The following is a 112,684-nucleotide window of genomic DNA, read 5'->3' on the forward strand; positions in this document are numbered from 1 at the left end:
GTAGGTAAACGATGGGGTGACGCAGGAAGGTAGCCCAGCCCGGGCGGTGGTTGTCCCGGGGTAAGCATGTAGGGCGAGAGATAGGCAAATCCGTCTCTCATGTGCCTGAGGTGTGATGCCGAGCCGATTGTGGCGAAGTGGGTGATCCTATGCTGCCGAGAAAAGCCTCTAGTGAGTGTCGCGGCGGCCCGTACCCGAAACCGACTCAGGTGGTCAGGTAGAGAATACCAAGGCGGTCGGGTGAACTGTGGTTAAGGAACTCGGCAAATTGCCCCCGTAACTTCGGGAGAAGGGGGACCTTTACTGGTGATCGGACTTGCTCCGTGAGCTGGTGGGGGTCGCAGTGGCCAGGGGGAAGCGACTGTTTACTAAAAACACAGGTCCGTGCGAAGTCGTAAGACGATGTATACGGACTGACGCCTGCCCGGTGCCGGAACGTTAAGGGGACCGCTTAGCACTCTTCGGGGTGCGAAGGTGAGAACTTAAGCGCCGGTAAACGGCGGTGGTAACTATAACCATCCTAAGGTAGCGAAATTCCTTGTCGGGTAAGTTCCGACCTGCACGAATGGCGTAACGACTTCCCCGCTGTCTCAACCACAGGCCCGGTGAAATTGCAGTACGAGTAAAGATGCTCGTTTCGCGCAGCAGGACGGAAAGACCCCGGGACCTTCACTACAGCTTGACATTGGCGTTTGGAGCGTCTTGTGTAGGATAGGTGGGAGACTGGGAAGCTCTGACGCTAGTCAGGGTGGAGTCATTGGTGAAATACCACTCTGGTCGTTTTGGACGTCTAACCCGCGCCCGTGAATCCGGGTGGGGGACAGTGTCTGGTGGGTAGTTTAACTGGGGCGGTTGCCTCCTAAAAGGTAACGGAGGCGCCCAAAGGTTCCCTCAGCCTGGTTGGCAATCAGGTGTCGAGTGTAAGTGCACAAGGGAGCTTGACTGTGAGACTGACGGGTCGAGCAGGAGCGAAAGCTGGGACTAGTGATCCGGCATCGGCGTGTGGAAGCGGTGTCGCTCAACGGCTAAAAGGTACCCCGGGGATAACAGGCTGATCTTCCCCAAGAGTCCATATCGACGGGATGGTTTGGCACCTCGATGTCGGCTCGTCGCATCCTGGGGCTGGAGTAGGTCCCAAGGGTTGGGCTGTTCGCCCATTAAAGCGGTACGCGAGCTGGGTTTAGAACGTCGCGAGACAGTTCGGTCCCTATCCGCTGCGCGCGCAGGAGACTTGCGAGGGGCTGTCCCTAGTACGAGAGGACCGGGACGGACGAACCTCTGGTGTGCCAGTTGTTCCGCCAGGAGCACGGCTGGTTGGCTACGTTCGGTAGGGATAACCGCTGAAAGCATCTAAGCGGGAAGCTCGCCTCAAGATGAGGTCTCCCACCACGAGAGTGGGTAAGGCCCCCTAGAGATGATGGGGTTGATAGGCCGGAAGTGGAAGCGTAGTAATGCGTGGAGCTGACCGGTACTAATAGGCCGAGGACTTGACCATAATATGCTCGCGTCCACTATGTGATCTCAGAGACAGCAACCATTGCTTGGTGGTTGTGTGTTTCATGGGGTTACGGCGGTCATAGCGGCAGGGAAACACCCGGTTACATTCCGAACCCGGAAGTTAAGCCTGTCAGCGCCGATGGTACTGCACCGGGGACGGTGTGGGAGAGTAGGACACCGCCGGACAATCTTTCATGCGGTAGGGCCATCCCGGTTTGGGGTGGCCCTTCCGCATTTTCGGGACCGTTTTCAGCCGCCACCGTTGGTGGGGTGTGGGAGATGGTGTGGTGGTGTGTGGTGGGGGTGCCCCGGCCGGTTGGCCGGGGCTTTCGCATATCCAAAGGCCTCCGCCCGCGGGGGTGCGAGTGGCAGCGCGGGAGGAGCGGAGCGGGCGGGAGGGAGGACCGCAGCGAAGGCCCAGCGGAGCGGGCTTCGCGAGGACCGGACCTTCCGGCCGGCGCAGTGACGTCCCACCCCACCCGACCAACCCCCAACCCTCAGCACAGGGACCTCCCAGCCACCCGACCAACACGCCCCACCGTGAGACCTCCCGCCGCGGGCGCAGCGACCTCCCCCTCGTGAACGCAGCGCTGGCAGACATCCCAGCCCGCGCTCATATCACCCGGTCCACGGGCCACCTCGTGAGGGGGTGGTCATGGGTTCCCGTACGCTGAGGGTCGTGGAATATCGAGCCGTCGAGCAAGCGATCATGGCACGGGGAGTGGAGTGGGATTTCAGTCCCACTCTTGACCGGATCACCGCGCTGATGGAGATCCTCGGCGACCCCCAACACTCGTACAAGGTCGTTCATATCGCGGGCACCAACGGGAAGACGAGCACCGCGCGCATGGTCGAGGCTCTGCTGCGCGAGCGTAACCTCCGGGTGGGCCGCTACACGAGCCCTCATCTGCAGTCGATGCGCGAGCGCATCTCGATCGACGGGGAGCCCCTGTCGGAGGAGCGGTTCGCCGAGGTGTACCAGGACATCGCCCCCTACCTCGAGATGATCGACGCCAAGGTGGGCAAGCTGAGCTTCTTCGAGGTGCTGACGGCGATGGCGTTCGCCGCGTTCGCGGACGCTCCCGTGGACGTCGCCGTGGTCGAGACCGGCATGGGCGGCACCTGGGACGCGACGAACGTCGCCGACGGGACGGTCGCCGTCATCACGCCCATCTCGCTCGATCACACGGACTACCTCGGTCCGGACATCGCGACGATCGCCGGTGAGAAGGCCGGCATCATCAAGCCGAAGGCGACGGCCGTGCTGGCGCAGCAGGCGCTGCCCGCCGCCGAGGTGCTGATGCGGCGGGCGGCCGAGGTCGGTGCGGTGGTCGCCCGCGAGGGGCTGGAGTTCGGCGTGCTGCATCGCGAGCTCGCCATGGGCGGCCAGGTGCTTCAGCTCAGGGGCCTGAAAGGCGTGTACGAGGACGTGTTCCTGCCGTTGTACGGCGCGCACCAGGCGGGCAACGCCGCGGGCGCCCTGGCCGCGGTGGAGACGCTGACGGCCGGCGACGACCCGCTGGGCGAGGAGGTCGTACGGCAGGCGTTCGCCCAGGTGAGCAGCCCCGGGCGGCTGGAGATCGTGCGGCGGGGCCCGACCGTCCTGGTCGACGCGGCGCACAATCCCGCGGGCATGGAGGCCACGGTCGAGGCCCTGACCGAGGCGTTCGGGTTCACCCGGCTCGTCGCCGTGGTGGCCGTGATGGCGGACAAGGACGTGGACACGATTTTGGACCTGCTGGAGCCGGTGGCCGAGGAGATCGTGGTCACCCGCAACTCCTCTTCTCGCTCGCTGAGCCCGGACGACCTCGCGGCCCGGGCGGAGGCCGTCTTCGGCCAGGACCGCGTCCACGTCGAGGACCGGCTCGACGACGCCATCGACAGGGGCATCGCGCTGGCCGACCAGGGCGACGAGCTCGGCTCCGGCGTCCTCATCACCGGTTCGGTCGTGACCGCGGGCGACGCGCGCGTCCTCCTCAAGGCCGCCAAATGAGCAGCGTCGTGTTCGAGGTGACCCCCGGCATGCGCCGGCTCTGCGCGACCGTCCTCGGGATGCAGGCGGTCGTCGTCGCGCTCATCAGCCCCGTGGCGATCACCATCAACCACGTGTCCACGCCGCTCGCGCTGACCGTCGGGCTCGGGCTGGCCGTCCTGTGCGTGGTAGTCGCCGGCATGCTGAAACGCCCGTACGCGTACATTGCAGGCACGGTGCTTGAAATCCTGACAATCGCCACAGGATTCCTGGTCCCGGTCATGTTCTTCCTCGGGGTGATCTTCACTGCCCTGTGGATAACGGCCATCTTCGTCGCTCGCCGTGTCGAAGGGACGACGAAGCGCTAAAGTCGGCAACCATGGCCGTCCCTCCCGTACCGCAGGCTCGGACCGCCGTGCCGGTCCCAGCCGTGCGCGTCCCTCTGCTGGTCGACGTCGTCATCGGGTTGCTCACCCTGGTGGCCCTTCCTCTCGCGCTCGTCGCCATCCCGAACACGATCTCCGTCGTGGCGGCGCTGCTGCCGCCGGGCGTGTCGCAGGTCGACATGATCCGCGCGCACGGCCTGGCGCTGCCCGCCATGCTGGTGACCGTGCCGCTCGCCGCCGTGGCGGTGCGCAGGTTCCGCGCGGCGCCGATCCTCGTGGCGGGGCTCACGCTGCTCGCGCTCGCCGACGTCGCCGGGGGGTACACCGACACCGTCGCACTCGTCGGCGTGCTGCGCGTGCTCCACGGGATCGGCGCGGGCATGCTCGTGCCGGCCACGCTCGTCGCGGTCGCCGAGCGTCCCCGGCACCGGGTGCTGCTGCCGATCTGGGCGGGCGCGCTCGCCGCCTCGCTGCTGTCGGCCCAGGCCCTCGCCCTGTGGGCGATCCGCGACGTGACCTCCTGGCAGGTCACCCTCCAGCCGTACCCGCTGCTCACCGGGGTGGCACTGGCCCTCGCCGCGGCGTACCTGGTGCTCTGGATGATCTCCGGCGACGGCGGGACGCGGGCCGAGGGGGAGATCCTGCCCGCGAGCCGGCCGACGTCGGCGGAGCGCGGGCGGCTCGTACTGGCGATCGCGCCCGCCGCGGCCATCGCGGTGCTGGGCGTCGGGGTCACCTTCGACTGGCCGCCGCACCTGGTCGTCGTCGCCGCGGCGGTCGTGGTGGTGGCGATGCTGGCCCTCGCGGCGCTCGGCACGTTCGAGGGGCACGGCGGCCGTACGCTCGCCTTCGTCAACGTCGCGGTTGGGCTGGTGGTGCTGCCGACCGCCGCGCAGATGACCTACATCGAGCTCGGCGGCCCGCTGGGCGGGCCCGGCCTCAAGGGCCTGTGGGTGCCGTTCCTGGTGGCCGCGCTGACCGCGCTCGTGGGCGCCGTCCTCGCTGGGCGGGCGCCCGAGACGTTCGCGGCACGGCTGACGGTCCTCGGTCTCGCGGCCGTCGTCGCGGGGCTGGCCGCGATCAGGCTGCTGGTCCCGGCGCCGTCGGGCACGCCACTGGTGGTCCCGTTCGTCCTGCTGGCCGTGGGGTCGGCGGTGGCGCTGGTCGGCGCGTTCCGCACGGCGGGCCTCGGATCGGCGATGCTGGGCTTGTCGCTGTGCTTCCCGGCCGTGCTCGCGGGCTTCCTGCTCGGCACCGGCATCCAGGTGAACCGGCTGCGCGACGCCGCCGAGACCGCCCGGGGCGACGGGAACGCCCTGGTCGACGGGTTCATCGACGCGCTGCACATGTGGGCACTGGTCGGCGGTTTCGTCGTGGTCGGAGTGATCGTGCTCTCCTCCGTCCTGACCCGGCGGGCCGCCGCCGCGTCGGCGGACGGCGAGGTGGTGATCCCGGCGCCGACCCCGTCGCCGGAGGAGGACGGCATCCCCAGGGACGCCGGCCCCGCACACTGACGCCGCTCCGAACGGTCCGCGCCGCGCCGGAGACCCGCCGGCTCCGGGCTCGTCCGATCGGAGCGGCGTTCCCGGACCGGTAAGCTGCCGTTGCGTCGGAGCTTTCCAGCCGGAGCTCCTCAGACGCTTGACGGGTGGGCCCGCGAATCCGCCGGGTCACCGTGAACGGCGAGTCAAACGACCTTAGGAGAAGAGACCGTGTCCGAGCGTACGCTTGTCCTGATCAAGCCCGACGGGGTCCGTCGCGGCCTCATCGGGGACGTCATCGGCCGCATCGAGCGCAAGGGCCTCAAGATCGTGGCGATGGACCTGCGCACGCTCGACGCCGAGACGGCCAAGGCCCACTACGCCGAGCACTCGGAGCGTCCGTTCTTCGGCGAGCTGGTGGAGTTCATCACCGGCGGCCCGCTGGTCGCGATGGTGCTCGAGGGCCCCCGGGCCGTCGAGGCGTTCCGCGCCCTGGCCGGCCTGACCGACCCGGTGAAGTCCGCGCCCGGCACCATCCGCGGCGACCACGCCCTGGAGATCGGCGAGAACGTCGTCCACGGCTCCGATTCGCCGGAGTCCGGCGCCCGGGAAATCAAGATTTTCTTTCCGGACCGTTTCTAGTCCTTGCCCCACGAGAGGCCCCGGTTTAAACCGGGGCCTCTCGTGTTTTTCCAGGTGGTGACCGAGCTTAGGCCGGGGGACGCCGGTTTTTCCGGGGGCTTGAGAGCTCGATGTGCCCAGTGATGAGCACATGCCGTTACGATTCGAATGCGATGCGTCATCCCGCACTTCCGCTGAACCCGGTAACCGCTAACCACCTGAAGGAAGGCTTCCTTCCGCATGGGCAGCAAGCTGACATTCCTGGGCCGTGACATGGCTGTCGACCTTGGCACGGCGAACACTCTCGTCTACGTCCGAGGGCGCGGCATCGTCCTCAACGAGCCGTCCGTCGTCGCCATCAACGTCACGACAGGAAAGATCGTGGCAGTTGGGATAGAAGCGAAGCGGATGATCGGGCGGACGCCCGGAAACATCGTCGCGATTCGTCCCCTGAGGGACGGTGTCATCGCGGATTTCGATGTGACCGAGCGAATGCTGCGGTACTTCATCCAGAAAATCCACAAACGGCGGCACTTCGTGCGCCCGCGCATCATCGTGGCCGTGCCGAGTGGCATCACCGCGGTGGAGCAACGCGCGGTGAAGGAAGCGGGCTATCAGGCCGGGGCCCGCCGCGTGTACATCATCGAGGAACCGATGGCGGCCGCGATCGGAGCCGGCCTGCCGGTCCACGAGCCGACCGGGAACATGGTCGTCGACATCGGCGGCGGCACCACCGAGGTGGCCATCATCTCGATGGGCGGCATCGTGACCAGCCAGTCGATCCGCGTCGGGGGCGACGAACTCGACCAGGCGGTCATCGCCTTCGCCAAGAAGGAGTACTCGCTGATGCTGGGCGAGCGCACGGCGGAGGAGGTCAAGATCGCCGTCGGGTCCGCCTGCGTCACGGGCGAGGACTTCCACGCCGAGGTGCGCGGCCGCGACCTGGTCAGCGGCCTGCCGAAGACGGTCGTCATCAGCGCCGAGGAGATCCGCCGGTCGATCGCCGAGCCGGTCAACGCGGTCGTGGACGCGGTGAAGTCGACGCTGGACAAGTGCCCGCCGGAGCTCTCCGGCGACCTCATGGACCGGGGGATCGCCGTGACCGGTGGCGGCGCCCTGTTGCGCGGCATGGTCGACCGGTTGCGCGAGGAGACCGGCATGCCGGTCCACCTGGCCGAGAACGCGCTCGACTCGGTCGCGCTCGGCTCCGGGCGGTGCGTGGAGGACTTTGAAGCCCTCCAGCAGGTGCTCGTGCCGGAGCCCCGCAACTAAGGAGCGTCATGAGAGACACCCGCCGCGCCCGTCTCATGCTCGGACTCCTCCTCGCCGTGGCGCTGATCCTCATCACGGTGGATCACCGGGCCGGGAACGACCACGTCCTCGGCCCGGTGCGCGACTTCGCGGGCGCCGTGTTCGGAAAGGTCGAGCGCGTCGGCGCCGCCGTCACCCGGCCGATCACCGGATTCGTCGGCATGCTGCGCGACGCGCCCTCCGCCCGGCGCGCCATCGCCGACCTGCGCAAGGAGAACGCGCGGCTGCGGGACGAGGTGTCGGCGCAGCGGCTCGACAAGGCGCGGGCCGAGAAGCTGGACCGCATGCTCGGGCTGGCGGGGCTCGGCCGCTACCGCATCGTGCCGGCCCAGGTCGTCGCGCGGCGTACGGTGGCCGGTTTCGAGGACACGATCGAGATCGACGCCGGCACCGGCGACGGCATCCGGCCCGACATGACGGTGCTGAGTGACTCCGGGTTGGTCGGACGCGTCGTCCAGACAGGCCCGGCAGGCTCGACGGTGGCCCTGCTGACCGACCCGGCCCTGTCGGCCGGGGCCAGGCTGGAGGGCGGCAACGAGCTCGGCGTCGTGAGCGGCCTCGGCGAGGCGGGCGGCGGCGGCAACCTCATCAGGTTCCGCCTGCTCGACTCCACCGTGCCGATCGGCGTGGGCCGCCGGATCGTCTCGTTCGGTTCTCAGCAGAGCAAGCCGTACGTGCCGGGTGTGCCGATCGGCGTGGTCGAGCGGGTGGACAACACGCCGGGTGAGGTGACCAGGACGGCCTACGCGCGGCCCTTCACGGACTTCTCCTCGCTGGACGTCGTCGGCGTGGTGGTCGCGGCGCCGAAGCGTGATCCGCGTGACGCCGTGCTGCCGCCGAAGCCGCCGCCGCCGAAGCCGCCGCGCGAGGACCAGCGGCGCGGCGACGAGAACCGCGGGCGCGCCTCGCTGGAGGCCGAGTGGGGGCTCGGCGACCGGGGCCGCGGCACGGGCGACGAGTCGCGGGCCGCGACCGAACGGCAGGCGCGCGAGGGCCGGCCCGAGGCCGCGCGGGAGCGGCGCGGCCGGCACGGCACGCAGGCCGTGGACGGGGAGCAGCACACCCAAGAGCAGTACGCCCAAGAGCAGTACGCCCAGGAGCAGTACACACAGGAGCGGCACGCCGTCCAGGAGCCGCCCACCGCCCATGAACCGCCGGACGTCGGCGAGCCGCGCGACGCGCGTCGGCAGCACGACCGCGCCGCGGCGGACGACGGCCACGGCGGGAGGAACTGACCGATGGCCCGCAACCTCCTCGCCGCGTTGCTGCTGTTCGTCGCTCTGGTGCTCCAGGTCAGCGTGGTCAACCGGCTGCTGTTCTCCTGGGCGCCTGACCTGGTGCTGCTGACGGTCGCCGCGCTCGCGACCAGGCGCGGGCCCGTGCCGGGTGCGGTGATCGGCTTCTGTGGAGGGCTCGCCTACGACCTGCTGCCTCCCTCCAACCACACCCTGGGCCAGTACGCGCTGGTCCTGTGCGCCCTCGGCTACGCGGCCGGGCGTATGGGAGAGCGCCTGCCGCTGCCCGCGGTGGCGGCGTGCGCCGTGGTCGCGCCCGGCATGCTGGCCGGTCTTGGCGCGCTGATCGGCGTCCCGGGGGTCACCTGGCCGGTGCTGGCCACGGCATGGCCCCGGGCCGCGATCTGCAATCTCGTGGCCGCTCCGCTGGTGCTCCGGGCGGTCAAGGTCACGCACGGCGGCCACCGGAGGCGCGCAGGCGGTGGCGAGCTCGTGCCGAGCTGGAGACGGGGGACGGCATGACACGTTTGCGCGGACGCCTGCTCGTCCTGCAGGTGCTGGTCATCGCCATGATCGTCGTGCTCGTCGTCCGGCTGTGGCAGGTCCAGGTCGTGCAGGGGTCGCGGTTCGTCACGGTCGCGACGGAGACGCGCACCCGAGAGGTGCGGGTCCCCGCCCTGCGGGGGGCGATCCTCGACGCCACCGGCCGCCCGCTGGTGCGCAACCGTACGACGCTGGTGGTCTCCGTGGACCGCGGCCGGCTGGAGCGGATGCCGGACGGCGGCGACGCGGTCCTGCGCCGCCTGTCCGCCGTGCTGAAGGTGCCGCTGTCGAAGCTGAAGCAGGAGATCCGGGCGTGCGGCCCCGGCATCAGCCGCCCGTGCTGGCCAGGCTCGCCGTACACGCCGATCCCGGTCGCCAACAACGTCAACCCGCGGGCGGCGCTGCAGATCCTGGAACGCCAGGAGGACTTCCCCGGCGTCACGGCCGACATCCAGGCGCTCCGCGACTATCCCAGCGGCAAGGACGCCGCCCAGCTCCTCGGCTACCTGCAGCCGGTGACGCAGAACGAGCTGGAAAAGCGCGAGGGTCTCAAGGCCAACTACTCGGGCGTCGACCTCACCGGCCGCGACGGGCTGGAGCGCACCTACGACTCCGCCCTGCGCGGCACGCCCGGCCTGCGCAACGTCCAGGTGGACCGGATGGGCAAGGTCATCTCGGTCAACCAGCAGTCCGACCCGGTCCCCGGCGACATCCTGGTGACCAGCATCGACGCCAACGTGCAGCGCATCGTCGAGAAGTCGCTCGACCAGGCCATGCGGGAGGTGCCGAACTCGGACGGCGCCGCCGGTGTGGTGCTCGACGTGAAGACCGGCCGCGTGATCGCGATGGCCAGCCGGCCGACGTACGACCCCAGGGTCTGGACGGGCGGCATCTTGGAGAAGGACTATCGGCGGCTGCTGTCGGACAAGTCGGGCAAGCCGCTGGTGTCGCGGGCGATCGCCGGCGAGTACGCCCCGGGTTCGACGTTCAAGATCAGCTCGGTGTCGGCGATGATCGCCGACGGCGAGCCCCTGCACGGCACCTACCAGTGCCCGAGTTCCTACAACGTCGAGGGCCGGTCGTACCCGAACGCGGGCGGCATGAGCCTGGGCGCGATCTCGCTGCACGAGGCGCTGGTCAAGTCGTGCGACACCGTGTTCTACAAGGCCGGGTACGAGGAGTGGCTGCGCGACGGCGGCAAGACACCCAAGGCCAAGGTCAAGGAGCCGATGCCGAACATGGCCAAGGCCTACGGCTTCGGCCACCGTACGGGCATCGACCTGCCCGGCGAGTCCGCGGGCCGCATCCCGACGCGTGCGTGGAAGCTCGACCTGTACAACTCCACCAAGGCGGACATGTGCAAGCGGGCCAAGACCGGCTACCCGGAGATGAAGGACCAGAGCCGCGCCGCGTTCGCCAAGCGGCTGGCCAACGAGAACTGCCTGGAGGGCATGATCTTCCACGCCTACGAGGCGGTCAACCTCTCGATCGGCCAGGGCGACGTCCTGGTCACCCCCCTGCAGCTCGCGCGGGCGTACGCGGCGCTGCTGGGCGACGGCAACGTGCGCAGCCCGCGTGTCGGCTGGGCGCTGATGCGTCCGGACGGCACCCTTAAGCAGGAGATCCCGGTCCCGGTCGTGGGGCACCTGCCGGTCAACGACGAGACCCGCACCTACATCCGCAAGGCGCTCAGCGAGGTGCCCTCGGACGGCACGGCCGCGGGCGCGTTCCGCGGGTTCCCGATGAACGTCGTCAAGATCGGCGGCAAGACCGGTACGGCGGAGGTCTACGGCAAGGAGGACACGTCATGGTTCGCGTCCTTCGCGCCCGCGGACAATCCGCGGCTGGTCACCGTGGTCATGGTGGCGCAGGGCGGCTTCGGCGCCTCGACCGCCGCGCCCGCGGCGCGGCGCATCTGGGAAGGGATCTTCGGCCTCGGCAAGGGGGACGACGGCAAGCCGCTCAAGCCGGCGCTTCCGGACGGCAAACCGGTGACGCGGCTGCCGGCCATCAGCCGCGACGGAACGCAGTGAGGCGGACCTGCCATGACTGAAGCCATCGGGGTACGGCGGAGGTCGTTCGCGAGCCGCGTCGTCGGCCGGGGATCGGTCGTCTGGCGGATGGACTGGCTGCTGTTCGGCGCGGTGGTCGCGCTCAGCGCGGTCGGCACGCTGCTGGTGTGGTCGGCCACCCGGACGTGGTCGTCGATCGAGCCGACGGCCATGGCCAAGAAGCACGTGCTCAACCTGCTCATCGGCCTGGCCCTCTACAGCGCGATCGCGGTGACCGACTACCGCTGGCTGCGCACGTACGCGCCGGTCCTGTACGGCATCGCCGTCATCGGGCTGATCCTGGTCATCAGCCCGATGGGATCGACGATCAACGGCCACCACTCGTGGATCCTGCTGGGCGGGGGCTTCGCCCTGCAGCCCGCCGAGTTCATGAAGCCGGCGCTGGTGGTGATGCTGGCGCGGCTGCTGGCTCCGACGTCCGAGAAGGGGAAGACCAAGGACCGGCCGAGGGCCTCCGGTGTCGCGCTGTCCCTCGCGGCGGCCGGCGCCGCGGCGGCGCTGGTCATGATGCAGCCCGACCTCGGCACCACGATGGTGCTGCTGACGACGACCGGCGCGATCATCGTCTTCGCCGGGATACGCAAGCGCTGGGTGATGGCCGGAGTGCTGCTCGCGGGCCTCGCGGCGCTGGCGGTGTGGTCGCTGGGGCTGCTCAAGCCCTACCAGGTGGCGCGGTTCACCGCGCTCATCGACCCGTCGAGCGACCCGCGCGGCGTGGGTTACAACAGCACGCAGGCGCTGGTCGCGATCGGGTCGGGCGAGGTGTTCGGCAAGGGCCTGTTCCACGGTGGCCAGACCACGGGACGCTTCGTGCCCGAGCAGCACACCGACTTCATCTTCACCGTCGCGGGAGAGGAGCTCGGCTTCCTCGGGACGGTCACCGTGGTGGCCCTGCTCGGCGTGGTGCTGCTGCGCGGCGCACGGATCGCCCGGATGTGCGGCGACCGGTTCAGCGCGCTCGTCTCCGGCGGCATCATCGCGTGGCTGGCCTTCCAGACGCTCGTCAACGTCGGCATGACCATCGGCATCATGCCGATCACCGGCGTGCCGCTGCCGTTCGTCTCCTACGGAGGAACGGCGACGTTCGCGAACATGACGGCGGTGGCCATCCTGCAGGCGATCCATCTCAGGTCGCGGCCCGGATAAGGGTGACGCTCGCATGAGAGCCGTCCGCAGGGTGGCGGACCCCCGCTCTCACTGGTGTCCGCACCACGCGGCGAACATCATGGGAACGGAACAGGTTCGGGGGTTGAACGAACCATAACGGAGGAACGGTGACTCCGGACGACGAGGTGCGGGAGCGCGAGCGCGCCCTTGACCTGCTGCGCACGGCCTTCCCCGACTACCGGATCGTGTACGGCGGCGGACGGTGGGCCGCCGCGGCCGCGGGCGACCCGCCGACGGTGTGGTTCGCCGAGACGCCGGCCAGCCTGTGCGGCCAGCTCTTCACAGCCCAGTTGCGCCGCGGCGGCACGGTCGTTCCTCTCCGGCTGGAGGAGAGCGACTCGCAGTGCGCGAGGTGACCGGTTCGTGACATGTAGGGCGTTAGCGTGCGGGTGTCACCACTGGGAGAGCCGATGACGACACCCACACGCGGCGGGGACCGGTCCGCCATCCAGATCGCCGGCGGCATCCGCGAGCGCACCCTCGCCGCTCTCGGGGAGCCGCCGACGACCGCGGTCTTCCACCAGATCGCCGACGAGATCCATCTCTGCTGCCCGCAGCTGACCCGTTTCAAGTGCCTGCGCCTGGCGTACGGGTGGACGGTCGAGGAGGCGATCGAGCGCTTCCACACGATGTGCGACCGCGAGCAGATCAAGCGCAGGGGCCTGAGCGAGCGGTCCTGGCGGGAGTGGGAGGCCGGGGCCCGGCCCGACCGCGACTACACCGACCTGCTGTGCCGCCTGTTCGAGACGGGTCCGGTGCAACTCGGGTTCGCCCGGGACTACACGCCCCCGGAGATGCGCCGTCCCGAGGCGTGGCGGCGCCCTGCCGCGCCCGACCTGATCAGCGCCGCCGCGCAGGAGGCGAGCGAGCACGCCGAGCGGGTCGAGACGAGCGAGGTCGGCGACAGCACGCTGGAACGGCTGCGCACGCAGGTGATCTGGCTGTCCCGGCGGTACGTCTGGGAGGCGCCGCTGCCGCTGTTCGTCGAGATGCGGGCGCTGCAGGAGCAGGCCCGCCGGGCGCTGGAGCGGCGCGTCCACCCGGCCCAGGCCGGTGAGCTGTACTTCCTGGCGGGGGCGCTGTGCGGTCTCATGGCCAACGCGAGCATGGACATGGGCCGCCGGGTGCCCGCCGACACCCTCGCCCGCGCTGCCTGGACGTACGGCAGGATCTCCGGCCACCGGTCGCTCATGGGCTGGGCGCGCGGCATGCAGGCGTCGGTCGCGCTGTGGGACCGGCGGTACGAGGACGCGGCGGGCTACGCCGAGGACGGCCTCACCCAGCTGCCCCGGGGCCAGGGCGGCGCGCGGCTGCACATGCTGCGCGCGCGGGCGGGGGCGATGCTCGGCTGGACCCGCGAGGCCGAGGAGGATCTGCTCAAGGCGGCGGACGCCCGGGAGCCGGGCGCCGGGGACGAACTGCACGACGGGTTCGCCGGGGAGTTCGCCTTCCGGCCCGCCAAGCACGCCTACTACACGGCGGTCACGCACCTGCACCTCGGCCAGCCCGCCCGGGCGATCGAGCAGGCCCGCACCGCGCTCGACCTGTACGAGCGGGAGGACCGGCAGAACAGGTCGTACGGCTGCGAGGCGATGGCCGGGGCGCACCTCGCGGTCGCGCACCTTATGGAGGACGACCCCGGCGGGGCCGAGCAGGCCCTGACCCCGCTGTTGGCCCTGCCGCCCGAGCGCAGGATCGACAGTCTCGCCGAGACCCTGCAATCCACCCGCCCGATGGTGCGCGGCGCGCTCGCCGAGCGGCTGGAGTCGTTCTGCGCGACCGGCCTGCCCCAGTCGGCCGCCCGGGCGCTGCCCGAGGCACTGTCCGAGGCACTAGGCAGTGAGGAGGTGGCATGAGCGTTTCCACCGTCGCCGGCACCCCGCCCGCGCTCGCGGAGGCGTGCCGCCAGGCGGGGCTCAGCGCCGACGGCGCCCGGTTGCTGCGCAGTTTCGCCAACACGGTGTACCACCTGCCGGGCGAGGGCGTCGTCGTCCGCCTCGCGGAGACCGGCACCCCCGGCAAGTACGACCGCCTGGTCACCTCGCTCAAGGTCACCCGCTGGCTGCACGAGCAGGGTTTCCCCGTCACGCTGCCGCTCGACGTGCGCCAGCCGCTGGCCGTCGAGGGCTGTCTGGCGACCTTCTGGCACTACGAGAACGGCGCGGACGACGGCGACCCGGTCCCGCTCGGCCTGCTGCTGCGGTGGCTGCACTCCCTGCCGCCGGTCCCGTTCGCGCTGCCGACCTACGATCCCTTCGGCCGCGTGCGGCGGGCCGTACGGGCCAGTCTCGTGCTGGACGGCGAGGAGCGGGAGTGGCTACTGGGCCGGTGCGCGGAGCTGGAGGAGGCGTACTACGAGCGCGTCGAGTTCGCCCTGCCGTACGGGCTGGTCCACGGGGACGCGCACCGGGGCAACCTGATCCGCACCGCGGACCGGGTCCTGCTGTGCGACTGGGACTCGGCCAGCGCCGGGCCGCGCGAGATCGACCTGGTGCCCACCCTGCAGGGCGCCAGGTTCGGCCTGTCCGACGCGCAGCGGGACGGCTTCGCCCAGGCGTACGGGTGCGACATCAGGGACTGGCCGGGCTATCCGGTGCTGCGCGACATCAGGGAGCTGCAGACGCTGACGGCCGTGCTGCGCATCGGGCACAGGGACGCCGCGGCGCACGCCGAACTGCGCCACCGCCTGGCCTCGCTGCGCGCGGGCGACGACCGGATCTGGCACCCCTTCTGAGGACGGAAGATCCGCAGGGGCCACTCCCCGGAGCCGATACCCTGGATGCATGTCTGTCGAGTCGTTGTTTCCCCGCCTGGAGCCGCTGCTGCCCAAGGTGCAGAAGCCGATCCAGTACGTCGGGGGCGAGCTGAACTCGACGGTCAAGGACTGGGACGAGGCGACCGTCCGGTGGGCCCTGATGTATCCGGACGCCTACGAGGTCGGCCTGCCCAACCAGGGGGTGCAGATCCTCTACGAGATCCTCAACGAGCTGCCCGAGACGCTGGCGGAGCGCACCTACGCGGTGTGGCCCGATCTCGAGGCGCTCATGCGGTCCGAGGGCGTCCCGCAGTTCACCGTGGACGGGCACCGGCCGGTTCGCGCGTTCGACGTCCTCGGGGTGTCGTTCGCCACCGAACTCGGCTACACGAACCTCCTCACCGCGCTCGACCTGGCGGGGATCCCGCTGGAGGCGGCTGACCGCACCGACGAGGACCCGATCGTGCTCGCGGGCGGCCACGCCGCGTTCAACCCGGAACCCATCGCCGACTTCCTCGACGCCGCCGTGCTCGGGGACGGCGAGCAGATCGCCATCGCGATCTCCGAGGTGCTGCGCGAGTGGAAGGCCGAGGGGTCGCCCGGCGGCCGCGACGAGCTGCTGATGCGCCTCGCCTCCACCGGTGGGGTGTACGTCCCGAAGTTCTATGACGTCGAGTACCACCCGGACGGCCGCATCATGCGCGTCGTCCCCAACCGCGACGGCGTGCCGACGCGCGTGTTCAAGCACACGGTCATGGACCTCGACGAGTGGCCGTACCCGAAGAAGCCGCTGGTCCCGCTCGCCGAGACCGTGCACGAGCGGTTCAGCGTCGAGATCTTCCGGGGCTGCACCCGGGGCTGCCGCTTCTGCCAGGCGGGGATGATCACCCGTCCGGTCCGGGAACGGTCGATCACCACGATCGGCGACATGGTCGAGGCGGGGATCAGGGAGTCCGGCTTCAGCGAGGTCGGGCTGCTGTCGCTGTCCAGCGCGGACCACTCCGAGATCGCCGATGTCACCAGGGGTCTCGCCGACCGCTACGAGGGCAGCCAGGTCGGCCTGTCCCTGCCGTCCACGCGGGTCGACGCGTTCAACATCGACCTGGCGAACGAGTTGTCCCGGAACGGCCGCCGTTCCGGGCTCACGTTCGCGCCGGAGGGCGGGTCCGAGCGGATGCGCAAGGTGATCAACAAGATGGTCACCGAGGAGGACCTGATCCGCACGGTCACCACCGCCTACTCCAACGGCTGGCGGCAGGTGAAGCTCTATTTCATGTGCGGGCTCCCGACGGAGGAGGACGAGGACGTCCTCGGCATCGCCGACCTGGCCAAGAAGGTCATCAAGGCGGGCCGCGAGGCGACGGGCTCGCGCGACATCCGCTGCACGGTCTCCATCGGCGGGTTCGTGCCCAAGCCGCACACCCCGTTCCAGTGGGCCGCCCAGTGCGACCACGAGACGGTGGACCGCCGGCTGCGCGCGCTGCGCGACGACCTGCGCTCCGACAAGGAGTACGGCAGGGCCATCGGCTACCGCTACCACGACGGCAAGCCGTCGATCGTGGAGGGGCTGCTGTCGCGGGGCGACCGCCGGGTGGGCCGGGTCATCCGGGCCGTCTGGGAGGACGGCGGCCGGTTCGACGGCTGGAGCGAGCACTTCTCGTTCGAACGGTGGATGGCCGCGGCCGAGCGTGCCTTCGCCGACGAGCCGGTCGACGTGGACTGGTACACGACGCGCGAGCGGGACGAGCACGAGGTGCTTCCCTGGGACCATCTCGACGCCGGTCTCGACCGCGAGTGGCTGTGGCAGGACTGGCAGGACGCGCTCAACACGGTCGAGGTCGAGGACTGCCGCTGGACGCCCTGCTACGACTGCGGTGTCTGCCCCACGATGGGGACGGAGATCCAGATCGGCCCGACGGGCAGGAAACTGCTGCCACTCACCGTGATCTGACGCTCACGGCTTATCCTGAAAGACGATCGACCGACACCGGAAGGACGACGGAACTCTGAAACCCGTTCCCGACGGGCCCGCGCCCGAACCCACGGTGCAGCGCCTGCGCGTGCGCTACGCCAAGCGGGGCCGCCTGCGCTTCACCAGCCACCGCGACATCTCCCGCGCCGTCGAAAGGGCGGTGCGGCGAGCAGGCATTCCGGTGGCCTACAGCGCCGGCTTCAGTCCCCACCCGAAGATCTCCTACGCCGGCGCCGCCCCCACCGGAGTGGCGAGCGAGGCCGAGTACCTCGAGATCGGGGTGAACCGGCCGTGTGACCCGCGGCGGGTTCACGACGACCTCGACGCCTCGCTGCCGCCGGGGCTGGACGTGCTCGACGTGGTGGAGGCGCGGGACGGGAACCTGGCCGACCGGCTGGAGGGCTCGATGTGGGAGCTGCGGCTCCCCGGGGCCGATCCGGGCGAGGCCGAGCGGGCGGTGAAGGAGTTCCTCGCGGCCGACCTGGTCGAGGTCGAACGCCTGACCAAGAAGGGAATGCGGCGGTTCGACGCCCGACAGGCGGTGCGTTCGCTGGCCGTAGTGGAGGGGCCGGGAATTACGGCAGGTCAGGAAACCGTTCAACCGTGTGTCATACTTCGTATGGTTGTTCGGCACGAAACACCTGCCGTCCGGCCCGATGACGTGCTCATGGGTTTGCGTCTCGTGGCAGGCTTCGCGCCGCCGTCACCCGCAGCGGTGACCAGGCTGGCGCAGGGGCCGCTCGACGCGATGACCGGTGAGCCCGCCGACCCGTTCGCCTTCGACCGGGCAGGCGGAGACCGATAAGACTTGCCGCCGAGGCGCCGACAGGAAGCCCGGCGGACCGCAGAGACGAGAGCCTCCGCGCGGCGCGGCGACGTGCCCGGAGGCTGACGGGAGAACGCCCGCATGCTCGACAACGAGCCCACTGACGGGGCTGTGAGCCTCGACGGTGACACGACAACGGAAGAACACGGCCAGGTCGGGGGAGACGCGGTTTCCTCCGGTCCGTCCGGCGTGTCCACGACCCGGCGCCGCCGGTCGGCGAGCCGCCCGGCCGGGCCCCCGCCCGAGCCGGACGACCTGCCGCCGCCGGTGACCACGGTGGCCGCGGCCGTCATGCCGAAGGCTGAGGAGAGCACTGCTGCGGAGAGCACCGCGCCCGAGGCGGCAGAGCCGGCCGGGACCTCCGCGCAGGAGGAGCCGGTCGCGAAGGAACGGCCCAAGCGGGTCACCCGCCGCCGCACCAAGACCGCCGAGGAGCCGGTCGCCGAGGCCCCGATCGCTGAGGAGCCGGTTGCCGAGGTGCCGCCGGCGCGGGCCGCGGAGACGGCGACGGCCGAGGACGACGAGCCGGCCGCGCCCGCCCGGCGTCGCCGGACCCGCAAGAGGACCGACGAGATCGAGCCGTCCCAGCAGCCGGAGCAGGCAGAGGAGACGGTGCAGGCCACGCAGGCCGCGAAGGCCGAGGAGCCCGCCGCCCCGAGGCGGCGGCGCCGCGCCCGCGCCGAGGAGCCGGAGCCGGAACGATCCAGGGCGATGAGCGCCGCCGAGGCGGAGGTCGCCGCCGCGCTGCGGCTCAACCTCCCCGACGAGGAGCCGCTGGACGACGAGCCTCTCGACATCGAGGACGTCGACATGGAAGACGCCGACACCGAGGACGACGGCGGGCGGCCGGACGTGGTGGCCGATCCCTTCGGCCTGTCCGCGCGGCAGCCGTCGGTGCCCTCGGTGACCTTCCAGGCGCCGTCGGCGCTGTTCCAGCCGCTCTTCCAGGCTCCCGATCCGTTCGCGGTGCCCGCGCAGCGGCCCGCGACGCCCGCCCCCGAGCCGGTGTCCGCTGAGGACGAGGAGGCGGAGGAGCCGGAGGAGACGGCAGAGTCCGGTGAGGACGAGTCCGAGGCCGAGGGCGGCGCCCGCAGGAGGCGCCGCCGTCGCGGCGGACGCGGACGCGGTGCCCGCGCCAGGGACGCCGAGGACGGCGAGGAGCAGGAGGGCGAGGGCGAGGAGCCGCAGGCCGCGTCGGAGGAAGAGGACGACCGCGAGCAGGCGGAGGACGACGCCGAGGGCCAGGCCGGCACCAGGCGCCGTCGCCGCCGCCGTCGCCGGGGCACCGAGGAGGCCGAGCTGGCCCCCGACGACCCGCCGAACACCGTCGTCCGCATCCGGGCGCCCCGTGCCACCAGGTCGACCTCGGTGGACGAGGTCCAGGGCGTACGGGGATCGACCCGGCTGGAGGCCAAGAAGCAGCGCCGCCGTGAGGGCCGCGAGCTGGGCCGCCGCCGTCCCCCGATCATCACAGAGTCGGAGTTCCTGGCCCGGCGCGAGTCGGTCGAGCGGATCATGGTCGTGCGCCGCCAGGGCGGCCGCACCCAGATCGCGGTGCTCGAGGACGGCGTCCTCGTCGAGCACTACGTCGACCGGGAGTCCAGCCAGTCGTACGTCGGCAACGTCTACCTCGGCAAGGTCCAGAACGTGCTGCCCTCGATGGAGGCGGCGTTCGTGGACATCGGCAAGGGCCGCAACGCCGTGCTGTACGCCGGCGAGGTCAACTTCGACACCGCCGGACTGGAGGGCCAGCCCAAGCGGATCGAGGCGGCGCTGAAGTCCGGGCAGTCGGTGCTCGTCCAGGTCACCAAGGACCCGATCGGCCACAAGGGCGCCAGGCTGACCTCCCAGATCAGCCTCCCCGGCCGCTACCTGGTCTACGTGCCGGACGGCTCGATGACCGGGATCAGCCGCAAGCTGCCCGACAAGGAGCGGGCCCGGCTCAAGCAGATCCTGCGCAAGGTCATGCCGGAGAACGCGGGCGTCATCGTGCGCACCGCCGCGGAGGGCGCCTCGGAGGAGGAGCTCAGCCGCGACGTCGCCCGGCTGTCGGCCCAGTGGGAGAACATCCAGCGCAAGGCCAAGTCGGCCAGCCCGCCGGAGTTGCTGTCCGGCGAGCCCGACCTGACCGTCCGGGTGGTCCGCGACGTCTTCAACGAGGACTTCAGCTCGCTGGTCGTCGAGGGCGACGAGGCGTGGACGACGGTGGACGAGTACGTCCGCTACGTCGCTCCGCACCTGATCGAGCGGCTGTCGAAGTGGGAGGAGGAGACCGATGCCTTCTCCGCCTACCGCATCGACGAGCAGATCGCCAAGGCGATGGAGCGCAAGGTGTGGCTGCCGTCCGGCGGCTCGCTGGTGATCGACCGGACCGAGGCGATGACGGTCGTCGACGTCAACACCGGTAAGTTCACCGGGCAGGGCGGCAACCTCGAGGAGACCGTCACCCGCAACAACCTGGAGGCGGCCGAGGAGATCGTCCGCCAGCTCAGGCTGCGGGACATCGGCGGCATCATCGTGATCGACTTCATCGACATGGTCTTGGAGAGCAACCGCGATCTGGTGCTCCGGCGGCTGCTGGAGTGCCTGGCGCGGGACCGGACCAAGCATCAGGTGGCCGAGGTCACCTCGCTGGGTCTGGTGCAGATGACGCGTAAGCGGGTCGGCCAGGGCCTGCTGGAGGCGTTCTCCACGCCGTGCGACTGCTGCCACGGGCGCGGGATCATCGTGTCGACCGAGCCGGTCGAGGCGAAGCCCGAGCCGCGCGGCACGCAGGGCAAGATGGCCATCGAGAAGACGGTGGCCGAGAAGGTGGCGGCGAGCGAGGGCTCTGTCGCCGCGGCGGCGGGCTCGGTGCGCGAGAGCGTCACCGACGCCATCGACGCCGATTCCACCGACTCCGACGGGGGCGACAGCTCCGCGTCGTCTTCCCGGGGACGGCGACGTTCCCGCAGGAAGACGGCGGAGTAACGACTTCGTCACCCGGCGGTCCGCTCGGTTCGACCTGGGTGCCGGATATCCGGTACCCTGGTCAACCGGTGCGCCTGGTGTCGGCGTGCCTGGCTTCGCGCGCCTGCCCGGATCGCCGGTCGTGTATCGACAGCAGCTGGATGCGGGGCGCGGCATCTCAGCATTTAGCCAGTAGAAGGGTTCCGCGGTGTACGCGATCGTTCGTTGCGGCGGCAGGCAGCAGAAGGTCTCCGTCGGGGACGTCCTCGAGGTGGACAAGGTCGCCGGCGAGGTTGGCTCCTCGGTGTCGCTGCCGGCGGTGCTCGTCGTCAACGACGGCGATGTCACCACCGACGCTGCCACGCTTTCCCGGTTCCAGGTGACCGCCGAGATCCTCGGCGAGACCAAGGGGCCGAAGATCCGGATTCTGAAGTACAAGAACAAGACCGGATACAAGAAGCGCCAGGGTCACCGCCAGCGGTACACCCAGGTCAAGGTCACCGGCATCAACCCCGGACAGTAGTTTCCCGGGGGACGACCCCCGCTTACCCCCGAAAGGGAGTGAACCATGGCACACAAGAAGGGCGCCTCGTCCACCCGGAACGGCCGTGACTCGAACGCTCAGCGCCTCGGTGTGAAGCGTTTCGGCGGTCAGCTGGTGAACGCCGGCGAGATCATCGTCCGTCAGCGCGGCACGCACTTCCACCCCGGCGACAACGTCGGCCGTGGTGGCGACGACACGCTGTTCGCCCTGGCCACGGGCCGGGTGCAGTTCGGCACCAAGCGCGGTCGCCGCGCGGTGAGCATCGTCCCGGCCGCGGAGTAGATCCGCCCCGGAGACTAACAAGCAGCGCGATGAGGCGGATCGAGCATTCGGTCCGCCTCATTCGTTTTTCCACATAGCAGTTAGGGGGAGCGGCTGATGGCCGACTTCGTGGACCACGTCGTCCTGCACATCAAGGCGGGTGACGGGGGCAACGGCTGCGCCTCCATCCACCGGGAGAAGTTCAAGCCGCTGGGCGGGCCCGACGGCGGCAACGGCGGACGCGGCGGCGACGTCATCCTGGAGGTGGATCCCAACACCTCCACCCTGCTGGAGTACCACCACCGGCCGCACCGCCGCGCGGGCAACGGCAAGCAGGGCATGGGCTCCAACCGGGACGGCGCCAACGGCGAGGACGTCGTCCTGCAGGTGCCCAACGGCACGGTCGTGAAGGACGCCAGGACCGGCGAGGTGCTGGTCGACTTGATCGGAGCCGGCACCCGCTACGTCGCCGCGCAGGGCGGCTTCGGCGGCCTCGGCAACGCCGCGCTGGCCAACGCCAAGCGCAAGGCCCCGGGTTTCGCGCTGCTCGGCGAGCCGGGTGACGAGGCCGAGATCGTGCTCGAACTCAAGACCGTCGCCGACGTGGCGCTGGTCGGGTTCCCCAACGCGGGCAAGTCGTCCCTGATCGCGGCGCTCTCCGCGGCCCGCCCCAAGATCGCCGACTATCCGTTCACGACGCTCATCCCCAACCTCGGCGTGGTGACGGCGGGCGAGACGGTCTTCACGGTCGCCGACGTGCCGGGGCTCATCCCGGGGGCCTCCGAGGGCCGGGGTCTCGGTCACGAGTTCCTGCGGCACGTCGAGCGCTGCTCGACGATCGTGCACGTGCTCGACTGCGCGACGATCGAGCCGGGGCGCGACCCGGTCACCGACTTCGAGGTGATCGAGGCCGAGCTCGCGGCGTACGGCTCGCTGCAGGACCGGCCGCGGCTGGTCGCGCTGAACAAGGTGGACGTCCCCGACGGCCGGGACCTGGCCGACATCGTCACGCCCATGCTGGAGGAGCGCGGCCTGCGCGTCTTCGAGATCTCCGCGGCCAGCCACGAGGGCCTCAGGCCCCTGGCGTACGCGATGGCGGAGATGGTGGCGGCGGCGCGGGCGCAGGCCCCGGTGGAGGAGCCCACGCGGCTGGTCATCCGGCCCAGGCAGTTCGGCGAGACCGGGTTCGCCGTACGCCGGATCGACGAGAACCGCTTCCAGGTGACCGGCGAGAAGCCCGAGCGGTGGATCCGCCAGACCGACTTCTCCAACGACGAGGCCGTCGGCTACCTGGCCGACCGGCTCGAACGGCTCGGCGTCGAGGAGCAGCTGATCAAGGCCGGCGCGACGGCCGGCGCCGAGGTGGTCATCGGTCCGATGGAGGGCGGCTACGTCTTCGACTGGCAGCCGTCGCAGGCCACGGAGGCGACCATGGGCCCGCGTGGCACCGACGCGCGGCTCGGCTGATCGGGGGCCGGAGTGGGAGATGGCGTGACAGGCAGGGAACGGATCCGCGAGGCCGCGCGGCTGGTGGTCAAGGTGGGGTCGTCGTCGCTGACGACGCCCCGGGGCACGATCGACGTCGACCGGGTGGACGCGCTGGTGGACGTGCTGGCGGCCCGGCGCACGGCCGGCACGCAGATCGTGCTCGTGTCGTCCGGCGCGATCGCCGCCGGGCTCGGGCCGTTAGGGCTGCGCGACCGGCCCAAGGATCTGGCCACCCAGCAGGCGGCCGCCTCGGTCGGGCAGGGCGTGCTGGTCGCGCGTTACACCTCGTCCTTCGCCAGGTATGGCCTGCGCGTGGGGCAGGTGCTGCTGACGGCCGACGACATGATGCGCCGCTCGCACCACCGCAACGCCCAGCGGACGCTGGCCCGGCTGCTCGAACTCGGCATCGTCCCCGTGGTCAACGAGAACGACACGGTGGCCACCGACGAGATCCGGTTCGGCGACAACGACCGGCTCGCGGCGCTGGTGGCCCACCTCACCCACGCGGACGGCATGGTGCTGCTGTCGGACGTCGACGCGTTGTACGACGGAGACCCGCGCAAGGACGGCGCCCAGCGGATCGCCGAGGTCCGGGGGCCCGAGGACCTGGAAGGCGTCGAGCTGGGCACCTCCGGCCGGGTCGGCACCGGCGGCATGATCACCAAGGTGGAGGCGGCCCGCATCGCCACCGGGGCGGGCGTCCCGGTCGTGCTGACCGCGGCGGCGCACGCGGCGCAGGCGCTCGCCGGGGCCGACATCGGCACCTGCTTCCACCCGGGGGGCCGTCACCCCGGCACCCGGCTGCTGTGGCTGGCTCACGCGACGACCGGCCGGGGCCGCCTGCACCTGGACGCGGGCGCGGTCGAGGCCGTGGTCGATCGGCGCAAGTCGCTGCTGCCCGCGGGAGTCGTGAAGGTCGAGGGCGACTTCGCCGTGGGCGACCCGGTCGACCTGTGCGCGCCGTCGGGCGCCGTCGTCGCCCGTGGTCTGGTCAACTACGACGCGGGGGAGGTCCCCGACCTGCTCGGCCGCTCCACCCGGGAGCTGGCCAGCACACTCGGCCCGGAGTACGAGCGCGAGCTGATCCACCGGGACGACATCGTGATATTGGAGCCTGTTCACCACCACAAGTGACGGAGCGCGAGGCAATGTCTGAGGCAGAGGAATTTCTGAAGGTCGCGCGGGCGGCGAGGGACGCCGCGACGGTGCTCGCGCCGATGCCGCGCGCGCCGAAGGACGGGGCGCTGCGCGCCGTGGCCGACGCCCTGGAGGCGGCCACGGACGAGATCGTCGCGGCCAACGCCGTGGACGTGGACCGGGCCAGGGAGAACGGCACCTCCGAGGCGATGATCGACCGGCTGCGGCTCGACGCCGCCCGGATCGCCAAGATCGCGGCGGCCGTCCGCCAGGTGGCCGACCTGCCCGACCCGGTCGGCGAGGTCGTGCGCGGCAGCACGCTGCCCAACGGCCTTGAGCTGCGTCAGGTGCGGGTGCCCCTCGGCGTCATCGGCATCATCTACGAGGGCCGGCCCAACGTGACCGTGGACGCGGCCGCGCTGTGCCTCAAGAGCGGCAACGGCGTGCTGCTGCGCGGGTCGTCCAGCGCGTACTCCTCCAACGCCGCGCTGGTGCGCGTCATGCAGCAGGCGCTGGCGGCGACCGAGGTGCCCGCGGACGCCGTGCAGCTCGTGCCGGGCCAGACCCGCGAGTCGGTCAAGCACCTGATGCGCGCCCGCGGGCTGGTGGACGTGCTGATCCCGCGCGGCGGCGCCTCGCTGATCAACAGCGTGGTCGAGGAGTCGACCGTGCCGGTGATCGAGACCGGGGTGGGCAACTGCCACGTGTACGTGGACGCCGACGCCGACATCGACACCGCCCTGAAGATCCTGGTGAACGCCAAGGCGCAGCGGCCCTCGGTGTGCAACGCGGCCGAGACGCTCCTCGTGCACGCCGCCATCGCCGACGAGTTCGTCCCCAGGGCGCTGACGGCGCTGAAGGACGCGGGCGTGACCGTCCACGGGGACGAGCGGGTGCGGGCCTACGGCGCCGACGTCGTGGTCGCCACCGAGGAGGACTTCACCACCGAGTACCTCTCGCTCGACATCGCCGCCGCCGTCGTCGACTCGCTGGACGACGCGGTCGCGCACATCCGCACGTACGGCTCGGGCCACACCGACGCCATCGTGACCCGCTCCCAGCAGGCCGCCCGCAGGTTCGTGGCGACCGTGGACTCGGCGGCGGTCGCGGTGAACGCCTCCACCCGGTTCACCGACGGCGGTGAGTTCGGCTTCGGGGCGGAGATCGGCATCTCCACCCAGAAGCTGCACGCCCGCGGCCCGATGGGGCTGCCGGAGCTCACCTCCACCAAGTGGATCTACACCGGCGAGGGTCACGTACGGGTGTGACCGTCAGACGCGGGTGAGCACGGGACGCGAGCCGAGGCCCGCGTCCCTGGCCCGCAGGGCCGCGTCCACACGGCTGGGCGCGGCCAGCTTCGTCAGCACGTTGCTCACGTGGTTGCGCACGGTCTTGGTGGCCAGGCACAGCTCGCGGGCGATCTCGGCGTTGGACCTGCCGTCGGCCAGCCGCTCCAGGATCTCGTGTTCTCTCTGGGTGAGACCGGGGAACGGGCTGCGGGACTGCGGCGCGGTGAGACGGTCGAGGAGCCGGGGCGCCAGCCCGCCACCGAAGACCACCTGCCCGAGCGCCACGGACCGGATCGCCGCCGCGATCTCCGCGGGCCCCGATCCCTTCAGCAGATAGCCGTTCGCGCCGGCGCGCAGCGCGCTCATGAAGCCCGCCTCGCCGTCGTCGTCGCCCAGCGCGAGCACGCGTACGGCGGGGCAGCGGCGGCGCAGGGAGCCGAGCGCGCCCAGCATGGTCAGGTCGGCCAGCAGCACCTGCGGCGACAGCCGTACGCACAGGCGGAGGGCGTCGAGGTCGTCGCAGGCGGTGCCGGCGACGGAGAGGCCGGCCGCCTGCTCCAGGGCGGACCGGATCCCCTCGACGAACAGTGGGTGATCGTCGGCGACCACGACGGTGATCGCGCCGGAGAAGTCAGTCATCGTCATCTGTCTTCGTCTCGCCGGTGTAGCGCGGGCCGGCGGTCCGGCCGGCGTCGTCGTGAACAGACTGCCAGGGCGCGCTTGTGTGTGGGTTGGCATCGGCTTGTACGCGAACCGAACGGCGCGCCTCCGCCTATTCCGGCGGCCGGGCCGCTATGGTTGGCGCTCCTATGGCTGGACGTCTCGGGCGGGTCGGCCCCTACGCGCTCATGGAGCGGCTGGGCCGGGGTGGCATGGGTGAGGTGTACCTCGCCGTCGGCCGCCGGAGCGACCACGTCGCGGTGAAGATGCTCCGCGACCCCATCGAGAACGACCCCGACGCCCGGTTACGCCTCGAACGCGAGGTGCGGGCGCTGCGCCGGGTCGAGAGCCCGTACGTCGCCCAGGTGCTCGACGCCGACCTGTCCGGCGACCGGCCGTACCTCGTCATGGAGTACATCGAGGGGGAGAACCTCCTCGACGCCGTACGGCGCAGCGGGCCGCTGCCGGAGTCCCGGCTCATCGAGCTGGCGCAGGGCCTCGCGGCGGCTCTGGCGATCATCCACGCGGGCGGGATCGTGCATCGGGACGTCAAGCCGGCCAACGTCCTGCTGGGGGAGGACGGGCCGGTGCTGATCGACTTCGGCATCGCGCAGGTGCTCGACGCGACGCGGCTCACGTTGACCGGAACGTTCCTCGGCACGCCCGGCTACTGCGCGCCCGAGGTGTTCTCCGACGAGACGGTGGGGGAGCCCGCCGACGTCCACGGCTGGGCCGCCACGGTGGCGTTCGCCGCCACCGGACGGCCGACCTTCGGCCGGGGGACCGCCCAGTCGCAGATGTACGCGGTGCTGAACGGCAAGGCCGACCTGGTGGGGGTGCCGGCCGCCCTGCTGCCGCTCGTCCGCGCCGCTCTGCATCGCGACCCCGCCCGCCGCCCGACCGCCGCGTTGCTGGCCGACCGCCTGTCCCGGCTGGCGCGGGCCGCCGGGGAGTCCTCACGTGCGCCGGGGGAGCCGTCCGTCCCCGAGACCACCACGCGTACGCCCGCAGAGGCGGCCCGGGCGCGTGCCGCGGCCGACGCGAAGCCGGTGGCGAAACCGGCGGTCAGGAAGGCCGCCAAGACGGAGGAGAAGCCGGTCAGGAAGGGCGCCGAGACCACGGCGAGGGAATCGGCGACGCCGGCCGAGCGGGCCGCCCGGCGCGGCGGCTCCGGCTCCGCCGGACGCCCCCGGCGGGAGAGGGCGGTCACGGTGCTCGCCGCCGCCCCGCCTGAGGGGGCGCCGGAAGGGGCGCTCGGCATCCCGACCGGGAACGCGGCACTGGTCCTGGTCGCGCTGCTCGCCGTTCCGTGCGTGGTGGTGTCGGTGATCTACCCGCTCGCCACCTTCGCGATCACGGCGGCCCTCGCGGTGGTGATCAGGGCCGTGTGGACCAGCCACTGGCTCGTCCGGGGTCGTAAACCCGGCCGCGCCCGCGCCTGCCTGCGCGCGCTGACGTTCCCGCTCACGCTGGCCGGCTCGCTGCTGTCGGCCGTCGCCTGGCCGGGGCTGCCCGCCGCCGCGGCGGCGTTCGCGGCGCTGTGGGCGGTCTCCGGGGCACGCCTGGAGCACGAGTGGTGGTCTCAGCCGGTGCCCGTCACGATCGCCGGCGTCGCGTTCGGCGTCGTCAGCGGCGCGATCATCGGCCGGGAGATCGAGCGCGCGGGCGCGGCCATCCCCGGCCTGCGGCGGGAGGGTCTGCGCGCGCTCGCCGTTCTGGGCGGCTTCGTCGCGCTCTGCGCCGCAGCCGTCCGCGCCGTGGCCTTCTTCTTCTAGCGCTTCAGTTCTCGCGCCGGGCGAAACGGTTGAAGATGCGCTCGCCGGCGTTGACCGCGCCCTCGGCGACGTCGCGCAGCACGCCGATGAACGGGTCCTGCGACTGCGCCCACGACTCCCGGTAGGAGTTGGCCGCCGCCTTGATCTCGTCGGTGATGCTGGCGTTGCCGTCGTCCTCGCGGCGCGGGTACTGGCCGCCGATGATCCGGTCGTACTCTCCGCCGCGACGCCAGCGGTCGAGTTCGGCGACGCGGGTCACCGCGAACGGGTGGGTCGTGCCGAGCATGTTGAGGACCTTGAGCAGACCGTCGCGCACGTCGCCCGCGGTGTCGTACTCCCTGGCCTGGTCGAGGAACGCCTCGATGTTCATCTCGTGCAGGCGGGAGCCGCCGGCGAGCTTCATGAGCGCCCGCAGCGCGGCGTCGGGGTCCTGCCCGGCGAGCAGGCCGCCGCGGTCGGCGGACATCTCCGCCTTGCGCTGCCATTCCTCCAGGGCGGCGACGATGACCCGCAGGCCGATGTAGCCGAGCGGGATCCAGGCCACCCGGGTGGCCAGGCGGGTCAGGATCTCGAGCATCGTGCCGTAGACGGCGTGGCCCGACAGGATGTGCGAGGTCTCGTGGCCGATGACGAAGCGCAGCTCCTCGTCGTCCATGAGGTCGAGCAGCCCTGTCGAGACGATGATGAACGGCTCGTCGAAACCGACCGCCATCGCGTACGCCTTCGGGTCCTGCTGCACGTAGATCTCGGGGATCCGGTGCAGGTCGAGGATGTAGGCGCTGTCGCGGCCCATGTCGTACAGGGCGCGGAACTGGGTGTCGGTCGTGCGCACCGCGGAGGCCAGGAACATCAGCCGGAGCCGGCGCTCGCTGAACAGGCCGGACGTGCGCTTGAGCACCGCGTCGAATCCGGAGAGCGAACGCATCGCGACCAGCGCGGAACGGTCGGCGGGGTGTTCGTAGGCTCGCGAGCTGATGCCGGGCAGCTGCACGCGATTGCGATCGGGAGTGGTCATGTTCCGCATGCTATGTCTCACGGGCCGGACGCGCGCGGGTGCCGCGGAGAGCCCGGGCCGTCACCGGAGGGCCGGTTTCCGGTGTGGTCCGGTAGGCGCGTTATCGTCCGTTTCATGCGTAACGGGACGGCGATCCGGCGACTGGGCGTGATGGGCGGGACCTTCGACCCGATCCACCACGGCCACCTGGTGGCGGCCAGCGAGGTGGCCCACCACTTCAACCTGGACGAGGTGGTGTTCGTCCCGACCGGCAGGCCGTGGCAGAAGGCCGAGCAGAACGTGTCCTCGTCCGAGGACCGCTACCTGATGACGGTGATCGCCACCGCGTCGAACCCCCGCTTCTCGGTCAGCCGGGTGGACATCGACCGGCCCGGCCCCACGTACACGATCGACACCCTGCGTGACATCGGCGCCGCGTACGGCCCGGACGTGGAGCTGTACTTCATCACCGGCGCCGACGCCCTCGCGCAGATCCTGAGCTGGCGCGACGCCGACGAGCTGTTCACCATCGCGCACTTCGTCGGCTGCACCCGGCCCGGACACACGCTCCAGGACCCCGGCCTGCCGGCGGGCAAGGTCAGCCTGATCGAGATCCCGGCGCTGGCGATCTCCTCCTCCGAGTGCCGCGACCGGGTGGCCGCCGGGGAACCCATCTGGTATCTGGTCCCCGACGGCATCGTGCAGTACATCAACAAGCGCGGCCTCTACCGCGATCCGGAAAGCTGACCTGACGACGTCCAGGCCTCGGCGGATACCCCCGCCACGGCGAGCACGCCGGTGATCGCCGCCGCGTACAGCACGGTGTTGGCGGTCGCGGACACCGTCGCCAGCAGGTCGCGGGGCGCGATCCGCTGTACGGCGGTGAAGGCGGCGACCAGCACCCAGGGCAGCCCCAGCCCGGACAGCAGGCTCGCCGCCGTCACGACGGGCTCCCAGGGGGCCGCGCGCAGGGCCACCGAGGCGGCGAAGAGGAGCCCTCCGGCGGCGGACAGCCGCGCCTCGCCGGCCCGGCGCAGCAACGGCCCCGCGATCAGGCCGCCGAGGACCGTGCCGCCGCCCTGGACCGCGGACAGCACGCCGGTGAAGCCCGGCTCCCGGTGGAGACCATGGTCGACCACATTCGCGCATCCGATGCGGCTGCGCATGCTCTCGCTGATGTGGGCGCGCCCATGTCGGCGGCCGAGCTGTCCCGCGAGCTGGGGATCTCGCACGCCCTCGCCAGCCACCACCTGCGCTGCCTGGACGACGCCGGGCTTGCGCTCGCGCGGTCGCTGCGCGAGCGCGCCGGGCGGCGGCGCGCGGGCGAGGAGGGGGTGACGGCCGACGCCGAGCTGTGGCACGACGTCCGCGGCAGGATCCTCGCCGCGATCGTCGACCTGCATGAGGGGGCCGCGGCACCCCGTACGCCGGGGACGATCCGGGTCGGCGCCACTGTCACCGCCTTTCCACTGACGGAATCCACGGGCCCGGAAGGACGTTGAACTCCTGATCCCGGGCATAAAACCGGAATCGACAGGGTGTGCCGGTAGGGTCTCCCCGGGAAAGCCAGTTGTACGGGGCACGCGGACTGTGCACCCTGGAAGAGCCCGTCAACGGAGGACAGAACCGAATCGTGACAGCATCCGAGAGATCGATCCAGCTCGTGCGGGTGGCGGCCGAGGCCGCCGCCGAGAAGCTGGCCGACGACATCATCGCCTACGACGTGAGCGACCAGCTCGTCATCACCGACGCCTTCCTTCTCTGCTCCGCGTCCAACGACCGGCAGGTCCGCGCGGTGGTCGACGAGATCGAGGAGCGCCTGCGCGTAGAGGCCGACGCCAAGCCCGTACGCCGTGAGGGCGAGCGGGAGGGCCGCTGGGTCCTGCTCGACTACCTCGACATCGTGGTGCACGTGCAGCACGAGGAGGACCGCAACTTCTACGCGCTGGAGCGCCTGTGGAAGGACTGCCCGTCCATCGAGCTGCCGGAGAGCGTCAAGCGGGTCGCCGCCCAGCGCGGGCACGGGGCGGCCCGGTGACGAACGCCATCATCGGGGCGGCGCGATGAGCCGTCGCCTCGTCTGCCTGCGGCACGGGCAGACGATGTGGAACGTCGAGAAGCGCTTCCAGGGGCACACCGACATCGCATTGGACGAGACCGGCATCGCGCAGGCGGCCCGGGCGGCCTCCCTGCTCGCGGCTCTGCGGCCGACCATGCTCGTCTCCTCGGATCTGCGGCGCGCGTACGACACCGCCTCGGCCCTCGGCCGGCTCACCGGCCTCGACGTGGCCGTGGACAAGGACCTGCGCGAGCGCGGCGGCGGCGAGTGGGAGGGCCTGACCCGCGACGAGATCAGGGCGGGCTGGCCGGTCGAGTACGAGGCGTGGGAGGCCCCGGGCGGCGAGGACGTGGCGCACGTCGCCGACCGCGTGGCCGAAGCCATCGGGCGCTGGGTGTCCCGCCTCGACGAGGACGGCCTGCTGGTCGTCGCCTCGCACGGAGCCGCGCTGCGGCTCGGCATCTGCCGTCTGCTCGGGCTGCCGCAGGAGCTGTGGTCGGCGCTCGGCGGCCTGGGCAACTGCTCGTGGTCGGTGCTGGAGGAGGGCCGCCGCGGCTGGCGCCTGCTGGAGCACAACGCGGGCACGCTGCCCGAGCCGATCAGCAGCGACGACAGCCCCGCCGCCACCGCCGACGGCTGAGACACTTGTGACTGGTGACGATTAGGTAAACGGAAGGGCATACCTATATGCTCTCCGAGCGCCGCGCCGGGAGCACCCGGAGCGGTGGCAAGGGGCTATAGCGCAGCTGGTAGCGCACCTCCATGGCATGGAGGGGGTCTGGGGTTCGAGTCCCCATAGCTCCACCCACCACGACTGGAACCTTCACGCTCGTCTCTCCCACGATCTGCGGCCCCGCTCGGGGCCGGGGCGCGGACGTCGACTCTCGTCCGGCTCCCCGGGCCCGAGCGGCAGCACCTACTACCGGACCCGCAACGTCTACGCCGGCCGCTCCCGCGCCTGACGCAGGCGGAGGATCACAGTCACAGGCTCTTGAGGTAGGCGAGCGACGGCATGAAGAAGTACTCGCCGCCCTTCATCGTCACGGTCTGAGGGACCTGGTGCTGGGGGGCGCCGAGCTTCGTGCTGCCCCACGCCTTCGGATAGCGCACCTTGACGGTCCGCTTGCCCTGGCCGATCACGGGGTCGTGGCCGGTGCCCTCGGCGGGGAAATCCGCGTTGTCGGCCCAGCTCTGCTGGGTGAACTCGAACTGGTTCTGCAGGCTGGAGTTGAACGCCATGAACAGCAGGCCCACCCCGCCGGTCGGCCGGGTCGTCGCGGGCGCGTCGTCCCACGGCTTGTCGGTGCGCCTGCCGTACGTCTGGCCGCGACGGGCCATCATGACGCCGAGCGTGCGCTCCAGGCCGCCGTCCCGCGAGTCGCGGGGGTTGGCCTTGCGGATGTGCGAGCTGACCGGGCACTTGGGCCCGGGGTCGTCGCGGTAGCTGAAGTCGTTCTGCACCGGGTGGTCCTCGGAGCTCGGCTTGCCGTGCAGCCGCAGCGGGGTGCCGTTGCGGAACCGGCCCACCAGCATCGCGCCCGCGAGCGGCCGGTCGTCTCCCTTCAGGCCGAGCGCGTCGGCGAGGGCCTCCTCGGCCTCGCGGAACGCGCGGACGTTCTGCTCCAGCTTGCGCAGGACGAGGTAGCTGCCGAAGTGCCGGCTCGGGTGGGGAGCGAGGGGGTCGGGGACGAGCACGTGGCTCAGCGGGAAGAACGGGTTCCAGTTGGTGCCGGACTCGGCGGCCACCTGGTCGGCGAGGAACAGCGGCTGGCTGCGGCCGTCCACGTATCCGAAGTGCTCGATGCCCCGGCCGTGGGCGTCGCGCAGGCCCTCGCCCTTCTCCTCGCCGACGATCTTCGCGGTCTTCGGAAGCAGCGCGAGGACGCGCTCGCGGGTGGCGGCCACCGGCCCGGGCGTGGCGTCGCCGATCAGCACGATCGCGTGGATGTCCTCCTGGTAGTGCTTCTCCCAGGCGCCGACCGCCGGGTCACTCAACGTGTCCTTGCGCCGCTTCATCCCTGATTTGAACGCGTTGTCGGTGAATTTGGTGGTGGAGTGGTCTAATTTCAGATAGCCGATCTTGCTGATACCGACGCCCACGTACGGCGTGCCGGTTTTCTTCGACCGGTTGAAGTCGCGGACCTCCTCCAGGTGCTTCCTGGCCGATTTCATGAGCGGCACGAGGGAGCGCAGGAAGCGCCTGCCGTCCGGGCCGTCGCCGAAGTGCACGAGCAGCAGGGACATGCTTTCCCTCACGTGCGCCTGCAGGATGTTCGGCTGCAGGTTGTCGAGCATGGCCGTGGTGTCGGCGTCGAGTTTCGCCGAATCCCACGCGAGTGGCTTGCCGTTGGACAGGTCGACCGGCATGTCGATTCCTTCCCCGTAGTGGAAATGTCGGACCCCCACCGATGAGAGTCATCATCCATGGAAAAGGTGCGAAGCGCTCCGACTTTGCCTGTACGCGACGGGCCAGGTCAGGCCTATTCGGCGCCACGGGGGTAGTGATCGGTCATGACGAAGAGACGGCCTGTCGGCGTTGAAGAGGAGTTCCTTGTCGTCGATCTCGCGACCCGGCGGCTGACGCCGCTGGCGGAGTCGATGCTGGAGCGGCTGCCGGACGAGGGATTCGCGGCCGAACTGCAGCGCTCGGTGGTGGAGACCAACAGCACCCCGATGGAGGACCTGGGCGACGTGCGGGCCGAGATCGTGCGGCTGCGTCAGGCGCTCGTGTCGGCGGGCGAGCCGCTGGGGGTGGGTGTGATCGCCTCCGGCACGACCCCGATCACCGGCATCGAGGGTTACACGTTCTCCCCGGGGGAGCGCTACCGCTACCTGTCGGAGTCCTACCGGTTCCTCGCCGAGGAACAACTCATCTGCGGGGCGCAGGTGCACGTGGAGATCGACGACAGGGACGTGGCGGTGCTCGCCGCCCAGCGCGTCGAGGCGTGGCTTCCCCCGCTGCTCGCGCTCAGCGCCAGCTCGCCGTACTGGATGGACGAGGACAGCGGATACGCCAGCAGCCGGGCGCTGTCGTGGCAGCGCTGGCCGACGGCCGGCCCGCTCGGCCCGCTCGCCGACGCCGCCGAGTATGACAGGACGGCCGAGGACCTGGTCGCCTCCGGCGTCATCGAGGACCGTGGCATGGTCTACTTCGACCTGCGCCTCAGCACTCACGTGCCGACGGTGGAGATGCGCATCTGCGACTCCTGCCCGCTCGCGGACGACGTCGTGCTGCTGGCGGGGCTCTTCCGCGCCCTCATGACGAGGGAGATGGAGGCCGTCGAGCGGGGCGAGCCGCCGGCCGGCGAGCAGCGCCTGGCGCTGCTGCGTGCGGCCAACTGGCGGGCGGCCCGTGACGGGCTGGAGGGCGATCTGCTGTCGCCGGTGACGAGCAGGCCCGCACCGGCCCCGCGGCTCATCACCTGGATGCTGGAGGAGTTGCGGCCGACCCTGGAGGAGCTGGGCGACTGGGAGATCGTCTCCGGCCTCGCCGACGCCGCGCTGCGCCGGGGCAGCTCCGCCTCACGCCAGCGGGGGGCGTACGCCGTCAACGGGAAGCCGGAGGACGCGGTGGACCTGCTGATCGCGGAGACGCGGCAGAGCTAGCAGGGCGTGCGACAGGGCGGGTGTGCGGGCCGATACCCTACTGGCCATGTCTGCGATCCCCGCCCTGAGCGCGGCATGAACGGCGCCTACTCGGGCTGGCTGATCGGCGCCGCCCTGCTGCTGGCGCTTGTCGGCGTCATCACCGCCGTACGGGACCGGCCGATGGGGCCGGTCCTGCTGGCCGGGCTGGGACTGCTTGAGCTCGCCGTGCTCGCGCAGGCGGGTTTCGCGCTCGCCGGGCTCGGCCACGTGGTGGAGAAGGCGACCTTAATCGGCTACCTGGCGGGCACCGTGGTGATCCCGCCCGCCGCCATGTGGTGGGGCCGGGCGGAGCGTACGCGCTGGGGTCCGGGGGTCATCGCCGTGGCCGCCTTCACCGTGGCCGTCATGACCGGGCGGCTGCTGCAGATCTGGAACGCGGGCTCATGAGCGCTCCTTCCGGACGGGACAGGGGCGGCGAGGCCGTACGCTCCGGGCCGGGACGCGTGCTCGTGGCCGTGTACGGGATCTTCGCGCTGGCCGCGACCTCCCGCGCCGCCGTGCAGATCGCCACGAGGTTCGCCGAGGCGCCGCTGGCGTACGTGCTGTCGGCGTTCGCCGGAGTGGTCTACATCGTGCTCACGGTGGCGCTGGCCCGGGGCGCCCGGCGCGTCGCCGTCGCCGCCTGCCTGGTCGAACTGGTCGGAGTGCTGGTCGTCGGCACGCTGAGCCTGGCCGATTCCGCCGCGTTCCCCCAGGCCACCGTGTGGTCCGGGTATGGCAGCGGGTATGGCTTCGTGCCGCTCGTGCTGCCCGTGATCGGCCTTCTGTGGCTGCTGCGCGGCGTCCGGCGTTCGTAACGACTTCACCCGAAGCTGGAACAAATGAGAACTATGGGGACTTTGGTATGGTGTCAATCGTAGGATGACCCGATGAGGGGAGATGTTGCGGCGATGAGTGCCGTCGTGACGCGGAGGGGTGTGCTCCGAGCACCGTGGAGAGCACAGGGCGGATCGATGGCGTGGCTGATCGCCGGGGGCATCGCCCTCGCCGCGTTGAACCTGCGCACCGCGGTGACCAGCGTGGGGACCGTCCTCGACCAGGTGAGCGCGGGGCTGGGCCTATCGGGGGCGATGACGGGGCTCCTCACCACGCTGCCGGTGATCAGCTTCGCCCTGTTCGGCGCCCTGACACCGGCCATGTCCCGCAGGATGGGGGAGCACCGGCTGCTGCTGACCGCGATCGTCCTGCTCGCGGCGGGGCAGGCCCTGCGCTCCCTCGTCGACTCGGCCGTGCCGTTCATGGCGGCCAGCGCGGTCGCGCTGGCGGGCGGCGCGGTCGGCAACGTCGTCATCCCCGCGCTGATCAAGAGGCACTTCCCGCGGCGGGCGGGTGCGATGACCACCGTCTACTCGACGGCCCTCGCGGCCGGGACGATGGTCGCCGCCGCCGCGACCGTTCCCGTGCAGCAGGCCGCGGGAGGCAACTGGCATGTGGCACTCGGGGTGTGGGCGGCCCTGGCCGCCGTGGCCGCGATTCCGTGGCTCGCGCTCAGGCGCGGTGAGCCGGAGCGGCGCGACACATCCGCGAGGGCCGGAGCCGACGGCCTTCTGCGCAGCAGACTCGCCTGGGCCGTGGCCGGATACTTCGGCTCGCAGTCGCTCATCGCGTATGTGATGTTCGGCTGGCTGCCGCTGCTGCTGCGGGACAACGGCTACACCGCCGGTCAGGCCGGCCTGGTCCTCGCCGTGTTCACCGGGCTCGGGATCCCCGTCTCCATGGCGGTGCCCGCGCTGGCGGCCCGGCTGTCCGGCCAGCGCCCGCTGGTGATCGCCTTCGTCGTCCTGTACGCGGCCGGCTTCGCGGGCCTGCTCACCGGGCAGGCGCTGTGGGCGTGGTCGATCCTCGTGGCCGTCGGCGGGGGCACCTTCCCGCTCGCGCTGGCGCTGCTGGCCATGCGGACCCGCACGGCGGCGGGCACCGCCGCGCTGTCCGCCTTCGGGCAGAGCGCCGGATATCTCATCGCGGGCGCAGGACCGATCACGTTCGGCCTGCTCCACCAGGTGAGCGGCGGGTGGGCGCTGCCGTTCGGGCTGCTGTTCGCCGCGCTCGCCGTACAGGTGGTCACCGGCTGGTACGCGGCGGCCGACCGCACCCTGGAGGACGAGAATCCGGCCGCGCCCGGTGGGCGGCGGGACGACCACGTCTCGCGGGGTGTGCGCGACCTGGTCGCGGGGCGGGTGCGCCGGTCGGCCGAGAAGGCGCGGCGTGCGCGATCGGGCGACGGGGGCAACGCGGCCCGGCCGCGCCTGGCCCGCCCGGCTGGACGGCAGGGCGAGCGCCGCAGGTCGGCCTCCCGCTGAGACCGCGCACCCGGGTTTACCTCCTTCTCTCAGGGCAGGCGTAGTGCAGTAGCCCACGAGAGAAGGAGGAGGCATGAGCTCGATCGAGCAGTCCGTCGATGTGAATGTCCCGATCCGCACCGCGTACAACCAGTGGACGCAGTTCGAGAGCTTCCCGGAGTTCATGGAGGGCGTGGAGTCGGTCAAGCAGATCACCGACACGCGCACCGACTGGGTCGTCGAGATCGCGGGCGTCCGCCGTGAGTTCGAGGCGGAGATCACCGAGCAGCACCCCGACGAGCGGGTGGCCTGGCGCTCGGTGGACACGCCGCGGCAGGCCGGCGTCGTCACCTTCCACCGGATCGACGACAACACGACCCGCGTCACGCTGCAGATGGAGTACGACCCCGAGGGCTTCCTGGAGAAGGCGGCCGACGCCCTGCAGATCGTCCGCATGCGGGTCAGGGGCGACCTGGAGCGTTTCAAGACCTTCATCGAGTCGCGCGGCGGCGAGAGCGGCGCCTGGCGCGGCGAGGTCCCCGGCCCGCACCAGCACGGCGGCACGGGCACCGGCGGCTCCGGCACGGGGTATGACATCGGCGAGCCGATGCCGCCCCAGACCGTGAACCCCGAGTATCCGCGCCAGACGCCGCTGCCGCCGCCCGGCACCGGCCCGATCCCGCCCGCCCCCGGCACGGGTCCCGTCCCCGGCACCGGCCCGGTGCCGCCGCGTGACACGCCCGGTCCGGTGATCTGATCAGGCATCACGTGAATAGGCCCGCCTCTCGCGAATCGAGAGGCGGGCCTATTTGTTATATGTGAGTGATCGGAAATTTATTTAGCTCTGATATGATGGAAAAACCGTGTTGTAGCCTCACGGGCGTATCTCAATGAATCAATGAAAGGGATGTCGCCCGTGTGTTACGAGCCCGATGCCGTACCGCCCGTCTACGGTTCTCCGGTCACGACCGTCACGTCCGAACGCCTCGTGCTGACCTCGGCCGACGGGGCGAGGTTCGCGGCTCATCTGTCCCGTCCCGGCCGCCCGTCCGGCCCGGCGGTGCTCGTCCTGCCGGACAACCGGGGCTTGTCGGGATTCTACGAGCGCCTCACAGAACGGCTCGCCGAGCAGGGGCACACCGCGCTCGCCATCGACTATTTCGGGCGCACGGCCGGGACCGACCCGCGGCCCGACGACTTCCCCTTCATGGAGCACCTGGGCAAGGCGCACAAGGACGGGCTGTTCGCCGACATCGCCGCCGGCGCCGCGCACCTGCGGGCCGAGGGCTGCGAGGAGCTCGTCTCGCTCGGCTTCTGCTTCGGTGGCAGGCTCGCGTTCATGGCGGCCCGGCCCGCCTTCGGGCTCGCCGGCACCATCGGCCTGTACGGATATCCGGACGTGCTGTTCGGCAACCCCGGCCCCACCCAGATGGCGGGCGAGCTGCGCGGGCCGATCCTGGGGTTGTTCGGCGGCGCGGACGAGGGCATCTCCCCCGAGGTGGTGGGCGCGTTCGGCGAGGCGCTGGAAGGCGCGGGGGTGGCGCACGAGTTCGTCACCTATCCGGGGGCGCCGCACAGCTTCTTCGAGCTGGGCCGCCCGGAGCTGGCGGAGGCCTGCGCCGACGCCTGGTCGCGCATCCTCGGCTTCCTGAAGCGGACAGCCCGAGGCGACCTGACCTCGCCTCGGGCTGCCACGATGCAAGACTAAGCCTTCCGGCTCCCGTCGCGCGCACCGGCACCCCCGAAAGTGCCGAAATGGTGATGCGGCGGGCCGTGCGGGCACGTTACCGTGCCCGCGTGACATTGATCGTCTCTCCGCCGCCCGCCCGCTAGCGGGCGGCGCCATCCGGTGAGCCGGGCCAGGGCGGCCCGGCCGGTGGCCCCTGCCCGCCTGCGGGAATCGGGCCCACCTCACTGGAGAGACGTCGATGAACCATGCTCCAGCCCTGTCCGTACGGCAGGGCCTCGTCTACGTGTCCACCGCCGCGGTCGCCTGGGGAACCGGGGGAGCGGCGGGGGCGCTGCTGCACGGCGCGGGACAGCTGAGTCCCGTCGCCGTGTCGTTCTGGCGCTTCGCCTGCGGCGCGGCGCTCCTGCTCGTCGTCGCCCGCAGCCGCCCCTCCTGGCGGGCGGTGCTGCTCGTCGGGCCGGCGATGGCGGTGTGCCAGGCGGCCTACTTCGCGGCGATCGCCGAGGCCGGTGTCGCGGTCGCCACGATGATCACGATGGGCGCCACCCCGCTCCTGGTGGCGGCCGGTGGCCGCGTCTTCCTGGGCGAGCCGCTGGGCCGTACCGGCCTCGGGTGCGCCGGGCTCGCCGTCGCCGGCCTGGCCATGCTCACGGGAGGGGCGCAGACGGTCACCCCGGCGGGCACCGGCTACTCGCTGCTGTCGGCGGCGGCCTACTCCCTCGTCACCCTCATGACCCGCCGGATGCCCGTCGACGGCGTGGCTGTGTGGGGGTTCGCCGGAGGCGCGGCCTGCCTGCTCCCGCTCGCCGCCGCCGGAGGGCTGCTGCCCGCCGGGCACGCCGTGACCAGCGTGCTGCTGCTCGGCTACCTGGCGGCCGTGCCGACGGCGCTCGCGTACGGGCTGTTCTTCGCGGGGCTGCGCGTCGTCGGCGGCACCACGGCGGCGGTCCTCTCCCTGCTCGAACCGCTGGTCGCCGCCGTCATCGGCGTCCTGCTGCTGGGGGAGCGCATGTCCGCCGTACAGGTGGGTGGGGCGATCGTGCTCCTGTGCGCCCTCGCCTGGCTCGCGAGGGGGGAACTTCGCGGCGCTCCGCGGTAACGCACGGGCCGGAGGACCTGTTAGCGATACCATGAGCTGGGGGCAGTGCGCGTATGTGGTCACCAGGCAGAACGTTCCTCACAGGGCTCGTGACGCAACGGTGATCATCTCAGTATTGACACAGCTCACTGTTATCGCAAACACTCAGGAAACCTGATCGGAATGAGCGGGGCGCGGCGGATGACGAAGGTCCGGCCTGGAGAGAGCCCGACCGAACGCCCGAAGGCGGCGGTCATGGAGGACGTCGCGGAGCTGGCAGGAGTGTCGGCAATGACGGTGTCGAGAGTGCTGAACGCTCCGGAGAAGGTGCGCCCGGAGACCCGGGCGCGCGTTCTCGCGGCGGTCCGCGAGCTCGACTACCGACCCAATTCGGCGGCGCGGGTCCTGGTGACCGGCCGCTCGGGGGTGCTGGGGGTCGTCTGCTTCGACACCACCCTGTACGGCCCGGCCTCCACGTTGTTCGGCATCGAGCAGGCGGCCAGGGACAGCGACTACCTGGTCAGCATCGCCAGCCTGCCCGCGCTCAACCGCAGCTGGATCACCAGGGGGATCGACCGCCTGCGGTCCCAGTCCGTGGACGGCGTCATCGTCGTCGCGCCGCACGAGTCGGCCGCCGAGGGGCTGCGGCACCTTCCCCCGGGCCTCCCGGTGGTCGACGTCGGCGGGGGATCGGACCTTCCGGTGCCGGTGGCGGCGGTGGACCAGTACGCCGGCGCCGCCCGCGCCACCCGCCACCTGCTCAGTCTCGGTCACCGCACCGTCTGGCACCTGTCGGGCCCGCCCAACTGGATCGACGCGAACGGCCGGGTGGCCGGCTGGCGGTCGGCGCTGGAGGCGGAGGGCAGGCAGGTGCCCGAACCGCTGGTCGGCGACTGGACCGCCCACTCCGGCTACGAGATCGGCAAGCGCCTCGCCCGCGAGCCCGACGTGACGGCGATCTTCGTGGCCAACGACCACATGGCGATGGGCGTGCTGCGTGCCCTGCGCGAGACCGGCCGGCGGGTCCCCGAGGACGTGAGCGTCGTCGGGTTCGACGACGTCCCCGAGGCGGCCTATTTCTGGCCGCCCCTGACGACCGTACGGCAGAACTTCGGCGAGGTCGGCCGGCAGGCGTTCCAGCTCCTGCTGGACCGCATCGCCGGCGTGGAAGGTGAGGCGAGGCGCATGGTGGAGCCCGAACTCGTGGTGAGGGAGAGCACCGGCGTGAGCCCCTGAGAAGGCTTCCGCCCGGCGTGAGAGCCGGGCGGAAAACCGCGTCCCGCCGGTCTAGGCCCCCGGCGGGACGCGTGGAACAACCATTCCAAAGGAGATTGTCTCATGCGCAGACTCATGGGTGCGCTGGTGGGGGCGTTGTGCCTGCTGCTGGCGGCCGGCTGCGGCAGTTCTGGTAACGGCGGCGACTCGACCGCCGGCGGGGACAAGGGAACCGTGGGCATCGCGATGCCCACGAAGTCGTCCGAACGGTGGGTCAAGGACGGCGACAACATGGTCCAGCAGTTCAAGTCGCTGGGCTACGGCACCGACCTGCAGTACGCCGAGGACGTGGTGGAGACCCAGGTCTCCCAGGTCGAGAACATGATCACCAAGGGCGTGAAGGTGCTCGTCGTCGCGGCCGTCGACGGCTCCGCCCTCACCGACGTGCTGCAGCAGGCGGCCGACCAGAAGATCCCCGTCATCGCCTACGACCGGCTGCTGATGAAGACCCCCAACGTGGACTACTACGCCACGTTCGACAACTTCCAGGTCGGCGTGCAGCAGGCGGGCTACATCGAGGACAAGCTCGGTCTGAAGGACGGCAAGGGGCCGTTCAACATCGAGCTGTTCGCCGGCTCCCCCGACGACAACAACACCGTCTTCTTCTTCAACGGCGCCATGTCCGTGCTCAAGCCCTACCTGGACTCGGGCAAGCTGGTCGTGCGCAGCGGGCAGACGAAGCTGGAGCAGGTCGCGACGCTGCGCTGGGACGGCGCCACCGCCCAGTCCCGGATGGACAACCTGCTGAGCGCCAACTACACCTCCGAGAAGATCGACGCCGTGCTCTCGCCGTACGACGGGATCAGCATCGGGATCATCTCCGCGCTCAAGAGCGTCGGGTACGGCTCGGCGGGCAAGCCGCTGCCGATCATCACCGGGCAGGACGCCGAGCTGGCCTCCGTGAAGTCGATCATCGCGGGCGAGCAGACGCAGACCGTCTACAAGGACACCCGCGAGCTGGCCAAGGTGGCGGCCTCGATGGCCGACGCCGTCGTGCAGGGCAAGAAGCCCGAGGTCAACAACACCGACAGCTACAACAACGGCGTCAAGACGGTGCCGTCCTATCTGCTGAAGCCCGTGTCGGTCGACAAGGACAACTACAAGCAGGTGCTGGTCGACGGCGGCTACTACACCGAGGCACAACTCAGTAGCTGAGCGCGCGAAAGAGGCGGCAGATGCCCGACCACATCCTCCGGATGCGGGGGATCACCAAGGAGTTCCCGGGCGTGCGCGCGCTCGACGACGTCAACTTCGACGTCGAGCGCGGCACCGTCCACGCCCTCGTGGGCGAGAACGGCGCCGGGAAGTCCACGCTGATGAAGGTGCTCAGCGGGGTCTACCCGCACGGAACCTACGAGGGGGAGATCCTCCTCGACGACCGGCCCTGCGCGTTCAGGGGACTTCGGCACAGCGAGGCCGCCGGCATCGTCATCATCCACCAGGAGCTGGCGCTGGTGCCCGGCATGTCCATCGCGGAGAACGTCTTCCTCGGCAACGAGCGGTCGCGGCGCGGCGTCATCGACTGGCACGCCACGTCGGTCGAGACCGTGCGCCTGCTGGAGAAGGTGGGCCTGCGCGAGGGCCCGGACACGCCGGTGAGCGGTCTCGGGGTGGGCAAGCAGCAGCTCGTCGAGATCGCCAAGGCGCTGGCCAAGGACGTGAAGCTGCTCATCCTCGACGAGCCGACCGCCGCGCTCAACGAGGCCGACAGCGAGAACCTGCTGCAGCTCCTGCGGGACCTGCGCGACCACGGCATCACCTCGATCCTCATCTCGCACAAGCTGAACGAGGTGATGGCCGTGGCCGACGCGATCACGATCCTGCGGGACGGCCGGACGATCGAGACGCTCGCGGTCGCCGACGGGGTGGACGAGGACCGCGTCATCAGGGGCATGGTGGGGCGGGACCTCGACCACCGCTACCCGCCCCGCACCCCGGACATCGGCGAGGTGCTGTTCGAGATCGAGGGGTGGAACGTCTTCCACCCCACCGTCCCCGACCGGCAGGTCGTCCGCGACGCGAGCCTCGCCGTACGGCGCGGTGAGATCGTCGGCGTGGCCGGGCTCATGGGCGCCGGCCGCACCGAGCTGGCGATGAGCGTCTTCGGCCGGTCGTACGGCACGCGGATCAGCGGCACCGTCCGCAAGGAGGGCCGCGAGCTGCACCTGGCGACGGTCAGTGACGCCATCGCGGCCGGCCTGGCGTACGTCACCGAGGACCGCAAGGAGCTCGGCCTGCTGCTGGAGGAGGACATCAGGCGCAACGTCACGCTGGCGAACCTGCACCGGGTGGCGCGGCGGTCGGTCATCGACCTGCACAGGGAGGTGGCCGACGCCGAGGGGTTCGTCGACCGGCTGCGGATCAAGGCGCCCGGCGTCTTCGCCAAGACCGGCAACCTCAGCGGCGGCAACCAGCAGAAGGTCGTGCTGAGCAAGTGGATGTACACCGACCCCGACGTGCTCATCCTCGACGAGCCCACGCGCGGCATCGACGTGGGCGCGAAGTACGAGATCTACTCGATCATCCAGCGGCTCGCCGCCGAGGGTAAGGGCGTGCTGCTGATCTCCTCGGAGCTGCCCGAGCTCCTCGGCATGTGCGACCGGATCTACGTGATGAGCCAGGGGCGGATCACGGGTGAGCTCGGGCGGCGGGAAGCGACACAGGAGGCCGTCATGAGGCTGATGACCAACACCCCGGCGGTGGCCCGATGACCCTCGTGGAACGCCCGGCGACCGCCCCCGCTTCCTCCGGCGGGCAGGCGGGTCTGCGCCTGCGGGGGAACCTGCGGCAGTACGGAATGATCGCCGCGCTGGTCGTCATCGTCGTGCTGTTCGAGATCCTGACCGACGGCATCCTGCTCAAGCCGCTCAACGTCACCAACCTGATCATGCAGAACGGCTACGTGCTCGTGCTGGCCATCGGCATGATGCTGGTGATCATCAACAGGGAGATCGACCTGTCGGTCGGCTCGGTGGCGGCGTTCGTCGGCGCGGTCACCGGGGTGGCGATCGTGAACTGGGGCCTGCCGTGGCCGCTGGTCGTGCTCGCCGCGCTCGTCACCGGCGGGCTGATCGGCGCCTTCCAGGGCTTCTGGATCGCCTACGCCCGCATCCCCGCGTTCATCGTCACGCTCGGCGGCATGCTGCTGTTCCGCGGGCTCAGTATGGTCGTGCTGCAGGGGCAGTCGATCGCGCCGTTCCCCACCGGCTTCCGGCAGCTCGGGTCGGGCTTCGTGCCCGAGTTCGGCGGGGACGACCTGCACCTGGTGACCATCCTGCTCGGCCTCGCCGCGGCGGCGCTGATCGTGTGGAACGACTGGCGATCCCGCGCCCGGCGGCGGGAGTACGGCCTCAGCGTGGCCGCCCTGCAGTGGTTCGCGCTCAAGGCCGTCGCCATCGTCGTCGTGATCGGGGCGTTCACCTGGGTGCTCGCGGTCTACCAAGGGCTGCCGGTCGTCGGCCTCGTGGTGATCGTGCTGACCGTCGGCTACTCGTTCGTCACGACGAGCACGGTGATGGGCCGCCACATCTACGCGGTCGGCGGCAACGAGCGCGCGGCGGCGCTGTCGGGCATCGCGACGAAGAAGACGAAGTTCCTGGTCTTCGTCAACATGGGCGTGCTGGCCGCCCTCGCCGGGCTGATGTTCGCCGCCCGGCTCAACGCGGCCACCCCCAAGGCGGGCACCAACTTCGAGCTCGACGCGATCGCGGCGGCGTTCATCGGCGGCGCGTCCGCCTCCGGCGGCGTGGGCAGCGTCGTCGGCGCCATCGTCGGCGGCCTGGTCATGGGCGTTATGAACAACGGCATGTCCCTGCTCGGCCTCGGCGTCGACTGGCAGCAGGCCATCAAGGGCGGCGTGCTCATGCTGGCCGTGGCCTTCGACGTCTACAACAAGAACAAGGCCAAGTAGGCGCGCCGACGCGTCCGCCCGTACGTGCCCGCCCGCGCCCTTCCAGCGGGCGGGCACGACATGGACGTTGCCGGGACGCTCCCGGGCACGGCTCGGACGGGCTGGCTGCGGCCGACCGACCGGCCGTCGAGCCTGAGCGCGGCCCGCGGCCGGCCGACGGGCTGTCGGCGGCTGCCGTCGACAACTCCACCCCTCCGGGGCTGCCTCGGCCTGTGCGCTTACCGCGCGTTTTCGGCGTTGGTGGCGCGGACAGCCGCCGGTGACTGAATATCAATTGTCCAAAATATTCCATAATTGATGGGAATTGCCGCCACCTGTAACTCCAACAAATCGAGCTGTGCGGTTGTTACGGCAGCAGGGCCGTGAAAGAATTCGTACAGGCTTTCGGATTGGCGGGGGGTGCGATGGACCTGTTCGATCAGCGTTCTGGTCCCTCTCGTCGTTCGAATAATGCCGGCGATGACTGGTGGGATCGATTGACTGCCGATTCCCCTTTGTGGTCGTCCGAAGGTTCGCTCGCCCGCGAACAAAGCCCTGCTGGTTATTTTCCGATCGTTGAGCCTGGAATGGAGGATTCCCAGAGTCCCCGCGATGATTCAGCCAGTGCCGACAGTGCTGTCCCGGACGACGCCGCAGATGCTCACGGTGCCGGTGCCGGTCGAGACAGGGGGCGGTCGTCGTGGGTGCTGGTGGGTTCTGTTCGTGAGTCGGCGCAGGCGTTGGCGCTGGCGCCGCTTCCTGATGATGTGGACGTCTGCCTTGCCGAGGCTGAGGACCTGATGTTCGCGCGGGATCGGATCACGTGCGCGTTGGCGGACCGCGTCGGGCGGGTGCATCGTGCGGGGCAGGCCAAGGAGCATGGGCATGCCTCCACCCGCAGCTGGTTGCGTACCGCCGGGGGGATGAGTGTCCCCGGTGCGGGCCGTCTGCTGATCTTGGCCGTGGAGTTGGGCCGCCTGCCGCGGGTGCGGGAGCGGTTTGCCGCCGGTGGGTTGGCGGCGGGGGTGGTGGAGGCGATCTGTACCGCCACCGCGCAGTTGAGCGACGAGCAGGCCGGGCTGGCTGAGCCGATTTTGCTGGAGCTGGCCGGCAAGGCGGGCCCGGCGGAGGTGGCCAAGGCCGGCCGCTACCTGCGCGCGGTGCTGAACCCTGATGGTGAGGACCGTGATGAGCAGGCCGACTACGGGCGGCGTTTCCTGAGGGTCCGGCCCACCGGGGGCGGCGGGCTGGAAGGGGAGTTCTACCTGCCCCGCGAGGCCGCCGCCCGGCTGCGGACCCTGCTGGACGCCTACGCCAAACCGAAGGCTGAGGGCGATGACCGGCCGCTGCGGGTGCGTAACGCGGATGCGTTCATCGCGTTCCTGGAGCAGAAGATCGCCGCCGAGCTCCTGGTCCTGGTCAACGCCGAATCCCTCCCCACCGACCCCGTCACCGACCATCCCGACCACCCGGAAGACACCGGCCCTAGCGACACCGGCCCCAGCGACACCGGCCCCAGCGACACCGGCCCCAGCGACACAGAGCCCCGCGACGTTGAAGACACCGGCGACTGCGCCCCCAGCGACACCGGAAGCGCCGACGCCGCCTGCGATGTGAGCACCGGCTCTGCTGAGGGTGACGACGCCGCGCCCGCAGAGGGCGAGGACTGCGACCGTGGTGCGGGCCAACCGGAAGCTACGGACGCCAGTCGCGCGTCAGCATGGCTGGCGCGCGGCGGCAGCGGGCATTCGCACACAGCGCATCCGCATGCAGTGCATCCGGGTACAGCGCAGCCGGATCCTCCTCCCGAGGACCTGCCTGGACATCACGCCCACGCCGGGCATCAGCCTGCGGGGGAGTGCCGGCATGGGCAGGGCACGAGGGAGGACCACGGAGAGGTGCGCTGTGGGCGGTGCCGCCATGAGCCGGGCTGCGATGAGCCGGGCTGCGATGAGCCGGGCTGCGATGAGCCGGGCGGTGATGAGCAGGGCCGGGCTCAGCAGGGCGCGGCGGATGGCCAGGGCGCGTGCGGGCGTGGCGGCGAAGCGCGGTGCTCGGCCGGAGCGCCGGGGACACCGGGAACGGCGCCGGGCGAGCGGGGAACGAAGCTGGGGAGGCCACCGGGAACAGCGCGAGGGACGTCACCGGGGGCGGTGCCCGGGACGGCGGCACCTGGGGTGCTGCTGGGGGCGGCGCCGGGGCTGTTGCTGGCGACCGGGCAGATGCTGCCCGTCTCCGGCGTGCACCGGCTGGCCCGCACCTCCGCGCTGGTGCGTCTGGTGATGGACGCCGAGGGGCAGGTGCTGGACATGGGCCGCAAGGTCCGCCTGGCCACCCCCGCCCAGCGGCGGGCCGTCTTCGCCCGCTACGCCACCTGCTGGATCGACGGCTGCCCCCTGCCGGCCACCATGTGTCAGATCGACCACGCGGACAACTGGAGCACCGGCGGGCTGACCGACCTGAAGCTGCTCGGACCGGCCTGCCAGTTCCACAACCGCGACCGCTACCGCCACCCCGACCGCTACACCCGCCACAAGGTGGGCACCGACCGCTGGGCCTTCACCTACCACCCGACCCACATCAGAGTCCGGAGCCCCCGACACGAACCCCGGCATGAACCCGGTGGGTGCGGAGGCCGTCCGGGTGAGCGGTCGTGACCAGGCGCGCGCGAAAGCGGCGGCCGCCCGGGGCGATGGCGCGCCCCGGGCGGCGGGTCTTACGGCTTCACCTCCAGGGTGAGGGTGGTGGTCGACGGCCGGAAGCGGGCGTCGCCGGAGTAGGAGACGGTCAGCTCGTGCGTGCCGGCGGGCAGGTCGAGGTCGAGCTCGGTCTTGCCCTGGCCACCGGGGTTGAACGTGCCCTCGCCGAGGATCGTCGCGCCCTCGGACACGGTCACCTCACCGGTCGCGCCCTTCGGGTCCACGCTGTAGTGGACCTGGACCTTCTTGCCCTGCTTCACCTGCTTGGGCGACGCGTGGGCGGTGACGGTGGTGCCGGCCCGGGCGTCCTTGCCGAGGCGGATGAACGTCACCGAGCGGGCCGGGAAGTCGTAGGTGAAGGCGGAGGAGAATCCGCTCACCTCCCGCTCGACCGGGGAGACCTTCGTGGGCTCGGCGAGCGAGTTCACGGCGGCGGGGTCACCGGTCAGCGAGGTGACGAGGGCCTTCGGCGCGATCTTGGCGTCGCCGAGGTCGACCGTGCTGCGCACGGCGGTGTCCTGGACGTTGACGGCCTTGATCACCACGTCGCCGGTGTCGCTGTCCTTGGAGACCACCTGGTAGAGCGGCTCGACGGAGGCGTTGTCGGTGAAGTCGTTGACCTTCTGGCCGTCAAGCCAGGTGGTGATGTGGCGACCGGAGACCTGGATCTTGATCTTGTAGTCGCGGCCGGTCTGGACCGTGGTGCTCGACGTCGCGATCGACGACTTGGAGCCGTTCGTCGCCTTCTCGATGGCCGACTGGGTGTTGTTCCAGCCGCCGATGTTCCACCAGTAGAAGTTGCCGGTGTCCTTCGCGCCGAACATCACCAGGAAGCCCTCGGCGCCGCCGGTCTTGCGGGCGGTGACCTCCAGCGTGTAGTTGGACCAGTCCGCCGAGCCGGCCGTGGACCGGGCGTCGGTCACGTTGGCCGTCTGGACGTACGCGCCGTCCTGCACCGCCCACGTCCCCTGGCCGGGGGTCCACTTGCCCGTGCCGTTCGAGAAGTCGTCGCTGAACAGGACCGTGCCGTCCGCCCCGGTCACCTTGACGTCGTCGTAGCGGACCTGGGTGCTCCAGGAGCCGAGACCGATCGCGCCCTTGATGTCGTCCACCGGCAGCGGGCTCGCCTTGTACGTGCTCGGCAGCACGGTGTCGCCCACGTTGCGGGAGAACATGCGCTGCACGTAGTAGCTGGGCGAGCCGTAGACCTGGTCGTTGTCGAACCAGATGAGGTCCGGCGTCCAGTTGACGTAGTCGACGTTGGACAGCAGCGGCGCGTACGACGCCAGCTCGACGACGTCGGAGTTGCGCTCGATGCCGGTCAGGTACGACGCCTCGGTCAGCGCGTTCCAGTACGTGTTGCCCTTCGAGGCGTACTCGCCGACGAACACGTGCGGCCCGCTCCGGTCGTAGCTGTCGTAGCGGTGGTTGTTGGCCAGGAACCAGCTCGGGTCGTTGTAGTAGTGCTCGTCGACCAGGTCGGCCTTCTGGTCACGCGCGAACTGCCACATGCGGTCGAACCAGGAGCCCTGGGAGGTCTGGCCGGCGTTCGAGAGGATCTTGATGTTCGGGTACTTGGCCCGGATCGCGCTCGCGAACTTGGGGTAGTTCGTGAAGAACTCGTTGTAGATCTCCTCGTTGCCGAGGCCGATGTACTTCATGCCGAACGGCTTGGGGTGGCCCATGGCGGCCCGCTTGGCGCCCCACGTGGAGTCGGCCGGGCCGTTGGCGAACTCGATGAGGTCGAGCGTGTCCTGGACCCACTGCTGGAGCTTGGCCTCGTCAGTGAGCGGCCGGTTCTCGTTGCAGCCGTTGACGCCCACCGACAGCACCGGCACCGCCTCGGCGCCCAGGTCCTCGGCGAACTGGAAGTACTCGTAGTAGCCGATGCCGTACGTCTGGTTGTAACCCCAGAAGTTGAAGTTGGTCGGCCGATCCTCGACCGGGCCGAGCGTCTCCTTCCACTGGTAGATGCGGCGCCGGTCCTGGTTGAGCGAGTACGGGTCGTAGGTGCCGACGTTGGTCACGCAGCCGCCGGGGAAGCGCAGGAACCGCGGCTTGAGCGCGGCGATCGTCTCGGCGATGTCCTTGCGCATGCCGTTCTGACGGCCCTTGAAGGTGTCCTTCGGGAACAGCGAGATCATGTCGAGGTCGACCCGGCCGGTGCCGCCGGCCAGCACGACCAGGCGCGCGGCGTCGGTGGTCTCGCTCGCCGTGATCGTGGCCGAGTACTTCTTCCAGTCGGCCGACTGGGCGTCGATCGTGGCGGTGCCGTACACCTTGGAGCCGTCCGCGCTCTCGATGGCCGCCGTGATCGGGCCGCCGCTGCCGCGCCGGGCGAACAGCGACAGGTCGTAGGTCTTGCCGGCCTGGACCGCGATGCCCTTGTTGAAGCCGGCGTTGCTCACGCCGTAACCGGTGCCAGGGCTGGTGATGTCCAGCCGCAGGAAGTTGCGGTTGTTGCTGTTCAGCGGCTGGTCGCCGGACACGGCTGCCGTGCCGGCCGCGCCGCCGCGCCCGACCTTGGTCCAGGCGGTCAGGCCGTTGTAGTTCCGGTTGTCGACCGAGTTGAACTCGAAGGACCGGTTCTGCACGAGTTCGGCGTAGAGGCCGCCGTCGGCTGCGTGGTTGATGTCCTCGTAGAAGATGCCGTACAGGTTGGGGCTGACCTTGGTGCCGGCGGCGGCGGTGTCCACCTTGAGCTCGCCGACGTCCTTGGCGTAGCCCTCGACCTGGAACTTCGTTCCCTTCGCGGTGGCTACGAGCCTGCCGTCGCTGACCGCGACCTGCTTGTCCCCGGCCGACAGGTACACCTTGCCTCCGCCGGCGTCACGGAGCTGGAACGATCCAGCCGTCGAGCCGAGGCGCAGGGTGGAGTCGTCGGCGACCCCTAGGTAGCCCTTGCCGTTCAGGTCCTTGAGCGCCACCGTGCCGTCGCCCTTGTCCTCGGCGGTGACCACGAGGCTCGTCATGCCGGGGGCGTCGGAGGCGACCACCTGTCCGTCCTTGCCGGCCGACAGGTACGGCGCGGAGCCGGCCGCGCGCAGCGTGAACGGGCCGGACGGGACGATCGTCTTGCCCTCGGCCGCCTTGACCGCGAAGTAGTCGAAGTCGGCCGCGATCGGCGTGCCGTTCTGGGCCGACAGCGCGAACAGGCCGACCTGCTTGACGTCCAGCGCGGCGGTGACCTTGGACGCCTGCACCCAGGCCGAGCCGTTCCAGTACGACGAGGTGAACTCGTTGCCCGACCTCGCCAGCTTGAGGATCTCGCCCGTGGATCCGGAGCGGCTCGCGAAGGCCGCGGTGAAGGCCGCCTTCACCTCCGTGTCGGTCTCGATGACGTTGCCCCCGGACGAGCCGACGTGAGCGAGCCCGGCGCGGACGTAGTTGTCCCAGTCCTGCCAGGCGAAGATGCCGGCGCTCTGGAAGTCCAGCGCGACCGGGGCGCTGAACTTCGTGACGACCTCGAAGTCCCCGGCGGGGACGTCCATGAGGAAGATGTTCTTGGCCGAGTTGTCGGTCTGGTAGGTGTCGCCCTTCAGTGAGTGGATCCGCAGGCTGCCGGGCCGCTCGCTCAGGGACCACTGGGTGTCGTCGGGATTGAGAACCTGCCAGTCGGGACCGAGCGCGGCGGCGTCGAACTGGTCGACGGCCGCGCCGGCGGGGATCGGGTCGGCGGCTTCGGCCTGAGCCGGCGTGGTGGAGAGCACGCCGCTCACCACGCCGCTCACCATGGCCGCCGACAAGGCCAGTGACCAGGCCTTTCTGCTCATTCGGGGGGCTCCTCCGGGTTCTGTTATCGCTAACATCGCGCGATGGTTGCGAAGTTAGCGCTAACAAGCTGGATTCGGCCACCAGTTAAGAGCCACGCGGCATGTCCGTCAATAGGGCGTTAACGCGATGTTTCGGCGTGACCGGACCGTAATCGGCCATCACCTTGACGGGGGGTCGTGTTAACGCTCACAGTCTTCCCAAGCAGTGGAGAGGAGCGCCAGTGGGACCCAACGTCGACCGCCGCCCGCCCGTCATGGCCGACGTGGCCAGGCTGGCCGGAGTGTCGCACCAGACGGTCTCGCGGGTGCTCAACGACCATCCCAACGTCCGCGCCGAGACCCGCACCCGGGTCATGCGGGCCATCGACCAGCTCGGTTACCGCCGCAACCTCGTCGCCCGGGCCCTGGTCACGAAGCACTCGCGCACGCTGGGCGTGGTCAGCTTCGACACGACGCTGTACGGCCCGGCGAGCACGGTATACGGAATCGAGCAGGCCGCGAGGGACGCGGGCTACTTCGTGAGCATCGTGAGCCTGCGGACCATCGACAGGGCCGGCGTGAACGACGCGATCGGCTACCTCGCCGAGCAGGGCGTGGACGGCATCGTCGTCGTCGCCCCGCAGCGTTCGGCGGCCCGGGCGCTCGACGACCTGCCGGCGGGCATGCCCGCCGTGGCCGTCGAGGGCTGGCATCAGGGCGAGGTCTCCGTGGTGAGCGTCGACCAGGTCGAGGGCGCCAGGCTGGCGACCTCGCACATGCTCGACCTCGGGCACGAGACCGTCTGGCATGTCAGCGGCCCGGCGGACTGGCTGGAGGCCGAGGGCCGGATCGAGGGCTGGCGCGCGGTGCTGACCGCCGCGGGGCGGCCCGTCCCCGGCATGCTGACCGGCGACTGGAGCCCCCGATCGGGTTACCAGGCCGGCAAGGAACTCGCCGCCATGGCCGGTGACGTCACCGCGGTGTTCGTCGCCAACGACCAGATGGCGCTGGGCCTCCTGCGCGCGTTCACGGAGGAGGGGGTGAAAGTCCCCGAGCAGATCAGCATCGTGGGCTTCGACGACATCCCTGAGTCGGAGTTCTTCTCCCCGCCGCTCACCACCATCAGACAGGACTTCGGGGCCGTCGGCAGGCGCAGCATCGACGTGCTGCTCCGGCAGATCGAGTCGGGCGAGCCGCTACCCCATGAGCGTCTCGTCGTGCCTCCCCAGTTCGTGCTCAGGGGAAGCACAGCCGTCGCCGCGCGCTAGCCGTTCGGAGACACACCAGATGACAAGCGCTGTGCCGTAGGTGTTAGCGCTAACAGTTAGAAAGGATCCCCCACAGTGTTGAAGAGGATCTCGGCACTGATCCTGGCCGGTGCCACCGCCCTGACGATGGCCGGTTGCAGCAGCAGCGACAGTGGCGGTTCGTCCGGCGGTGGCGCCGACGACGGAAAGCTCGTGATGGGCTTCGCCCAGGTCGGCGCGGAAAGCGGCTGGCGTACCGCCAACACCAAGGACATCCAGGAGTCCGCCAAGGCGGCGGGCGTCGACCTGAAGTTCTCCGACGCGCAGCAGAAGCAGGAGAACCAGATCAAGGCCATCCGCTCCTACATCCAGCAGAAGGTCGACGTGATCGCCTTCTCGCCGGTGGTGGAGTCGGGCTGGGACACCGTTCTCAAGGAGGCGCAGAACGCGAAGATCCCGGTCATCCTCACCGACCGGGCCGTGGACTCCAAGGACACCAGCCTCTACAAGACCTTCCTCGGCTCCGACTTCGTCGAGGAGGGCAAGAAGGCCGGTCAGTGGCTGGTCGACCAGTACAAGGACAGCCAGGACGACGTGAACATCGTCCAGCTGGAGGGCACCACCGGCTCCGCGCCCGCCAACGACCGCAAGGCCGGCTTCCAGGAGGTCATCTCCGCCGATCCGAAGTTCAAGATCATCGCCTCGCAGACCGGCGACTTCACGCGCGCCAAGGGCAAGGAGGTCATGGAGGCCTTCCTGAAGTCCAACCCCAAGATCGACGTGTTGTACGCGCACAACGACGACATGGGCCTCGGCGCCATCGAGGCGATCGAGGGCGCGGGCAAGGTCCCGGGCAAGGACATCAAGATCATCACGGTTGACGCGGTGCACGACGGCATGCAGGCCCTCGCCGACGGCAAGATCAACTACATCGTCGAGTGCTCCCCGCTGCTCGGCACCCAGCTCATGGACCTCGCCAAGAAGGTCGTCAAGGGCGAGCAGGTACCCCAGCGGGTGGTCACCGAGGAGACCACCTTCACCCAGGAGCAGGCCAAGGAGGCCCTGCCCAACCGCAAGTACTGATCGGATTCCGGGCCGCCCCCGTCTCGGGGGCGGCCCGCCCGTGAGACGAGTCACGAGGATGAGAGGGGCGCCGCATGGCCGCACCCGCGCCGATCCTGCGGATGAGCGGGATCGGCAAGCAGTTCCCCGGCGTGAAGGCACTGGACGGCGTCGACTTCCGGCTGCTTCCGGGCGAGGTCCACGCGCTGATGGGGGAGAACGGCGCCGGCAAGTCGACCTTGATCAAGGTGCTGACCGGCGTGTACGACATCGACGCCGGCGAGATCGAGCTGGAGGGCCACCGCGTCGGATTCTCCAGTCCGCTCGCCGCGCAGCAGGCGGGCATCAGCACCGTCTACCAGGAGGTCAACCTCTGCACGAACCTGTCGGTGGCGGAGAACATCTTCATCGGCCGTGAACCGCGCCGCTTCGGCCGGATCCAGTGGAAGACGATGCGCCGCCGGGCGGCGGAGATCCTCTCCCGCCTCGACCTCGACCTCGACGTGTCGGCGCCGCTGTCGTCGTACTCACTGGCGATCCAGCAGATGGTCGCGATCGCGCGGGCCGTGGACATCGACGCGAAGGTGCTGATCCTCGACGAGCCCACCTCCAGCCTCGACGCGGGGGAGGTCGCCCAGCTCTTCCGGGTGATGCGCCGGCTCAAGGAGCAGGGCATCGCGATCCTGTTCGTCTCGCACTTCCTCGACCAGATCTACGAGATCTCCGACCGGATGACGATCCTGCGCAACGGCAAGCTCGTGGGGGAGTACCTCACCAGCGAGCTGAGCCAGGTCGAGCTGGTCGGCAAGATGATCGGCCGTGAGCTGGCCGACCTCGAGAAGCTGGAGGGCCGCCCGCCCGCCCGCGAAGCCGCGCCGCTGGTCGAGGCCGAGCAACTGGGCCGCACCGGGGCCATCGAACCGTTCACGCTCACCATCCACGAGGGCGAGGTCGTCGGCCTGGCCGGGCTGCTCGGCTCGGGCCGTACGGAGGTCGCCCGGCTGCTGTTCGGGGCCGACCACGCGGGCACCGGCTCCCTGAAGATCGGCGGCGAGCAGGTCAACCTGCGTACGCCCCGATCCGCCGTCTCCCGGAAGCTGGCCTTCTGCTCGGAGAACCGGCGGGCCGAGGGGCTCGTCCCCGACCTCACCGTCCGCGAGAACCTCATCCTCGCCCTGCAGGCCGCGCGCGGCTGGACCCGGCCGATCCCGCGGCGCAAGCAGGACGAGCTGGTCGACAAGTACATCGCCGCGCTGAACATCCGCCCGGCCAACCCCGACCAGCTCATCAGGAACCTCAGCGGCGGCAACCAGCAGAAGGTGCTGCTGGCCCGCTGGCTCATCCTGGAGCCCCGCCTGCTCATCCTCGACGAGCCCACCCGGGGCATCGACGTCGGCGCCAAGGCCGAGATCCAGCGCCTGGTCGCCGAGCTGTCGGACGGCGGGATGGCCGTGCTGTTCATCTCCGCCGAGCTGGAGGAGGTGCTGCGGCTCAGCCACAAGGTCGGTGTGCTGCGCGACCGCAAGTTGGTCGCCGAACTAGAGAACGACGAGCGCCTGACCACCGACACCCTGACGGAGACGATCGCGAGCGGAGCTCAGTCATGAGAGGGTTCCTCAGACATCGCCTGTTCTGGCCCCTGGTCATCCTGGTCGCGCTGCTGGCGCTGAACCTGTTCTTCACCGACAACTTCTTCAAGATTCAGGTGAAGGACGGCCACCTCTACGGCAGCCTGATCGACATCGTCCGGTTCGGCGCTCCGCTGATCCTGGTGGCGCTCGGCATGACGCTCGTCATCGCCACCAGCGGCATCGACCTGTCGGTCGGCTCCGTCGTGGCGATCGCCGGCGCTCTGGCCTGCCTGCGCATCAGCGGCCTGTCCGACCAGAACTCGGTGGGCGGCGTGCTCGGGGCCGTGGGCATCGCGCTCGTCCTGTCGGTGGTCCTCGGCGTGTGGAACGGCTTCCTGGTCGCCGGCATCGGGATCCAGCCGATCATCGCGACGCTGATCCTGATGGTCGCCGGGCGCGGTCTGGCCCAGCTCATCACCGACGGCCAGATCACCACGGTCAACAGCTCGCCGTACAAGCTGATCGGCGGGGGCTACTGGCTCACACTGCCGTTCTCCATCATCGTCGTGGCGGTCGTGCTCGCGCTCACCGCGTTCCTCACCCGGCGCCTGGCGCTCGGCCTGCTCATCGAGTCGGTCGGCGGCAACGCCGAGGCGAGCCGCCTGGCCGGCATCAGCGCCCGCGGCGTGCTCATCATGGTGTACGCGTTCTGCGGGCTGTGTGCCGGCATCGCGGGCCTGATGATCAGCTCGAACGTCTCCAGCGCCGACGGCAACAACGCCGGCCTGTGGATCGAGCTGGACGCGATCCTCGCCGTCGTCATCGGAGGCACCCCGCTGTCCGGCGGCCGGTTCTCCCTGAGCGGCACCGTGCTCGGCGCCCTCATCATCCAGACGCTGACCACCACGATCTACTCGATCGGCGTTCCGCCGGAGACCACGCTGCTGTTCAAGGCACTCGTGGTGACCGTCGTCTGCCTGATCCAGTCCCCGGCCTTCCGCGCGAAGGTCTTCCACCGCCGCAGGCGCCCGGTCGAGGCGCATCCGGCGACCGAAGAGAAGGTGAGGGTCTCGGCATGACGAGCATCACCGGTCTGCCGGGCCTGCGCCGTACGGTCCCGCAGAAGTACATCCCGGTCCTGGTGACCGCGGGCCTGTTCGTGGCGATGTTCGTGGCGGGAGGCATCCGCTACCAGGGCTTCGCCACCGGGCAGATCATCCTCAACGTCTTCATCGACAACGCCTTCCTGCTGGTGGTCGCGGTCGGCATGACGTTCGTCATCCTCACCGGCGGCATCGACCTGTCTGTGGGGTCGGTGGTCGCCCTCGCCACGATGATCAGCGCCAGTCTGCTGAAGGACGGCTGGCCGGCGTACGGGGTCATCGCCCTGGTGCTGGTGATCGGCGCGGTGCTGGGCCTAGGCATGGGCGCGATCATTCAGTACTTCGAGATCCAGCCGTTCATCGTCACGCTGGCGGGCATGTTCCTCGCCCGCGGCCTGTGCTACACCATCAGCACCGCCTCGATCCCGATCGAGGACTCGACGTTCACCGCCATCGCGCAGACCCGGATCGACCTCGGCGGCGACATGTGGGTCTCGCCGAGCGCGGTGATCGCGATCGTGGTCGTGCTGATCGCGATGTACGTGCTGCACTACACCCGGCTCGGCCGCAACGTCTACGCGGCCGGCGGCAGCGAGCAGTCGGCGCTGCTGATGGGCCTGCCGGTGGCCCGCACGAAGATCGCCGTCTACACGATCAGCGGGTTCTGCTCCGCCCTCGGCGGCCTGCTGTTCGCCTTCTACTCCCTGTCGGGGTACGGGCTCAGCGCCGTCGGAATGGAGCTGGACGCGATCGCGGCGGTCGTCATCGGCGGCACTCTGCTCACCGGCGGCAGCGGTTATCTGCTGGGCACCGTGCTCGGCGTGCTCGTCCTCGGCCTGATCCAGACGATCATCAGCTTCGAGGGCACGCTGAGCTCGTGGTGGACCAGGATCTTCATCGGTGTGCTGCTGTTCGCCTTCATCCTGCTGCAGCGCTTGATCACCGCCCGTCGCAGGTAGACGCTGCCAGCAGAGCGGCAGTACCTCTCCCTTCTCCGATTTGGAGCATGTGTGAACGCTAACAGCGAGCGTTACGTCATCGGCGTCGACTACGGCACGCTGTCCGGGCGCGCGGTGGTCGTGCGGGTGAGCGACGGCGAGGAGGTGGGCGGCGCCGTCCACGAGTACGCCCACCGCGTGATCGAGGACACGCTGCCGGGCTCTGGCGTCCGCCTCGGCCCCGACTGGGCCTTGCAGTCGCCGGCGGACTGGATCGACGTGCTGCGGCACGCGGTGCCGAAGGCGCTGGCCGCCGCGCAGGTCCCGGCCGATCAGGTGATCGGCATCGGCACCGACTTCACGGCCTGCACGATCCTGCCCGCCACCGCCGACGGCCACCCGCTGTGCGAGGAGTTCCCCGAACGGCCGCACGCCTGGCCGAAGCTCTGGAAGCACCACGCGGCCCAGCCGCACGCCGACCGCATCAACGCGCTGGCCGCCGAGCGCGGCGAACCGTGGCTGCCGCGGTACGGCGGCAAGATCTCCTCCGAGTGGCAGTTCGCCAAGGGCCTGCAGCTCCTGGAGGAAGACCCGGAGACGTACGAGCGGGCCGACCGCTGGATCGAGGCCGCCGACTGGATCATCTGGCAGCTCACCGGCGTGGAGACCCGCAACGTCTGCACCGCCGGATACAAGGGGATCTACCAGGACGGCGCCTACCCGTCCGAGGACTTCCTGGCCGCGCTCAACCCCGCCTTCGCCGGCTTCGCACGCAAGCTCGAGGCCGGCGGGCGCGGCCAGGATCTCGCTCCGCTCGGCGGCCTCGCCGGTCGTCTGACCGCGCGGGCCGCCGAGTGGACGGGCCTGCCCGAGGGGATCGCGGTCGCGGTCGGCAACGTCGACGCCCACGTCACCGCCGCGGCGGCCGACGCCGTGCGGCCGGGTCAGATGGTCGCCATCATGGGCACCTCCACCTGCCACGTCATGTGCTCCGACCAGCTCGCCGAGGTTCCCGGCATGTGCGGCGTGGTGCGTGACGGCATCGTCCCCGGCCTGTGGGGCTACGAGGCGGGCCAGTCCGCCGTCGGCGACATCTTCGCCTGGTATGTGGACAACTGCGTGCCCGCGTCGTACGCCGAGCGGGCGGCGGAGGCGGGAGTCGGCCTGCACGAGTACCTGACCTCGCTCGCGGCCGAGCAGAAGGTCGGGCAGCACGGGCTGGTCGCGCTCGACTGGCACGGCGGCAACCGCTCGGTCCTGGTCGACCACACCCTGTCCGGCGTCATCGCCGGGCAGACGCTCGCCACCCGCCCGGAGGACGTCTACCGCGCGCTCATCGAGGCCACCGCGTTCGGCGCCCGGATCATCGTGGAGACGTTCGAGGCGTCGGGGGTGCCGGTCGAGGAGTTCGTGGTCGCCGGCGGCCTGCTCAAGAACCGCTTCCTCATGCAGACGTACGCCGACGTGCTGCGCCGCCCGCTGTCGGTGATCGGCTCCGACCAGGGGCCGGCCCTCGGCTCGGCGATCCACGCCGCCGTCGCGGCGGGCGCCTACCCCGACATCACGGCCGCCGCGGCTGCGATGGGCAAGCGCGAGGCCGCCGCCTACCTGCCCGACGCCGCGCGGGCCGACGCCTACGACCGGCTGTACGCCGAATATCGCAGGCTGCACGATCACTTCGCGGACGGCGGGATGCTCCACCGGCTCCGCGCGATCAGGAACGAGGCCAGTGCATGATCGATGAACTTCGCAGGGATGTCTGCCGGCTGCACGCCGAGCTGGTGCGTTACGGCCTGGTGGCGTGGACGGCGGGCAACGTGTCGGGCCGGGTGCCCGGCGAGGACCTGTTCGTCATCAAGCCGAGCGGCGTGTCGTACGACGACCTGACCCCCGAGTCGATCGTGGTCTGCGACCTCGACGGAAACCTCGTCGAGGGCGACCTGGCCCCCTCAAGCGACACCGCCGCGCACGCCTACGTCTACCGGCACATGCCGGAGGTGAACGGCGTGGTGCACACCCACTCCACGTACGCCTCGGCGTGGGCGGCCCGCGGTGAGGCGATCCCGTGCGTGCTCACCGCGATGGCCGACGAGTTCGGCGGGGAGATCCCCGTCGGGCCGTTCGCCCTCATCGGCAACGACGACATCGGCAAGGGCATCGTCGAGACTCTGACCGGCCACCGCTCCCGCGCGGTGCTGATGCAGAACCACGGGGTGTTCACGATCGGCGAGTCGCCGAAGGCGGCGGTGAAGGCCGCCGTGATGTGCGAGGACGTCGCCCGCACCGTGCACGTCTCCCGCCAGCTCGGCGAGCCGCTGCCGATCGCCCAGAGCGACATCGACAGCTTGTACGACCGCTACCAGAACGTCTATGGACAGAGGAGTCACCTGTGAGGCTATGGTTCCTGACCGGCAGCCAGGGTTTGTACGGCGAGGACACGCTGCGGCAGGTGGCCGAGCAGTCCCAGCGCATCGCCGAGCAGCTGGGCGAGGCGCTGCCGTTCGAGCTCGAGTGGCGGCCCGTGCTCACCGACGCGGCGGCCATCCGCCGGGTGTGCCTTGAGGCCAACGCCGACGACGAGTGCATCGGCCTGATCGCGTGGATGCACACGTTCTCCCCGGCCAAGATGTGGATCGCCGGGCTTGACGCGCTGCGCAAGCCGCTGTTGCACCTGCACACGCAGGCCAACGTGGAGCTGCCGTGGAGCTCCATCGACATGGACTTCATGAACCTCAACCAGGCCGCCCACGGCGACCGCGAGTTCGGCTATATCCAGACGCGTCTCGGCGTGCCGCGCAAGACCGTCGCGGGCCACGTGAGCGACCCGTCGGTGGCGGCGCGCATCGCCACCTGGGCCCGCGCCGCGGCCGGCCGGGCCGAGGTCGGCTCGCTGCGCCTGGCCCGCTTCGGCGACAACATGCGCGACGTCGCCGTGACCGAGGGCGACAAGGTCGAGGCGCAGCTGCGCTTCGGGGTGTCGGTGAACACCTACGGCGTCAACGAGCTGGTCGAGGCCGTGGACGCCGCCGCGGACGCGGACGTGACCGCCCTCGTCAAGGAGTACGAGGACCTCTACCGGATGGCCCCCGAGCTGCGCGCGGGCGGGGAGCGGCACGAGTCGCTGCGTTACGCGGCCCGCATCGAGCTGGGCCTGCGGCACTTCCTGGAGGGCGGCGGCTTCAAGGCGTTCACCACGAACTTCGAGGACCTGGGCGGGCTGCGCCAGCTTCCCGGCCTGGCCGTGCAGCGGCTGATGGCCGAGGGCTACGGCTTCGGCGGCGAGGGCGACTGGAAGACCTCGGTGCTGCTGCGCACGCTCAAGGTCATGTCGGCGGGCCTGCCCGGCGGCACCTCGTTCATGGAGGACTACACCTACCACCTCACCCCGGGCGAGGAGCTCATCCTCGGCGCGCACATGCTGGAGGTCTGCCCGACGGTCGCGGCCGACACCCCCTCGTGCGAGATCCACCCGCTGAGCATCGGCGGGCGTGAGGACCCGGTGCGGCTGGTGTTCGACGCCGCGCCCGGCTCCGCCGTGGTGGTCGGCCTGTCGGACATGGGCGAGCGGTTCCGCCTGATCGCCAATGAGATCGACGTGGTCGCCCCGCCCGAGCCGCTGCCCGCCCTGCCGGTCGCCCGTGCCGTATGGCGGCCCCGGCCCGACCTGCGCACCTCCGCCGAGTCGTGGATCACGGCGGGCGCCCCGCACCACACGGTGCTCTCCTCGGCCGTCGGGTCCGAGGAACTGACCGACTTCGCCGACATGCTCGGCGTCGAGTTGCTCGTCATCGACGAGGCGACCACCTCCCGCCAGTTCACCAAGGAACTGCGGTGGAACCAGGCCTACTATCGGCTCGCGCAAGGATTTTGATGGGAAAGAAGTGGGTGATGGGCGGCCTGGCCGCCCTCACGCTGGGAGCCGGGGCACTCGTCCCGTCCGCCGCGTCGGCGGCCGACGAGGGCCTCGCTCTCTGGTACAAGCTCGACGAGACCTCCGGCACGGTGGCGGCCGACTCCTCCGGCAACGGCAGGAACGGCACGCTCAACGGTGACGCGAGCTGGGGCGAAGGCCTCAAGCTCGGCGGCACCAACGGGTACGTGAAGGTGCCCGACAACCTCATGCGCGGCATGACCTCGATCACGGTCGCGCTCGACGTCTGGATCGACCCCACGCAGGCCACGCCGTACTTCGTCTACGGCTTCGGCAACTCGAGCGGGTCGAACGGCAACGGCTATCTGTTCACCACCGGTGACGCCTTCCGCACGTCGATCGCCTCGGGCAACTGGTCGACCGAGCAGACGGCCGGCGCGGGCGCCAACCTGCCGCGCGGCGGCTGGCAGCACATCGCGTACACGCTCGGCGGCGGTGTCGGGGTGCTGTACCAGAACGGCGACGAGGTGGCCCGCAACAGCGCCGTCACGCTCACCCCGGGCTCGATCGGCGGCGGCACGACCACGGCCAACTACGTCGGCCGCTCGCTCTACTCGGGCGACAAGTACCTCAAGGGCAGGGTCAAGGACTTCCGCGTCTACAGCCGGGCCCTCGGCGCGTCCGAGGTCGCCCAGCTCGCGGGGCCGGTCAACGCCGAGATCGTCAAGCAGGACGCCGCGGCGCTCGACCTCGGCGACACCGACGCGGTCCGGTCCGACCTGACGCTCCCGGCCAAGGGCACGTCCGGGTCCGCGATCACCTGGGCCTCCAGCGCCCCGTCCGTCGTCAGCGCGACCGGCGCCGTCACCCGGCCGCCGGCGGGCGCGGCTGACGCCCGCGTCACCCTCACCGCCACGCTCACCAAGGGCACGGCTACGGAGACGAAGACGTTCGACGTCACCGTCGAGGCGATCTACACCGACAAGCGGGCCGCCACGACCGACGCCGACAACCTCGTCGTGCACAACATCGACGACGTCCGCGGCAACCTGACGCTGCCGACCAAGGGCGAGAACGGCACCACCATCACCTGGCGGTCCAGCAAGCCGGACACGCTCAGCGAGACCGGCGTGGTCAACCGGCCGCGGCCGGGCGAGAAGGCCGTGAAGGTGAACCTCAAGGCGACGATCTCGAGCGGCAGCCACCAGGCCGTGCGGATCTTCAAGCCCGAGGTGCCGGCGCTGCCCGCCAAGGAGCCGTACAAGGGCTATCTGTTCGCCTACTTCACCGGTGAGGGTTACTCGAACGGTGAGCAGATCTACAACGCGCTGAGCAAGGGCAACGACCCCCTGCACTGGCAGGAGCTCAACGGCGGCCAGCCGGTCGTCACCTCCGACGTCGGCGAGAAGGGCCTGCGCGACCCGTTCGTCATCCGCTCGCCCGAGGGCGACCGGTTCTACATGATCGCCACGGACCTCAAGATCTACGGCAACGGCGACTGGGACCGCGCGCAGCGCGGCGGCAGCCGCTCGATCATGGTGGCCGAGTCGACCGACCTGGTGCACTGGACGAACCAGCGGCTCGTCCAGGTCTCCCCGCCGGAGGCCGGCAACACGTGGGCGCCGGAGGCGTACTACGACAAGACCCTCGGCGCGTACGTGGTGTTCTGGGCGTCGAAGCTGTACAGCAACCCGCAGCACACGGGGGACACATACAACAAGATGGTGTACGCGACGACCCGCGACTTCTACACCTTCTCCGAGCCGAAGATCTGGAAGGACCCGGGCTACTCGGTCATCGACTCGACCGTGATCGAGCACAACGGGATCTACTACCGCTTCACGAAGGACGAGCGGAACAACACCTCCTCCAGCCCGTGCAGCAAGTACATCATCGAGGAGAAGTCCACCTCGCTGACCAGCACGAACTGGGACTTCGTCAAGGAGTGCATCGGTTCCGGCGCGCTGTCCCGCGGTGAGGGGCCGACGATCTTCAAGTCCAACGTCGAGGACAAGTGGTACCTGTTCATCGACGAGTACGGCGGCCGCGGCTACGTGCCGTTCGAGTCGACCGACCTGGAGAAGGGCAACTGGACCGTCCCGGCCGACTACCAGCTCCCGAGCCGTCCGCGTCACGGCACGGTGCTGGGCGTCACGCAGGCCGAGTACGACCGGCTGCTCGCCGCCCTCGGCTGATCCGGTCTCGCTGACCGTTCGCGGGCCCTTCCCCTCCCGGGGGAAGGGCCCGTTCGTGTTTCAGGCGCTCGTCCCGGTTACCACCCCCGCGCGGACTCCTATACACTGACTGCGTCGCAAGGGGCTATAGCGCAGCTGGTAGCGCACTTCCATGGCATGGAAGGGGTCTGGGGTTCGAGTCCCCATAGCTCCACCACACCTCAAGGGCGGTCAATCGACCGCCCTTGTCTCGTCTCAGGGCACGCCGAGGAGGCGGAGGGCCGCCGTGGTGGCGGCGGCGAGGACGACGATCAGGGGGAACGGCGCCTTCCGCAGCGTGAGGATCCCGGCCACGAGCACTCCGGCGGGCCTGGCCCATCCGGCGAAGCCGTGCCCCTCGGTGAGGGCCGACGTGGCCACCAGGGCGATGAGCAGCACGGTCGCGGCGACGGACAGCAGGTGGCGAAGGCGGTCGGGCAGCCGGAGCCGGTGGCGCAGCACCGGCCCGGCCAGCCGGAACGCGTAGGTGCCGGCGGCCAGCGCGACGACGGCGAGCAGGGGCATCAGGGGACCTCCCGGTCGGACGGCGGCGCCGGTGTGCGCATGGCGAGCACCAGGCCGGTCAGGGCGAGCAGCACCGGCAGGCCGGCGGGCAGGAACGGCGTGGCCGCCACCGCTACGGCCGCCCCGACGATGGAAGCCCGGAGTAGGGCGGCATTCCGGACGTTCCTTCCGGTGAGCGAGGGCATCACGAGGGCGAGCAGCACCGCGGGGAAGGCCGCGTCCAGTCCCAGGGCGTCGGTGTCGCCGATGCCGCGCCCGGCCAGCGCGCCGAGCACGACGGCCGCGTTCCAGCTGACGAACAGGCCGAGCCCGCAGGCCCAGAACGCGGCGTGCCGCCGGCGGGGGTCGCCGTCGCGCAGCACGAAGGCCACCGCCTCGTCCGTCATGAGGTGTGCGCCGGTGAGGCGTGTCCACCACCGGCCGCCGAGGACGTCGCCGATCGCGAATCCGAACGGCAGCAGGCGCGTGTTCAGCACCAGACCGGCCGCGACGGCGGCGATCGGGGCGCCGCCGGACAGCACCACGCCGACCGCGGCGAACTGCGCGCCTCCGGCGAACACCAGCAGGGACATGACGACCGGCACCCACGGAGGCAGGCCGCCGGACACGGCGATCGCGCCGAACGCGGCGCCCACCATGGCGTCGGCGACGCATACCAGGGCGATGTCGCGGAGCGTGCCGCGATCGAGTGTTCGCCAGAGCGAATGCATGTCCAGTACAGTGAACAACGACGATGGTGTTCGTCAAGCCGAACAAACGGAAGTGTGGAGCGAACCCGTGGCTGAGCGGCCGTCCTTCGACCTGATCGCGCTCATCGCGGCGTCGATCCGCAGGGAGCGCGAGCGTGCCGGCCTGTCGCTGACCGAGCTGGCCAAGCGCGCGGGCATCGCCAAGTCCACGCTCTCCCAGCTGGAGTCGGGCGTCGGCAACCCGAGCGTGGAGACGCTGTGGGCGCTCGGGGTCGCGCTCGGCGTGCCGTTCAGCCGCCTGGTGGACCCGCCCCGGCCGGCCGTACGGGTGATCCGGGCGGGGGAGGGGCCCGCGACCTACTCCGAGCAGGCCAGCTACTCGGCCACCCTGCTGGCCTCGTGCCCGCCGCACGCGCGGCGCGACCTCTACCGCATCTCGGCGCAGCCGGGCCGGCCGCGCACCTCCGACCCGCACATGGCCGGCACCGTCGAGCACCTCCTGATCGGCACCGGACGGGCGCTCGCCGGGCCCGCGGAGGAGCCGGTCGAGCTCGGGCCGGGCGACTACATCGCCTATCCCGGCGACGCCCCCCACGTCTTCGAGGCCCTCGAGCCCGACACGACCGCGGTCATCGTCATGGAGCACATCTGAGGCCTAGCCCGCCTGCGGCTGCGGTGTGCCCGTGTGGATCGTCACGGCGGCCAACGCTAGAGATCTCCCCGCGGGAAGGAAAGAAGATATCTTGATATACCAGGATTCGCTGACGTACGTTCGAGCGGGTGAGAGCGGAAGAGCTGCGCAGCCATCGCTGGTACGGCACCGGCAGCCTTAGGTCGTTCAGCCACCGGGCGCGGACCCGGCAGCTCGGCATCGTGGCGGAGGAGCACCTCGGCAAGCCCGTCGTCGGCATCCTCAACACGTGGAGCCAGCTCAACCCCTGCCACATGCACCTGCGTGAGCGGGCCGAGGACGTCCGGCGCGGCGTCTGGCAGGCCGGGGGCTACCCCGTGGAACGGCGTCCACGATGACCTCGGTGGCCGAGGTGCTCGGGCTCACGCTGCCGGGCGCCGCCTCGATCCCGGCCGTGCTGTCGGCGCACACCCGGATGGCCGCCGCGAGCGGCCGCCTCGCGGTGGACCTGGCCTGGCACGGTCCCCGGCCGTCGCAGGTGCTGGACGAGAGGGCCTACCGCGATGCGGTGACCGCCGTGCTGGCCCTGGGCGGCTCGACCAACGCGGTGATCCACCTGATCGCGATGGCCCGCCGCAGCGGGGTGCGCCTCACGCTCGACGACTTCGACGCCGCGTCCCGCCGGGTGCCCGTCCTCGCGGACGTACGGCCCGGCGGGGCACACCTCATGGAGGACTTCCACCGGGCGGGCGGCGTCCCCGCGCTGCTGCACAGGATCGCCGCCCTGCTCCACCTCGACCGGCCCACGGTCGGCGGCCCCGGCCCCGTGACGCGGGACCCGTACGACGACACGGTCATCAGGCACAGGGACGACCCGGTGTCGCCGGAGGGCGGGCTGGCCGTGCTGCGCGGGAACCTCGCGCCGGGCGGCGCGGTGATCAAGCATGTGGCCGCGGAGCCGAGGCTGCTGCGCCCGAGCCGGACGTCGACTGATCGGGATTGGTATACCGGTACGCATGACCGCTGAGCACGTGCTGAGTCCGGTGGCCAAGTCGACCACCCGCACCGACCTGGTCGCCGGCGCGATCCGCACCGCGATCCTGTCCGGGCGCATCGCGCAGGGGGAGACGCTGGTGGAGCGCCGCCTGGCCGAGCGGCTCGGGGTCTCCAAGACGCCCGTCAGGGAGGCGCTCATCGGACTGGCCGCCACCGGGCTGGTCGTGATCGGCCCGAACCGGGGGGTGACGGTGCGCGTGGTGGACCGCGCCGACCTCCGGAAGGCATACGAGGTCAGGCTGCTGCTCGAACCGTGGGCGATCGGCCGGACGGCGGCCTCCGGGCACGCGACGGACGGCGCGCGGGCGGCCCTCGCCGAGGCGCGGGCGCTGCTCGCCGGCACCGACACGGCGGCCCTCAGCCTGGCGAACCGGCGCTTCCACCGCGAGCTGTACGCCCGGTGCGGCAACGAACTGGTGGTCGCCCAGCTCGACACTCTGCAGGACCTCGCCGCGCTCGGCACGGTCACCGTGCTGTGGCGGGACCGGCCCACCTGGCCCGAGGAGCACGAGGAGCACGAGGCGGTCCTCGCCGCCGTCGAGGTGGGCGACGCCGCGCTCGCCGAACGGCTGGCCCGCGGCCACATCGAACGCTCGGTCGCCCGCCTCACCTGAAACGGACTTCAGGTGAGCGTGCGCAGGATGTCCGAAACCCTCTGCCGGTCGGGGCCGGTCAGTTCGGTCATCGGCGGGCGTACGGCCCTGCCGCACACGCCGAGTTGCGCGAGCGCCTCCTTGACCACCGAGACGTTGTGCTCGCCGCCGTTCCTGGCGCGCAGATCCTCGATGGGCTTGAGCAGCCGCCACACCTTCGCGGCGCCTGCCCGATCGCCCGCCCGGAGCAGGGCGTGCAGCTCGAGCGACATCTCGGGGGCGATGACCGCGAGGCCGGAGGTGAAGCCCTCCGCGCCGCCCGGCCAGAAGAACGGCGCCCAGGTCTCGGCGAGCCCGCACAGCCAGACCGGCCCTTCGACCGCGGCGGCGAGGACGGCCATGGTCACCGGGTCGGGCACCGCGTACTTGACTCCCACGACGTTGGGGCATTCGCGCAGCAGGTCGCGCAGGGCGCGCGCGGTCACGGCGGGGGAGCGCACGTAGCAGACCACTCCGAGGCCGGGCACTGCCTGGGCGATCTCCCGGTGGTAGGCCGTCCAGCCGGCCTCCGACTGGTAGGGGTGCACCGGCTGATGGACCATGACGGCCTGGCAGCCCTGGCGGGCGGCGTCCCTGGCCAGCCGTACGGCCCGGCGCACCTCGTGGCCCACGCCCGCGATCACGACGGCGTCCGGCGCGGCCCTCCGGGTGACGGCGACGACCCGGGACAGCTCGTCGTCGCTCAGTGAGTAGAACTCCCCGGTGTTGCCGTTGGGGGTGAGCGCGCGTACTCCGTCTCCCCTCGTCAGCCGTTCGACGACGGCCGCGAGCGCCGGCTCGTCGAGCCGGTCGCCGTCGTCGAACGGAGTGACCGTGACGGCGACCACGCCGCGCAGCGCCTCGCGGACATCGTCGATCATGTGAACCTCCCGGGGCTGATATCTGGTATATCAGTATGCCGAAACGGGTTGAATTGACAACGATCTTTGACTCAAATGATGGCCGAAATGCCTATTTGGCCGCGCAATGTCTTGACTTGTTCGGGTGTAGTCCCCTATCTAGAAGAAGGCAAAAGACGGCTGATCATCAACGGCGGCGACCATGACAATCGAATCAGGACCGGACAATCCGCGTCAGGAGTACCGCGCCATCCAGGCTGAGGCGTTCAACCGCATCGGCGGCCGGTACGACGAGGCGTTCCCGCACAAGGAAGGCCAGGTGGCCGCCGGAGAGTGGATGATCAAGCAACTCCAGCCGGGGGCGCGGGTCCTCGACGTCGGCTGCGGCACCGGCTCGCCCACGGCCCAGCAGTTCGCCGAGGCGGGCTGCGAGGTGGTCGGCATCGACATCTCCCCGGTCATGCTGGACCTGGCGAGGAAGAACGTGCCGGTCGGGACGTTCCTCGAACGCGACGTGCTCGACCTCGACGAATCGCTCGGCGTGTTCGACGCCGTGACCGCCTTCTTCAGCCTGCTCATGCTGCCGCGCGCCGAGATCGGGCAGGCGCTCGGCAAGATCCACGCCGTGCTCGCCCCCGGCGGCCTGTTCTCGCTGAGCATGGTGGAAATCGACCTCGACGACGTTCCTTTCCAGTTTCTCGGCGCTCCGGTGCGGGTGACCGGATATCTGCGCGACGAGTTGCGCGAGGTGATCGAGGCCGCCGGGTTCAGCGTGCTGTCGGAGAACCACCTTTCGTACGCTCCGGCGACCACTCAGGCGCCGCCGGAAATCCAGCTCTTCGTCAACTGCCGGCGTGACCAATTCTGAGCGGCCACACCCGTGTCAGGAGACGGGGAACCGTCCTCTGTGCTGAGTCACGTCAGCGAGGTCGTCCGGGCCATCGGCGAGAGCCGGGGCCCGGAGGAGGCGACGAGGGCTCTCTGCGAGGCGGTGGTGCCGAGGCTGGCCGACGCCGCCGCGGTCTACGTGGACGGCGCCGTCTGGCACCGGGTCGATCCCGACGGACGGCTGCCGCCGCGCTGGGCCGGCGACGGGATCGGTGAGGCGGCCCTGCTCGACGGGCACCTGCTCGCCGTGCCCCTCCGGGCGTACGGCAAGCCCGTCGGCTGCGCGCTGCTGGCGCGCGACGCCCGGCGGGCGCCCTTCGGGGAGGCCCACGTGCTCGCCGCGGGCCAGTTCGCCGTGCCCACCGCGCTCACGATCTTCCACGGGCGGCGGGACCGCCAGCAGGACGAGACCCTGGAGACCCTCCAGCGCGGGATGCGGCCGGGCGACCCGCCCGACCTGCCCGGGCTGGAGATCGCCTACCGCTACAAGCCCGCCGCCGAGCGGGTGGGCGGCGACTGGTACGACGTCATCCCGCTGCCGGGCAGCAGGGTGGCGCTGGTCGTCGGCGACGTGATGGGACACGGGCTGGCCGCCGCGGCCGTGATGGGCCAGCTCCGCACGGCCGTGCAGACCCTGGCCTCGCTCGACCTGCCGGCCGAGCAGGTGCTCCACTCGCTCGACGAGATGGCCCAGCGGCTGGCCGCGCAGACGCTCACCACCTGCGTCTACTGCGTGTACGACCCGGTGCTGCGCAGGTGCACGATCGCGAGCGCCGGGCACCTGCCGCCGATCCTGCTGGGGCCGGACGGCAAGGCGGAGGTGCTGTCGCCGCCCAGGTGCCCGCCGATCGGGCTGGGCCGCACGCCGTTCGAGACGATGGAGATCGCGGCGGAGGACGGCAGCATGCTCGTCCTCTACACCGACGGGCTCGTGGAGGAGCGCGGGCAGGACATCGGGCTGAGCGTGGAGTCGCTGCGCCGCAAGCTCGCGAACGGCACCTCGATCGAGGCGCTGAGCGACGACGTGCTGTCCGCCGCGAGGACCGACGACGTCACCGTGCTGGCCATCCGGTTCCGCGGCATCCCCAGTGAGCACGTCGCCCAGTGGCTGCTGGAGCCCCAGCCGACGGCGCCGTGGCGCGTACGCGGCCTGGTCCGCCGGACGCTCGGCTCGTGGGGTCTCACGTCCATGATCCCGGTGGCCGAGCTGCTCGCCGGGGAGCTCGTCACCAACGCCGTACGGCACACCTCGCGGCCCATCACCATCAGACTGCTGCGCACCGACCACCTGCTGTGCGAGGTGAGCGACGACGACCACCGGCTGCCGGTGGTACGCGAGCCCGGCCCGCTCGACGAGGACGGCAGGGGGCTCTACCTGGTCAGCCAGCTCGCCGATCACTGGGGGACCAGCCGGGTCGCGGGAGGCAAGACCGTCTGGTTCTCGCTGGCGATCCCCTAACCCCGGAACGCCTTCCGGTAGGCCGACGGCGACGTGCGCATCGAACGGCCGAAGTGGTGGCGGAACGTCACCGGGCTCTCGAAGCCGACGGCGGCTGCGATCTCCTCGATCGGAGCCGCCGTCGTCTCCAGGAGGGACAGGCTGGCCGCGATCCGCTGCGCGATCACCCACCGCAGCGGGCTCGTCCCGGCGCGGCGGCCGAAGTGCCGGATGAAGCCGCGTTCCGACATCCCCGCGACCCGGGCCAGCGCGGCCACCGTGACCGGCCGGGTGAGATCGGCCAGCACCCAGTCCATCGCCCTGCCCACCGGGTCGTCGTCCTCCACCGATGCGACCGGCGCCTCGACGAACTGCGCCTGCCCGCCCTCGCGGTGCGGCGGCACCACCAGCCTGCGGGCCACCGCGTTGGCCACGCTCGGCCCGTGGTCGCGCCGCACCAGGTGCACGAGCAGGTCGAGGCCCGCCGCGCTGCCCGCGCTGGTCAGCACGTCGCCCTCGTCCACGTACAACACCCCGGGATCCACCCTGACCTCGGGAAAGCTCCGCTGGAGCAGCGCGGCGTACCTCCAGTGGGTCGTCGCGGCCCGCCCGTCGAGCAGCCCGGCGGCGGCGAGGGCGAAGGCGCCCGAGCAGATGGACACCACTCGGGCCCCGCCGTCGTGCGCCCGGCGCAGGGCGGCCGTGAGGGCGGGGGAGATCTCCGCTTTCACGTCGGGGACTCCGGGCACGATCACGGTCCGCGCGCCGGCGAAGGCGTCCAGCCCGTGCGCCGCCTCGATCGTGAACCCGCCGACCGCCCGCAGCGGGCCGGGCCTCTCGGCGCACACGGCCAGCTCGTACCACGGGACGTCCAGCTCCGGGCGGGGCAGCCCGAAGACCTCGACGACGCAGCCCAGTTCGAAGGGGCTCATGCCGTCGAAGGCCAGCACCGACACGGTGCGGCTCCGATCGGGGAGCGGGAGCATGGCGGGATATTAGCGATATCGGGCGTTCATGCCTCTTCTGGCATGGCAGGTCGGCCGGGCACCCTGGTCGGCATGTCCGCCGTAACGCACACCCCGGCCGCCGATCCGGCCGCCGCCGTCGCCCACTTCGCCGCCCGCCTGGCCTTCGAGACCGACGTGTCCGACGTACGCACCGATCTGCTCTCCGGGGAGCCGGGGATCGTCGTGGTCGACTCGCGGAGCGCGGAGAGCTGGCGGCAGGGCCACGTCGAGGGGGCCGTCCATCTGCCCACGGCGGAGATCGCCGCCCGGGCGCCCGCGCTGATTCCCCGTGACGTGACGGTGGTCACGTACTGCTGGGGGCCGGGCTGCAACGGCGCGACCCGCGCGGCGCTGGAGTTCGCCCGGCTGGGCTACCGGGTCAAGGAGATGATCGGCGGGTTCGAATACTGGGTGCGTGAGGGCTTCCCGGTCGTGGAGCCCTCCGGGGTGCGCACCCGGCCGGCCGATCCGCTCACCGCCCCCGCGGGGGCCGCCTGCGCCTGCTGACGTCTTCTCGGTTACACCCACGCCACGGAAGTCCTATACACTGGCGAAGCGCCGCCGACGCGGCGTGGGCAAGGGGCTATAGCGCAGCTGGTAGCGCACTTCCATGGCATGGAAGGGGTCTGGGGTTCGAATCCCCATAGCTCCACCACAGCCGCCCTCCATCTGGAGGGCGGCTCTTGCTTTTGTGGCGTGTTCACCCTCGTGCCGGGTAGGGGCGGGTGTCATGAAGAGGATCCTGCAGCTCGTCGTCACCCGCTGGCTGGCGCGTACGCCGCTCGGGCTGGTCGTGCTCGGCCTCGCCTGGCTGTTCATGCGCAAGCGGCGGGCCCGCAGGCAGCAGCCCGAGGGCACCCCGGCGCTCCGCGAGCCCGGACGCCGGGACAACCCGTACGCCTGGCGCGGTCCCGCCGCGGGCAACCGCCGCTGACGCCGGCCAGCCGTTGACACCGATCAGCCGAGGACGGCGGGAGTGCGGAACGTCTGCCGGTAGACCAGGGGGGACACCCCCACGGCGGCGTGGAGGTGCTGGCGGAGCGAGACCGCGCTGCCGAATCCGGCCTTCCTGGCGATCGCGTCGACCGGCAGGTCCGTGGTCTCCAGCAGGTGCCGGGCGTGCGCGATCCGCTGCCCGGCGAGCCATCTGGCCGGGCTGAGGCCGGTCTCCTCCCGGAACCTGCGGGTGAACGTCCGCACGCTCATGCGGGCGTGCACGGCCAGGGCGGCCAGGTTGACCGGCTCCTCCAGGTGTTCGAGCATCCACGCCCGGGTGGGTGCGGTGGTGGTCCCGGCGGGATCGGGCAGCGGCCGTTCGATGTACTGGGCCTGCCCGCCTTCCCGGAACGGCGGGGTGACGCACCGGCGGGCGGTGCGGTTGGCCACCTCGCTGCCGTGGTCGCGCCGGATGACGTGCAGGCACAGGTCGATGCCCGCCGCCACGCCGGCCGAGGTCAGCACGTCGCCGTCGTCGATGAACAGCACGTCGGGATCGAGCCGTACGCGGGGGAACAGCGCACGGAAGTCCGCGGCGTTGCGCCAGTGGGTCGTCGCCGGACGCCCGTCCAGCAGGCCCGCGGCGGCCAGCACGAAGGCCCCGGTGCAGATCGAGATGAGCCGGGCTCGCCCCGCGACGCTCCACAGCGCCGCGCGCACCTCCTCGTCGAGCGTGCCCTGCTCCAGCGGCCGGCCGCTGTGGATGCCCGGCACCACCACCGTGTCCGCCGTCGCGAGCACGCTCAGGTCGTGGTCGGGGACGACGCTGTAACCCGCCGGGCTGCGCACCGGGCGGCCTCCGGGGGTGCAGGTGACGATCTCGTACAGCGGGCCGGGGTCGCGGGCGGCCCAGAACACCTGCCCGGGGACGCCCAGATCGAGTGTGGCGAAGTCGTCCATGGCCAGTACGGCGACGCGGTGCATGGCCCGATTCTTTCACATGTTGACCTCCCGGCCACTGTCTCGAAGGCGGACACAACGGGAGGATGCTCGCCATGAAGTCGCTGCATCGTGCGTGGATCGTCGCCGCCGTCGCCTTCGTCGCGATCATCGGGGCGGCCGGGTTCCGCGCCACGCCGGGCGTGATGATCACGCCGTTGGAGGACGAGTTCGGCTGGACGAGGGGCACGATCTCGCTCGCGGTCTCGGTCAACCTCATGCTCTACGGGCTCTGCGCGCCGTTCGCGGCGGCGCTCATGGACCGCTTCGGCATGCGCCGCATCGTCTCCTGCGCCCTGCTGCTGGTGGCGATCGGCAGCGGCCTGACCGTGTTCATGACCGCGAGCTGGCAGCTCGTCGCGCTCTGGGGCGTCATGGTCGGGCTCGGCACCGGTTCGATGGCGCTCGTCTTCGCCGCCACGCTGACCGACCGCTGGTTCGTACGGCACCGCGGCCTGGTCACCGGCGTGCTGACGGCCGGCGGCGCGACCGGGCAGCTGATCTTCCTGCCGGTGCTCGCGCACCTGGCCGAGATGCAGGGCTGGCGGTGGGCCTCGGTCACGGTGGCGGCAGCCGCGCTCGCCGTCGTACCCCTCGTGTGGTTCCTGCTCAGGGACACCCCCGAGGAGATCGGCCTGACCGCGCTGGGCGCGGCCGAGCCGGTCGTGCGCACGCCGGCCAAGGGTGCCGCCGCGCGGGCCGTCCGCGTGCTGCGGGACGCCGCCCGCACCCGGCACTTCTGGTATCTCGCCGTCGGCTTCGCCATCTGCGGCGCGAGCACGAACGGCCTGGTCGGCACCCACTTCATCCCGGCCGCCCACGACCACGGCATGGCGGAGACCACCGCCGCCTCGCTGCTCGCGGTCATCGGGGTCTTCGACATCGCCGGCACCGTCTTCTCGGGCTGGCTGAGCGACCGGGTGGACCCGCGGCTCCTGCTCGTCGTCTACTACGGGCTGCGCGGGCTGTCGCTGCTGGTCCTGCCGCAGTTGTTCGCCGCCACGGCCCAGCCGAGCATGCTGGTCTTCATCGTCTTCTACGGTCTCGACTGGGTGGCCACCGTGCCGCCGACCGTCGCGCTGTGCCGCAGGATCTTCGGCACGGACGGCGCCGTGGTGTTCGGCTGGGTCTTCGCCTCCCACCAGGTCGGCGCGGCCGTCGTCGCCACCGTGGCCGGGGTCACCCGCGACCACCTGGGGAACTACGACCTGGCGTGGTATGGCGCGGGCGTGCTGTGCCTGCTCGCCGCGCTCATGTCGTCCCGTATCGTCACGCGTGTCCGGGATCGCCGCGAAGCTGCGATCCTTGTCGGGTGACCGAACGCGTTCTTCCCCTGGTCGTACGCATCGAGCGGGCCGCGCCGCCGCAACGCACCGACGCGCTGGAGGCCGCGGCGACGGCCGTGGTACGCCTGCTCGACCGTGCCCAGGACGGCGGAGAGTGGCCCGACGAGGTCGCCGAGTGGCAGGACGGCCGGATCAGGAAGGTGGTCAGGCGGGCACGCGGCGCCGAGTGGCGGCGGGCGCTCGCCCTGCCCGGCATCACCGTCACCGTGCGCACGGCCGAGGTGCGGGTGCATCCTCCCGTGCCGCTCGACGACTGGCCGCGCGACCTCGCCCGGCTCCAGGTGTCGGGCACGGAGCTCTTCGACGACGACGCCCCGCCGGAGACCGGTCCCGACGACGCGGTGCTCTGGATCAACCCCCGCCTGGATATGACGGCGGGCAAGGCGATGGCCCAGGCGGGCCACGGCGCTCAGTTCGCGTGGTGGGGCGCGGGCGAGGCGGACAGGGCGGCCTGGCGCGAGCGCGGCTTCGCCGTACGCGTCAGGACGGCCGGCCTCGCCCGGTGGGACGCGCTGGCCGCGAGCGGGCTGCCGGTGGTCAGGGACGCCGGGTTCACCGAGATCGCACCGGGCTCCGCGACGGTCGTGGCCGACGCGCCATGGCTGCGGGTGGGCGTTCCCGAAGTGTGATGGGGAAGGCACCCGAAATGGCGGGATATGCCGTACGCTCCCGATCGTGTCACCTGGGGATCATGGGACGAAGGCCGTCCCCTCTTATCTAGCGGCCGAGGCCGAGACCACTCCGCTACCGAAGATCACGGTCCCTGTGGCGGCGCCACCGGCGAGCTCGTCCAAGGGCCTCGGGGACCTGCCGATGCGGGTGGTGTACCGGGTGATCGCGGTCGCCGCGGGAGTCGTCGTCGTCCTGGGGGCGGGCGCGACCGTCGTGCTGCTGAACCGGGGCGCCCCCGCCACCACGACCGCCGCGCCGCGTCACTCCGCGGCCGCACCGGCCTCGTCCGCACCGGCCTCGTCCGCGCCGGGCGCCGCCGCACCGGTCGCGGGCGCGGTGGCCACGCCCGGTCTCAGCCCGCTGTCCAGCACCGGGGCGAGCGCGACCCCCAGCGCGGCCGTGAGCGCCCTCGCGAGCCCTGTGGCCAGTGCGGACGCGGTCGATCCCGCGCTGGCGGCGGCCCTCAAGGACCCCCGTCTGCCCGCGCTGCCGAAGGACGGCCGCCGGCTCCGCAGGCTGCCCGGCCGGGCGGCCGCCGCCCACGGTCTGATCAAGGACCGGCGCTCCGGCGTCGCCCTGCCCCGCTTCACCAAGACATGGGCGCTGGCCAAGCCCGCGCCGTTCGCCTCCCGCCAGCTGCTGCCCAAGGCCAAGGGCGCGTCGTACCGCGGGATGCTGGTCTCCTGTCCGGTGCCGATCCCCGAGCAGAAGACGCTGCGCGACACCGCCTTCCTGGCCGCCCGGTGGACGCTGAACCACCACCCCTCGGGCGCGACGATCACCTGGACCGCCTCCCAGCCCATCAAGGCGGGCGAGCGGCAGGGCTGGCTGCTCGGCTACACCGTGCACTACACGCTCAAGGGCAAGAAGCGGGTCTCCGCGGCGGCGCTGGCCCTCGTGGACGTGCCGGAGATGAAGCCCGCCGTCGTGTTCGTCACGATCCCCGACAGCCAGAAGAAGCGCTGGCACGACATCAACAAGGTGATGTCCTCCGTCAAGGCGCTCTAGCAGGAGCGCGGGCGCCGCCACAGGCGGTTGGTCAGGAGCACGGCCACCGCCAGCCCCGCCGTGGTGAGGGCGCCGCCCTCGCCGACCATCCAGGCCGACCTGTCGTGTGTCGACGTCATCGCCTCGGCCACGAAGTACAGCGACGCGTTCATCGTGGCGTGGAACACCAGGACCGGCCAGATGCTCCGCGTGCGCAGGCGCAGCCACACGAGCGGGAAGGCCAGCGTGACCGTCTGGAGCGTGAACATCAGCAGCGCGTACGGCACCGGCACGCCCTCCTCCACCGCCCCCGGCACGAACAGCATCAGGGGGTAGTGGAACGAGGCCCAGGCCAGGCCGAGGATCACCGCCGTCGCGGCGGGGCCCCTGCGCGCGGCGAGCCTCGTGACGAGCAGGGAGCTCCAGCCGAGCTGCTCGCCGAGCGCCAGGACGACGAACGGCGCCACGCCGGGAACGAGGCCGAGCACCACGCCGAGCGCCGGATGCAGCCCGGTGGACGCGGTGAGGTTGCCCGGGTCGAAGCGGGCGGCGCCGGTCAGCCAGGCCGTGCCGTACGCGAGGCCGGTGCCGAGGACGGGCACGGCCCACGCGGCGGCGAGCGTGCGCCAGGGCACCCGGTGGAAACCCCAGTCCACGGCGCGCACACCGCCACCGGCCAGGCACGCGACGAGCGCGGCGAGCGCGGGCATGAACGCCTGGCTGTAGACGGCGATCTGGGTGCCGATCGGGGCGTCGCCGATCCGGTCGAGGTCGGCGCCCTGTGAGACGGCGAGGGCCACGACGGGCAGCACGAGGGCGGCCAGGGTGACGCCGTACACGGCGAGCCGCGGCTCGCGGGCGGCGGGAGCGTTGGCCTCGATGGGGATGGCGGTTGACGTGTTCGTTCGCATGGGCCGATTCCAGCGCCCCGGCGGTCCCGTCCGCCTGAGGGCGGGGTCCCGTTCCCGTCCCGTCGTCCGGGCCCGAGGGGGTCCCGGGTGGGACGGGACCCGGGTCCCATTCCCTTCGACGGGAGGAATGTCCAATCATGTCCTGATGCGAAGCGGTGCGTGGGCCCGATGGCTCTGGGCGATCCCCGTCCTGTGTGGGGCGGCCGTCGTCGCCGGCGTCGCGCTGACCGCCGCCGCGCCCGCGCCCGACACCACCTATCTGGTGCTCGACGCGGTCGTCGGCCTGACCTGCCCGGCGGTCGGCGCGCTGATCCTGTCGCGGTGGCCGCGGCACCCCATCGGCCTGCTGTTCTGCCTGAGCGGCGCCGGGCTGGCCCTCCAGGCGCTGTCCGGGGGATACGCCGCGTACGCCCAGTCGCACGGGCTGCCCGGCGCCCTGTTCGCCGCGTGGGTGACGAACTGGGTGTTCTTCACCGGCTTCGGGCCGCTTCTGCTGCTGCCCCTGCTGCTGCCCGACGGACGGCTGCCGTCGCCGCGCTGGCGGCCGGTCCTGGTCGTGGCCGTCGCCGGGATGGCGGTGCTCCAGGTCATGCTCATGCTCCGCGACCGCGTCTGGGTCTGGGGACACGAGGTGCCCAGCTCCTTCGGGTTCGTCCCCACGCATCCCGTCGCGGAGGTCGCCTTCGGCGTGGTGGTGACCGGGCTGGCCCTGTCGGGGACCACGGCGCTGGCCATCCGGGTCACGCGCTCGGACAACAGGCGCCGCCTCCTGCCGGTGTTCGCGGCCGTCGTCGCGGTGGGGCTCTCGGTCGTCGCCGACAACCTGCTGCCGCCCGATCCGCCCGTGGGCGTGTGGCTGCAGGCGGCGGCACTGCCGCTGTTCCCGGCGGCCACGGCGGTCTCGATCTTCCGCTACCGGTTGTTCGAGATCGAGGTGCTGATCCGGCGCACCGTCGTGTACGCGCTGGTCACGGTCGTGCTGCTGGGGGCCTACCTGGTCACCGTGGCCACGATCGGCACGCTCCTGCGGACCGGGAACGGAGTGCTCGAGCCGCTCGCCGCCACCGCGGTCGTCGCGGTGGCGTTCGCTCCCGTACGCGACGCCGCGCAGCGGGCCGTCGGCCGTCTGCTGTTCGGCAACCGGGGCGACCCGGCCGCCGCGCTGTCCCTGCTCGGCCAGCGCCTGGAGTCGTCGGCCGACCCGACGCGGCTGCTCGACCGCGCGGCGGAGACCGTGGCGCACACGCTGCGACTGCCCGCGGTCGCCGTGCTGGCCGCCGACGGCACCCCGGTCTGCGCCGAGGGCGGTGTCCCCGGCGACGGCGTACGGCTGCCGCTCGTGGTGGGCGGACGCATGGAGGGGGAGCTGCGCGCGGCTCCCCGTTCGCCGGGCGAGGCCCTGTCGGCGGCCGACCTGGCCGTGCTCGACGACCTCGCCCGCCAGCTCGCGGTCGCCCTCGCCGCCGTGCGGCTCGCCGGGGAGGTGCAGACGTCGCGGGAGCGGCTGGTCATCGCCAGGGAGGAGGAACGGCGCAGGCTCCGCCGTGACCTCCACGACGGTCTCGGGCCCGGCCTGGCCGCCATCGGCGTACGACTCGACGTGATAGAGGCCACCGCCGCGGGCATGTCGCCGGCCACGCGGTCGTCGCTGTCGGAGGTCAGGCAGCTCGTCCATGGCCTCGTCGGCGACGTGCGGAGGATCGTCCACGACCTGCGCCCGCCGGCGCTGGACGAGCTCGGGCTGGCCGGGGCCCTGGAGGACCTGGCCCTGGACACGGATGAGGTGGCGGAGGGAGGCCCGGCCGTCACAGTCCGGGTGCCGGAGCCACTGCCCGAGTTGCCCGCCGCCGTCGAGGTGGCGGCCTACCGCATCGCCCAGGAGGGGCTGGCGAACGCCCTGCGTCACGCGGGGGCCCGGACCATCGAGATCCTCGCCCGGATCGAGACGGACGGACTGGTCCTGCGCGTCCGCGACGACGGCCGGGGACTGCCCGAGCCGCTCGTCGAGGGCGTGGGATCGGGCAGCATGACAGAGCGCGCCGCGGAACTCGGCGGCGCGCTGCGCAGAACGTCCGCCTCCGGGGCGGGCACGACCGTGGAGGCGGTGCTGCCGCTGTGATGGACTCCCACGCCGAGCCGGTGCGCGTGTTGCTGGTGGACGACCACCCGCTGCTGCGGCACGGGCTGCGGGCCCTGCTTGAGCAGGTGGGCGGAGCCGAGGTGGTGGGAGAGGCGGGAGACGGCGAGGAGGCCGTCGCGCTCGCCCTGTCGCTGCGGCCCGACGTGGTCGTCATGGACCTGGTGATGCCGGGGACCTCGGGGATCGAGGCCACCCGCCGCCTGATCGACCGCGATCCCGACCTGGGCGTGCTCGTGCTGACGATGAGCGAGGACGACGCGTCGGTGTTCGCCGCGCTGCGGGCGGGCGCGCGAGGCTACGTCCTCAAGGGGACGGGCGGGGCGGACTTCATCGCCGCCGTGCGGTCCGTGGCCCGGGGCGAGGCGGTGTACGGCCCCGCGGTGGCCCGGCGCATCCGCAGGTTCCTGGCGTCGGGCCCTGACGTCACGCCGTTCCCCGAGCTGACCGCCAGGGAGCGGGAGATCCTCGACCTGCTCGCGTCGGGCAGGTCGAACGCGGAGATCGCCCGCGCTCTGTTCCTCAGCCAGAAGACCGTGAAGAACCACCTGACGTCCGTCTTCGCCAAGCTCCAGGTGGCCGACCGGGCGCAGGCCGTGGTGCGCGCCCGCCGCGCCGGCCTCGGCGAGTGAGCCGTACGGACGGCCGGGCTCAGTGCTCGGCGAGGACGATCACGGAGTCACCGAGCGTGAACGTCATCGCCCGGGACCGGTCCGGGTTGAGCACGACGCCGTATTGGGGCGGCTCTCCGATCCTCGCCGCGACGCGGTATCCGATCGCGGTCTCGCCCCGGCGCAGGGCCGACTCCACGACCGTCTGGAAGGCGACGGGCACGCCGGTCGTCACGTAGTTCTCCACCGGCCGCGGGTAGGCCTCCGCGCCGGCGGAGTCGAACAGCTGCCCGAAGACCTCGGCGAGGTGCGGGTTCTCGGCGAGCTGGGCGAGCAGCAGGCCGATGACGGTGTCACTGATCACGATGTCGTCGGCCTCGGTGACCTCGGCGAGCGAGCGGTTGTTCTCGTCGTGCATCTCGCTTGCGATCGAGTACTTCTCGCCGAGGATCGCCTGCATGTCGCGGAGCTGCAACAGCGTCATCAGCGTCCGGCTGTCGGCCTGACGGGGGCCGTACCGGTCGTCGGAGAGCACGATGACGTGCTGGTAGACGCCGACGCCGAGGGACTCCAGGGCGTACCTGTCGGTGCCGTCGCACTCCTTGATGTTCACCGTCAGGTTCGCCAGGTCCGTCAGCCCGGTGCCGGCATCGGGGTGGTCGGTGGCGACGTCGAGCACGGATCCGGAGGTGACATAGCCGTCGAGATGGCCGATGATCCGTGCGGCCCGGTCGTTCCACCCCACCATCAGCGTCCGCTCGACGGCCGGCTCCTCGGCTCGCGCGGAGACGATGCGCCGTTCGTCGACGGGCACGGTGCCGTTCGCCAGGCGGATCAGCGAGTCGTCCTGGGCGAGCACGACGAGTTCGTCGGACGCGCCGACGACCCTGTCCGGTGGTGGGTTGAGCACCACGCCGCCGGAGGTGCGCAGGCCGAGGACGGACGCGGTCGCGTACGCGCCGAGTGCCTCGCCGTACGACCTGCCCGTCAGGGAGGGTTCGCGGCGCAGGTAGATCTCACAGCCGTCGAAGTTCAGCAGGTCCATACAGACCACGGACATGCCGGACTGCCGGGACGACTGCACGATCAGCCGCGCGGCGATGTCGTCGCCGTCGATCAGATGCACCCTCGGTCCGCCGGCCAGCCGGGCGGCCGCCATGTTGCGCGACGCGGCGATGGAGGCGACCGCCGGAGGATGTTCCCCGGCCCGTTTGGCCAGCGCGAGCAGGGTCTTGATGACCTGCGCGTCAGGGTCGTCCTGCTCGGGGGACAGCACGACGATGGCGCGCGCCGTGTTCAGGCTCATCAGGTCGAGGGCGGCCGGTTGTGTGGGGCTGCCGGTGCGGCAGACCAGCCGTGTCCTGCCGGTGTCTCCGACCCGGGCCCGGACGGCGTCCTCCATGGCGGGCTTGTCCCTGTCGGCCAGGATCGCGATGACCGAGCCGCGCTGGCTGGCGTTCGCCTTCAGCAGCTCGGCGACGATCGTGAACAGCTGCTCGGACCAGCCGAGGATGACGGTGTGGCCGCTCTCGATGACGCGCGAGCGGCCCTTGCGCAGCTCCTCGATCTTGCCGCGCAGCCCGGCCGCGAGGACGCCCACGAGGATGCTGACGATGAAGATGCCGCCGAGGGACGCGCCCAGCATGATCGCGAGGAAGGGCGCCGTCCCGGCGTCCCCGGAGATCTTGCCAGGACTGAGCGCGTGCATGAGCGACAGCCACAGCACCCCGGGCCAGCCGTCGTGCCGGAGCGCCTCGTCGGGGGCGAGCCACATGGTCAGGACGCTCACCGCCACGATCAGGACCAGGGACACCAGGGCCAGCCAGCCGATCAGAGCGGTCGTGCCCTTCGCCATGGTGTTGTCGAACCAGTAGCTCAGGCGTTCCTTGACCGTGTGTTTTGACACCGGTGTCCCCCGTCTGTGATCGGTAAACGCGAGACATGGTAGGAGCGACTAGGCTGCTCTGTGTGACGGATCTGATACTCGCCTCCGCCTCGCCCGCCCGCCTCGGAGTGCTGCGGGCGGCCGGGCTCGATCCCAAGGTGATCGTCAGCGGCGTCGACGAGGACGCGATCACGGCCGGCACCCCCGGGGAGCTGTGCCTGAAACTGGCCGTGGCCAAGGCGGACGCCGTCTCCCGGACGCTCGGCGACGGCATCGTGATCGGCTGCGACTCTGTGCTCGAACTCGACGGCGTCGCGTACGGCAAGCCGGGGACGCCGGAGACGGCGGTGCGCCGCTGGCACATGATGCGGGGCAGGACCGGCCGGCTGCTGACCGGGCACTGCGTGGTCGACGTGGCCGGGGGCCGGAGGGTGTCGGAGGTGGCGGCGACCGTGGTGCGGTTCGGCACGCCGTCGGACGAGGAGATCGAGTCGTACGTCGCCAGCGGGGAGCCGCTGCGCGTGGCGGGGGCGTTCACACTCGACGGCCTGGGCGGCTGGTTCGTGGAGGGCATCGAGGGCGACCACGGCAACGTGCTCGGCATCTCGCTTCCCCTGCTTCGCCGCCTTTTCGCCGATCTGGGCGTGCCGGTGACGACCTTGTGGCGCTAGCCTGCCCGCCATGAGTGGCATCGGGCGGCCCGCCGGACGGCGCGGCGTCGGCGGTCTCGCCGAGGGAATCGGTTTCTGCTTCCGGGGTCTTGGGTGGGTCGCCCGGCATCCCCGCTGGTGGCTGTTCGGGCTGATCCCGGCCCTGATCGCCCTGGTGCTCTACGCCCTGGCGCTGGTCTGGCTGGGCACGCACGCGACCGGCGTGGCGGCCTGGGCTACGCCGTTCGCGGACGACTGGGGCTGGCGCGACGGGTTCCGCACGCTGGTCGGTGTGATGATCTTCGTGGCGGGTCTCGCGCTCGCCGTGCTGACCTTCACCGCCGTCACGCTCGTGATCGGCGATCCGTTCTACGAGAAGCTGTCGGAGCGGGTCGAGGAGGACCTCGGCGGGCTTCCCGGCGGCGGTGACCTGCCCTTGTGGGCGTCCCTGTTCCGGTCGATCCGCGACAGCCTCGTCACGCTCTGGTGGGTCCTGCTGTTCTCGGTGCCGCTGTTCGTGCTCGGCTTCGTGCCGGTCGTCGGGCAGACCGTGGTGCCCGTGGTGGGGGCGTTCGTCTCCGGGTTCTTCCTCACGGTCGAACTGACCGCTCTGGCGATGGAACGCCGGGGTCTGCGGCGCAAGGAGCGCTTCGCCCTGCTCCGGTCGAACATGTCCGTCTCGCTCGGGTTCGGCGTGCCGCTCTTCCTCGCGTTCATGGTGCCGCTCGTCAGCGTCGTCGCGATGCCCGGCGCGGTCGCCGGCGCCGCCATGCTCGTCCGCATACGGCTGGCGCCGGTGGCCGCACCGGGACATCAGGCCAGGGACACGAGGCCGGCGTAACCGGAGTTCCACATGTCCTCGACCCCGTCGGGCAGCAGCAGGACCCGGTCGGGACGCAGGGCCTCCACGGCCTTCTCGTCGTGGGTGACCATCACGACGGCGCCCTGGTAGGAGGCGACCGCCGCCAGCACCTCATCCCGTGACGCCGGGTCGAGGTTGTTGGTGGGCTCGTCGAGCAGCAGCACGTTGGCCTGCGAGCTGACCAGGGTGGCCAGCGCCAGACGGGTCTTCTCGCCGCCGGACAGCACGCCCGCGGGCTTGCTCGCGTCGTCGCCGCCGAACAGGAACGAGCCGAGGATCCGGCGCACCTCGCCGTCGCCCAGGTGCGGCGCGGCGGCGGCGAGGTTCTGGGCGACGGTGCGCGCCGGGTCGAGCGTGTCGTGCTCCTGCGCGAAATAGCCCAGCCGCAGACCGGGGCCGTGCACCACGCGACCCGAGTCGGGGCGTTCCCGCCCGGCCAGGATCCTCAGCAGCGTGGTCTTGCCCGCGCCGTTGAGACCGAGCACGACGAGCCGGCTGCCCCGGTCCACGGCCAGGTCCACCCCGGTGAGCACCCGCAGGTCGCCGTATGCCTTGGTCAGGCTGATCGCGCCGAGCGGGGTGCGCCCGCAGGAAGCGGGCTCGGGCAGCCGGATGCGGGCGACCTTCTCGGTGCGACGGACCGGCTCCGCCGCGGCCAGCATGCGGTCGGCCCGGCGCGCCATCTCCTTGGCCCGTACGGCCGTCGCCTTGCCGGCGCGCATCCTGTCGGCCTGGGCGTGCAGTGCGGCGGCCTTGCGTTCCGCGACCGCCCGCTGCCGGGCGCGCCCGCGCTCGGCGGCGTCGCGGTCGGCCAGATAGGTGCGCCAGCCGGTGTTGTGCACCTCCAGCGCGGCCCGGCCGGCGTCGAGGTGCCAGATCCTGTTCACGGTCTCGTCCAGCAGCGAGGTGTCGTGGCTGATCAGGACCAGCCCGCCGGTGCGGCTCGCGAGGAACGACCGGAGCCAGGCCACCGAGTCGGCGTCCAGGTGGTTGGTGGGCTCGTCGAGCAGCAGCGTGCCCTGCCCTCCGAACAGGATGCGGGCGAGTTCGACGCGGCGGCGCTGCCCGCCGGACAGGGTGCCGACCGGCTGGGCCATGACCCGGTCGGGCAGGCCGAGCCCGGCGGCGATGCGGGCGGCCTCGGCCTGCGCGGCGTATCCGCCGCGGGCCTCGAACTCCGCCTCGGCCCGGACGTACCGCCGCATCGCCCGCTCCTGCTGGGCGGGGTCGGCCATGGCCGCCTGGGCGGCGCGCAGCGCGTGCTCGGCCTCGTCGAGGCCGCGGGCCGACAGGATGCGACCGGCGACGGTGAGGGACGGATCGGCCGCCGCGGGATCCTGCGGGAGATAGCCGACCTGGCCGGTCCGGGTGACGGTGCCCGCGGCCGGCTGCAGTTCGCCGGCCAGGGTCTTCAGCAGGGTGGTCTTGCCCGCGCCGTTGCGGCCGACCAGGCCGACGCGGTCGCCGGGGGCGACGTGGGCGGTGACGTCCGACAGCAGGAGAAGGGCGCCGACGCGCACGTCGACACCGCGAAGGGTGATCATTTGTTGACGCTCCGGAGAAGCTCAAGGACACACGGGTGGCGTGAAAGCGGTGTCCGAGCTAAGAGATCCGGGGCGTAGACATGGCGCCGAGTGTAGGCCGAGCGCCCTGCGCGCTGCCAACGGTTTTCCGGTTGTCCACAGGAGGACGGCTGTCCCCAGAACGCGCTTCGGCCGTCTTGGGGACGCGGCCGTCCGGCGAGGCTTGCGGCCATGACGATCCCGAAGCTCGTGCTCTCCTCCCCGGCGGACCTCCTCGCCGCCGTGCCCTACCTTGTCGGATTCCGCCCCGCCGACAGCCTCGTCGTGATCGCCGTCGCCGGGCCGGAGGTGCGGCTGACGACGCGCTGGGACCTGCCGGTCGCCTCCGCAGACCTCGACCGGCTGGTCGCGCTGCTGCGCCGCGAGTCGGTGACCGCCGTCTTCGCCGTCGGATACGGCCCCGGCGCCCTGGTGACCCCCGCCGTCGACACCGTGACCCGGCTGCTGCGCGCCGGGGGCATCCGGGTGGCCGAGAGCCTCCGGGCCGAAGGCGGGCGCTACTGGTCCTACTCCTGCGGCAGCGCGACCTGCTGTCCCCCTGAGGGCACGCCGTACGACACCGAGGCCAGCCACGTCGCCGCCGAGGCTGTGGTGCACGGGCTGGTCGCCCTGCCCGACCGGGGCAGCCTGCGGCGCTCGGTCCAGCCATACGGTGGGGCGGCGATGCGGCAGGTCACTCTCCGCGTCCTGGCCGATCTGCGGGCGATGCCCGAGCCCGGGGGACCGGTCGCGGACGAACTGGCCGCGCGGTTCGTGGCCGAGGGGCTGACGCGAGTGCGCACGGCCATCGGCCTGTACGACTCGGGAGGCCGGCTGGACGACGAGGGCGCCGCCCGGCTCGGGCTCGACCTCGCCGTGGTCAGGGTGCGGGACGAGGCGTGGGCGTTGATCGACGACCGGGACGCGCACATCGCGCTGTGGCGCGACCTCACCCGCCGGCTAGAGCCGGGCCACGTCGCGCCCGCGGCCTCACTGCTGGCGGCCGCCGCCTGGCACCGGGGGGAGTGCGCGCTCGCGGGGATGGCGCTGGAGCGGGCGCTCGCCGCCGACCCCGGCTATTCGATGGCGCTTCTCCTCCGGCAGGCCCTGGCGCACATGATGTCCCCCGCCATGCTCCGCGACCGCATGCCGACGCCGGAGGAACTCGACGACGAGATGGGCCCTCCCCGGGCGATCTGGCTCGCGCCGCTGCGCGCACTGCTGGCCCGGGACCTGCCCGGTCCGGTTACCGTATCGGCCCCGGGCGGCCGTCAGACCGGGTCGCCGTCCTGAGCCTGACGACGGCGCTCGTTGTAGGCCCGCATCCGGGCGGGGTAGCCGGTGAGCTGCACGTCGTACACCGGAAGGGCGAGATCCCTGGCGACCTTGGCGATCACCGCGGGAGCTCCGACGCGGCGGCGGGTCCACTCCCCGTCGTGGGCCACGGCCACCGCGGTGGTGTCGGTCGCGAAGGTCTCGGGTTCGACGTAGAACTCGACTCCACGCCGGGTCTTGGCGAACTCGATCAGGGCCTCGATGTCGGCGTCGGTCGCCTCGCGGTCGAACTTGGCCACGCGGGCGGTCCGCCGCCGCCGGAGCCCGTAGCGATCTCGCCATCTCATAGTGCTTGTATACATCGCCGTGGATCACGATGGAGTTAAGGTGACGGTCTCGGGGCGATGTCGGGGATGTCCCTGATGCCGCCGGGTGCGTAGGCGGCACAAGATGGAGGCAGACTCGAAGAGAGCCGAGCAGTCGATCGACGGAAGGCGATGCTGTGATGCCCGCGGCAGCGACACCACCGTGGCCGGGCCGTGCCCCGATGCCACATCCTCAGTTGCGCGTTACCAACCAGGACCGCGAACAGGTGGTCGAGCACGTCAAAGCGGCCTACGCCGAGGGCAGGCTCGACAAGCACGAGATGGACGAGCGGCTGCACCTGGCGATGACCGCGCGCACGCACGCCGATCTCGTGCCCATCATGAACGATTTGTACGGCACCCGCCCGGCGTACGTCCCCCGGCCGCCCTCCTATCGGGCCGCATATCGGGGCGCGGTCCCGGACGGGGCAGACCGGGTCGGGGCGGCGGCCTCGCACCTGTTCGCGCTGCTGGGGTTGTTCATCATCGGCCCGCTGCTGATGATGGTGACCGCGGGGCGGACGTCCCCCTACATCAGGAGGCACGCAGTGGAGTCGCTCAACTTCCACCTCACCGTGCTGGGGGCGACCGTGCTGCTGCCGTTCACCGTCGTCGGCGTCGTCCTGCTGCCGGTCATCTGGGTCGTCGGGCTGGTCCTGTGCATTGTCGGCGGGGTGTCGGCGCTCGCCGGCACCGAGTTCCGCTACCCGCTGACCATCCGCCTGATCAAGTAACTCGTGAAGTGACCCCGGTCAGGGCATGAGCGCGCGGACCGCGGCCACGGTGTCGGCCTCCTCGGGCCGCTTGTCGGGCCGGTAGCGCAGCACGCGGGCGAACCGCAGCGCCATGCCGCCGGGGTAACGGCTCGACCGCTGCACGCCGTCGAACGCGATCTCCACGACCAGCACGGGCTTGAGCGTGACGACGTAGCCGTCCGCCGGGCCCTCCGCCAGCCGCAGGAACTGCTCGGTCTGCCAGGTCAGCAGTTCGTCGGTGAGGCCCTTGAATGTCTTGCCGAGCATCACGAAGCCGCCGGTCTCCGGGTCGTAGGCGCCGAGGTGCAGGTTGGACAGCCAGCCCCGGCGCCGTCCGCTGCCCCACTCGGCGGCCAGCACGACCAGGTCGAACGTGTGCCGCGGCTTCACCTTGATCCAGCCCGCCCCCCGCCGGCCCGCGGCGTAGGGCGTGCGCAGCGACTTCACCACGACGCCCTCGTGGCCCCGCCGTACGGCGTCGCCGAAGAACGCCTCGGCCTCCTCGGCGTCCGCCGTGACGAGCCGGGGTGTGATCAGCTCGGCCGGAACCGCGGCCTCCAGCGCGGCGTGCCGCTCCTCGTCCGGCAGGTCGAGCAGGTCGGCGTCGCCCACGCGCAGGGCGTCGAAGAAGAAGACGGTCAGCGGCACGGTCGCGCGCAGCGACGCGACGTCGGTCCTGCTGGCCACCCGGCCCGAGGTGACCTGGAACGGCTCGGGGCGGCCGTCCGGGCGCAGCACGATGACCTCGCCGTCGAGCACGAGATCGGTCTGGGGCAGGCCGAGCACGGCCTCGACCAGCTCGGGAACCTGTGCGGTGATGTCGTCGAGCGTGCGGGTGAAGACGGCGACCCGGTCGCCCGACCGGTGGGCCTGGACCCGCACGCCGTCGAGCTTCCACTCCACCGCGGCAGGGGCGCCGGCCTTCTCCAGTGCGGCGGTCACGCTGGGCGCGCTCTGCGCGAGCATCGGCGCCACCGCCCGCCCGACCTCCAGGTGGAACGCCTTCAGCTCCGCGACGCCGCCGCGCAGCGCGGCCGCGCCTACGGCGGGCAGCGAGCCGCGCAGGGTCAGGGCCCGGCGCACCTCGGCCGCGGGCACGTCCGCGGCCATGGCGACCGCTTCGATCATCACCCCGTTGAGCGCCCCCTGGCGCAGCTCGCCCGTCAGCAGCCGGTGCAGGAACGACTGCTCCTGCCGGGTGAGGGCGCCGAACAGCTCGCCGAGCAGCTCACGGCGCGCGGCCTGCGAACCGGCGCCGGACTGCGACTTGACGCGTTCGAGCAGCGCGTCGACCTGCGTCAGGGTCGCAGTGGCGATCTGGCGCGGCTCGGGTAGGTCGGACAGGCTCCGCCAGCCCACCCCGATCTGGCGCTGCGGCAGCTCACCCGACAGATAGGCGATGGCGATCTCGGCCTCGTCCGGTCCCACCCTGCCGAGCAGCTCGGCGAGGTGCCTGATCTTGGCGAGCCGCGCCGAGTCCGCGGCGACGGCCGCGGACGTCCTGGCAAGGTCGATCAGCAACACACCGTAATCCTGCCTCACCACAGCGGCAGCTGCCCAGGCCGGGGGTTAGCTGTAGTGGCGCATGCTCGGCCACAGCTCCCGCCAGGGCCGTACGGGGTCGTGGCAGACCGTGATCGGCACGCCCTGCTCCTCGCCCGGCATTCCGCTCAGCCTGCCCGCGGGGGCGCAGCGGGCGAAGGCGGTGGCGAGATAGGCGGGCGGGTAGCCGACGGCGACGACCACTCGCGTCCCCTCCGGCGGCGGCCCCCACCACCACAGCTCGTTGTGGCCGCTGAACACCGCGGGCAGCCCGAACTCGCCCACCCATCGACGCAGCGCGCCGGCCTCGCCGTAGTTCCCCGCGAGCAGCACCGCCCCGGCGCGCTCGCCGGCGGGCAGGCCGTTCACCACCCGGGCCGTCTGCGCCGCCAGGTCGCGCATGCCCACCGACTCGCGTGCCACCTCGTTGACGGCGGCGACGGGCGTACCCGCGAGCGACGCCGCCGGGACGACCGGCAGCGCTATGACCACCGCCACCACGGCGTTGACCGCCAGCGCCGCGACCAGCGCTCTCCGCCACCGCCACCCGGCCGCCGTGACGCAACCGGCCGCGAACAGGTAGAGCAGGAACGCGCCGGTGTAGTCGGGGCGGCCCCCCGAATACAGGACCAGCGCGCAGGCCACGGGGTAGGCGATGGCAAGGGAGCGGACCCGCCGGTTCCGCCACAGGCGCAGCCAGCCGGCCACGCACACCACCGCCTGCACAGGCCCGAGCAGCACGAGCTGAAGGGGGACGAAGGCGGCGCGGTTGTCCGCACCCTCGTCGATCTTCAGCGCCTGGGCCATCTGGAACTGCGGCCAGTCGTGCGTTGCCTGGTAGAGCAGGTTGGGTGAGGCGATCGCCAAGGCCAGGAGGGCGCCGGCCCACAGCCGCCTGTCCCGCAGCACCTCGCGCGGACCCGCGACGAGGATGCCGAGGCCGACGCCGGCCAGCAGCACCACGATCAGATCGCGGTTGTACGCGGCGATCCCGCACAGCGCTCCCACCCAGAGCCAGTAGCGCCCGTTCCCCCTGAGCAGCACCCGGAGCAGGCACAGCGTGACCGCGCTCCACAGCACGAGGTCGGGGGTAAGGGTCAGCAGGGCGTGACCGGCCAGGAGAGGCAGCACGGAGGTCGCCGTCCCGGCCGCGGCGAGGATCTGGGCCGTACGGCCGCCACCCAGCTCCCGGGCGGCCAGCGCGACGAGCACGACCAGAGCCCCGGCGCACAGAGCGGGGACGATCCGCAGCGCGACGACCGTGTCCCCGAAGATCGTCGTGGACAGCCGGGCGATCATCGGCGTCATCGGCGGAGTGTCGAAGTATCCGAGCCGCGGCCGCTCGCCCAGCATGCGGAAGTACAGCTCGTCGCGGTGGTACCCATACCACGGGCTCACCGCGAGCAGTACGGCCACGGTGGCGGCGGCGATCGCGACCACGGCCCGGGGCGGCCCGGTGAGCGGAGCGCCCGCCCGGACGTCCTCGCCGGGGGCCGCCCTGTCGGCGTCGTCGCGCGCCGCCGGTATGGCGCCGGTCATCTCGTCGCCCGCGGTCACGCCGGCCTCCCGGAAGCCGGCGTTCGCAGGGGGCCGTCCTGCGGGCGGCCGTGGTAGGAGGGGCCCCGATCGAGGGGGCCCATGAGGCGGCGGTTCGGGAGGGCATCGTCCACGCGGCCATCATCCTCGATGGGCTCCGGCCCTCCTACCCCTGAATCCGGAGCGCCGCCCGTCGCCTCACCGGTGTCCCGGTCAGCCGACGCCGAGCAGGTCGACGACGAAGATGAGCGTCTCACCGGGCTTGATGCGGGCGCCCGCGCCGCGGTTGCCGTATCCGAGGTGCGGGGGGATCGTCAGGCGGCGCCGTCCGCCGACCTTCATGCCGGCCACACCGCGGTCCCAGCCGGCGATGACCCGGCCGCCGCCGAGCGGGAACTGGAACGGCTGGCCGCGGTTCCAGGAGGCGTCGAACTCCTCACCCGTGGAGAACGCCACCCCGACGTAGTGGACGGTCACGTTCTGCCCGGGCTTGGCCTCCGGCCCGTCCCCCTCGACGAGATCGACGATCTCCAGGTCCGCGGGCGGCGCGCCCTCGGGAAAATCGATTTCGGGCTTCTCCAGTGCCACGTGGGCCTCCTGTTCTCTGTGTGCCCCAAGCGCTTCGAGTGCCGGAAGTTCCGGCCGGCTGACGACTCTACCGGGGACGGCCGACACGACGACGCCTTCCCCACGCGGGGTGGGGAAGGCGTCGGAACTTCAGAGGATGCCGAGGGTGACGACGAGGGTTACGGGCGGCGGCCCTTCGACAGGCCCGCCCGGTCGTCGTCGCGCGCCTCCTCGGCATGGGCCCCATCCGCATGGGCCCCATCCGCACGGTCCTCGGTCACCGGGTAGCCGGTGGCATGCGGAGCGGTGTCACCCGCCGTGACCGGTGACGTCGTGACGGGCCCGCCCGACGGCGGACGCTGGACGACGACGGTGTCGGCCGGCTGCACGCCGCCCTGCAGCAGCGCCTGGGCCTGGTCGAGCATGGAGGAGGCCACCAGCACGTCGTAGCGCCCGGCGACGATCGAGCTCCTGGACGAGAAGTCGCGCGTCCCGCCGGTGAAGGCGTGGCTGGTGAAGCCGAAGGCGGCGCCGGCGATGGCGCCCCAGAGGATCGACCACAGCACCAGCCCGAAGAACGAGGTCGTGGCCGAGGTGAACAGCCCGAGGAACAGGCCGACGATGAGTCCGAACACCGCGCCGCTGATCAGGCCCGTCAGCGCCGCCTTGCCGTTGGTGAGCCGCCCGGTGACGGTCTCCTCCAGGCGCAGGTCGCTGCCGACGATCGCGGTGTTCTCCACCGGGAAGCCGGCGTCCGACAGGGTGTCGACGGCGCGCTGCGCCGCGACGTAGTTGTCATAGCTGACCAGCAGCCGTCTGTCGGCCGCCGGACTGGCCGGCCCTCCGGCCGGGGAGTACTGCATGATCGCCTCCGCGGGGTAGTGCGGTCGGTACACGAACGCACTACCCCCGGAGAGCCCGATATTCCTGAAGGGAATAGAAGGAGTCACCAGCTTTGGTGCAGCGGCATGCCCTCGCTGTAGCCGGAGGCGCTCTGCACGCCGACCATCGCCCGCTCGTGGAACTCCTCCAGGGTGGCGGCGCCCGCGTACGTGCAGGAGGAACGCAGACCGGCCACGATGGCGTCGATCTGGTCCTCCACGCTGGGCCGCTCCGGGTCGAGGTACATCCGCGAGGTGGAGATGCCCTCCTCGAACAAGGCCTTGCGGGCCCGCTCGAACGGCGAGTCCTCGGCGGTGCGCAGCCGTACGGCACGGGCCGAGGCCATGCCGAAGTTCTCCTTGTACTTCCGCCCGTCGGGGGCGGTGCGGGTGTCGCCTGGTGACTCGTACGTGCCGGCGAACCACGAGCCGATCATCACGTTGGAGGCTCCGGCGGCGAGCGCAAGCGCGACGTCGCGGGGGTGGCGCACGCCGCCGTCGGCCCATACGTGCCGGCCCAGGCGGCGGGCCTCGGCCGCGCACTCCAGCACGGCGGAGAACTGCGGCCGTCCCACGCCGGTCATCATCCGGGTCGTGCACATGGCGCCCGGGCCTACGCCGACCTTCACGATGTCGGCGCCGGCCTCGACGAGGTCGCGTACGCCCTCCGCGGTGACGACGTTGCCCGCCGCGACCGGCACGGAGGGCTCCAGCGCCCGTACGGCCCGCAGCGCCGAGATCATCTTCTCCTGGTGGCCGTGCGCCGTGTCGACCACGAGCACGTCGACGCCGGCGTCGAGCAGCTCCTTGGACTTGGCGGCCACGTCGCCGTTCACCCCGACCGCCGCCGCGACGCGCAGGCGGTTACGCGCGTCCACGGCGGGCTGGTAGAGGGTGGCGCGCAGGGCCCCGGTGCGGGTGAGGATGCCGACCAGGCGGCCGTCCTCGTCCACCACGGGCGCCAGCCGGTGGCGGCCCTCGTGCAACGCCTCGAACGCGGCCTGCGGATCGACGCCGCGCGGCAGCGTCTGCGGCGACGCGGTCATGACCTGGGAGAGCTGGGTGAACATGTCGACGCCGTGGCAGTCGGCCTCGGTCACCACGCCGACCGGGCGGTTGTCCCAGTCGACGACGATGACCGCCCCGTGCGCCCGCTTGGGCAGCAGGGTGAGCGCCTCGCCCACGGTGTCGTGGGAGGTGAGGGTGATGGCCGTGTCGTGGACGAGGTCACGGCTCTTCACCCATTCGATGACGTCGGCCACCACGTCGATCGGGATGTCCTGGGGAATGACGGCGATGCCGCCGCGCCGGGCGACGGTCTCGGCCATGCGGCGGCCCGCGACGGCCGTCATGTTGGCGACGACGATGGGGATCGTGGTGCCGGTTCCGTCGCCGGCGGACAGGTCCACCGCGAGGCGCGACCCAAGCGAGGAGCGGGACGGCACCATGAAGACATCGCTGTACGTGAGATCGTAGGGCGGCGTCACATCATTGAGGAATCGCACGTTTGTCCAGCCTACGTTGTGAGCGGGTCATATCCGGCATTCCCGGGCGACGCCGGAGCAGACTCCGACACGGGATACATTGACCTCGCCTGAGAGGAGAGCATGTGATCATCGTTGACCGTCCGGAGACGCTCGTCGTCGGCTATGCCGTGCGGACGACCGACGCGGCGGAGGCGGACCCGGCCCGCGCCCAGTTGCCGGGCCTGTGGGCCCGCGCCGGAGCGCCCGGAGCCTTCGCGCACGTGCCCGGCCGGATCGACGAGAGCCTGTACGCCGTGCTGACGGACTACGAGAGCGACCACAACGGCGCCTACACCCAGATCGTCGGCGTGGCCGTGCGCACGGCGGCGCGTCTGCCCGAGGGCATGGTCGCCGTACGGGTGCCCGGCGTGCCGGCGCTGCTGTTCGAGGCGCGGGGGCCGATGCCCGGGGCGCTCGGCGAAGCCTGGCAGCAGGTGTGGAAGCACACCGAGTCGGGCGGCCTCCCCGCGCGCGCCTTCACCACCGACCTGGAGATCCACCACCCCGGCGGCGTCGACGTCTACGTGGCCACGCTGCCGTCGTTCGGCGACTCCTACGCCGAGCCTGCGGCCGCGTCCTGAGGGCCGTCCGGCTCGTCCGGCTCGTCCGGCGGCGGGTCGGGCATGCGCCATCCGGCGACCAGCAGCGGCAGGATCAGGTGCGTGAGCCACAGCGCGGCGAGGCCGAGGATGACGGCGGCGGCCGGCGCCGCCGCCTCACGGCCGTCGCCCCACATCGAGGCGAAGACCGCCATCACGACGACGGTGAGGACCACCCGCATCAGCGTGTTGGCCTTGGTGTAGGCCCGCAGCCGCTCCGCGACCTGTCGCTCGTCCAGCCGGCGCTCCGGCAGTGAGGCCAGTCCGCGCGTGGCGGCGTTCAGGGCCGTCACGGCGGGCAGGTAGAACACGAGCATCAGGGCCAGCAGCACGAGGTCGACCGTGACCGCCGTGTCGCTCGGCGCGATGCGCCACGAGACGACCGCGTCGGCCCACATCATCAGTAGGCCGGTCGCGCCGGAGGCGACCAGAAGGCGGCGCCGGGCGCGGGTGCGGTAGAGCGGCAGGAACAGCTCGCTCTCCATACTGCGGGCGACGTGCGCGCGCCACCTCTCGCGCCAGTTCACGACGTGCTCCCCAGCTTGGGAAAGGGCTTGAGCGAGAAGACGACCTCCACCGGCACCTCGAAGAACTCCGCGATCCGCAGGGCCAGGTGGAGGCTGGGGCTGTACTCGCCCCGCTCCAGGTAGCCCACTGTCTGATAGTGCACGCCGAGCGCCGCCGCGAGGTCCCGCCGTGAGATCCCGCGGTCGGCCCTCAGCACCGCGATCCGGTTGAACACCGTCTCGTCGGCCACGCCTCACCTCCGTCCGGGCGCCGGGTCCGCTCATCGCCCGCGGATCCGGCGCAGCAGCCAGGGGGCTAGCACCATACCGCCGACCGCCCACAGGCTCAGCACCACGGCCGCCTGGCCCAGCCGCCAGGCGTGGCCGACCTCGGCGGCGAGGATCGAGTCGGGCAGCAGCGCCGCGCGCAGCCCGAGGGCCTGCCAGTAGAGCGGGAACACCTCGGCGATGCGGCGCACCAGGTCGGGCAGCATCTCCAGCGGCAGCATCACCCCGGAGAGGACCATCAGGAGCATCGCCGGCAGGGCGAGCATCGCGCCGGCCTTCGGGCCGGGCAGCAGGCTGCCGATGACCGCGCCCACCGGGACGACGGCCAGCGTGCCGAGCACCACGACCCAGCCGAGGGTGAACCAGCGCGCGGGCGTCGCCGGCACCGGGAGCCCGGCCAGCGGGACCGCGAGCGCCAGCACCAGAGCGATGTTGACGAGGATCGTCAGCAGCACCATGGTGGCGCGGCCGACCAGGTAGACCCGGATGCCCCGCGGCAGCGTGCGCGCCCGCAGCAGCGTGCCCTCCTCCCGGTCCGCGGCGATCAGCATGGGCAGCGCCATCAGTCCGGTCGAGAAGATCGCGTACGCGATGAAGCCCGGCGTCATGAACGCCCCCTGGGTCACGGTCGTGCCCTCGACCGGCTTGTCGCCGATCCAGAGGGTGAGCAGCCCGTAGGTGAAGACGCTCCCCGCGATGGCGTTGAACAGGTCCTTGCGGTCGCTCCACTGGTTGAGCTGCTCGATCCAGCCCCGCCGCAGCCCCAGCACCGTCGTGCTCATCGCGCCTCTCCCACCAGGTCCAGATAGCTCTCCTCGAGGGTCGGCCGCCGGATCTCCAGCCCTGGGACCGGCCCGCCGAACCGCTGATGCAACTCCCACGCCACCCGTGACGGATCCGTGGTCTCCAGCTCGCCGCCGTCCCAGCGCACCACCGACGGAGCCCGTACGGCACGGGCCAGCTCGGCCGGGCTGCCGCAGGTGAGCACCCGCCCGGCGACGAGGACCGCGATGCGGCCGGACAGCCGTTCGGCCTCCGCCAGGTCGTGGGTGGTGAGCAGCACGGTCAGCCCCTCCTCGGCGGCCAGCCGCTCGATCAGCAGGTGGAACTCCCGCCGGCCCTCCGGGTCGAAGCCGGTCGTCGGCTCGTCCAGGAACAGCACCTCCGGCCGCCCGACGATGCCGAGCGCGACGTCGAGCCGCCGCCGCTGGCCCCCGGACAGCACGCCGGCCCGGACGCCCGCCGACGCGGTGAGGCCGAGCACGTCCAGCAGGTCGTCGACGTCGCGCGGGTCGTCGTAGTGCGCGGCGACGTGCCCGAGCAGATCGCGCACCCGCCAGCGCGGGTGGTCGCGCCACGACTGGAGCACCACCCCGAGCCGCGCCCGCCAGGCGTCGCCGGCCCGCGCCGGGTTCTCGCCGAGCACCTCGACCTCGCCGGACCAGCCGGTCCTGAACCCCTCGAGGATCTCCACAAGCGTGGTCTTGCCGGCGCCGTTCGGGCCCAGCAACGTGAACACCTCGCCGCGCCGCAGGTCGAGGTCCACGCCGTCCAGCACCGGGACCGGCCCGTACGCCATGCGCAGCCCGCGTACGCGGATGACGACATCGTCCATACGCCCTCCAATGAAGCAGCCTTGCTCTCGAATGTAGTAGTTGTACTACATCTGAGACAACAGCCGCTGCATCGGAGGGCGCATGGATGATCGCTCAGGGCGTCCAGAGGGGCTCGGGAATCTCGAAGCCGACCGGCTCGCCCCAGCGGTTGCGGTAGGCGACCTCGTGGGCGGGCCGGCGCGGGGCCACCCCCCAGCGGCCGGTCGGGTAGCCGAAGGTGACCATGCACGCCACCTGCCAGCCCTTGTCCTCGGGCACGCCGAGGATCCGCATCGTCTCCGCGCCGTGGAACAGCCCCAGCACGGAGGTCAGCGCGCTGCCCACCCCGAAGGCGCGGGCGGCCAGCTGGGCGCTCCACACCGAGGGGTAGATCGAGCCGCCGCTCGGGTCGTTGCGGGTGAAGGCGAACATCAGCAGGGGATAGGACTCGAAGTGGTCGGCCAGGTGCTGCGCCGACCGCAGCACGTTGAGCGTGCGGGTGTCGCCGGTCGCCTCGGCCCGCTCGCGCATCGGCTTGTAGTGCCCCTCGAACAGCCTGCCGAGCGCGTCCCGGTACAGCGGCCCCAGCTGGGACTTCACCTCGGGATCGTCCACCAGCAGGAACCGCCAGCCCTGCGTGTTGCCGGCGCTGGGGGCGCGGACCGCGGCGTCCAGGATGCGTTCCTGGACCTCCGCCGGGATCGGGTCGGGCTTGACCCGGCGCATGGCCCGGGTCGTGTAGAGGGCCTCGAAAAGGTCCATGTGCGGGGGAACTCCTCGATCGTCGCGGGGGAAGGGGGAGCCGGGGCCTGGCAGCACGGTCAGGCCGGGCACGGTCAGGCGGGCAGGGTCAGGCGGGAACGGTCAGGCCAGCACGCCGGCGGCGCGCAGGGCCTTCGCCTCGTCGTCGGGCACGCCCCAGGCGCTCAGGTCGTGCAGCCGGGTGGCCGGGGACAGGTCGCCGCGCGGCACGCCGGCCAGCCGGGGCGCGGGCGCGGCCTGCGGCAGCCCGCCGACCTCCACGAACGTGCCGCGCGCCTGGTTGTGCGGGTGCCGGACGGCCTCGCGCGGGTCGAGCACCGGGGACACGCAGGCGTCGGAGCCCTCGAAGACCGCCTCCCACTCGGCCCGGGTGCGCGACCGGAACTCCTCGGTCAGCCGCTCCCTGATGGCCGGCCAGTTCGCGGGGTCGTCGCGGTCGGGCATGTCGTCGACGCCCATCCGGGCGAGCATCTCCGCCCAGAACTGCGGCTCGAGCGCGCCCACGGCGAGATGGCCGCCGTCGGCCGTCTCGTACGTGTCGTACATGGGGGCGCCGGTGTCGAGGAGGTTGGTGCCGCGCGGCCCCCAGTGGCCGGAGTGCACCCCGCCGTAGAACATCGAGAACAGCAGCGCGGCGCCGTCGACCATCGCGGCGTCCACCACCCGGCCGCGCCCGGTGCGTTCCCGCTCCAGCAGGGCCAGCAGCACGCCGTACGCCAGCATGAGCCCGCCGCCGGCGAAGTCGCCGAGGATGTTGATCGGCGGGGTGGGCTTGCCGCCCTCGCGGCCCAGCATCGACAACACTCCCGCGATCGCGATGTAGTCGATGTCGTGCCCGGCCGTGGATGCGAGCGGGCCGTCCTGGCCCCAGCCGGTCATGCGGCCGTAGACCAGCCGCTCGTTGACCGCGTGGAGGTCGGCGGGCCCGATGCCGAGCCGTTCCGCGACCCCGGGCCGGAACACCTCGATCACCACGTCGGCCTGCCCGGCCAGCCGCTTGAAGGCGGCGACGCCCTCCGGCGACTTCAGGTCGAGTCCGATCGTGCGCTTGCCGCGGTCCATCACGTCGCGGCGCGGGGTGTCGCTCACGGCCTTCACCCGGTCGATGCGCAGCACCTCGGCGCCGTGGTCGGCGAGCATCATCCCGGCGAACGGCCCGGGCGCGAGACCGGCAAGTTCCAGCACCCGGATCCCCGCCAGCGGTCCCCGCGACTGTTCCATGCAAGCCCTCCTCGAAGCGGCATCAGTTCACGCGACAAGTAGAACATGTTTCTGTAAGCGTGCGAGACTGCGCCCGTGACGTGGAATGTTCTCGCGCTGCCGCCGCTCCCCGAGGCCGCGGTGCGCGGCCTGCTCGCCGACCTCGACGGCCGCGTCGAGGTGCGCGTCCCCGCCCGCCACGACCGCGCTGCGCTGCTGGACGCGCTGCCCGAGGCCGAGATCGTCGTCGGCGACTGGAGCGGGGCCCTGGCCCTCGACGCCGGCGCCGTACGGCTGGCGCCGCGCCTGGCGTTCGTGCAGCAGCCGTCGGTCGGCGTGGACGGGCACGACCTGGAGGCGCTGGCCCGCGCCGGGGTGCCCCTCGCCAACACCGCGGGGGTGAACGCCGCCGCGGTGGCCGAATGGTGCCTGGCCGTCGCACTGGCGCTGCTGCGCCACCTCGCGGACGGCGACAGGGACATGCGGGCGGGGGAGTGGCCGCAGTTCGCCTACCAGCGCCGCGAGCTCGCCGGATGCCGGGTGGGAGTGATCGGCTTCGGGCCGATCGGCGCGGCCTGCGCCCGCCTGTTCGGCGCGGTCGGCTGCCGGGTCTCCTACTGGTCGCGCACGCCCAAGCCCGAGTCGTACGGCGCCGCCTATCTGGACCTCGACGCGCTGGTGGCGGGGAGCGACGTGCTCGTCCTGGCCGTGCCGCTCGCCCCGGAGACCCGCGGGCTGATCGACGCCGCCGGGATCGCCCGCATGCCGAAGGGATCGGTGCTGGTCAACGCGGCCCGGGGCGGGGTGGTCGACCAGGCGGCGCTGCTGGCCGCCCTGGAGTCCGGCCACCTCGCCGGCGCGGCGCTGGACGTGTACGACAGCGAGCCCCCGGCGCCGGACGACCCGCTGCGCTCCTGCCCGGGGGTCCTGCTGTCGCCGCACGCGGCCGGGGTCACGCCCGAGGCGACGACCCGGCTGATCCGGTGCGTGCTGGACAACCTCGCCGCGGCGTTGGAGGGCCGTCCCGTCGTCAACGTGGTCAACGGCGCCGACCCGCTCGTTCGCCGGCGTCAGCCCAGGTGATGACGGTTTCCACAGTTACGGCAGGGGCGGCGGAGGCGATGAAAAAGGGCAGGATACGATCTACGCCGACGGGGCGCCGCGGGAATTCCAGATAGTTTTCGCGGGCGTAACGTGTCTACTCTGGTCTGCGTTCCCCTCCGGGGATAGCGTGCCAAGAGACGATCTCTACGATCCATGGGGGTGGTGTCATGCCAGAGCGCACGGCCAGTATGACCGCCCATCAGCAGGCCGTCGAGCAGATCAGGGACTCCTACGCGGCCATTCCCGAGGACGCTGCTCCCCGGCTGGCCAAGGCGACGACGAACCTGTTCCGCTTCCGCACGCCGGCCAAGACGGCCACGCTGTCCGCCCGCGATCTGGACCAGGTCATCCACGTGGACCCGGCGACCATGACGGCCGAGGTCCAGGGCATGACGACGTACGAGAACCTGGTGGACGCCACGCTTCCGTACGGGCTCATGCCGTACGTCGTGCCGCAGCTCAAAACGATCACGCTGGGCGGCGCGGTCACCGGCCTCGGCATCGAGTCGACGAGCTTCAAGGACGGCCTGCCGCACGAGTCGGTCGAGGAACTGGAGATCCTCACCGGCGACGGGCGGATCGTGGTGGCCCGGGCCGACAACGAGTACGCGGACCTGTTCCACGCGTTCCCCAACTCCTACGGCACGCTCGGCTACGCCCTGCGGATCCGGATCAAGCTGGCCCGGGTGAAGCCGTACGTCAAGCTGACGCACATCCGCTTCAGTGACGCCGACAAGTGCATGCTCGCCATGCAGGAGATCTGCGAGAGCCGCGAGTACGACGGCGAGCAGGTGGACTTCGTCGACGGCACGTTCTTCGGTCCGGACGAGCTGTACGTCACGGTCGGCTCGTTCTCCGACCGCGCGCCCTACACGTCCGACTACACCGGCATGCGGATCTACTACCAGTCGATCCGCAGCCGCGTCCGCGACTGGCTGACCGTGCGCGACTACCTGTGGCGCTGGGACACCGACTGGTTCTGGTGCTCGCGCGCCTTCGGCGTGCAGCAGCCGCTGGTCCGCTCGCTCATGCCCCGCCGCTACATGCGGTCGGACGTCTATCGCAAGCTCGTCGGCCTCGACCAGAGGTACGGCGTGACCGCCCGGATCGACCGCTGGCGGAACAACCCGGCGCACGAGTCGGTCATCCAGGACGTCGAGGTGCCCATCGAACGCGGCGCCGAGTTCCTGGAGGTCTTCCACGACAAGGTCGGCATGACCCCGGTGTGGATGTGCCCGCTCAAGGCGAGCGACCGGTGGTCGCTCTACCCCCTGGAGCCCGGCCGGCTGTACGTGAACTTCGGTTTCTGGGGCATGGTTCCGCTGCCGCGCGGCCAGTACGACGGGTACTACAACCGGCTGATCGAGCGGGCGGTGCACTCGCTCGACGGCCACAAGTCGCTGTACTCCACCTCTTTCTACGAGCGTGAGGAGTTCTGGCGGCTTTACAACGGAGACGCCTACTGGCCGGTCAAACGCGCCTATGACCCGGGGGGCCGGCTGCTGGACCTCTATGACAAGTGCGTCAGGGGCCGGTAGGCGTCGATACGTCGGGAGATGCAATGACTCTTGCGAAGATCTTCGAGAAGATCGTCGGTCCTGACGCGGGCGTCGAGTTCGTCGCCTACGACGGCAGCAAGGCCGGATCCTCGGGGGCGGACCTCCGCATCGAGGTGAAGTCGCCGGCGGCGGTGGCCTACCTCGCGCAGGCGCCGGGGGAGCTCGGCCTCGCCCGCGCGTACATCTCCGGGCACATCGACGTGCACGGGGACATGTACACCCTGCTCGACCGGATGTGGTCGCTGACGCTCAACGACCTGCCGCTGAGCGAGAAGATCGCCGCGATCCGCTCGCTCGGGATCAAGCCGCTGCTGATGCGGGTCCCGCCGCCGCCCCAGGAGGCGCGGCAGAGCACGCTGGCGAAGCTGGGCAGCCGGCACGCCAAGCAGCGCGACGCCGAGGTGATCCACCACCACTACGACGTCTCCAACCGCTTCTATGAGTGGGTGCTCGGCCCCTCCATGGCGTACACCTGCGCGGTGTTCCCGCGGCCGGACGCGACGCTGGAGGAGGCGCAGCACACGAAGTTCGACCTGGTCGCCAGGAAGCTCGACCTCAAGCCCGGCATGCGGCTGCTCGACGTCGGCTGCGGCTGGGGCGGCATGGTCATGCACGCGGCCAAGGAGTACGGCGTGAAGGGTCTCGGCGTCACGCTGTCGCGCCAGCAGGCCGAGTGGGCGCAGAAGGCCATCGCGGAGGCCGGGCTGTCGGAGCTCGCCGAGGTCCGCTACATGGACTACCGCGACGTGGCGGAAACCGGTTTCGACCGGGTCAGCTCGATCGGCCTCACCGAGCACATCGGCAAGGACAACCTGCCGTCGTACTTCTCCTTCCTGTACGGCAAGCTCAAGCCGGGCGGGCGCCTGCTCAACCACTGCATCACCCGCCCGACCAGCACCGAGAAGACCTTGAATAAGGGCGGTTTCATCAACCGCTACGTCTTCCCGGACGGCGAGCTGGAGTCGGTGGGCTACCTGGTCCGCCAGATGGAGGACACCGGTTTCGAGGTCCGCCACGAGGAGAACCTGCGTGAGCACTACGCGCTGACGCTGCGCGAGTGGTGCAAGAACCTCGACGCCAACTGGGACGAGGCGGTCGAGGAGGTCGGCCAGGGCATCGCCCGGGTCTGGCGGCTCTACATGGCCGGCTGCGTCGTCGGGTTCGAGCGCAACAAGGTGCAGCTGCACCAGGTGCTCGGCGTCCGGCTCGACGAGGGACAGTCGCACGTTTCGCTGCGCCCGTCCCTCGACTGGCCGTGAACGTCCCTACCGCAGCTCGCGCTTGAGGATCTTGCCGGTGGCGGTCATCGGCAGGGACTCGCGGAACTCCACGACCCGCGGGTACTTGTAGGCCGCCATCGTCTCCCGGCACCACGCCACCAGCTCCTCCTCGGTGGTCGTGGCGCCGGGCTTGCGGATGACGTACGCCTTGACCTCCTCGCCGTGGGAGTCGTGGGGCACCCCGACGACCGCGGCGAGCGAGACCGCGGGGTGGGTCATGAGGACCTCCTCGATCTCCCGCGGGTACACGTTGAACCCACCCCGGATGATCATGTCCTTGGCCCGGTCGACGATGAAGTAGTAGCCGTCCTCGTCGCGCCGGGCCACGTCGCCGGTGCGGAACCAGCCGTCCTTCATGACCTGCGCCGTCTCCTCGGGCCGGTTGTAGTAGCCCCTCATGATGTTGTGGCCGCGGACGGCGATCTCGCCGATGTCGTCGGCCGGGTTCCAGTCGGCGTCGACCAGCTTCATCTCCACGCCCCAGATCGGCGTGCCGATCGAGCCGGCCTTCGCGGGCCTGCCGGGCTGGTTGAAGGAGGCCACCGGCGAGGTCTCCGACAGGCCGTAGCCCTCCAGGATGTCCACGCCGAACGTCGCGCTGAAGTCCTTGAGCACCTCGACCGGCAGCGCAGAGCCGCCGGAGACCGCCGTGACCAGCGAGGACGGCACCTCGGCCGCCCCGGCGTGCACGGCGGTGAGCATGGCCCAGTACATGGTCGGCACTCCCGCGAACAGCGTGACCTGCTCGCGCTTCATCAGCGTGAGGGCCTCGGCCGGCTCGAAGCGCGGCAGCAGCACGAGCGTGCCGCTGCGCCGGAACCCGGCGTTCATCAGCACCGTCTGGCCGAAGGAGTGGAACAGCGGCAGCGCGACGAGATAGGTGTTCTCCGGCTGCCGGGGGAACATCTCGTCGCTGACGATGGCGTTCATGGCCATGTTCTGGTGGGTGAGCTCGGCGCCCTTCGGCTGGCCGGTGGTGCCGCTGGTGTAGAGGATCACCGCCGTGTCGTCGGCGGAGGTCTGCACGGTCTCGAACTCGCCGGACACCCCTTCGAGGGCCGCCCACAGCGTCTCGCCGAGCTCGGACTCGGTGGCGAACGGCGTGGCCGGCAGCACGAAGAAGTGCTCGGCGCGCTCGGCGTCGGCGAAGCCGGCCCGGCCCCGCTCGCCCAGTGGCAGTTCCGGTGAGCCCTCGAAGCAGAAGAAGGCCTTGGCGTCGGAGTCGTCCAGGTGATAGGCGATCTCCCTGGCCTGCAGCAGCACGTTCAGCGGGACGACGGTCGCGCCCGCCTTGAGGATCCCGTAGTAGACGAACGGGAAGTACGGCAGGTTGGGGCAGGCCAGCGCCACCTTGTCGCCCCTGCCGATGCCGCGCGAGACCAGCAGGTTGGCGACCTGGTTGGCGACGGTGTTCACGAGCGAGTACGGCAGGCGCATGTCGCCGAAGACGACCGCGGTGGCGTCGGGCTTCTCCCGTGCGCTGTCTTCCAGCACGACGGCCAGGTTGAGCATCTGCCGCTCCTTCTTCTATCGGACTCTCGGTCCATACCAACCGGTAGGTACCTCAGCGTAACGGCTGGGGGACCGGATTTTGAGGGTCCGGTTACCAGGGTGTTCTCGGCCCTTGACGATGCTGTGCCCTCGCACAAGAGTGGGCGGCATGGACACGGCTGTCGACCTGTCCCGGATCCCGTTCTGGGGCCTGCCCCAGGCCGAGCGGCACGAGGCGTTCCGCCGCCTGCGCGCGCTCGACCATCCCGTCTTCTTCCGTGAGAACAAGATCCCCTTCGTCGGTCACGGCCCCGGCTACTACGCGCTCGTCCGGCACGCCGACGTGAACGAGGCGAGCCGCGACCCCGCCGTCTTCAGCAGCGAGCCGACGGCCAACAGCATCCCCGACATGCCCCGCTGGCTGGCCGTCTACTTCGGCTCCATGATCAATATGGACGATCCCCGGCACGCCCGCCTGCGGCGGATCGTCTCGCGGGCGTTCACCCCGCGCATCCTGGCCAAGATGGAGGAGGACCTGGGCCGGGCCGCCCGGGAGATCGTCGACCGGGCCGTGCGGGAGGGGCCCGGCGACTTCGTCACCCAGATCGCCGCCCGATTACCCGTACGGGTGATCTGCGACATGATGGGCATCCCGGCCGAACACCACGACCGGGTGCTGCGCCGTACGAACACGATCCTGGCCAACGCCGACTCCGAATATTCGGGCGTCGCCGTCGACCCGTCCCGGCAGGACGGCTCCTTCGGCCGCTGGACCACGGCCCGCGGCCTGGCCGCGCTGCTGTGGGCCGGGCACGACCTGAACACCCTGGCCCGTCGCCTGGCCGGGGGGCGCCGCCGCCGGCCCACCGACGACCTGACCAGCAAGCTCGTGAACGGCGAGGAGCACCTGACCGCCCAGGAACTCGGCTCGTTCTTCATCCTGCTGGTCGTCGCCGGCAGCGAGACGACCCGCAACGCCATCGCCCACGGGCTCAAACTGCTCACCGACCACCCCGACCAGCGCGCGCTGCTGCTGGAGGACTTCGACGGGCGTATCGCGGGCGCCGTCGAGGAGATCGTCCGCTACTCCAGCCCCGTCATCCAGTTCCGGCGCACCGTGACGCGGGACCACACGATGAACGGCCACGACTACCGCGCGGGCGACAAGGTCCTGCTGTTCTACAACTCGGCGAACCGGGACGAGGCGGTCTTCAGCGATCCCGACGTCTTCGACATCACCCGCAGTCCCAACCCCCACGTCGGCTTCGGCGGCCACGGCCCCCACTACTGCCTTGGCGCCCACCTCGCCCGCCGGGAGATCACCGTGATGTTCCGGGAGTTGTTCGACCGCATGCCCGCCATCCGCTCCGTGGGCGAGCCGTCCTACCTGCTGTCCAACTTCATCAACGGCGTCAAGCACATGAGCTACCGCTTCTAGCTCCGGCCTCAGTGGGCGTACTCGCCGCGGCGCCGCAGCATGGCCGCCAGCATCAGCGGGAACATCGCGACATGGGCCGCGGCCATCAGGGCCATGCCGTCGATCAGGCCCAGCCACAGGAGCGGGAACAGCGGCACGACCGGGGCGAACATCGCGCCGCACATCTCCAGGACCGGAGCCCAGGCGTGGCCGCGCACGCGCATCCAGACGGCCATGCCGGCCGACATGTCGAACGCCATCAGCAGATAGGCGAGCTCGGGAGCGCGGGCGTACGAGGGCTCGATTCCCAGGGCGGACCACAGCAGGCCGAGCGCGAACATCCCCGCGAACATCGCGATCACCATCTCGAGGTAGTGCAGGGTGAAACGGCCCCATCGCCGTGTGGCGGGGCGGTGACCGGTGTGCCTTCCGGGCGTGGTGTGAGTCATGGCCCAACTGTCCGGGCGGCCCGCGGACGCGCCAAGGAGGGAGACGAGGACGGGTCCGAAATCTTGGGTTCTCCGTCCGTCCGGCCTACAGTCGGGGCATGATCCAACGGCGCATGGTCGTGGTCGGATATCACGCGGCGGAGCTCGTGGACATCGCGTGTGTGACGTCGAGCCTGATCATGGCGAACGCCTATGGCGCGTCCCCGTGCTACGACGTGTGCCTGGCCACCCCGTCGGGCCTGCCCGTCACCTGCGGCAGCGGGTTGACGCTACAGGGGCAGCAGGCGCTCGAACGCCTCACAGGGCCGCTGGACACGCTTCTCGTCTCGGGGGGAATCGGGCACGAGGAGGCGGCGGCCAACCGGGTCATCGTCGGCCACGTCCGGCGACTGGCGCGGGAGAGCCGCCGCGTCGCGTCGGTGTGCACGGGCGCGGCGGTGCTGGCCGCCGCCGGCCTGCTCGACGGGCGGCGCGCCACCACGCACTGGCAGTTCGCGCACACGCTCGCAGCCCGCCATCCGGAGATCGTCGTCGACGCCCGCCCGATCTTCATCCGCGCCGGCAATGTCACCACCGCCGCCGGCGTCACCAGCGCACTGGACGTCACGCTCGCCTTCATCGAGGAGGACAACGGCCCGGCCCTCGCCAGGCAGGTGGCCCGCAACCTGGTGACCTACCTGCAACGACCCGGCAACCAGGCGCAGATGAGCATGTTCACCGAGGGACCGCCGCCCGGCGACGGCCTGGTCAAACGCGTCGTCGACCATGTCACCGGCCATCCGGACGCCGACCTGTCCACCGCCGCTCTGGCGGCCGGCGCGGGCGTGAGCGAGCGCCACCTGACCCGGTTGTTCCTCAAGCACACGGGGCAGACGCCGGGCCGGTTCGTACGTCGGGCCCGCACCGAGGCCGCCGCCCACCTGCTCGCCTCCACCTCGCTGCCGATGGCCGCCATCGCGGCCCGCTGCGGCTTCGGGACGGCCGAGGCTCTCCGCCAGGCGTTCGTCGACCTGTACGGCATCCCGCCCTCGCGCTACCGCTTGACGCAGGCGACCGCGTTGCCGTCCTCCTTCGGCGACGACACCGTGTGAGCACGACTTCCGACGACTCTGTCGGTGCCGCCTGCGATGGTGGCGGTGTGGTCTACTTCGTCTACCGCAGCGCCTACGAGGGGCAGTCCGGCCGGCTCATCCGGCACTTTCCCGACGCCACCGTGCTCGACTGGTTTCGCAGGGTGTGGGATGACGCCTCGTCTGAGGACGCCTGCGACTGGGTGGAGCGTGAACTCGGCACGGACGTCTACGGCCTGAACACCGTCTTCGAGACCGGGCTGCCGGCCCCGCGCACCCATACGGAGTTGCGCCGGATGCTCAAGGAGCACCTGTACGTCGAGGGGACGCTGCGGGTGGACCGGCACAGCGTGCGGGTGCTCACCGATGACGACGAGATCGAGCTGGCGTACTTCTTCGTGGACGACCACGTGGTGGCGGCCGAGCCCGACCGCTGGGCCTATCTTGTGCACGAGGGCTGGGACCTGCCCCCGGACGCACGACCGTCAGTGGGGGTGTTCACGCCGCCGGGGCCGGTCGACGTCATCACGCCCGCGCCGCCGGGCGGGGAGGGCGTGACGTACGCCGTCCTGCTCACCCACTACGCGACCTCGAACAGCGTCGGCGGCAGCTACCCGAAGGCGTTTCCCGGCGTGCGGCTGCCGGGGTTCGCGGCGGCGCTGCGCGCGGCGGACCCCCGTGCCATGTCCGGCGAGTTACGCGCCCTGCGCGCGCTGACCGCTCCCGAGGACCGATTCATCGGCCCCGCCCTGGAGCGCTGCAACCACTGGGCGCGCCTGGAGGAAGACGTGCCCGAGATCCTCACACCGCATTCGGAGGCGCATCCCCGGGCGCTGCGCCTGCTGGAGGACTTCGTCCCGGCCGATGGCCGTGACCCCGGTCGCACGCTCATTCGATGCGACGACCACCTGGCACAGATGGCGATACACATGGACGGCTTCTTCGGGTACCGGCAGTGGTTCCTCTTCGACGACGTCTGGGCCGCCGCGCACCCCGATCTGGCCGCGTCGCTGATGCGTTTCGGCTCGCACTGGGATCCGTGCTGCCGGCGCAGGCATGCCCGCTTGACCCCCTGTGGCTGAACCGGCGGATGTGGCAGACTGAAAACCGAATGTGATTCTAGTCACCTCGGAGGGGCCGGCCCATGACCATGGAGCCCGCGGAGCGCATGCCCATCACCTCGGCGGCGGACATCGACCTGAACGACTGGAACTTCTGGGGCCGCCCGGACGAGGAGCGGGAGCACGCGTTCCGGCTGCTGCGCGACCTGGACAAGCCCGCCTTCTTCCCCGAGCCCGAGTTCAGCCTGGGCGGCATCACCGGGCCGGGCTACCACGCGCTCGTCCGGCACGCCGACATCCTGGAGGCCAGCCGCAACCCGGAGGTCTTCTGCTCGGGCGACGGCGGGGCCACCAACATCCCGGACCTGCCGGCGGAGTTCGCCGAATACTTCGGCTCGATGATCAATATGGACGACCCGCGGCACGCGCGCCTGCGGCGGATCGTCTCGCGCGCCTTCACCCCGAGGATGATCAAGCAGTTCGAGTCCGACGTGGACGCCGCCGCCACGCGCATCGTGGACGATCTGCTGGAGACCGGCCCCGGCTGCGACTTCGTCACCGAGGTGGCCGCCAGGCTGCCCTTGAAGATCATCTGCGACATGATGGGCATCCCCGAGAAGGACTACCAGTTCGTCTTCGACCGCTCGAACATCGTCCTCGGCGCCACCGACCCCGAGTACGTGAGCGACCGTGAGGACATCGCCCACGCGCTGCTCACCGCGGGGATGGAACTGCAGCAGCTCGTCCAGGACCTGGCCGCGCTGCGGATGGAGACGCCCACCGACGACCTCACCTCGTCCCTGGTCAACGCCAACATCGACGGTGAGCGGCTCACAGCCCAGGAGCTCGGCTCGTTCTTCATCCTGCTCGTCGTGGCCGGCAACGAGACCACCCGCAACGCCATCTCGTACGGCATGCGGCTGCTGACGCTCAACCCGGAGCAGCGGCGGCTGTGGCTGGAGGACTTCGAGGGCCGGGCGCCACGCGCGATCGAGGAGATCGTCCGGCTGGCCGCGCCGGTCAACTACATGCGCCGCAAGGTCACCCGCGACCACGAGATGAACGGCAATCTCTACCGCAAGGGCGAGAAGGTCCTGCTGTACTACTGGGCGGCCAACCGCGACGAGCGGGTGTTCGACGACCCGTTGCGCTTCGACATCCTGCGCGACCCCAACCCGCACGTCGGCTTCGGCGGCCCGGGTCCCCACTTCTGCCTCGGCGCCCACCTGGCCCGCCGCGAGATCACCGCGATGTTCCGCGAGCTGCTGCGGCGGGTCCCCCAGATCGAGGCGGGCGAGCCGGAGCGCCTCCTGTCCAGCTTCATCAACGGCATCAAGCACATGACCTGCGAGTTCTGACCGGGCCGGACCCGGGGTCCTGCCGATGGTCAGCGGAGGGGCTTGATCGACCGGAAGACCGTGTTGATGTCGGGAAGCAGGTCGTCCTTGAGCTGGGGCACGGCCATGTAGACGATCGTGGGAAGGTCGGCACCGGTGTTCACGGCCGCGACCACGACCGTGGTGGTCGCGCCGTCGGCGGTCACCTTGTAGACGGCGGCCAGGCCGGTGAGGTTGTTGCGCGCCAGGCGCTGCTGGGCGACCTTGGTGGCCTTGTTGTCCTTGGGGAACTGGGTCTGCCGAGCCCGGAACATCACGGCGTTGACGACCGGGCCCAGGTCGTCGGGCGTGGTGTACTTCACGGCCAGCGACTGCGCCAGCGGGCCCGACATCACCAGGGCGAACTCGCGCTTGCCCTTCGTCGTCATGCCGGCCGGCACGTACTGCCTGCTGGTGAAGCCGTACGTCACCTTGGTCTGGGCCGGGTCGGCGTCAGCCTGCCAGGGGCCGCCGAGCTTGGGCAGCGTGATCCGGCCCGCGGTGTCGGTGAGCACGCCGTTCACGGGGGAGGCCGTGCCCTTGTAGACGGGCAGCCGTTGCGTCTGCGCCTGCGGCTTGGCCGTGGTGCCGGACTTGACGGGGGAGGGCTTCGCGGACGTCGCCGCCTCGGCCGTGTCGCCGGAGCTGAGCGGCCCGGCGGCGAACGCCCACACGAGCACCCCGACGAGCGCGGCGACGACCGAGGCCACCAGCGCGTACAACCAGACCGGCCGGCCGGGCTCGTCCTCTTCGTACTCGTCGATGGCCTGGTAGTTCTCCCCGAACACCGTGTTCCACAGCTCCTGCTGCCGGTGCGCGGGAGGCGTCTTCGGCCCGCTGATCTGTCCCGCCGTCACGAACGGCCGGTACGGATCCTCCGGCTGGGGAGGGGGCGGGGGCGGCGCGGAGAAGGCGGGCGGAGCGGGCGGGGCGGACTCGGCGTACGAGCGGACCGAAGGAGTGAACGGCGAAGAGGGCCGGGAGCGGTCCGGGCCACCCGGGAACGGGCCCCCGTGCGGGCCGGCCTGACCCTGCCCCTGCCCCTGGCTCTGCCCTTGGTAGTGACCCTGGTCCTGACCGGGGCCCGCGGGGCCCGGCGTGCCGTACACCGGCGCGGGGCCGCCGAAGCCCTCTGCGCTTCCGAAGCGGTCTGCGCCTCCGAAACCCTCTGGGCCTCCGAAGCGGTCTGCGCCTCCGAAACCCTCTGGGCCGCCGAAGGGGGGAGCGGCCCGGGGCCGGTCGGGCTCGCCGAACGCGGGGACGGGCCTGCTGGGAGCCGTGCCGGGAAGCGGGCCGGCCATGGTCGCAGTCGCGTCCGCGGCCTGCTGCGGCGCCTCCTCGACGAAGGAGCGGACGGTCGGGGTGAAGGACGAGGGGGGAGGCATCTCGGGCCAGGCCGGCGGGATCTCCGGCCACGCCGGTTCCCGCTGGTGTTCGCTGCCGTCCGTGGGCACGGTACCTCCCGAGATCATGCCCGAATTGGGGGTGCCTGGCATGATCTCATGCGAGCCGGGGGCTGCCGCAGCGAAACTGCGGAATGCCTCGCGGAACTGCTCACCCGTGGGGTCGGTGGGCGGGTCCTGCATCGGCAAATCCGCGGGCGGGAATGAGTTGGCCACGGCAGCACAGTAAGGGAATGGACATAAGAGCCCACAACGGAACTATCACCATCGGGTATCGCAGTTTGACACGCGAGGTCAGCGAGCAAGGGCCGCGACCGACAAGATCCGCCCGGACGGAGCGGTGTCCAGAGCGGTGCGTCGCGAGGCGGAAGAGGAGCTCGTAGCGGAGCTCCTTCGATCGGCGACCAGCTTGCGGTCTGCGCTACGCTTGACACGCGTGCCGCCACCCTGCTGCATGGGCAGCCGCCTCACGCCGGGACGTGTGAGAGTGCGGGCCGCCCTCCCCTCCCGGACCAGAGAGGGGGTGCGGCGGGGTTCTGCCCCGGGCGCGCCATCATCTGTGTGATTCCAGCCGCCTGGCGAGGAGTGGAAGTGGACGAGCCGGTGTACGACCCGCAGGCGCTGCAGGCCAAGTGGCTGCCGCGGTGGGAGGAGCTGAACCCCTTCGCGGCGGTCGAGGACCTTGCGGACACCAGGCCGCGCAAGTACATGCTCGACATGTTCCCCTACCCCTCCGGCGACCTCCACATGGGGCACGGCGAGGTCTTCGCGATCGGCGACGTCGTCGCGCGCTACTGGTTCCAGAAGGGCTACAACGTCCTGCACCCGATCGGGTGGGACTCCTTCGGCCTGCCCGCGGAGAACGCGGCCATCAAGCGCAACGCCCACCCGGCCGAGTGGACGTACGCGAACATCGAGACGCAGGCGAACTCGTTCAAGCGGTACGCGATCTCCTTCGACTGGTCGCGCCGCCTGCACACCAGCGACCCGGAGTACTACCACTGGAACCAGTGGCTGTTCACCCGCTTCTACGAGCGGGGCCTGGCCTACCGCAAGGGCGGCCTGGTCAACTGGTGCCCGCAGGACCAGACCGTGCTGGCGAACGAGCAGGTCGTGGCGGGCAAGTGCGAGCGCTGCGGAGCCGACGTCGTCCGCCGTGAACTGACCCAGTGGTACTTCAAGATCACTGAGTACGCCGACCGGCTGCTCGACGACATGGCGCGGATCGAGGACGGCTGGCCCGACCGCATCCTGACGATGCAGCGCAACTGGATCGGCCGCTCCACCGGCGCCGACGTCCGGTTCGAGATCGAGGGCCGCGACGAGCCGGTCACCGTCTACACCACCCGCCCCGACACGCTGTACGGCGCGACGTTCTTCGTCGTCGCGGCGGACGCCCCGCTGGCCGAGGAGATCGTCGCCCCCGAGCAGGCCGAGGCGCTGGCCGCCTACCGCGCCGAGGTCGCCAAGCTCTCCGACATCGAGCGGCTGTCCACCGAGAAGGAGAAGACCGGCGTCTTCCTGGGCACCTACGCGGTCAACCCGGTCAGCGGGGAGCGCATCCCCGTCTGGGCCGCCGACTACGTGCTGTCCGACTACGGCCACGGCGCGATCATGGCGGTGCCCGCCCACGACCAGCGCGACCTCGACTTCGCGCGGAAGTTCGGCCTGCCGGTGAAGGTCGTCGTGCACACCGGCCTGGCCGACCCAGGTGAGACCGGTGTCGCGACCCCCGGCGAGGGCACGCTGGTCAACTCCGGCCCGCTCGACGGGCTGACGAAGGCCGAGGCGATCCAGAAGATCATCGAGGTCCTGGAGGAGCGCGGCACCGGCAGGGCCGCGGTCAACTACCGCCTGCGCGACTGGCTGCTGTCGCGGCAGCGGTTCTGGGGCACGCCAATCCCGATCATCCACTGCGTGGACTGCGGCGAGGTCCCGGTGCCGGACGACCAGCTCCCGGTCACGCTGCCCGACCTGCGCGGCGCGGACCTCAAGCCGAAGGGCGTCTCGCCGCTGGCCGCCGCCACCGACTGGGTCAACGTCTCCTGCCCCAAGTGCGGGGGCCCCGCCCAGCGGGACACCGACACGATGGACACCTTCGTCGACTCGTCGTGGTACTTCCTGCGCTACTGCGACCCGGGCTACACCGACGGACCGTTCGACGTGGAGAGGGTCCGCGAGTGGGGCCCGATCGACCAGTACGTCGGCGGGGTCGAGCACGCCGTGCTCCACCTGCTGTACTCGCGGTTCTTCACCAAGGTCCTGTACGACATGGGCCTGGTCGACTTCACCGAGCCGTTCCTGCGCCTGCTCAACCAGGGCCAGGTGATCAACCGGGGCAAGGCGATGTCGAAGTCGCTGGGCAACGGTGTGGACCTGGGCGAGCAGATCGACGCGTACGGCGTGGACGCCGTCCGGCTGACGATGATCTTCGCCGGGCCGCCGGAGGACGACATCGACTGGGCCGACGTCTCCCCGGCCGCG

100 protein-coding genes, 3 tRNA genes and 2 rRNA genes (2 of these 105 only partly in view) are annotated in these 112,684 nt (G+C 71.1%); 77 read left to right on the top strand and 28 right to left on the bottom strand.

Going from position 1 to position 112,684, the window contains the following annotated elements:
• The 22 genes from ACQEVJ_RS10010 to ACQEVJ_RS10115 all read left to right on the top strand — a co-directional run.
• A 23S ribosomal RNA gene (locus ACQEVJ_RS10010) occupies positions 1 to 1,495 on the top strand (it extends 1,610 nt beyond the left edge of the window).
• Between the two features lie 71 nt (positions 1,496 to 1,566).
• A 5S ribosomal RNA gene (gene rrf, locus ACQEVJ_RS10015) occupies positions 1,567 to 1,683 on the top strand.
• A 523-nt stretch (positions 1,684 to 2,206) separates the two neighbouring features.
• On the top strand, positions 2,207 to 3,490 hold the full coding sequence (locus tag ACQEVJ_RS10020; RefSeq protein ID WP_433112634.1) for a bifunctional folylpolyglutamate synthase/dihydrofolate synthase: 1,284 nt from the start codon (positions 2,207 to 2,209) through the stop codon (positions 3,488 to 3,490).
• A gap of 8 nt (positions 3,491 to 3,498) precedes the next feature.
• Positions 3,499 to 3,837 (top strand): DUF4233 domain-containing protein, encoded by a 339-nt coding sequence (locus tag ACQEVJ_RS10025; RefSeq protein WP_433099456.1) that lies wholly within the window; start codon positions 3,499 to 3,501, stop codon positions 3,835 to 3,837.
• 11 nt (positions 3,838 to 3,848) lie between these two features.
• Positions 3,849 to 5,369, top strand: coding sequence for a hypothetical protein (locus tag ACQEVJ_RS10030; protein ID WP_433099458.1), 1,521 nt, complete (start codon positions 3,849 to 3,851; stop codon positions 5,367 to 5,369).
• Between the two features lie 198 nt (positions 5,370 to 5,567).
• Positions 5,568 to 5,978 carry a nucleoside-diphosphate kinase gene (gene ndk / locus ACQEVJ_RS10035; RefSeq protein ID WP_433099460.1) on the top strand — a complete coding sequence of 137 codons (411 nt, stop codon included), beginning with the start codon at positions 5,568 to 5,570 and terminating at the stop codon, positions 5,976 to 5,978.
• Positions 5,979 to 6,197: 219 nt separating this feature from the next.
• Complete coding sequence (locus tag ACQEVJ_RS10040) at positions 6,198 to 7,229, top strand: rod shape-determining protein (RefSeq protein WP_169984810.1); 1,032 nt, start codon at positions 6,198 to 6,200, stop codon at positions 7,227 to 7,229.
• Between the two features lie 8 nt (positions 7,230 to 7,237).
• Entirely contained in the window at positions 7,238 to 8,503 is a 1,266-nt protein-coding gene (mreC, locus tag ACQEVJ_RS10045; protein WP_433099462.1) for a rod shape-determining protein MreC, read from the top strand.
• Between the two features lie 3 nt (positions 8,504 to 8,506).
• Positions 8,507 to 9,025, top strand: a complete 519-nt coding sequence (gene mreD / locus ACQEVJ_RS10050; RefSeq protein ID WP_433099464.1) for a rod shape-determining protein MreD — start codon at positions 8,507 to 8,509, stop codon at positions 9,023 to 9,025.
• Positions 9,022 to 11,079: a penicillin-binding protein 2 gene (mrdA, locus tag ACQEVJ_RS10055; protein ID WP_433099466.1), complete on the top strand. Its 2,058-nt coding sequence runs from the start codon at positions 9,022 to 9,024 to the stop codon at positions 11,077 to 11,079. Before mreD ends, mrdA begins: the two co-directional genes overlap by 4 nt.
• A gap of 12 nt (positions 11,080 to 11,091) precedes the next feature.
• Complete coding sequence (rodA, locus tag ACQEVJ_RS10060) at positions 11,092 to 12,264, top strand: rod shape-determining protein RodA (protein WP_433099468.1); 1,173 nt, start codon at positions 11,092 to 11,094, stop codon at positions 12,262 to 12,264.
• A 128-nt stretch (positions 12,265 to 12,392) separates the two neighbouring features.
• Positions 12,393 to 12,641, top strand: a complete 249-nt coding sequence (locus ACQEVJ_RS10065) for a hypothetical protein (protein ID WP_433099470.1) — start codon at positions 12,393 to 12,395, stop codon at positions 12,639 to 12,641.
• Positions 12,642 to 12,695: 54 nt separating this feature from the next.
• Positions 12,696 to 14,141, top strand: a complete 1,446-nt coding sequence (locus ACQEVJ_RS10070; protein WP_433099472.1) for a hypothetical protein — start codon at positions 12,696 to 12,698, stop codon at positions 14,139 to 14,141.
• On the top strand, positions 14,138 to 15,019 hold the full coding sequence (locus ACQEVJ_RS10075) for a phosphotransferase family protein (protein ID WP_433099474.1): 882 nt from the start codon (positions 14,138 to 14,140) through the stop codon (positions 15,017 to 15,019). The genes ACQEVJ_RS10070 and ACQEVJ_RS10075 overlap by 4 nt, the downstream gene beginning before the upstream one ends.
• Before the next feature lie 49 nt (positions 15,020 to 15,068).
• Positions 15,069 to 16,991: a TIGR03960 family B12-binding radical SAM protein gene (locus ACQEVJ_RS10080; RefSeq protein WP_433099476.1), complete on the top strand. Its 1,923-nt coding sequence runs from the start codon at positions 15,069 to 15,071 to the stop codon at positions 16,989 to 16,991.
• Positions 16,992 to 17,085: 94 nt separating this feature from the next.
• Entirely contained in the window at positions 17,086 to 17,817 is a 732-nt protein-coding gene (locus ACQEVJ_RS10085) for a TIGR03936 family radical SAM-associated protein (protein WP_433099478.1), read from the top strand.
• Positions 17,818 to 17,919: 102 nt separating this feature from the next.
• Positions 17,920 to 20,808 carry an Rne/Rng family ribonuclease gene (locus tag ACQEVJ_RS10090; protein WP_433099480.1) on the top strand — a complete coding sequence of 963 codons (2,889 nt, stop codon included), beginning with the start codon at positions 17,920 to 17,922 and terminating at the stop codon, positions 20,806 to 20,808.
• Between the two features lie 187 nt (positions 20,809 to 20,995).
• Positions 20,996 to 21,310, top strand: a complete 315-nt coding sequence (gene rplU, locus ACQEVJ_RS10095; RefSeq protein WP_030505848.1) for a 50S ribosomal protein L21 — start codon at positions 20,996 to 20,998, stop codon at positions 21,308 to 21,310.
• 45 nt (positions 21,311 to 21,355) lie between these two features.
• The gene (rpmA, locus tag ACQEVJ_RS10100; RefSeq protein ID WP_030505847.1) at positions 21,356 to 21,613 is read left to right on the top strand and encodes a 50S ribosomal protein L27; all 258 of its coding nucleotides are present in this window, start codon (positions 21,356 to 21,358) and stop codon (positions 21,611 to 21,613) included.
• A gap of 96 nt (positions 21,614 to 21,709) precedes the next feature.
• The gene (obgE, locus tag ACQEVJ_RS10105) at positions 21,710 to 23,059 is read left to right on the top strand and encodes a GTPase ObgE (protein WP_433099482.1); all 1,350 of its coding nucleotides are present in this window, start codon (positions 21,710 to 21,712) and stop codon (positions 23,057 to 23,059) included.
• 24 nt (positions 23,060 to 23,083) lie between these two features.
• Positions 23,084 to 24,214: a glutamate 5-kinase gene (gene proB, locus ACQEVJ_RS10110; RefSeq protein WP_433099484.1), complete on the top strand. Its 1,131-nt coding sequence runs from the start codon at positions 23,084 to 23,086 to the stop codon at positions 24,212 to 24,214.
• Between the two features lie 14 nt (positions 24,215 to 24,228).
• A complete protein-coding gene (locus ACQEVJ_RS10115; RefSeq protein ID WP_433099486.1) occupies positions 24,229 to 25,485 on the top strand; it encodes a glutamate-5-semialdehyde dehydrogenase in 1,257 nt (418 codons plus the stop codon).
• A 3-nt stretch (positions 25,486 to 25,488) separates the two neighbouring features.
• On the opposite strand, the gene ACQEVJ_RS10120 is transcribed toward ACQEVJ_RS10115, so the two are convergent.
• On the bottom strand, positions 25,489 to 26,151 hold the full coding sequence (locus ACQEVJ_RS10120; RefSeq protein ID WP_433099488.1) for a LuxR C-terminal-related transcriptional regulator: 663 nt from the start codon (positions 26,149 to 26,151) through the stop codon (positions 25,489 to 25,491).
• Between the two features lie 164 nt (positions 26,152 to 26,315).
• Here ACQEVJ_RS10120 and ACQEVJ_RS10125 point away from each other — a divergent pair, with 164 nt between their 5' ends.
• Positions 26,316 to 27,941, top strand: a complete 1,626-nt coding sequence (locus tag ACQEVJ_RS10125; protein WP_433099490.1) for a protein kinase domain-containing protein — start codon at positions 26,316 to 26,318, stop codon at positions 27,939 to 27,941.
• Positions 27,942 to 27,945: 4 nt separating this feature from the next.
• Here the strand turns inward: ACQEVJ_RS10125 and ACQEVJ_RS10130 are convergent, their stop codons facing one another.
• Positions 27,946 to 28,956, bottom strand: coding sequence for a M48 family metallopeptidase (locus tag ACQEVJ_RS10130; RefSeq protein ID WP_433099492.1), 1,011 nt, complete (start codon positions 28,954 to 28,956; stop codon positions 27,946 to 27,948).
• Between the two features lie 114 nt (positions 28,957 to 29,070).
• Here ACQEVJ_RS10130 and nadD point away from each other — a divergent pair, with 114 nt between their 5' ends.
• Complete coding sequence (gene nadD / locus ACQEVJ_RS10135; protein WP_433099494.1) at positions 29,071 to 29,682, top strand: nicotinate-nucleotide adenylyltransferase; 612 nt, start codon at positions 29,071 to 29,073, stop codon at positions 29,680 to 29,682.
• On the opposite strand, the gene ACQEVJ_RS10140 is transcribed toward nadD, so the two are convergent.
• Positions 29,661 to 30,101, bottom strand: a complete 441-nt coding sequence (locus ACQEVJ_RS10140) for a hypothetical protein (protein ID WP_433099496.1) — start codon at positions 30,099 to 30,101, stop codon at positions 29,661 to 29,663. The two genes, nadD and ACQEVJ_RS10140, sit on opposite strands and share 22 nt — an antisense overlap.
• Before the next feature lie 12 nt (positions 30,102 to 30,113).
• On the opposite strand from ACQEVJ_RS10140, the gene ACQEVJ_RS10145 reads away from it, so the two are divergent.
• The 4 genes from ACQEVJ_RS10145 (at position 30,114) to ACQEVJ_RS10160 (ending at position 31,798) form a co-directional block, all read left to right on the top strand.
• Positions 30,114 to 30,437: a helix-turn-helix domain-containing protein gene (locus ACQEVJ_RS10145; RefSeq protein WP_433099498.1), complete on the top strand. Its 324-nt coding sequence runs from the start codon at positions 30,114 to 30,116 to the stop codon at positions 30,435 to 30,437.
• 131 nt (positions 30,438 to 30,568) lie between these two features.
• A complete protein-coding gene (gene rsfS / locus ACQEVJ_RS10150; RefSeq protein WP_142645833.1) occupies positions 30,569 to 30,973 on the top strand; it encodes a ribosome silencing factor in 405 nt (134 codons plus the stop codon).
• A 25-nt stretch (positions 30,974 to 30,998) separates the two neighbouring features.
• Complete coding sequence (locus tag ACQEVJ_RS10155; RefSeq protein ID WP_433099500.1) at positions 30,999 to 31,634, top strand: histidine phosphatase family protein; 636 nt, start codon at positions 30,999 to 31,001, stop codon at positions 31,632 to 31,634.
• Between the two features lie 91 nt (positions 31,635 to 31,725).
• A tRNA-Ala gene (locus tag ACQEVJ_RS10160) sits at positions 31,726 to 31,798 on the top strand.
• A 177-nt stretch (positions 31,799 to 31,975) separates the two neighbouring features.
• Here ACQEVJ_RS10160 and ACQEVJ_RS10165 read toward each other — a convergent pair.
• Entirely contained in the window at positions 31,976 to 33,361 is a 1,386-nt protein-coding gene (locus tag ACQEVJ_RS10165) for a Dyp-type peroxidase (RefSeq protein ID WP_433099502.1), read from the bottom strand.
• Positions 33,362 to 33,505: 144 nt separating this feature from the next.
• Here ACQEVJ_RS10165 and ACQEVJ_RS10170 point away from each other — a divergent pair, with 144 nt between their 5' ends.
• From ACQEVJ_RS10170 to ACQEVJ_RS10225, 12 genes are all read left to right on the top strand, one after another.
• Positions 33,506 to 34,600: a carboxylate-amine ligase gene (locus ACQEVJ_RS10170; RefSeq protein ID WP_433099504.1), complete on the top strand. Its 1,095-nt coding sequence runs from the start codon at positions 33,506 to 33,508 to the stop codon at positions 34,598 to 34,600.
• Positions 34,601 to 34,675: 75 nt separating this feature from the next.
• Entirely contained in the window at positions 34,676 to 35,029 is a 354-nt protein-coding gene (locus ACQEVJ_RS10175) for a hypothetical protein (protein ID WP_433099506.1), read from the top strand.
• Positions 35,026 to 35,439 carry a hypothetical protein gene (locus ACQEVJ_RS10180; protein ID WP_433099508.1) on the top strand — a complete coding sequence of 138 codons (414 nt, stop codon included), beginning with the start codon at positions 35,026 to 35,028 and terminating at the stop codon, positions 35,437 to 35,439. Before ACQEVJ_RS10175 ends, ACQEVJ_RS10180 begins: the two co-directional genes overlap by 4 nt.
• 156 nt (positions 35,440 to 35,595) lie before the next feature.
• Positions 35,596 to 36,942 (top strand): CynX/NimT family MFS transporter, encoded by a 1,347-nt coding sequence (locus tag ACQEVJ_RS10185; RefSeq protein ID WP_433099510.1) that lies wholly within the window; start codon positions 35,596 to 35,598, stop codon positions 36,940 to 36,942.
• Positions 36,943 to 37,015: 73 nt separating this feature from the next.
• Complete coding sequence (locus ACQEVJ_RS10190) at positions 37,016 to 37,678, top strand: SRPBCC family protein (protein ID WP_433099512.1); 663 nt, start codon at positions 37,016 to 37,018, stop codon at positions 37,676 to 37,678.
• 150 nt (positions 37,679 to 37,828) lie between these two features.
• Complete coding sequence (locus ACQEVJ_RS10195; RefSeq protein ID WP_433099514.1) at positions 37,829 to 38,629, top strand: dienelactone hydrolase family protein; 801 nt, start codon at positions 37,829 to 37,831, stop codon at positions 38,627 to 38,629.
• Between the two features lie 220 nt (positions 38,630 to 38,849).
• On the top strand, positions 38,850 to 39,710 hold the full coding sequence (locus tag ACQEVJ_RS10200; RefSeq protein ID WP_433099516.1) for a DMT family transporter: 861 nt from the start codon (positions 38,850 to 38,852) through the stop codon (positions 39,708 to 39,710).
• A gap of 180 nt (positions 39,711 to 39,890) precedes the next feature.
• Positions 39,891 to 40,925, top strand: coding sequence for a LacI family DNA-binding transcriptional regulator (locus tag ACQEVJ_RS10205; protein ID WP_433112636.1), 1,035 nt, complete (start codon positions 39,891 to 39,893; stop codon positions 40,923 to 40,925).
• Positions 40,926 to 41,027: 102 nt separating this feature from the next.
• Positions 41,028 to 42,119, top strand: a complete 1,092-nt coding sequence (gene chvE, locus ACQEVJ_RS10210; RefSeq protein ID WP_433099518.1) for a multiple monosaccharide ABC transporter substrate-binding protein — start codon at positions 41,028 to 41,030, stop codon at positions 42,117 to 42,119.
• 20 nt (positions 42,120 to 42,139) lie between these two features.
• Complete coding sequence (gene mmsA, locus ACQEVJ_RS10215; protein ID WP_433099520.1) at positions 42,140 to 43,675, top strand: multiple monosaccharide ABC transporter ATP-binding protein; 1,536 nt, start codon at positions 42,140 to 42,142, stop codon at positions 43,673 to 43,675.
• On the top strand, positions 43,672 to 44,874 hold the full coding sequence (gene mmsB / locus ACQEVJ_RS10220) for a multiple monosaccharide ABC transporter permease (RefSeq protein ID WP_433099522.1): 1,203 nt from the start codon (positions 43,672 to 43,674) through the stop codon (positions 44,872 to 44,874). Before mmsA ends, mmsB begins: the two co-directional genes overlap by 4 nt.
• A gap of 566 nt (positions 44,875 to 45,440) precedes the next feature.
• Complete coding sequence (locus ACQEVJ_RS10225; protein WP_433099524.1) at positions 45,441 to 47,510, top strand: DUF222 domain-containing protein; 2,070 nt, start codon at positions 45,441 to 45,443, stop codon at positions 47,508 to 47,510.
• A gap of 59 nt (positions 47,511 to 47,569) precedes the next feature.
• Here ACQEVJ_RS10225 and ACQEVJ_RS10230 read toward each other — a convergent pair whose 3' ends face one another.
• Entirely contained in the window at positions 47,570 to 51,325 is a 3,756-nt protein-coding gene (locus ACQEVJ_RS10230) for an alpha-L-arabinofuranosidase C-terminal domain-containing protein (protein ID WP_433099526.1), read from the bottom strand.
• 254 nt (positions 51,326 to 51,579) lie between these two features.
• Between ACQEVJ_RS10230 and ACQEVJ_RS10235 the strand changes: the two genes are divergently transcribed.
• From ACQEVJ_RS10235 to ACQEVJ_RS10280, 10 genes are all read left to right on the top strand, one after another.
• Complete coding sequence (locus tag ACQEVJ_RS10235) at positions 51,580 to 52,572, top strand: LacI family DNA-binding transcriptional regulator (protein ID WP_433112639.1); 993 nt, start codon at positions 51,580 to 51,582, stop codon at positions 52,570 to 52,572.
• Positions 52,573 to 52,647: 75 nt separating this feature from the next.
• Positions 52,648 to 53,634, top strand: a complete 987-nt coding sequence (locus ACQEVJ_RS10240) for an ABC transporter substrate-binding protein (protein WP_433099528.1) — start codon at positions 52,648 to 52,650, stop codon at positions 53,632 to 53,634.
• A 74-nt stretch (positions 53,635 to 53,708) separates the two neighbouring features.
• On the top strand, positions 53,709 to 55,220 hold the full coding sequence (locus tag ACQEVJ_RS10245; protein ID WP_433099530.1) for a sugar ABC transporter ATP-binding protein: 1,512 nt from the start codon (positions 53,709 to 53,711) through the stop codon (positions 55,218 to 55,220).
• The gene (locus tag ACQEVJ_RS10250) at positions 55,217 to 56,263 is read left to right on the top strand and encodes an ABC transporter permease (protein ID WP_433099532.1); all 1,047 of its coding nucleotides are present in this window, start codon (positions 55,217 to 55,219) and stop codon (positions 56,261 to 56,263) included. The genes ACQEVJ_RS10245 and ACQEVJ_RS10250 overlap by 4 nt, the downstream gene beginning before the upstream one ends.
• Positions 56,260 to 57,246: a galactofuranose ABC transporter, permease protein YjfF gene (gene yjfF, locus ACQEVJ_RS10255; RefSeq protein ID WP_433099534.1), complete on the top strand. Its 987-nt coding sequence runs from the start codon at positions 56,260 to 56,262 to the stop codon at positions 57,244 to 57,246. Before ACQEVJ_RS10250 ends, yjfF begins: the two co-directional genes overlap by 4 nt.
• Positions 57,247 to 57,297: 51 nt before the next feature.
• Positions 57,298 to 58,962 carry a ribulokinase gene (gene araB / locus ACQEVJ_RS10260; protein ID WP_433099536.1) on the top strand — a complete coding sequence of 555 codons (1,665 nt, stop codon included), beginning with the start codon at positions 57,298 to 57,300 and terminating at the stop codon, positions 58,960 to 58,962.
• Positions 58,959 to 59,618 (top strand): L-ribulose-5-phosphate 4-epimerase, encoded by a 660-nt coding sequence (locus tag ACQEVJ_RS10265; RefSeq protein ID WP_433099538.1) that lies wholly within the window; start codon positions 58,959 to 58,961, stop codon positions 59,616 to 59,618. The genes araB and ACQEVJ_RS10265 overlap by 4 nt, the downstream gene beginning before the upstream one ends.
• Entirely contained in the window at positions 59,615 to 61,096 is a 1,482-nt protein-coding gene (araA, locus tag ACQEVJ_RS10270; protein ID WP_433099540.1) for an L-arabinose isomerase, read from the top strand. The genes ACQEVJ_RS10265 and araA overlap by 4 nt, the downstream gene beginning before the upstream one ends.
• Entirely contained in the window at positions 61,096 to 63,291 is a 2,196-nt protein-coding gene (locus ACQEVJ_RS10275; RefSeq protein WP_433099542.1) for an immunoglobulin-like domain-containing protein, read from the top strand. Before araA ends, ACQEVJ_RS10275 begins: the two co-directional genes overlap by 1 nt.
• A gap of 120 nt (positions 63,292 to 63,411) precedes the next feature.
• Positions 63,412 to 63,487: transfer RNA gene (locus ACQEVJ_RS10280), tRNA-Ala, on the top strand.
• Between the two features lie 38 nt (positions 63,488 to 63,525).
• Here ACQEVJ_RS10280 and ACQEVJ_RS10285 read toward each other — a convergent pair.
• Positions 63,526 to 63,834, bottom strand: a complete 309-nt coding sequence (locus ACQEVJ_RS10285; RefSeq protein WP_193205976.1) for an AzlD domain-containing protein — start codon at positions 63,832 to 63,834, stop codon at positions 63,526 to 63,528.
• Positions 63,834 to 64,544 (bottom strand): AzlC family ABC transporter permease, encoded by a 711-nt coding sequence (locus tag ACQEVJ_RS10290; protein WP_433099544.1) that lies wholly within the window; start codon positions 64,542 to 64,544, stop codon positions 63,834 to 63,836. Before ACQEVJ_RS10290 ends, ACQEVJ_RS10285 begins: the two co-directional genes overlap by 1 nt.
• Before the next feature lie 67 nt (positions 64,545 to 64,611).
• On the opposite strand from ACQEVJ_RS10290, the gene ACQEVJ_RS10295 reads away from it, so the two are divergent.
• The 4 genes from ACQEVJ_RS10295 (at position 64,612) to ACQEVJ_RS10310 (ending at position 66,824) form a co-directional block, all read left to right on the top strand.
• On the top strand, positions 64,612 to 65,175 hold the full coding sequence (locus tag ACQEVJ_RS10295) for a helix-turn-helix domain-containing protein (RefSeq protein WP_433099546.1): 564 nt from the start codon (positions 64,612 to 64,614) through the stop codon (positions 65,173 to 65,175).
• 128 nt (positions 65,176 to 65,303) lie between these two features.
• A complete protein-coding gene (locus ACQEVJ_RS10300; protein WP_433099548.1) occupies positions 65,304 to 65,552 on the top strand; it encodes a dihydroxy-acid dehydratase domain-containing protein in 249 nt (82 codons plus the stop codon).
• Positions 65,549 to 66,181 carry a dihydroxy-acid dehydratase domain-containing protein gene (locus ACQEVJ_RS10305; protein ID WP_433099550.1) on the top strand — a complete coding sequence of 211 codons (633 nt, stop codon included), beginning with the start codon at positions 65,549 to 65,551 and terminating at the stop codon, positions 66,179 to 66,181. The genes ACQEVJ_RS10300 and ACQEVJ_RS10305 overlap by 4 nt, the downstream gene beginning before the upstream one ends.
• Positions 66,171 to 66,824 carry a GntR family transcriptional regulator gene (locus ACQEVJ_RS10310; RefSeq protein WP_433099552.1) on the top strand — a complete coding sequence of 218 codons (654 nt, stop codon included), beginning with the start codon at positions 66,171 to 66,173 and terminating at the stop codon, positions 66,822 to 66,824. The genes ACQEVJ_RS10305 and ACQEVJ_RS10310 overlap by 11 nt, the downstream gene beginning before the upstream one ends.
• A gap of 8 nt (positions 66,825 to 66,832) precedes the next feature.
• Here ACQEVJ_RS10310 and ACQEVJ_RS10315 read toward each other — a convergent pair whose 3' ends face one another.
• On the bottom strand, positions 66,833 to 67,723 hold the full coding sequence (locus tag ACQEVJ_RS10315) for a dihydrodipicolinate synthase family protein (protein WP_433099554.1): 891 nt from the start codon (positions 67,721 to 67,723) through the stop codon (positions 66,833 to 66,835).
• Between the two features lie 181 nt (positions 67,724 to 67,904).
• Here ACQEVJ_RS10315 and ACQEVJ_RS10320 point away from each other — a divergent pair, with 181 nt between their 5' ends.
• Both ACQEVJ_RS10320 and ACQEVJ_RS10325 read left to right on the top strand, forming a co-directional pair.
• Positions 67,905 to 68,570, top strand: a complete 666-nt coding sequence (locus ACQEVJ_RS10320) for a class I SAM-dependent DNA methyltransferase (RefSeq protein WP_433099556.1) — start codon at positions 67,905 to 67,907, stop codon at positions 68,568 to 68,570.
• 39 nt (positions 68,571 to 68,609) lie between these two features.
• A complete protein-coding gene (locus tag ACQEVJ_RS10325) occupies positions 68,610 to 70,049 on the top strand; it encodes a SpoIIE family protein phosphatase (protein WP_433099558.1) in 1,440 nt (479 codons plus the stop codon).
• Here ACQEVJ_RS10325 and ftrA read toward each other — a convergent pair.
• Complete coding sequence (ftrA, locus tag ACQEVJ_RS10330; protein WP_433099560.1) at positions 70,046 to 71,014, bottom strand: transcriptional regulator FtrA; 969 nt, start codon at positions 71,012 to 71,014, stop codon at positions 70,046 to 70,048. The genes ACQEVJ_RS10325 and ftrA overlap by 4 nt on opposite strands.
• A gap of 72 nt (positions 71,015 to 71,086) precedes the next feature.
• Here ftrA and ACQEVJ_RS10335 point away from each other — a divergent pair, with 72 nt between their 5' ends.
• The 3 genes from ACQEVJ_RS10335 (at position 71,087) to ACQEVJ_RS10345 (ending at position 71,969) form a co-directional block, all read left to right on the top strand.
• Positions 71,087 to 71,542, top strand: a complete 456-nt coding sequence (locus ACQEVJ_RS10335; RefSeq protein WP_433099562.1) for a rhodanese-like domain-containing protein — start codon at positions 71,087 to 71,089, stop codon at positions 71,540 to 71,542.
• A 72-nt stretch (positions 71,543 to 71,614) separates the two neighbouring features.
• A tRNA-Ala gene (locus ACQEVJ_RS10340) sits at positions 71,615 to 71,690 on the top strand.
• A gap of 75 nt (positions 71,691 to 71,765) precedes the next feature.
• Positions 71,766 to 71,969 (top strand): DUF6203 family protein, encoded by a 204-nt coding sequence (locus tag ACQEVJ_RS10345; protein WP_433099564.1) that lies wholly within the window; start codon positions 71,766 to 71,768, stop codon positions 71,967 to 71,969.
• Between the two features lie 23 nt (positions 71,970 to 71,992).
• Here the strand turns inward: ACQEVJ_RS10345 and ACQEVJ_RS10350 are convergent, their stop codons facing one another.
• Entirely contained in the window at positions 71,993 to 72,955 is a 963-nt protein-coding gene (locus ACQEVJ_RS10350; protein WP_433099566.1) for a GlxA family transcriptional regulator, read from the bottom strand.
• Positions 72,956 to 73,026: 71 nt separating this feature from the next.
• Here ACQEVJ_RS10350 and ACQEVJ_RS10355 point away from each other — a divergent pair, with 71 nt between their 5' ends.
• From ACQEVJ_RS10355 to ACQEVJ_RS10365, 3 genes are read left to right on the top strand one after another with little or no spacing between them, the layout of a single operon-like run.
• Positions 73,027 to 74,286, top strand: a complete 1,260-nt coding sequence (locus ACQEVJ_RS10355) for an MFS transporter (protein ID WP_433099568.1) — start codon at positions 73,027 to 73,029, stop codon at positions 74,284 to 74,286.
• The gene (locus ACQEVJ_RS10360) at positions 74,283 to 74,945 is read left to right on the top strand and encodes a peptidyl-tRNA hydrolase (RefSeq protein WP_433099570.1); all 663 of its coding nucleotides are present in this window, start codon (positions 74,283 to 74,285) and stop codon (positions 74,943 to 74,945) included. The genes ACQEVJ_RS10355 and ACQEVJ_RS10360 overlap by 4 nt, the downstream gene beginning before the upstream one ends.
• Before the next feature lie 46 nt (positions 74,946 to 74,991).
• A complete protein-coding gene (locus tag ACQEVJ_RS10365) occupies positions 74,992 to 75,996 on the top strand; it encodes a hypothetical protein (RefSeq protein ID WP_433099572.1) in 1,005 nt (334 codons plus the stop codon).
• Here ACQEVJ_RS10365 and ACQEVJ_RS10370 read toward each other — a convergent pair.
• Positions 75,993 to 76,886 (bottom strand): CPBP family intramembrane glutamic endopeptidase, encoded by an 894-nt coding sequence (locus tag ACQEVJ_RS10370; protein WP_433099574.1) that lies wholly within the window; start codon positions 76,884 to 76,886, stop codon positions 75,993 to 75,995. The two genes, ACQEVJ_RS10365 and ACQEVJ_RS10370, sit on opposite strands and share 4 nt — an antisense overlap.
• Positions 76,887 to 77,031: 145 nt before the next feature.
• On the opposite strand from ACQEVJ_RS10370, the gene ACQEVJ_RS10375 reads away from it, so the two are divergent.
• Positions 77,032 to 79,005: a sensor histidine kinase gene (locus ACQEVJ_RS10375; RefSeq protein ID WP_433099576.1), complete on the top strand. Its 1,974-nt coding sequence runs from the start codon at positions 77,032 to 77,034 to the stop codon at positions 79,003 to 79,005.
• Positions 79,005 to 79,655, top strand: a complete 651-nt coding sequence (locus tag ACQEVJ_RS10380; protein WP_433112642.1) for a response regulator — start codon at positions 79,005 to 79,007, stop codon at positions 79,653 to 79,655. Before ACQEVJ_RS10375 ends, ACQEVJ_RS10380 begins: the two co-directional genes overlap by 1 nt.
• Before the next feature lie 19 nt (positions 79,656 to 79,674).
• On the opposite strand, the gene ACQEVJ_RS10385 is transcribed toward ACQEVJ_RS10380, so the two are convergent.
• On the bottom strand, positions 79,675 to 81,489 hold the full coding sequence (locus tag ACQEVJ_RS10385) for a CASTOR/POLLUX-related putative ion channel (RefSeq protein ID WP_433112644.1): 1,815 nt from the start codon (positions 81,487 to 81,489) through the stop codon (positions 79,675 to 79,677).
• Between the two features lie 113 nt (positions 81,490 to 81,602).
• Here ACQEVJ_RS10385 and ACQEVJ_RS10390 point away from each other — a divergent pair, with 113 nt between their 5' ends.
• Both ACQEVJ_RS10390 and ACQEVJ_RS10395 read left to right on the top strand, forming a co-directional pair.
• Entirely contained in the window at positions 81,603 to 82,190 is a 588-nt protein-coding gene (locus tag ACQEVJ_RS10390) for a Maf family protein (protein ID WP_433099578.1), read from the top strand.
• Between the two features lie 10 nt (positions 82,191 to 82,200).
• Positions 82,201 to 83,010, top strand: coding sequence for an EI24 domain-containing protein (locus ACQEVJ_RS10395; protein WP_433099580.1), 810 nt, complete (start codon positions 82,201 to 82,203; stop codon positions 83,008 to 83,010).
• On the opposite strand, the gene ACQEVJ_RS10400 is transcribed toward ACQEVJ_RS10395, so the two are convergent.
• The gene (locus ACQEVJ_RS10400) at positions 82,983 to 84,575 is read right to left on the bottom strand and encodes an ABC-F family ATP-binding cassette domain-containing protein (RefSeq protein ID WP_433099582.1); all 1,593 of its coding nucleotides are present in this window, start codon (positions 84,573 to 84,575) and stop codon (positions 82,983 to 82,985) included. The genes ACQEVJ_RS10395 and ACQEVJ_RS10400 overlap by 28 nt on opposite strands.
• A gap of 210 nt (positions 84,576 to 84,785) precedes the next feature.
• Between ACQEVJ_RS10400 and ACQEVJ_RS10405 the strand changes: the two genes are divergently transcribed.
• A complete protein-coding gene (locus ACQEVJ_RS10405) occupies positions 84,786 to 85,886 on the top strand; it encodes a DUF4192 domain-containing protein (protein WP_433099584.1) in 1,101 nt (366 codons plus the stop codon).
• Here the strand turns inward: ACQEVJ_RS10405 and ACQEVJ_RS10410 are convergent.
• Entirely contained in the window at positions 85,865 to 86,215 is a 351-nt protein-coding gene (locus ACQEVJ_RS10410) for a hypothetical protein (RefSeq protein WP_433099586.1), read from the bottom strand. The two genes, ACQEVJ_RS10405 and ACQEVJ_RS10410, sit on opposite strands and share 22 nt — an antisense overlap.
• A gap of 215 nt (positions 86,216 to 86,430) precedes the next feature.
• On the opposite strand from ACQEVJ_RS10410, the gene ACQEVJ_RS10415 reads away from it, so the two are divergent.
• Positions 86,431 to 86,967 (top strand): DUF1707 and DUF4870 domain-containing protein, encoded by a 537-nt coding sequence (locus tag ACQEVJ_RS10415; protein WP_433099588.1) that lies wholly within the window; start codon positions 86,431 to 86,433, stop codon positions 86,965 to 86,967.
• An 18-nt stretch (positions 86,968 to 86,985) separates the two neighbouring features.
• On the opposite strand, the gene ACQEVJ_RS10420 is transcribed toward ACQEVJ_RS10415, so the two are convergent.
• The 5 genes from ACQEVJ_RS10420 to ACQEVJ_RS10440 form a co-directional block, all read right to left on the bottom strand.
• Complete coding sequence (locus ACQEVJ_RS10420; RefSeq protein ID WP_433099590.1) at positions 86,986 to 88,512, bottom strand: ATP-dependent DNA ligase; 1,527 nt, start codon at positions 88,510 to 88,512, stop codon at positions 86,986 to 86,988.
• Positions 88,513 to 88,557: 45 nt separating this feature from the next.
• Positions 88,558 to 90,087, bottom strand: a complete 1,530-nt coding sequence (locus tag ACQEVJ_RS10425; RefSeq protein ID WP_433099592.1) for a glycosyltransferase family 39 protein — start codon at positions 90,085 to 90,087, stop codon at positions 88,558 to 88,560.
• A 192-nt stretch (positions 90,088 to 90,279) separates the two neighbouring features.
• Complete coding sequence (locus ACQEVJ_RS10430; protein WP_433099594.1) at positions 90,280 to 90,654, bottom strand: FKBP-type peptidyl-prolyl cis-trans isomerase; 375 nt, start codon at positions 90,652 to 90,654, stop codon at positions 90,280 to 90,282.
• 158 nt (positions 90,655 to 90,812) lie between these two features.
• Positions 90,813 to 91,496: a general stress protein gene (locus ACQEVJ_RS10435; protein ID WP_433099596.1), complete on the bottom strand. Its 684-nt coding sequence runs from the start codon at positions 91,494 to 91,496 to the stop codon at positions 90,813 to 90,815.
• 83 nt (positions 91,497 to 91,579) lie between these two features.
• The gene (locus ACQEVJ_RS10440; protein WP_433099598.1) at positions 91,580 to 93,019 is read right to left on the bottom strand and encodes a GuaB1 family IMP dehydrogenase-related protein; all 1,440 of its coding nucleotides are present in this window, start codon (positions 93,017 to 93,019) and stop codon (positions 91,580 to 91,582) included.
• Between the two features lie 104 nt (positions 93,020 to 93,123).
• On the opposite strand from ACQEVJ_RS10440, the gene ACQEVJ_RS10445 reads away from it, so the two are divergent.
• Positions 93,124 to 93,621, top strand: coding sequence for a GyrI-like domain-containing protein (locus ACQEVJ_RS10445; protein ID WP_433099600.1), 498 nt, complete (start codon positions 93,124 to 93,126; stop codon positions 93,619 to 93,621).
• On the opposite strand, the gene ACQEVJ_RS10450 is transcribed toward ACQEVJ_RS10445, so the two are convergent.
• The 6 genes from ACQEVJ_RS10450 to ACQEVJ_RS10475 form a co-directional block, all read right to left on the bottom strand.
• The gene (locus ACQEVJ_RS10450; protein ID WP_433099602.1) at positions 93,594 to 94,166 is read right to left on the bottom strand and encodes a hypothetical protein; all 573 of its coding nucleotides are present in this window, start codon (positions 94,164 to 94,166) and stop codon (positions 93,594 to 93,596) included. The two genes, ACQEVJ_RS10445 and ACQEVJ_RS10450, sit on opposite strands and share 28 nt — an antisense overlap.
• Positions 94,163 to 94,396, bottom strand: a complete 234-nt coding sequence (locus tag ACQEVJ_RS10455) for a helix-turn-helix transcriptional regulator (protein WP_357221199.1) — start codon at positions 94,394 to 94,396, stop codon at positions 94,163 to 94,165. Before ACQEVJ_RS10455 ends, ACQEVJ_RS10450 begins: the two co-directional genes overlap by 4 nt.
• 30 nt (positions 94,397 to 94,426) lie before the next feature.
• Positions 94,427 to 95,215 carry an ABC transporter permease gene (locus tag ACQEVJ_RS10460; protein WP_433099604.1) on the bottom strand — a complete coding sequence of 263 codons (789 nt, stop codon included), beginning with the start codon at positions 95,213 to 95,215 and terminating at the stop codon, positions 94,427 to 94,429.
• The gene (locus ACQEVJ_RS10465; RefSeq protein WP_433099606.1) at positions 95,212 to 96,048 is read right to left on the bottom strand and encodes an ABC transporter ATP-binding protein; all 837 of its coding nucleotides are present in this window, start codon (positions 96,046 to 96,048) and stop codon (positions 95,212 to 95,214) included. The genes ACQEVJ_RS10460 and ACQEVJ_RS10465 overlap by 4 nt, the downstream gene beginning before the upstream one ends.
• A 94-nt stretch (positions 96,049 to 96,142) precedes the next feature.
• Positions 96,143 to 96,790 carry a nitroreductase family protein gene (locus ACQEVJ_RS10470; RefSeq protein WP_433099608.1) on the bottom strand — a complete coding sequence of 216 codons (648 nt, stop codon included), beginning with the start codon at positions 96,788 to 96,790 and terminating at the stop codon, positions 96,143 to 96,145.
• A 102-nt stretch (positions 96,791 to 96,892) separates the two neighbouring features.
• Positions 96,893 to 98,011, bottom strand: a complete 1,119-nt coding sequence (locus tag ACQEVJ_RS10475; protein ID WP_433099610.1) for a CaiB/BaiF CoA transferase family protein — start codon at positions 98,009 to 98,011, stop codon at positions 96,893 to 96,895.
• 75 nt (positions 98,012 to 98,086) lie between these two features.
• Here ACQEVJ_RS10475 and ACQEVJ_RS10480 point away from each other — a divergent pair, with 75 nt between their 5' ends.
• The 3 genes from ACQEVJ_RS10480 (at position 98,087) to ACQEVJ_RS10490 (ending at position 101,912) form a co-directional block, all read left to right on the top strand.
• On the top strand, positions 98,087 to 99,073 hold the full coding sequence (locus ACQEVJ_RS10480) for a 2-hydroxyacid dehydrogenase (protein ID WP_433099612.1): 987 nt from the start codon (positions 98,087 to 98,089) through the stop codon (positions 99,071 to 99,073).
• Positions 99,074 to 99,261: 188 nt separating this feature from the next.
• A complete protein-coding gene (locus tag ACQEVJ_RS10485) occupies positions 99,262 to 100,632 on the top strand; it encodes an FAD-binding oxidoreductase (protein WP_433099614.1) in 1,371 nt (456 codons plus the stop codon).
• A gap of 23 nt (positions 100,633 to 100,655) precedes the next feature.
• A complete protein-coding gene (locus tag ACQEVJ_RS10490; RefSeq protein ID WP_433099616.1) occupies positions 100,656 to 101,912 on the top strand; it encodes a class I SAM-dependent methyltransferase in 1,257 nt (418 codons plus the stop codon).
• A 6-nt stretch (positions 101,913 to 101,918) separates the two neighbouring features.
• On the opposite strand, the gene ACQEVJ_RS10495 is transcribed toward ACQEVJ_RS10490, so the two are convergent.
• Complete coding sequence (locus ACQEVJ_RS10495; protein ID WP_433099618.1) at positions 101,919 to 103,445, bottom strand: long-chain-fatty-acid--CoA ligase; 1,527 nt, start codon at positions 103,443 to 103,445, stop codon at positions 101,919 to 101,921.
• A gap of 148 nt (positions 103,446 to 103,593) precedes the next feature.
• Here ACQEVJ_RS10495 and ACQEVJ_RS10500 point away from each other — a divergent pair, with 148 nt between their 5' ends.
• Positions 103,594 to 104,862: a cytochrome P450 gene (locus tag ACQEVJ_RS10500; protein WP_433099620.1), complete on the top strand. Its 1,269-nt coding sequence runs from the start codon at positions 103,594 to 103,596 to the stop codon at positions 104,860 to 104,862.
• Positions 104,863 to 104,870: 8 nt separating this feature from the next.
• Here the strand turns inward: ACQEVJ_RS10500 and ACQEVJ_RS10505 are convergent, their stop codons facing one another.
• Positions 104,871 to 105,290, bottom strand: a complete 420-nt coding sequence (locus ACQEVJ_RS10505) for a hypothetical protein (RefSeq protein ID WP_433099622.1) — start codon at positions 105,288 to 105,290, stop codon at positions 104,871 to 104,873.
• A gap of 98 nt (positions 105,291 to 105,388) precedes the next feature.
• Here ACQEVJ_RS10505 and ACQEVJ_RS10510 point away from each other — a divergent pair, with 98 nt between their 5' ends.
• From ACQEVJ_RS10510 to ACQEVJ_RS10520, 3 genes are all read left to right on the top strand, one after another.
• Positions 105,389 to 106,381, top strand: coding sequence for a GlxA family transcriptional regulator (locus tag ACQEVJ_RS10510; RefSeq protein WP_433099624.1), 993 nt, complete (start codon positions 105,389 to 105,391; stop codon positions 106,379 to 106,381).
• Complete coding sequence (locus ACQEVJ_RS10515; RefSeq protein WP_433099626.1) at positions 106,378 to 107,442, top strand: hypothetical protein; 1,065 nt, start codon at positions 106,378 to 106,380, stop codon at positions 107,440 to 107,442. Before ACQEVJ_RS10510 ends, ACQEVJ_RS10515 begins: the two co-directional genes overlap by 4 nt.
• A gap of 62 nt (positions 107,443 to 107,504) precedes the next feature.
• Positions 107,505 to 108,779: a cytochrome P450 gene (locus tag ACQEVJ_RS10520; protein ID WP_433099628.1), complete on the top strand. Its 1,275-nt coding sequence runs from the start codon at positions 107,505 to 107,507 to the stop codon at positions 108,777 to 108,779.
• Between the two features lie 29 nt (positions 108,780 to 108,808).
• On the opposite strand, the gene ACQEVJ_RS10525 is transcribed toward ACQEVJ_RS10520, so the two are convergent.
• On the bottom strand, positions 108,809 to 110,269 hold the full coding sequence (locus tag ACQEVJ_RS10525; RefSeq protein WP_433099630.1) for a hypothetical protein: 1,461 nt from the start codon (positions 110,267 to 110,269) through the stop codon (positions 108,809 to 108,811).
• Between the two features lie 522 nt (positions 110,270 to 110,791).
• Here ACQEVJ_RS10525 and leuS point away from each other — a divergent pair.
• A protein-coding gene (gene leuS, locus ACQEVJ_RS10530; protein ID WP_433099632.1) for a leucine--tRNA ligase crosses the window boundary here: on the top strand, positions 110,792 to 112,684 show its 5' portion. 570 nt of this gene lie beyond the right edge of the window; only the first 1,893 of its 2,463 coding nucleotides appear in the window; its start codon is at positions 110,792 to 110,794; the stop codon falls past the right edge of the window.

Origin of the sequence: Microbispora sp. CA-102843 (assembly GCF_050936215.1) — a bacterium.
GTDB lineage: Bacteria > Actinomycetota > Actinomycetes > Streptosporangiales > Streptosporangiaceae > Microbispora.

Excerpts from the sequence above, each read along its gene's own strand:
- ACQEVJ_RS10020 (WP_433112634.1), top strand. The coding sequence starts at position 2,207 with ATGGCACGGGGAGTGGAGTGGGATTTCAGTCCCACTCTTGACCGGATC.
- ACQEVJ_RS10030 (WP_433099458.1), top strand. The coding sequence starts at position 3,849 with ATGGCCGTCCCTCCCGTACCGCAGGCTCGGACCGCCGTGCCGGTCCCA.
- ACQEVJ_RS10040 (WP_169984810.1), top strand. The coding sequence starts at position 6,198 with ATGGGCAGCAAGCTGACATTCCTGGGCCGTGACATGGCTGTCGACCTT.
- mreC (WP_433099462.1), top strand. The coding sequence starts at position 7,238 with ATGAGAGACACCCGCCGCGCCCGTCTCATGCTCGGACTCCTCCTCGCC.
- mreD (WP_433099464.1), top strand. The coding sequence starts at position 8,507 with ATGGCCCGCAACCTCCTCGCCGCGTTGCTGCTGTTCGTCGCTCTGGTG.
- mrdA (WP_433099466.1), top strand. The coding sequence starts at position 9,022 with ATGACACGTTTGCGCGGACGCCTGCTCGTCCTGCAGGTGCTGGTCATC.
- rodA (WP_433099468.1), top strand. The coding sequence starts at position 11,092 with ATGACTGAAGCCATCGGGGTACGGCGGAGGTCGTTCGCGAGCCGCGTC.
- ACQEVJ_RS10070 (WP_433099472.1), top strand. The coding sequence starts at position 12,696 with ATGACGACACCCACACGCGGCGGGGACCGGTCCGCCATCCAGATCGCC.
- ACQEVJ_RS10075 (WP_433099474.1), top strand. The coding sequence starts at position 14,138 with ATGAGCGTTTCCACCGTCGCCGGCACCCCGCCCGCGCTCGCGGAGGCG.
- ACQEVJ_RS10080 (WP_433099476.1), top strand. The coding sequence starts at position 15,069 with ATGTCTGTCGAGTCGTTGTTTCCCCGCCTGGAGCCGCTGCTGCCCAAG.
- ACQEVJ_RS10090 (WP_433099480.1), top strand. The coding sequence starts at position 17,920 with ATGCTCGACAACGAGCCCACTGACGGGGCTGTGAGCCTCGACGGTGAC.
- rpmA (WP_030505847.1), top strand. The coding sequence starts at position 21,356 with ATGGCACACAAGAAGGGCGCCTCGTCCACCCGGAACGGCCGTGACTCG.
- obgE (WP_433099482.1), top strand. The coding sequence starts at position 21,710 with ATGGCCGACTTCGTGGACCACGTCGTCCTGCACATCAAGGCGGGTGAC.
- ACQEVJ_RS10115 (WP_433099486.1), top strand. The coding sequence starts at position 24,229 with ATGTCTGAGGCAGAGGAATTTCTGAAGGTCGCGCGGGCGGCGAGGGAC.
- ACQEVJ_RS10120 (WP_433099488.1), bottom strand. The coding sequence starts at position 26,151 with ATGACGATGACTGACTTCTCCGGCGCGATCACCGTCGTGGTCGCCGAC.
- ACQEVJ_RS10125 (WP_433099490.1), top strand. The coding sequence starts at position 26,316 with ATGGCTGGACGTCTCGGGCGGGTCGGCCCCTACGCGCTCATGGAGCGG.
- ACQEVJ_RS10130 (WP_433099492.1), bottom strand. The coding sequence starts at position 28,956 with ATGACCACTCCCGATCGCAATCGCGTGCAGCTGCCCGGCATCAGCTCG.
- nadD (WP_433099494.1), top strand. The coding sequence starts at position 29,071 with ATGCGTAACGGGACGGCGATCCGGCGACTGGGCGTGATGGGCGGGACC.
- ACQEVJ_RS10140 (WP_433099496.1), bottom strand. The coding sequence starts at position 30,101 with ATGCGCAGCCGCATCGGATGCGCGAATGTGGTCGACCATGGTCTCCAC.
- ACQEVJ_RS10155 (WP_433099500.1), top strand. The coding sequence starts at position 30,999 with ATGAGCCGTCGCCTCGTCTGCCTGCGGCACGGGCAGACGATGTGGAAC.
- ACQEVJ_RS10165 (WP_433099502.1), bottom strand. The coding sequence starts at position 33,361 with ATGCCGGTCGACCTGTCCAACGGCAAGCCACTCGCGTGGGATTCGGCG.
- ACQEVJ_RS10170 (WP_433099504.1), top strand. The coding sequence starts at position 33,506 with ATGACGAAGAGACGGCCTGTCGGCGTTGAAGAGGAGTTCCTTGTCGTC.
- ACQEVJ_RS10175 (WP_433099506.1), top strand. The coding sequence starts at position 34,676 with ATGAACGGCGCCTACTCGGGCTGGCTGATCGGCGCCGCCCTGCTGCTG.
- ACQEVJ_RS10180 (WP_433099508.1), top strand. The coding sequence starts at position 35,026 with ATGAGCGCTCCTTCCGGACGGGACAGGGGCGGCGAGGCCGTACGCTCC.
- ACQEVJ_RS10185 (WP_433099510.1), top strand. The coding sequence starts at position 35,596 with ATGGCGTGGCTGATCGCCGGGGGCATCGCCCTCGCCGCGTTGAACCTG.
- ACQEVJ_RS10190 (WP_433099512.1), top strand. The coding sequence starts at position 37,016 with ATGAGCTCGATCGAGCAGTCCGTCGATGTGAATGTCCCGATCCGCACC.
- ACQEVJ_RS10195 (WP_433099514.1), top strand. The coding sequence starts at position 37,829 with ATGTCGCCCGTGTGTTACGAGCCCGATGCCGTACCGCCCGTCTACGGT.
- ACQEVJ_RS10200 (WP_433099516.1), top strand. The coding sequence starts at position 38,850 with ATGAACCATGCTCCAGCCCTGTCCGTACGGCAGGGCCTCGTCTACGTG.
- ACQEVJ_RS10205 (WP_433112636.1), top strand. The coding sequence starts at position 39,891 with ATGACGAAGGTCCGGCCTGGAGAGAGCCCGACCGAACGCCCGAAGGCG.
- chvE (WP_433099518.1), top strand. The coding sequence starts at position 41,028 with ATGCGCAGACTCATGGGTGCGCTGGTGGGGGCGTTGTGCCTGCTGCTG.
- mmsA (WP_433099520.1), top strand. The coding sequence starts at position 42,140 with ATGCCCGACCACATCCTCCGGATGCGGGGGATCACCAAGGAGTTCCCG.
- mmsB (WP_433099522.1), top strand. The coding sequence starts at position 43,672 with ATGACCCTCGTGGAACGCCCGGCGACCGCCCCCGCTTCCTCCGGCGGG.
- ACQEVJ_RS10225 (WP_433099524.1), top strand. The coding sequence starts at position 45,441 with ATGGAGGATTCCCAGAGTCCCCGCGATGATTCAGCCAGTGCCGACAGT.
- ACQEVJ_RS10230 (WP_433099526.1), bottom strand. The coding sequence starts at position 51,325 with ATGAGCAGAAAGGCCTGGTCACTGGCCTTGTCGGCGGCCATGGTGAGC.
- ACQEVJ_RS10235 (WP_433112639.1), top strand. The coding sequence starts at position 51,580 with ATGGCCGACGTGGCCAGGCTGGCCGGAGTGTCGCACCAGACGGTCTCG.
- ACQEVJ_RS10245 (WP_433099530.1), top strand. The coding sequence starts at position 53,709 with ATGGCCGCACCCGCGCCGATCCTGCGGATGAGCGGGATCGGCAAGCAG.
- ACQEVJ_RS10250 (WP_433099532.1), top strand. The coding sequence starts at position 55,217 with ATGAGAGGGTTCCTCAGACATCGCCTGTTCTGGCCCCTGGTCATCCTG.
- yjfF (WP_433099534.1), top strand. The coding sequence starts at position 56,260 with ATGACGAGCATCACCGGTCTGCCGGGCCTGCGCCGTACGGTCCCGCAG.
- ACQEVJ_RS10265 (WP_433099538.1), top strand. The coding sequence starts at position 58,959 with ATGATCGATGAACTTCGCAGGGATGTCTGCCGGCTGCACGCCGAGCTG.
- ACQEVJ_RS10275 (WP_433099542.1), top strand. The coding sequence starts at position 61,096 with ATGGGAAAGAAGTGGGTGATGGGCGGCCTGGCCGCCCTCACGCTGGGA.
- ACQEVJ_RS10285 (WP_193205976.1), bottom strand. The coding sequence starts at position 63,834 with ATGCCCCTGCTCGCCGTCGTCGCGCTGGCCGCCGGCACCTACGCGTTC.
- ACQEVJ_RS10290 (WP_433099544.1), bottom strand. The coding sequence starts at position 64,544 with ATGCATTCGCTCTGGCGAACACTCGATCGCGGCACGCTCCGCGACATC.
- ACQEVJ_RS10305 (WP_433099550.1), top strand. The coding sequence starts at position 65,549 with ATGACCTCGGTGGCCGAGGTGCTCGGGCTCACGCTGCCGGGCGCCGCC.
- ACQEVJ_RS10310 (WP_433099552.1), top strand. The coding sequence starts at position 66,171 with ATGACCGCTGAGCACGTGCTGAGTCCGGTGGCCAAGTCGACCACCCGC.
- ACQEVJ_RS10315 (WP_433099554.1), bottom strand. The coding sequence starts at position 67,723 with ATGATCGACGATGTCCGCGAGGCGCTGCGCGGCGTGGTCGCCGTCACG.
- ACQEVJ_RS10320 (WP_433099556.1), top strand. The coding sequence starts at position 67,905 with ATGACAATCGAATCAGGACCGGACAATCCGCGTCAGGAGTACCGCGCC.
- ftrA (WP_433099560.1), bottom strand. The coding sequence starts at position 71,014 with ATGCTCCCGCTCCCCGATCGGAGCCGCACCGTGTCGGTGCTGGCCTTC.
- ACQEVJ_RS10335 (WP_433099562.1), top strand. The coding sequence starts at position 71,087 with ATGTCCGCCGTAACGCACACCCCGGCCGCCGATCCGGCCGCCGCCGTC.
- ACQEVJ_RS10345 (WP_433099564.1), top strand. The coding sequence starts at position 71,766 with ATGAAGAGGATCCTGCAGCTCGTCGTCACCCGCTGGCTGGCGCGTACG.
- ACQEVJ_RS10350 (WP_433099566.1), bottom strand. The coding sequence starts at position 72,955 with ATGCACCGCGTCGCCGTACTGGCCATGGACGACTTCGCCACACTCGAT.
- ACQEVJ_RS10355 (WP_433099568.1), top strand. The coding sequence starts at position 73,027 with ATGAAGTCGCTGCATCGTGCGTGGATCGTCGCCGCCGTCGCCTTCGTC.
- ACQEVJ_RS10370 (WP_433099574.1), bottom strand. The coding sequence starts at position 76,886 with ATGCGAACGAACACGTCAACCGCCATCCCCATCGAGGCCAACGCTCCC.
- ACQEVJ_RS10375 (WP_433099576.1), top strand. The coding sequence starts at position 77,032 with ATGCGAAGCGGTGCGTGGGCCCGATGGCTCTGGGCGATCCCCGTCCTG.
- ACQEVJ_RS10380 (WP_433112642.1), top strand. The coding sequence starts at position 79,005 with ATGGACTCCCACGCCGAGCCGGTGCGCGTGTTGCTGGTGGACGACCAC.
- ACQEVJ_RS10385 (WP_433112644.1), bottom strand. The coding sequence starts at position 81,489 with ATGGCGAAGGGCACGACCGCTCTGATCGGCTGGCTGGCCCTGGTGTCC.
- ACQEVJ_RS10395 (WP_433099580.1), top strand. The coding sequence starts at position 82,201 with ATGAGTGGCATCGGGCGGCCCGCCGGACGGCGCGGCGTCGGCGGTCTC.
- ACQEVJ_RS10400 (WP_433099582.1), bottom strand. The coding sequence starts at position 84,575 with ATGATCACCCTTCGCGGTGTCGACGTGCGCGTCGGCGCCCTTCTCCTG.
- ACQEVJ_RS10405 (WP_433099584.1), top strand. The coding sequence starts at position 84,786 with ATGACGATCCCGAAGCTCGTGCTCTCCTCCCCGGCGGACCTCCTCGCC.
- ACQEVJ_RS10410 (WP_433099586.1), bottom strand. The coding sequence starts at position 86,215 with ATGAGATGGCGAGATCGCTACGGGCTCCGGCGGCGGCGGACCGCCCGC.
- ACQEVJ_RS10435 (WP_433099596.1), bottom strand. The coding sequence starts at position 91,496 with ATGCAGTACTCCCCGGCCGGAGGGCCGGCCAGTCCGGCGGCCGACAGA.
- ACQEVJ_RS10460 (WP_433099604.1), bottom strand. The coding sequence starts at position 95,215 with ATGAGCACGACGGTGCTGGGGCTGCGGCGGGGCTGGATCGAGCAGCTC.
- ACQEVJ_RS10465 (WP_433099606.1), bottom strand. The coding sequence starts at position 96,048 with ATGGACGATGTCGTCATCCGCGTACGCGGGCTGCGCATGGCGTACGGG.
- ACQEVJ_RS10470 (WP_433099608.1), bottom strand. The coding sequence starts at position 96,790 with ATGGACCTTTTCGAGGCCCTCTACACGACCCGGGCCATGCGCCGGGTC.
- ACQEVJ_RS10475 (WP_433099610.1), bottom strand. The coding sequence starts at position 98,011 with ATGGAACAGTCGCGGGGACCGCTGGCGGGGATCCGGGTGCTGGAACTT.
- ACQEVJ_RS10485 (WP_433099614.1), top strand. The coding sequence starts at position 99,262 with ATGCCAGAGCGCACGGCCAGTATGACCGCCCATCAGCAGGCCGTCGAG.
- ACQEVJ_RS10490 (WP_433099616.1), top strand. The coding sequence starts at position 100,656 with ATGACTCTTGCGAAGATCTTCGAGAAGATCGTCGGTCCTGACGCGGGC.
- ACQEVJ_RS10495 (WP_433099618.1), bottom strand. The coding sequence starts at position 103,445 with ATGCTCAACCTGGCCGTCGTGCTGGAAGACAGCGCACGGGAGAAGCCC.
- ACQEVJ_RS10500 (WP_433099620.1), top strand. The coding sequence starts at position 103,594 with ATGGACACGGCTGTCGACCTGTCCCGGATCCCGTTCTGGGGCCTGCCC.
- ACQEVJ_RS10505 (WP_433099622.1), bottom strand. The coding sequence starts at position 105,290 with ATGACTCACACCACGCCCGGAAGGCACACCGGTCACCGCCCCGCCACA.
- ACQEVJ_RS10510 (WP_433099624.1), top strand. The coding sequence starts at position 105,389 with ATGATCCAACGGCGCATGGTCGTGGTCGGATATCACGCGGCGGAGCTC.
- ACQEVJ_RS10520 (WP_433099628.1), top strand. The coding sequence starts at position 107,505 with ATGACCATGGAGCCCGCGGAGCGCATGCCCATCACCTCGGCGGCGGAC.
- ACQEVJ_RS10525 (WP_433099630.1), bottom strand. The coding sequence starts at position 110,269 with ATGATCTCGGGAGGTACCGTGCCCACGGACGGCAGCGAACACCAGCGG.